Source organism: Variovorax sp. WS11 (assembly GCF_010499245.1).
Classification (GTDB): domain Bacteria; phylum Pseudomonadota; class Gammaproteobacteria; order Burkholderiales; family Burkholderiaceae_C; genus Variovorax.
In genome coordinates this window covers 109186-219943 of record NZ_JAAGOW010000001.1, presented here as the reverse complement: position 1 = coordinate 219943, position 110758 = coordinate 109186, and the positions used below count along the sequence as shown (strand labels likewise).

The following is a 110758-nucleotide window of genomic DNA, read 5'->3' as shown; positions in this document are numbered from 1 at the left end:
GCGGTTACCTGAAGCGCCGCCGCGGCTTCACCCTCGCACAGTCCGGTACCGCCGCGCATTCGGTCTGGGGCGATGAGACCGAGGGCTACCTCGCGATCGGCAACGACCTGCTGCACTTGCAGCCGGACGGTGATGACCTGGTGCCGACCAGCGTGCTCGACGATCTGCCGGAGCTGGCCGCCATCAGCTATGTGCGCATGCCCGACGGCGATGTCATCTGGTCGAACGCTCGGCGCATCGGCCGCCTGCGCGGCGCGAGCGCACTGCCGCTGGCCACGCCGCGCCCGAGCGTCTCGCCTTCGGTCTCGCTGATCGCCGGGGCACTGCCGCCGGGCCGGTACCAGCTGGCCTTCACCGAGGTGGGCGCGCTCGGAGAATCCGGATCCACGGTGCCGGTCGCCGTGGAGGTGCCTGAGAACGGCGGCATCCGCGTCACCGGCCTGGGCGCCGGCACCTTGGTCTACATGACCGGGCCCAACGGCTCTGTGTTCAACGCCACCTTCACCGACGCCGGCGACATCGTCACGCTGGCCAACAACGGGCCGACGCTGCGCTCGCTGCTGCTGGCGGACATGCCGGCCGGGCAGGTGTTGCGGCACTACAAAGGCTCGCTGCTGGTGGCCGCTGGCCGGCTGCTGTGCTTCTCCGAGCCCTACTACTACGGCCTGTTCAATCCCTCGAAGGGCTACATCCCTTTCCCTGCGCCGATCACCGTTGTCGAGCCCTGCGAAAGCGGCGTGTTCGTCTGCGCGGACCGCACCTACTGGCTGGCCGGCGGCCTGCTCGACACCTCTCCGGTCGCAGTGCTTCCGTACGGCGGCCTGCAGGGCTCCGGCGGATCCGTGCGCACCGCCGATGGCGCCGATGCTGTCACCCAGGCGTTCTGGCTTTCACCGCGCGGCCTGGTGATCGGCACGCCCAGCGGCAACGCCTCGAACGTGCAGGAGCACGCGCTCAAGTTCGGCGCAGCGCGCGCAGGCGCCACGCTCTTCCGCGAGCAGGACGGCGCGCACCACATCCTCGCCGCGCGGCAGGAGGCAGCTCGCCCCGCGGCGGCCGCCGCTGACGCCTTCTTCCCCGTCGAAACCATCGTCAAGGACACCGACCTATGAACACCCCACACCGCGGCCTGCGCTACGACTTCGAGGTCCGCAGCCCTGGCGGCATCCTCCTCGACAAGTTCCACGCCCACAACCTCGTGCCGATCGAGGGCCTGAACTTCCTGCTCGGCATCGCCTTCAAGAGCGTGACACAGGTGCCGACCTGGTACCTCAGCATCTACGAAGCCGACTACACGCCGGACGAGGACGTCACGGCCGCCACGCTGCCGGGCCTGGCCACCGAGATTACGGCCTACACGCCGAGCACGCGGCCGGAGTTCGTAGAGGGCGCGGTGGCCGCCGGCTCGGTCAGCAACGCCGCCAGCCTCGCCGAGATGACCTTCACCGCGCAGAAGACCGTGCGCTGCGTCGCCATGTCCTCGGCGTCCGCCAAGGGCAGCACCGCGGGCACGCTGCTGAGCGTGGTGCGCCTGCCTTCCCCCAAGACATACGACGTGGGCTCCATCCTGCGCGTGTTCGCCGGCCCCTCGGCCATCTCTGCCTCTTAAGGAGCACCCTCATGACCATCAAGTCCTCGACCGGCCTGCGCGACATCCTGCTCGGCACCGGTTCCCTCAAGGCCACTTTCGATGCGGGCAGCGAGATCCGCATCTACGCCGGCACCGTGCCGGCAGACGCCGATGCATCGATCGGCGCCGCCACGCTGCTGGTGACGATCAAGAACGGCGTCAGTGGTATCACCTTCGAGGCAGCGCCTTCGGGTGGCATTCTCGAGAAGAACGCGGCCGAGACCTGGAGCGGCGTGAATGCCGCCACCGGCACGCCGACCTTCTACCGCCACGTGCTGACCGCCGACACGGGCGCGCTGAGCACCACGGCGCCGCGCTACCAGGGCACGGTCGCCGTCGCCGGCGCCGACATGAACCTGACGAGCTCGACGCTCACCAGCGGCGCGACCCAGACCCTCGACTCGCACGCCGTCGCACTGCCGATCTAAGTCATGGCGATCACGTGGGCCAGCGGTGCGGGGATGCCAGTCGGCAGCGAGGTCGCTGGCATTTACGCGGCCGGGAAGTTCGTCTTCGTCGGCTTCAAGATCGCAACCTCGACCGACGGGGAGACGTTCGTCGAGCGCACCGTCCCCGTCGTGCTCTCGGGAGCGCTTTCGGCGCTCGCGCACGCGACGGCTGGGTTCGTCGCTATCGCCACTGACTACATCATCCATTCGGCGGATGGCGAGACGTGGACCCAGACCGGGACCACCCTGGGCGGCTTCGACAACCAGCCGCGCTGCCTCGCATCGAACGGGACCACCTACGTCATCATCAACGGAAATCGCGTGCCCTACGTGTCGACGGATGGGGCCACGTGGGCACTGCGCTTCATGCCCACGGGGACCGGCTCGAACTTCAAGCACCTAGCCTGCAGCGGCTCTCTCTTCCTGGCGACCTGCTTCGATGGGTCGGTCTTCACCTCTCCGGACGGGGACACGTGGACCGAGCAGACCGCGCTGCCGACGTCGTCCAACGACGATCTTCTGTACGGCGGCGACGGCTACTTCTACGTGCTGCGCAGTGGCCCTGAACTCGCTCGCTCGGCCAATGGCCTCTCTTGGGCCACTGTCCCCATGGGCCCGGCAGATGGCCGCACGATGTCTCGCGGCGCAGCTGGCGGCGGCACGGTGGCCTTCGCCGACGACGACACGGGTGTGCCTGGGGAGGCGTCTTACTCCACGGCCGACTTCTCCACTTTCGACGATGACGTCATGCCGGCTGGCAACTGGAAGTCGATGGCATATGGCGCCGGCATTTTCGTGGCCGCCGCGTCCGGTGGACTCAATGCGTTCGGCCCTGGAGGCACGCTGCCGCCGGCTCTGCCCTTCTGGACTGGCTTCGTGAACACCTATGAGACGCCATGACCATCCGCGACCCCTTCAAGTTCCCAAAGAACCGCGGCGGGTTCAGCGGGCTTGGGCGCGCGAAGGCCGGCGAGTTGGACAACATCGAGGTCGCCTTCCTGCGCAAGAAGGTGCCGGGCGCGACGGCGATCAAGAAGGGCGAGTTCCTCTACGTCCAGGTCGATCCCACCACCGGGCTCGATGACCCGTACCTCTGGACGGCGTTCGAGGTCAATTACCTCGGCAATGTCTACGCCTTCGGCCTCCAGACGATCACCGCGCCCAATCAGCGCACGCGGGCCAAGGCCTGGGGCTTCCAGGTGCGCACCGGGGACCCGTACCCGTTCGTCGAAGAGCCCTTCTGGTACCCGGCCCAGCTCTATGTCGGCGATGACTACGCGCTGCGGTTGTCGCGCCTGAACTACCGCCTCTTCGACGAGCATCCCTTCTGGTTCGGCAACGACACGAGCCGGCTGTTCGCCTACCTGACCTGGGTGCGGCCGCGCGAGGTCATCGAGCAAGTTCCGTCGCTCAGCCCGGACAACGCGGCAGGCAAGGACATCACCTTCTCCGACAAGACCTGGCTGACCATCAACGCCAGCGGCGCCTTCGCCAGCGGCTGGGATGCGGCGACCGAGGGCTACCGCTTCGGCTGGACGGGCTGGCGCGTGCCCGAGAGCAGCGGTGAGCTCGCGGCGCCCGAGGCGCGCTGCTACTACGGCAGCACGGCCACGCGCACGGTCAGCGAATCGGTGGTGGAGACGCTCAACCCGACCAACACCCGCATCTTCTGGCCGTGGACGGTTGGCCATGGCAAGGTCGCGATGCTGCGGCTGCAGCCCGAGGCCGCGGTGGTGACCAATGCGGTGGGCCTGAAGGTGACGACTGACCACGGCGCGACCTGGAGCACTCAGAACCTGCCCGAACTGCAGGATTGGATCTTCCACTACCTCAACGGCGCAGGCGATGACCGCTGGAACCACGTGAATCTCAGCGCCAGCGATCGGGCCTGCATGTCGCCCATCGGCGAGGGTCGCATCGCGCTCGTGCTGCTGTGCTCGAAGGAGGAGGGCCGGACCTGGACGAATGCGGAGGTCGCGGCCGCACAGCCCTACCTCGGCGACCTGACCTGCTGGCGATTCTTCCTCAGCGACGAGACCGGCGCAAACTACGAGAACGTGCCGTGGCCGCTCGACGCCAGCCCGGGCATCCGTCTCGGCCGCGAGGCGGGCGGTACCGCAGGCATCGACTTCAGCGGGCTGCACCCTGCGGTCGAGTTCGCGCGCCTTGGGCTGGGCGGCGCGCCGATGTCCGCCGGGCCCGGCAGCTTCTTCATGAGCGTGGGCCAGTGGACCAACGCGAGCGGCGACTATGCCGACTTCGACGAGAACGCGGTTCGCTTCCTGTGGACCACGGACTACGGCGCGACCTGGGCGCTCTCCGATCTGGTGCCGGACGATGCCATCAGCCGTAACCCGCAGCCGTTCAACCCCTCGGGTCAGACCAGTTTCAGCATCCCCAAGGTTGCCGTGGCCAAGCCGCTGACCCCGGAGAGCAACGGCGCGCTCTACATCGAGGGCTTGGTGCCTCTCGTCCCGCCCGTCGACGGCTACCAGTGGGTCCAGAACGTGTACCGCACCGACGCGACGTTCTCGAGCTTCAAGAAGGTGGCGACCAACCGCCTGGCAGACACGTCCCTGGCCGCGCCGTTCGGCACCTTTCCGCCCCCCGGCTACATGCCGGGCCCGGTGTACGTGGGCAACAAGCAGGCCAACAGCCGCTTCAAGCCGCTGGTGCGGCCCGGCTACCCTGAATTCGAGAAACCGGCGACACCATGACTAACACGCTCAAGCGCTCCGGCTACTCTTACACCACGCCCGCGGTTGCGTACCAGCCGGCGCGCCCGGCCTACGACAGCTACGAGACGGTGCTGGTGTCAGGCAGCCAGAACTTCACGCCCGACGGTGGCCTCGCGCCGGGCTGGGTCTACGTGCTGGTGCCGACCACGCTGGAAGATGGCACGGTGGTTCAGCGCGGGGTTCCACGTTGGACCGGCAATGGCGCTGGCAGCGTCACCGGCTTCGGGACCACCTACTACACGACGCAGCTGGTGCACCATCCTGCCACGCCAGAGGTACTGGGCTCCGGTGCCACGCGTATGGACGTGCCGCCGCTCGGCTGGACGTCGTTCGCGCACTCGATTGCCGCGATCCACGGCGGCGGGCTGGCGACCTTCAAGGCCTTGCCGGGCGTCTCCGGCGTGGCCATCGGCTTCTCCGCGGTGCCGAACCCGACACACGGCTACGGCCACATCCGCAATGGCTTGCTGCTGTCGGGCGGCACCGTGCGCAACCTCCGCACCGGGGCCTCGCTCGGGAGCTACGACGCGGCGGACGTGCTCGGCATCCAGCTCCGGAGCTCGACGCTCAGCTTCACGAACGATGGCTCGGAGATCGGCACCGACCCCAGCCTCGTGACGCCTGGCGAGCCGCTGTACCTGTCGGCAGTGCTCTATGGCGCCGGCGACGCGGTCGACGAGCCGACGCTCGACGAGCAGCAGTTCGGATCGTCGTCGGCGGTGCTCACGCCCCTGGCCGCGTTCGGCGGGGAGGGCGACAAGGCCGTGTCGTTCGCATCGATGTCGCCTCTGACGGCAGCCACGAGCATGCGCAACACCAGCACGGCGCTGCTCGGTGGCCTGCGCGCGTTCTCCGGCGAGCTGGCCGGTCACGGCGGGTCGGAGGCGACGCTCTCGCCGATCGACGCCGACTCCTACGGTGGGACGGTGATCGTCCTGCCGAACTCGTCGTCCTACGCGCAGCTGTCGGGCATGGTGGCCGCCTCGCTGCTGCTGGTGGGGGAAACGGGAACCAGCACCGCCACCCTGAAGCCCCTGCTCGGGCTGGCCGCCGATCGCCCATATGGCGGCAGCTTCGCGACGCTGAAGCCGTTGAACGCGTCGAGCTACAACGAAGACCCCAGCATGGCCTTCATGCTGGAGACGGTGACCTTCGATTTCGCGATGACCGTCGCCAAGGTGGAGACGATCGAAGTGCGGGATGTGATCGAGGTCGACGTCGAGATCGCCACCACGCTGGTCGAGACCGTGCAGGTCCTGGACGACTTCGGGTTCGACGTGGCCTTCGCCACCACGGAGGTCGACATCGTCGACGTGCGCGACTCGTTCCTGATCGATGTCGTGATGACGGCCCCGGGGGCCGACCTGGAGGTGCACGCGGTCAACCTCGACGGCTTCGGCAGCACCACCTACGCGGGCTACCCCTTCAACAGCTTCGCGCGCATCGGCGATCGGTACTACGGCGCCAAGCTCGATGGCCTGTTCCTGCTCGGCGGCGACGACGATGCCGGCGCGCCCATCCAAGCAGCGATCTGCCCAGGCACGCTGGACTTCGGAAGCCCGCAGGAGAAGACCATCTCCGAGGCTTTCATCGGGGCCGCGTCCGAAGGCTGCATGGCGCTCAAGATCGCGGCCGGCGAGGACGGCGACGAGTACCTGTACGTCGCGCAGAGCTACAGCGAGAAGCTCAAGCAGCACCGCTTCAAGCTCGGCAAGGGCCTGAAGGCCAACTACCTGACACCCGTCTTCTACAACCAGAACGGTGAGGACTTCGAGATCGACAGCCTCGAATTCTCGGTCGCAACCCTGTCGCGAAAGACCTGACCATGGCAACAGCACCCATCCCACCCGGCGGCATCGTTTCGGTACCGGATCCGGTCACCGGCGGCGCCGGCGCGCCGACGATCGTCTCGCAGATCATCAATGCGAACTGGGCGAACGGCATCAGCCTGCTGAACCGCGCCTTCGTGCTGAGCGATGACGCGATCAACATTGCCGACCCCGCGCCGCAGCTCACAGCGCCAGTGCTCGACACCACCTACCTGCCAGCGCTGAAGCCGGAGTTGCCGGAGAACAACCCGGCCGACGCGAAGGCCATCTACGACGATGCACGGCTGGAGATCGATGCGCTCATCCAGGGCGGCTACGTCGATTTCCTGAACACCTACTTCCCCGACGGGCCGTACTACACTGCGGCGCTCGCCTGGCTGGAGCGCGCCATCGTCGACGGCGGTACCGGCATCAACGTGGGTGTCGAGCAGCAGCTGTGGGAGCGCGCCCGCTCGCGTCTGGGCATCGAGGCCGACCGGGCGACCAACGACGCGCTGCAGGGCTTCGCCAATCGCGGCTTCCCCTTGCCGCCCGGCGCGCTGGTGCATCAGGTCAAGCTGATCGACCAGGACCGCCGCGACAAGCTGGCCGAGCAGAGCCGGGACATCAGCATCGAGGCCTTCCGCGCCGAACTGGAGAACACGCGCTTCGCCGTCACCCACGCGATCGACCTGCGCATGAAGGCGATTGCCGCGGCCGGCGACTACATCCGCACGCTGGTCCTCGGGCCGCAGACGGCGATGCAGCTGGCGACCTCGATGGTGGGCCTGCGCACCGACCTCGCGCGCAGCCTGGTGGCGCTCTACAGCGCGGAAACAGCAGCGCTGGAGCCGCGCGTGCGCCTGGCCATCCAGGACGCGGACATCAAGCTGCGCGGCCAGGAGGCGAACCTGCGGGCGAAGAGCCAGGCGATCGAGGACCGGGCGCGCGCGGCGCTGTCAAACGCCCAGATGGTCGCCTCGGCTGCCGCGGCCTCGCTGAACGGCATCAACGCCTCTGCTGGCATCAGCGGGTCGGATTCGACCTCCAGCTGAACCCTGGCGGGGCTCGCGCCAGCCCCCCACCAAGGTTTGGCGGGCGGGCAGGGGGCCGACACCATCTCGGCCCATGGCGTCCCCCACCAATCTCGTGATCCGCAAGGGCTCGACTTTCTCGCGCATCCTGCGCTGGGAGTCGGGCCCGGTGGTCTACAAACCTATCACTGGAATCCCGAAGGCCGCGCCGACGGTCGTCACGTGCGTGGACCACGACATTCCCGAGGGCTGGCGCGTGGCCATCGTCTCGGTGGTGGGCATGCGGCAGATCAACGCGCAGAACGACCCGCCGCGCAGCCGCGACTACTTCAAGGCCAAGGTGCTGACCGCCGACACGGTGCAGTTCGACGGCATCAACTCCGCGGGCTTCTCGGCCTACAAGAGCGGCGGCTACCTCCGCTACAACACGCCGGTACCGCTCACGGGCTACACGGCGCGCATGTCGGTGAAGGATCGGGTCGGCGGCACCGAGCTGCTGCGCCTGGACACCACGGCCGGCGGCATCGTCATCGACGCGACGGGCTTCAAGATCACGCTGGACGTCAGCGCCGCCGACACCGCGGCGCTCGATTGGACCTACGGCGTCTTCGACCTTGAGATGGTGAGCTCGACCGGCGTGGTGAAGACGCTGCTCTCCGGCACGGTGACCGTGCAACCCGAAGTGACAACGGACTGAGCCATGGACGATATCGTCGTTGTCGAGAGCCCGGAAGAGTTCACCGTCGTCACCGTCGGCGAGACGGGCCCGCGCGGGCCAGGCGGCGGCGGAAGTGGCGACCTCTCGGATGCCACGCCGCTGATGAACGGCACGGCCGGCCCCGGCGTGGCCGAGGAGGCATCGCGCAGCGACCACGTGCACCCGGTCGACACCTCCCGCGCGCCAGCCTCGCACGTCGGTGCCGGCGGCACGGCCCACGCGAATGCGGTGGCGGCCGGCGCAGCCGGCTTCATGACCGGCGCGGACAAGACGAAGCTCGACGGCATCGCTGCTGGAGCCACGGCAAACGCCACGGACGCCCAGCTGCGCGATCGGGCGACGCACACCGGAAGCCAGGCGATCGGCACGGTCAGCGGCCTGCAGGCGGCGCTCGATGCCAAGGTCGACGACTCGCAGATCAGCGCGTTCGGCCTGACGCTGGTTGACGATGCCGACGCGGCCGCCGCGCGCACGACGCTCGGCCTCGGCACTGCTGCTACGACCGCCGCGGCAGCCTACGCTACGGCGGCCCAGGGCGTGAAGGCCGACAGCGCGGTGCAGCCGGGCGACCTCGCCGCTGTCGCGACCTCCGGCGACGTGAACGACCTGGTCGGCTTCCCTGGTGGCACCACGAACTTCCTGCGCGCTGACGGTACTTTCAACGCGCCGGCGGGCGGCGGTAGCGGTGACGTCGTCGGCCCAGCCTCCTCGGTCAACAACCGGGTGGCGCTCTTCGACGGCACGACCGGCAAGCTGCTCAAGGACAGCGGCCTGACGCTGAGCGGCTCGAACACCGGCGACCAGACCAGCGTCACGGGCAACGCCGGCACGGCGACCGCACTCGCGACCTCGCGCAATATCGACGGCCAGGCCTTCAACGGCACGGCCGACATCACGGTCATTGCGCCAGGTACGGTGGCAGCCACCGGCAAGACCACGCCAGTCGACGCCGATGTGATGCCGCTGGCCGACAGCGCGGCGAGCAACGTGCTGAAGAAGGTGACGTGGGCCAACATCAAGGCTACGCTCAAGACCTACTTCGACACGCTGTACAGCACGTTCGTCAACCCGATGACGACGGCCGGCGACTTGATCGTAGGCGGTGCATCTGGTGCGGCAGCGCGTCTCGCGAAGGGAACTGCCTACCAGCTGCTGCGCATGAACAGCGGCGCAACGGCTGCTGAATGGGGTGGGGCGCTCCAGTGCATCGCAATCGCTTGTAGCGACGAGACGACCGCATTGACGACCGGCACTGCCAAAGTCACCTTCAGGATGCCGTTCGCATTCACGTTGACCGGCGTGCGGTCCAGCGCGACCACTGCGCCGACAGGATCGGTCTTGACGGTGGACATCAACGAAGCCGGAACGACCATCCTTTCGACGAAGCTGACGATCGACGCCACTGAGAAGACCAGCACCACGGCCGCGACCCCTGCAGTGATCAGCGACGCCTCTCTCGCTGACGATGCGGAGATCACCATCGACATCGACGCGATCGGCTCCACGATCGCCGGCGCCGGGTTGAAGGTCTACCTGATCGGGTACCCCACATGATGCTGAACCCCTACCGGTTTGGCGCCCCGGCCTCTTCGATTCCGGTCGATTACCTCGTAGTCGCCGGCGGCGGCGGCGGCGGTTCGGGCGGCGGCGGCGGCGGCGGCGGGTTTCTGACGGCCTCTGGTTTTGCCGTAACTCCGGGCTCGCCAATCACCGTGACCGTCGGCGGCGGCGGCTCTGGCGGTTCCGGCGCAGGGTCGCAAGGGTCTTCCGGCGGCAATTCCGTTTTTAGTTCAATCACCGCGATCGGCGGCGGCGGCGGCGGCGGTTTCTCGGACACGATCCAAGACGGCTTAAACGGTGGTTCCGGTGGGGGCGCCGGAAGCTCGGCTACGTCGCCGTACAACACCGGGGCGGCAGGTACAGGCACAGGCGGGCAGGGCAGCAATGGCGGCGCCGCACAGGCGTCGGGCGCGTCCGGATTCGGCGGCGGTGGCGGTGCATCGACAGCCGGCGCAGCAGGCGCGGCGCTTACGGGTGGCGATGGCGGTGCAGGACTATCAAACTCGCTTTCCGGGTCTTCTGTCGGTTACTCGGGCGGCGGTGGCGGAGGTGGCAACACAACGCGCGGCCTAGCGACGCACGGCGCCGGGCAAGGCGCAACCGGCAACGGCGGCGGAAATTCGCCCCCTAGCAACGGCACCGCGAACACTGGCGGCGGTGGCGGTGGTGGATACAACACGACAGGCGCTAGTGGTGGGTCGGGCACCGTAGTGATCCGCTACCCAGACAGCTACGCGGCGGCGGCTGCCACCACCGGCAGCCCGGCGATCACGGTCTCGGGCGGCTACCGCACCTACGTGTGGGTCGGATCGGGCTCCATCACTTTCTGACGCCGCGCCCTCAGCTGATCAAGACCACATCCCGGAAGCCCACCATGAACATCCAACTCGTCGAGAACGCCAGCGCCTGGTGGCGCATGTACAGCAACTGGGTCTTCATGTTCATCAGCGCGATGGGCGTGGTGCAGACCTTCATGCCGTTCCTGTCGTGGTTGCTGCCCGACTGGATGCTCGGCGTGCTGCTCTTCCTCATCGGCTTGGCGGGCATCGCGGCGCGGCTCATCAAGCAGTTCAACCTGGCGCCGGCCGGCGAGGTCCTGTTGGACGTCGGCGAAGACTCGAGGAACGTCCCATGAACGCCACTTTCCCCGAGGCTGGGCATCGCGACGAGCTCGTCGAGACCTTGGCCGTCGCGAAGATCCCGAGCCCGATCGAGCAGGATCGGATCGAGGTCCGCATGCTCACTCTGATGCTGACGGGCTTCTTCATGGGCAACCTGCTGCAGGGGACTATCTACATCCTCGCGATCGAGACCTCGACGCTGCATCGAGTTGCCGCCATGACGCATGCATCGTGGCTGGTGGCGGTGCTGTTCGCTTCCGCCGCACTGGCAACGCTGCCGCACGTCGTCTCGCTTCTCTTCCTGCCGCGCCTCCTGGCGCATCGCCTGCCTCGGAAGATGGCGTGCTTCGCAGCGATGGGCACGGCCGTGCTGTGGTTCTACCTCTCGGCGCTGGCCAGGCCGCTCGACGCCGGGCCGCTGACGCTCCTCTACATCTGCAGTGGCCTGGGAGCACTGGTCATCGCCGGCATCTTCGGCATGTCGCTCAACGCGCAGCAGCTGCGCAACCTCGCGGAAAAGCTCTTCCCATGAAGCACAAAGCCCTCGTTCACATCCTGATGGCACTCTGGTGCCTGTGCGCGACGCGCGTCGTCTACGCTGCGACCTTCACCCAGGACCTGCTCGGGTTCGACTATGAGTCGCTTATGTGGGGCGCCATCGCTGGCCTGCTCGGCGGCGCGCTGCGCACCATCTTCACGCTGGCCAACGACAACCGCGTGGTCTATAGCATCCTCAAGGAATCGCGGAAGGACCTGGTGGTCGCGCTGATGGCCGGGGCCCTGGCGTACCTGCTGCTGATCGCCATCGCCTCGAAGTATCCGGACCTGATCACGCGCGAGATCCGCATGCTCGTGATCATCGGCGCCGGCTGGTCGCGGGCCTCGATCTTCAAGCGCCTCGACCAGATCGTCAGCAGCAAGCTCGACAGCGTGAACCAGAAGGCCCGCGACGGCGCGCCGATCGAACCACCGAGTTCCGCGGCTGTTCCGCTCTCCGAGAAGTGAGGCGACCATGAAGACCGGACCCGATGGCATTGCCGTGATGCACTACTTCGAGACGTGCAAGCTGTGCGCATATCCCGATCCCGGCTCGCCCCTCTTTGCAGCGCTGGTCCGTGCCGGCATCTATCCCTACGGGCTCACTGCCGTGCCGCCCGACCTGGCGCACCTGAGCGGCAGGCCATGGACGATCGGCTGGGGCGACACCGGGCCCGACGTGGTGCCGGGACTTGAGATCACCCAGGAGGAGGCAGACGTGCGCTTCGAGCTCCGGCTCGGCCACGAGTTCGAGCCGGGCGTGCTCGATTGCGTGCAGCAGGAGATGACGCAGCGCCAGTTCGATGCGCTCGTTTGCCTGGCCTACAACATCGGACTGCCGAACTTCCGCAGTTCCACGCTGCTGCGAAGGTTCAATCTCGGCGACATTGCTACCGCATCGGCCCAGTTCCTGGTCTGGAACAAGGCGGGCGGCAAGGTGATGCTGGGCCTGAAGCGACGCCGCGCCGCCGAGCGCGCCTTGTTCGACGGCGAAAGCGGCCTGGTGGCCATCGCGATCGGCAAGGCGGTGAGCTCATGATCTACAGCTCGATCTGGTGGGCGATGTGGTGGCGCCCCTGGGGCTGGTGGTGATCACCTCGATGCATCCCGGCGTGCCCCTGCCGTACTTCCTGGCGGAAGCGGTGGCGCACCCCACGCCGTACGACCACCCGCAGGATGCGGACAAGCCGGGCGGCCTGAGCCTCAACACCTGCACGGCCTGCAACAACGTCTTTCGCGGCTTGCCGTCTCGCGTCACGTGCCACGTCTGCTCGCGGCCCGCGGAGCTCGAGCAATGATCCCGGTCACGAAGTGGCTCATCATCGGCCTAGGCATCCTGCTGGGGCTGAGCGCGCTGACGAACATCGGGCTGACCAAGGCCTACCTGAAGGCCCGCGATGCGAAGACGCAGGCCATTGCCGATCGTGACAGCGCGCGCGGCGCGGCCACCGCCTGCAGCGACGCGACCGAGGCGCTGGCCGAGTTGTCGAACAAGCGCCACGACCAGGGCGAGGCCGCGCGCCAGGCCGCCGAGAAGAAGGCGGCCAGCTGGCAGAAGCTAGCTCAGGGCATCCTGACCTCGCCGCCGAAGGTGCCGGGCAACGTGTGCGCCAGCGCGCAGGCCGAGGTCGACGAAGAGCTCGCAGGGAGAGCGCCATGAAACGCCTCGCCTTGGTGATCCTGGCCGCGTCGACCCTGGTGGGTTGCAGCGCCACCGGCGGTGCCTTCACCGTGAAGACAGCCGTGGGCGTGGAGTGCAAGGCGCAGAAGCCCGAGCGGCCGGTCTTCGCGACCGAGGCCCTTCGCAAGGGGTCGGACGTCGATCAGTACGTGCGCGCCGCACGCGCAGAACGGCTGCAGCGCGACGGCTACGAAGAGAAGCTGGTCGCTGCGCTCGATGAGTGCATCGCTCCTATCGCCAAGCCCTGAGGCCCCCCACCAAGGTTTGGCCGCTCGCGCACGCGCGCGAAGAATGCCGGGCATCCTGAAAGGCCCCCGCACATGACCGATTCCCAGCCTGGCAACGCCGGCGCCTCTCTGGCGCGCACGCGGCACACGGAGGTGCAGCACTACGCCGACGGCGGGATCGTGCGACGGATCACCGACCGGATCTACGGCAACACGTCGCCGCCTGCAGCTGCCCCCGCGCCGGCACCGGCTCCAGCGGAAGCGCCTGCTGCGCCTGGTGGCCTGGGCAACGTCAGCAACTATGCCGGCAACACTGCGCTGGATCGGCGCATGAAGGCAGCAGGCCTGAAGGACGGGGGAATGGTCAGGGGCCCCGGTACCGGCACCTCCGATTCGATCCCCCGCGATCTGCCCCTGGGTGCGTTCATCATGCCGGCCGATTCGACCGCAACGCTCGGCGCCCAGAACCTCGAGCGGCTGCCCGACACCGTTCCGGCGATGGTCAGCAACGGCGAATTCGAAGTGACGCCAGAGAAGGTTCATGGCCTCGGCGCCGCGGTGCTCACCGCGTTGAAGGACATCACGCACAAGCCTGCTGACGATGGTCCCAAGCTCGGCCTGACCAGGCGCGCCGATGGCGGGTTGATCGATGACCCGAGCCGTCCGCGTAGCTTCGGCGACGCAGCGGCGGCAGCGAGCGATCCTTCCGTCACGGTGGTGCCGACTGGCGTGCCGGCGCCGGCCGCCGCGCCATACCGCGCGCCGCCGGTTGGCCTATCCGGCGCGCCAGCGCCTGCAGCGCCTTCGGTGGGCGGGCAGGTGTTGCGCACGTACGACCTCGGGCGCCAAGCCGCACCTCAACCACAACCTGCGCAACCGCCGAGCACTTTCAATCCTGCGTCGGGGATCGGCCGACCGAATGCGCTTGGCAGCCTGGCCGACACGAAGGCGCAGATTGCCAGCCTGCAGGCGTCCAACTCGGCGCCAGGGTTGGGCTTGCGGCCAGCTGCAGCACCAGCGGCACCCGCCACGCCGACGGCGCCGGCTCCGGGGCTCGGCCTGCAGCGACCGGCCAGCCAGCCGACGTTTGCGGCCTACGGCGGCATTTCGACGCCTCCGCCCCCTGCTGCTCCTGCACCCGCGGCGACACCAGCAGCTGCGCCGGCCGCCGCGGCTCCGGTACCGCTCCCTCCGCCGCCGGCGCCGTACTCGAACCGCACTGGGGGCCAGTTCGTGGCCTATCGCGACGGCGGTGTGGTCGATGGCTCGTGTGTTGCGCCTGGCGGCTTAGGGCTGAAGAAGAAGCGCGCGGGCTATGCCGATGGTGGTCTGGTCGATGACGAAGAGCAGCGACGCCGCGATGCGGCGGCAGCAGCGCCACAGAGCGGAGGGGCTGCGTTCGGCCTCTATCCGCAGTTGGCTGGCGACGCGCGCACCTACGGGCTGGCGAATCGGCTACGCCAGGGCGTCACCGCCACGAGCGGCCCTGAAGGCCAGACGTTCGCGCCCGCGGTCACCGTCGCACCCCCCGCGCCGCCGGCCGCTGCACCTTCCGCGCAGCGCCTCAATGCCACAACGGATCCGCGCAGCAGCGCCTACCAAGATCCTGCAGCGCCTCCGGCGGCTGCTGCGGAGCCCGCTCCGGCTGCTGCTGCGCCTGTCGCTGCGCCTGCAGCCGCGGCACCGAGTTACCCGGCCGCCGGCAGCGTCACCGCTTTGCCGGGCTCGACGGATACTCTCGGCCAACTGAACCGAGACATCGCCCACCAGCAAGATCTGCAGAAGGTGCGCAAACCCAGCGACCCGACGCCGGGCGTCGCCGTGATCGGTGCCGACTATGCGAACCGGAACGCCGAGTTCAACGAAGGCGCGGCTCTGCGCACCGCGGCCGCACGTGGCTCCTGGTCTCCGCGCCGTGGCTTCCAGGGAGATGAGGCCGCGGTGCAGGCGGCACTGACGCCCATCCAGCTGCGCGCGCAAGCTGCAAGGACTGCGCAGGCCGAAGCTGGCGACACAGCTCGCGCACTGATCGCCGAGCGCGGCACCGAGGCGCGCGCGAGGATCGCTGACGCGCAGAACGCCGAGACCAACGCGATCGCGCGGAAGCGGCTGGAGATCGAGGCAGCCAAGGTCGCGGGCGAGTCGCCCGCAGGCTATCGGCGAAAAACGGACGGCACCCTCGAGTTCGTTCCAGGCGGTCCGGCCGATCCTTCGGTGCGCGGCTCGCGCGCGCCGCTGAACGATACGCAGGCGAAGGCGCTGCAGTTCGGCACGCGCATGCAGACCGCTGGCGACCTCCTGGACAGCCTGGCGTCGAAGGGGGTCAACCAGCCTGGGCTCATCAAGCGCGCGGCCGAGACGGTGGGTGCCGGCGGCCTCGCCAACTTCACGCAGAGCGCCGAGCAGCAGCAGGTCGAGCAGGCGCAGCGCGACTTCATCAATGCCGCACTGCGTCGCGAGTCGGGCGCGGCCATCGCCGATCACGAGTTCGACAATGCCCGGAAGCAGTACTTCCCGCAGCCTGGCGATGGCGAGAAGGTCATCGAGCAGAAGCGGCAGAACCGGCTGCTGGCCACGCGCGGCATCCTCGCCGAGGTACCGGACTCCGACAAGCGTGTGGCGCAGGTGCGAGGGCCGGAGACCCCGGCTGCTGCCCAGCTGTCTCCTACGCCTGCAGCGGCCGCCAACCCTGCGGCCGCGAGCACTCGCCCGTCGGCACCGCAGGCCGGCGCCCAGGATGGCGGGTACACCTTCCTCGGCGGCGATCCGGCTGACCCGAAGAGCTGGAGGAAGTCGTAATGGCCGGCCCGTGGGAGAAGTACCAGGCAGCGCCGCCGGCCGCCGCCGCTGTGCCGCCGGCTGAGGCGGGGCCCTGGACGAAATACGCTGCGCCGGCGCCCGCAGTGGGCACGATCGAAGGCCTGGGCGCTGGCTTCGTGCGCGGAGTTCGAGACGTGATCGACAAGCCGGCGCAGGTGCTGGCCAACGCATTCAGCTCGAAAGAGGGCGATCGAGTCGCCGCCCTCAATGAGACCGGCAAGTCCGACTTCGACAAGACGTACAGCGACAGCACGGCCGCCGATGTGGGGCGCATCGCTGGCCAGGTCGCCATCGCTGCCCCTGCGGGTGCTGCCCTCGGCGCGGGAGTGCGGGCTGCTGGCGTCGCCAGCGCTGCACCACGAGTTGCAGCCCTGGGGCGGGCGATCGAAACAGGCGGGTTGAGCGCAGATGGCGCTGGCTTGGCCACCCGCGTTGCCGGTGGCGCCATCGGCGGCGCGGCGACCACTGCGCTCGTGGATCCGAATGATGCCGCGACGGGTGCCGCGATTGGTGCTGCACTGCCGGCTGTTGTGCGCGGCCTTGGCGTAGCTGGCTTTCGGGCGCAGCAAGCAATGCGAGGGCCAGAGGTGCCGACGGGCCTCCGCGACGCCGCCGCTGCAGGAGCGGAAAGTGGACTGATCGTGCCGCCATCGATGGTCAAGCCGACCCTGGTGAATCGAGCGGTCGAGGGTTACGCGGGGAAAGCAAGCGTCGCGCAACAGGCGAGTTCGAGGAATCAGGGCTTCCTCAACAAGATCGCGCGAGAAGCGATCGGCGCAGAAGATCTGACACCGGAAGGCCTGGCAGCTGTCCGTGCTCGCGCGAATCAAGCATACGACGCTCTCGGCCGCGCCGGCACCTTCACTGCCGACGACGCGTTCCGTGGCGCACTCGAAAAAGTCGGAGCGAGCTCGAAGCAGTTGAAGGCCGATTTCCCCGAAGTGATCCACAAGGATGTCGAGGCTCTGGTCGACAGTTTCGCAGGCAAGACCGCTTTCGATGCGCAGAGCGCAATCGAGGCGATCAAGCGCTTGCGTGCGAGCGCGAACGCCAACAAGTCCGCCTTCAGCGACCCGGAGAAGCAGGCACTTGGACGAGTGCAAAACAAGGTGTCCGGCGCGCTCGAAGATTTGATCGACCGCAACCTCACCGCCCAGGGCAAGCCTGAATTGCTCGCCGGCTATCGCAACGCGCGGCAGACGCTCGCGCGGGTGTATGACGTCGAGCGGGCGACGAATCCCAGCACCGGCACCATCGATGGGCGCAAGTTGGTCGCCGCCTTGAAGAAGGGCCGCCTGACCGGTGACTTGAAGAAGGCCGCAGAGTTTTCAGCCGCGTTCCCGAAAGCAACGCAGGCAGTCGAGCAGATCGGCTCTCAGCCCGGCATCAGCCCGCTAGATTTTGGAGGTGCGGCATTGGGGTCCGCCGCATTCGGCCCGGCGGCAGCCCTGCACCTGGTTGCGCGCCCGCTTGCGCGGGCCGCGGCGCTTTCGCAAACCATGCAGCGCGGGATCACAAAGGCGCCGACGGTCGACGGCCCGAGGCTGGGCCTCAGTCGCCCCGCTGAGTCGGAGGTGGCTCGTTTGGCGGCCGCTGGCCTACCCGTCGGCCTGACAAATCGCGACCGTTAACCGAGCACCACCATCCCCAGCAGAACGCACCTACGCCGAAGGCCAAAAGCTTGATGAAGAGGTAGGTCGTCACAGCCCGGAATGTAGCAGGGGCCTGCTTCAGGAGCCAAATACTTCGCAAGCGCTGTCGCTGTTGCCAGCCGATACCCCCCGTATGGATTGGAGAAATGCGACCCATGCGAAGAATGAGAAACCATGTTCAACCACTCAAGGGTGCGCATCATGGTAGCCAGGGCTGTCATTCCTCTGGAGCGTGAAACCCGCTCCGCAATACCGTCTGCAGAAGCTGCCCATCATCTCAGCCGATCGATTAAGACCTTGCACCTCTGGGCATGCAAAGGTGAAGGTCCGCTCAAGCCGCTGCGCGTGAATGGCCGACTGGCATGGCCGGTCGCCGATATCAAGCGCTTGATGGGCGTGGAGGGCTGAGCGATGAGCTACATCGATGACCTGACCGTCTTCATCGCCCGCGACGGCGCGGAGCTTGTCACCGACACCCGCGCCGTCGCGCTTGCGTTCGGCAAGCGGCACAAGAACGTGCTGCAAACCATCGACCGCATGCTAAGGAGCGGCCGCGAGCTCATTGCTGAGCATGCTCGGCTGAATTTTCAGCCCAGCGTCTACTTCGACTCGACCGGCCGGCGGCTGGCGATGTTCAGGATGACAGCCAAAGGCTTGTCTGAGCTGGCCATGGGCTTCTCGGGCGACGACGCCCGCGAGGTCCGCATCCGTTTCCTGAACGCCTTCGAGGAGGTAGCGGAGCGGCTGGCCAGGGCCGAAAAGTCCATCACCGAGCAACTGCTCGAACTGGAGCGCCGAGAAATGCCCTCGAAGGTAAAGGGCCAGGTCGGCTCGCAGCTGATGAACGAGCGCCGCCGAGAGAAACCGGAATTCGCCGAAGCGCGCGCGACTCTGGAAGCCCTGGCTCAACCCAGCCTTCTCACCCACTGATTTGGTGTCGTATCACCTGGCGCTGGCGACGCCCTACCCTCTTAGCGTGCCCCCGTCTTTCCTATGTGCAGTTCGGCGTTGATTTCCCGCAGACGGGCTTGGCTGTAGAGCAGGGCGCCGATCAGGTGATCGCGCTCTCGAGCGAGGACCTTCTGACTGTCCAAGCGCGCGGCGCGCGCCGTTCTCGCTCGAGCGATGCTCGCAATGCTGCTGGGATAGCGGCCGTGGCGCGGATGCTGCACGACGAGCGAGGCAGCCGCTGTGGGCAGGGCGAAGACGTTTGCGTGCGTGGCACGCTGTGTGCTATTGTTCATTTAGATATCCGTTCTGTAGTACGTTCGGCTGTCATTCGAAGCCCGGCTGTTGACGCAGTCGGGCTTCTTTCTTTGCGCACAGCTTATGGAAGCGGCTTGGCATCGCGCAAGGTCAGCCTGCCAATTTCTCACGGTGATCCTTTCGTCGGCTCCAACGGCATCGGAGCCGACGTCGACTCGTCTTCCTTGGCCCTCCGCACCATCTCGACCAACTCCGCGTTCAAAGAGCGGTAGTTGGCATCTGCTCGGGCCTGCAACCATTGAGCAAGAGGCAGCGGCATCCTGATCGCGCCGCGCCAAGTGTCGACCTTCAGTCGTGCCATCTTGATTCCTTATGTTTGTCCATACGACAGCAAAAATGTATGTCGAGTCGCTACTAGTGTCAAGTCGCCACATCAGAAAGGTGTCGACTTGACAGTACGATTGCGCAAATGGAACAAGAAAAGTACCCCAGTGACGCAGCCGCGAAATTCATGGTGCGGCTGCCCGGGGACATGCGCGACCGTATTGCCGAGGCTGCGGCGAAGAACAAGCGATCGATGAACAGCGAAATCGTCGAGAGGCTTGAGCGCTCTCTGGCTGAAATGCCTACGCAGGTGGAACTCAAGCTAGCCGGGCCAATAAGATCGCTGAAGCGAGATGGGTCATCTGTGGACATGACTTTCGAAGAGCTCACGGAATATGTCAGGGCGCAGGTCGTCAGGGCGGAGAAAAAGCCACGCACGCGAGCTCCTGAGAAATGGGCTGCTACGTTTCCCCATGCTGCAGCCGCGGCGGATCCAACCGAAGAGAGGATTTCGGCTGCACTCGCGAAGCAGGAAGCAGTGATGCGCTCTATGCTCGAAAGCCAACGGCAGTCGAACATTGCCATGCTTGAAGGGCAACTACTCGGCTTGCAGTCGCAAATCACGGCCTTGCACAACCCGCTCGCGGACGCGCTGGAAGACTTGGACGCCGCTCACAAGGGCGAGGATTCGTTTGCAGTGGAGAAGCATGCGGGCAGGGTAGGGCGCATTCGGGAGCAACTGCAGGCGCTCGACCAGCGCTCGGACGAGATCAAGATGCAAATCGATCAGCTTCGGGACGTTGGCAGCGCGCCATCTGCAAAACGCGTTGCGCAGGCCGTGGAAGCTACTCCTCCCCCTGCGCCGCCGCCGAGCAAGGTGCGCGTGAAACTGGCAGACGGTCGGACCGTCGAGATTCGCAAGCGGACCCGAATCGAGGTGCCCGCGCCGCCCAAAAAAAAGCCCTGAGCGGTAAGTCAGGGCTGAGTGTTCGCCCGGCGCTGCTTCCGGCACTCCCGCACGTCGACGTAGGTCTTGAAGCGATGATCTTCGGTCGAGATCCACTGCAGGTTTGCGCGCTTGTCCGCGCCGCCGGCGCACAGCGGTTCCACGTGGTCAACCTGCCACCCATCGCAACGGCCGCGCCGTAGGCCGGTGGAGGGGCAGGGGTTCTCTGCTCGGAAGGCCCGAACCTCAGCTCGGTCGCGCGGGATGCGCGCTTCGACGGCGGCCGGCAGGAGGAGCGCGAGGCACAGGAGGGTGAGGCGCATCAAGACACCATTCTGAAGGAGGAAGCCTGGGGCACCCCAGTAGAGTTCGACCGCGCGAGGGCGCGCGCGAAGAATTGCGGAGGTCTATCACCGCAAGGAAGACCTCTCATGCGCCTCGTCAAGATCTCCATCAGCCAGGCCGACGAGAACGGCCAGTACGGCGAGCCGGTCACCTTCCTGCTCGACGCGCTCGGCATCGTGATGCCTCCGGCACCGCCGGCGCCCGAGCCTCCCGCACCGGCCCCCGGCACCAGAGCCACCAGCACCCGCACCTGAGCCCCCAGCTCCTGCGCCGCAACCGCCCGCCCCGGCCCCCGAGCCACCCCCTCCGGCGCCTCGCACCGGAGCCGCCACCCGCTCCACCTCCGGCGCCCGGAACCGCCTCCGGCCCTCCGCCAGATCCTGAGCCGCCGCCTGCACCTCCAGCGCCCCCACCGGCCCCGGCGCCGAGCGCGATCGAGGGTGACATCGTGGATGCCAGCGGCGTGATCGTCCGCAGCGCCTACGACGAGGTTGCCAAGGACTGGACCGGACCGCGCGCCATGAAGATGCGCTACGGCGAGGCCTCGTCGGTAAACGATTCTCCCGAGCTGCCCCTGGCCCCCATCGTTGGGACCATCACCGATGGCTATGGGGGAGGGCGCTCGCTGTACCAGTTCGGCGGCCCCGAGAACAAGGCGATGGGCGACTACGTGAACAACTCGGGCGCAGGTCTCGTGCTGGGCGCCACCCTGCTGACCTCGATCGTGCGCTTGACCACGATGGCGAAGGACCGTGGCTGCATCTCGCTCAACCCCGATGTCTTCTGGCAGGACGGCCGCGACCCCGTGCCGCAGCAACTGCGCGACTACATCGCCAAGGGCATCCTCAGGAACACCGACAAGGTGGTCTACCAGATCCGCCATGCCGGCCCGGGCGACACAGGGGTGACGCGCAACTCGATCCTTGCCACCCAGGGCACCGAGGACCGTGGCGCGGTGATCTTCAACATCGGCACCGCCACCGCGCCAGGCAGCTTGGCCTACGTGCAGCTCCCGGTGGGCTACTCCGTCACCTCGATGGACGTGAGCGACTGCAACGAGTTCGTCTACGCCACCCTCATGAACTGGAAGACCTTCCGGGGCGAGGTCGTGGTGATCGCGCTCGGCTGCGTGCGCCCTGGCCAGCCCATCGACGGCCCGCTGCCCTGGCACGAGTGGTGGAACGAATGGCTGTGCGGGGTCAAGCCGGGCCTGTTCAACCAGGGCAACATCGGCTTCATGAAGATCGTGGGCTACGTGCCGCTGCCCGACGACATGAAGGCGCCGACCTGCTGCCGGGTGATGACGGGCGTGACGGGCTTCAATCAGATCGTGGCGCAGGGCAACGACCCCGGCAACGTCGCGGAGAACAGCTACCCGCTGAAGGACAACCTTGCCAAGTTCCAGCCGGGCGGCGTCTGGTACGAGACCTATGCCAAGGATGGCCTCCTGGCGGTGGGCAGCTATCCCGAGCAGCGGGAGTGCTTCATCGACCTGAAGCCCCTGATCGGCTACTTCAACGACATGTACTTCGGCAGTGCCGACAACAACGCCAAGACCCAGCTGCCGATGGTCGGCATGGCCGACAACCAGTGGCCGTACCTGCTGGCGGCGGGCTCTCCCTACCTGCCCAAGGTCATCAAGACCGAGGCCGGAGGCGGGCGCGTCCGCGCCATCGTCAGCACCATCGGCTACGGCTACTGGAACAAGTACAACGAGCGCCGCAACCCCACGCCGACCTTCACGGGCTGGCGGGCGGACGCTCGTGTGCCAGCCCTGTGGACCGTGCTGGAGAGCGGAACCGTGATCGTGCGCGAGGTGGGCAAGTGGGTCACGGGCTGCAAGCCGGTGCGCCAGACCACCCCGATCACCGAGGTGCTGGGGACACCGGCCGCCTCCGAGATCAAGGAGATCAACCGCATCACCGGGCTGGGCAGCAACATCACGCATGCGGGCAACGTGAAGGACTACCCCATCGACCTGCAAGGCATCGCCTGGAGCCCCGAGGAGGGGGACAACAAGCCGCATGCGATGAGCCACATGCTGATGTTCTGCGCCCGAGGCAGTCGCGCAGTGCGCTTCTACCAGTTCAGCCTGCTGGACGGTGGCAAGACGGCGTTCGAGCGCTTCAGCCTCCGCGACAAAGACCTAGATCCGATGTGGGCCGAGCTGGCTGACTCCTACGACCAGCGGACCGGCAGCCTGGCGGTGTGCGACGGGCAAGGCTTCCTGAAGAGCTTCCGCATCCTGCCGTTCTCCTACCGCGGCAAGGCCTATCCGCTTCCTGCGGAAGGGGCGCAGCGCTGCGGGCGCTTCATGGTGGCGGGCCCGATGCTGTCCTACTCGATGGGGAACGTGCCCTGAGCCACAGTTTTCCTTGGGCAGGGCCGCTACTCCACTGCGAGGATCTCGCAGTTCCACTCCTGGACCACCCAGGCTGACTCGAACTTTTCGACGCCTACGAGCCGCAACTCGTTGCCGAGCACGGACACGAACCTCGCGTCGTACAGCTTCGGTCCGTCGTCCCCCAGGTAGAGGTAGGTGATCCCCTGCTCGTCGGTCTTCCCGGCTCGGCTGCTCAGCAGCGCGCCCGTGAACTCGCGCGGCTTCTGGTTCCAGGTGAGCCACCGCCCGGCGTTGCGCATCAGAGAAACTCGGACTCTCATACTGTGTATGCATCCAGTATAGTTTGACGCAGAATCGCGCGGATGTGCAATCGATACGAGAGCCCGGAGATCAAGGAGATCGAGCGGTTTTGGCACGTCGGCGCGCGCCAGACGCCTCCGTGGACGCGAGACATCTTCCCGAGGGCGCCTGGCCCCTTCATCCGCCGCCGGCGCGACGCCACGGGCTACGAACGCGAGCTGGTGGTGGGGCAGTGGGGGCTCATCCCCTGGTTCGCCAAGGAGCCGAAGCTCAAGTACCCGACGAACAACGCCCGCAGCGAGGAGCTGGCGGAGAAGGCCAGCTACAAAGACCCGTGGAAGCGTGGCCAGCGGTGCATCATCCCCGCCGCGAGCTTCGACGAGCCGTACTGGGGGCCGTACGAGGAGCCGTTCCCAAGGTGCGAGTGGTGGCGCTTCCGCCGCGCTGACAGCGCGCCCTGGGGCCTGGCCGGGCTCTGGAACGTCTGGACCGACAAGGCCACGGGCGACGAGTTCGAGAGCTACACCATGCTCACCCTCAACGCGGACGCGCACCCGCTCATGGGCCGCATGCACAAGCCCGAGGTGGACCCGAAGACGAAGGTGAAGCTGCCGCTCGAGCTGCAGGACAAGCGCTCGGTGATCCCGATCGAGGCGGGCGACTTCGACCAGTGGCTCGAGGGGACCGTCGACCAGGCGCAGCAGCTGCTCAAGCTGGCGCCGGCCGAGATCTTCGACGCCGGGCCCGCGCCGCCTGATCCGCCGCGTGCCCCGAAACCTAAACCGGAGCGGGCCAGGCCGAAGGAGCCGCCGGCGGCCGAGGAGCCTTCTCTGTTCTAGCGCCCGCCGGACAGCGGTGGCGCGCGCCTCAGTGCACCGACGGTTCCACCTGCTCGGGATCGTTCACTGCGAACACCTCCACCCAGCCCTCGAAGATCGCACCGGGATTGCAGGTGCAGGGGGCGGCCGCGCCGCCGCAGTCGCATCCGCCCTCGGTGACCACGTCGGAGGGGCGGTCCGGGTGGTCTTCGCAGACCCAACCCGAATCACGGCACTTAGCGCACCGCACGTTTGGCGCGCCTCGCCGAGAGGTACTCGCGCACCTTGTCAGCCGAGTTGCCCACGGCCTTGACGGCGTCGCGCAGCTGCTCAGGCGTGCAGCCCAGGCTCTCCGCCCAATCTCGCAGCTCGTAGTACTGCTCGAGCGAGATGAACTTCCGATCACTGCCGGTCTTGCTAGTGTCGTCAGGCATGGCGTTCTCCCAGTTGGCAGGCACAACGTCCTCGCGCCAGACTGATGGGTGTGTAGGCCCCGATCATCATCTCGCGTCGGCTTCTTCGGATTGCCAACCTGCGGCGCCGGCCCAAGGATGTCGGCATGGTCAAATTCGCCGCCCTCAGGCCGATGCTGCTCGACGAGCGGCCGCTCAACCTGGAAGAGCCCGGCTGGATCTACGAGCTCAAGTACGACGGCTACCGGATGATGGCCAAGTTCGGCACGGGCGCATGTGAGCTGCGCACGCGCAACGGCGCAGATGCGACGAACTGGTTCCCGGAGGTCGCGCGCAGCCTCGCCGCCGTGCCTGGCGGCCCGTACGTCACCGATGGCGAGGTCTGCGTGCTCGACGAACTGGGGCGCAGCGACTTCGATCGGCTCCAGGACCGCGCGCGGCGCCGGCGGTGGTACGAGGGTGCCGACCCAGTCGCCTACTGCGTGTTCGACTTGCTGGTCGACGGCGGCAAGGACATCACCGCCGTGCCCCTCCTGCAGCGCAAACAGGCCCTGGCCGACCTGCTGGACCCTGCGCCACCCAACGTCCTGGTGGTCGGGCACTTCGACAGCGACGGCCATCGCTTCTTCCACGAGGCCGTGCTGCCCCTGAAGCTCGAGGGCCTGGTGGCGAAGTGGGCAACCAGCCCTTACACGCCTGGGAAGCGCTCGCGCGACTGGGTGAAGGTGAAGCGCAAGGGGGCGGTGCCCGCGGAGCGGTTCAGGCGCGGATGACTTGAGGGGTGGCATCAGAAAGCTTGTAGAGCTTTCGCGCTTCGAAATGTTCTGTGATCGCCTGAGCGGTAGCTTGGAACAAGGCGGTGTCTGCGTACGCGCTGTGGATCGCTTCGCTAAGTTCGCCGTACATCGTTCGCAGCGATGGGAAGCGGCCTTTGAAGTCGACCGGCAATCCGTCCATGTACGCGTCCAAAGCAGCGTCTGCTCGGTCAGAGGCCGACGCGAACAAGCGCGCCCACTGTTCGCAAAGGGTCCTGAGCAGAAACAGCCCGGCTAAGGTTTGGCCTGACTGGTGTGCAATGACTGCTCCTGAGAAGAAACGAGAGATCGAAGCCGGGATGGTTCGAGGCACCTCGACGTGTTCCATCGGCGCGCGTCCACAAAGCGTCAGTTTGGGACCGACCCGGCGGATTGTGAACACTTCTGGCGGGCCCTTGCACCCTTGGCAGATGTAGGACATGGAGAATACTTCCGTCTTCCCTGCCGCTGTCACGACGCCACCGACGTGGCCGCTGGCACGGTTGAACAAGTTCAAAGCAGATGCCAGGTTGAAAGGTTCACGTCGATCACAGGTCGAGCAGTAGCTTCTGATGCTTGGCGCAGTCCATTGAAGTGACTGGTCTGCAAAGGCGTCATCTCCCGGTCGGCCGAACTGTGTCGATACTTCCTCTGCGTACCAAGCCCAATTCTTAACATCAGCAAAGTGCCTGACCCGGATCGCTTCTTCACTCGCAACTTTTAGCCTGTGCGCGCCCACGGCCTTGTCTGCCTCCACCACGACGGATTGGTAGAGGTGTTTGTCTTCCAGAAGCGTGCGGACGGCGCTCTGAATGGTTTTCTGAAGATCGGCGCAAGCCGCCTCGAAGCACTCCCGGATGCTGCTGTGAACCTGCATATTGAGCTGCGCGCCTTCCTCGTATTCATCGTTTGGAACACTGGATATTGGACATGTCCAAAAAACTGTCCAATATCGCCGCCCAAAGAAGAAGGCCCTGCTACCAGTTTGATAGCAGGGCCTCCATTGCCTTTGCGGCTTGTAGGTGGCTCCTCGACCTGGGCTCGAACCAGGGACCTACGGATTAACAGTCCGGCGCTCTACCGACTGAGCTATCGAGGAACAAGCCTCAAATTATAGCGTGACTTTTTGGCCCTTCCTACCGGTCCGCACCACCTGGCGCGGATCGCGAAAAAATTCTCAAGCGGCGGCCATCGCCTTCATCAGTCGAGCCGCCGCAGCCTCGGGATCGGCCTCGGCCACCAACGCCCGCACCACCGCCACCGAGCCCACGCCGGTGGCCAGCACGTCGGGCAGCCGTACTGCGTCGACGCCGCCGATGCCCACTTGCGGATAGCCGCGCATGAGGCGCGCGTAGGCGGCCAGCCGCGCCACTCCTTGGGGCGCGGTGACCATCTGCTTCAGCGTGGTCGGATACACCGCGCCCATGGCGAGGTAGCTCGGGCTCACGGCGTCGGCGCGCACCATCTCCGCGTAGCCATGGGTGCTGACGCCCAGGCGGATGCCGGAGGCGCGGATGGCCTGGAGCTCCGGCGGGTCAAGCGCGTCGAGGTCCTCCTGGCCCAGGTGCAGGCCGTAGGCGCGGGCCTCGATGGCAGCTTGCCAGTGGTCGTTGATGAAGAGCAGGGCGTTGGTGCCGCGCACGGCCTCCACGGCCGCATGCACTTCTCGCTTCACCGCGTCCGCATCGCCGGACTTGAAGCGCAGCTGCACCGTCGGCACGCCGGCGCGCGCCATGCGGCCGACCCAGGCGGCATCGGGCAGCACGGCGTAGAGGCCGAGCTTCTCGGGGCAGGGCGGGAATGCATCGGCGCGCGCCGACGGCGGGAAGGGGCGCATGCCGAAATCGGCCGGATGCTCGGGCCAGGCCTGCGCATCGAAGGCGCCGGTGCGTTGCGTCTGCGCCTGCCAGGCGCGGGCCAGGCACTCGGCATCGACCTCGATAAAGCCCAGCGCCGCGCAGGCGGTCTTGGCGCCGCGGTACACCGCGTCGTCGGAAGAGAAGGAGGCCGGGCGGTCGCCCGTCTCGCCGAAGCGCGCCGCGTGCGCCGCCACGATCGCGCGCCCGATGTCGTTCTGGTCGTTCTGGTCGTTCATGGCCGTCATTGCGAGTTCGCGTGATGCCAGAAGGGCGTGCCCAGCACCGGCGTGCTGGGCTGCGCGGAATCCTGCGCGGTCATCGCGCCCGCCAGCCGTGCGCTGCGTCCGGCCTGCACCGCGTCGGCGAATGCGCCGGCCATCGCGACCGGATCCTGCGCCAGCGCCACGGCGGTGTTGAGCAGCACGCCGTCGTAGCCCCATTCCATCACCTGGCAGGCATGCGAGGGCAGCCCCAGCCCGGCGTCGACCAGCAGCGGCACCGAGAGCCGCTCGCGCAGCACCTGCATTGCATAGGGATTGACCGGCCCGCGGCCCGTGCCGATGGGGGCGGCCCAGGGCATCACGGCCTGGCAACCCACGTCCACCAGGCGCTGGCAGACCACCAAGTCCTCGGTGCAGTAGGGCAGCACATGGAAGCCGTCGCGGATCAGCTGGGAGGCCGTTTCGACCAGGCTGAGGGTGTCGGGCTGCAGCGTGTAGTCGTCGCCGATCAGCTCGAGCTTGATCCAGGGCGTGTCGAACACTTCGCGCGCCATCTGCGCGGTGGCGATGGCCTCCTGCACGCTGTGGCAGCCGGCGGTATTGGGCAGCACCGGCACATCGAGGCGCCGCAGCAGCTCCCAGAAGCCGTTGCCATCGCTGCCGTTGCCGGGCGTTCCGGTCTGGCGGCGCAGCGATGCGGTCAGCATTGCGGGCCGGGCGCGCCGCACCGCGGCTTCGAGCACGTCGGGCGAGGGGTAGCGCGAGGTGCCGAGCAGCATGCGGCTCTGGAAGGCCTGGCCGTAGAGCACCAGGGGATCGTCGGCGTTCGTGTTCATCATGATGGGTGGGTCTCCGGTTTCAGCCGCCCGTCACGGGGCGGATCACTTCGATGCAGTCGTCGGGATGCAGGACGTGGGACGCGTGGTTCGAGCGCGGCACGAACTGGCGATTCACGGCTGCGGCGAAAGGCGGCTTCGCCTCGATCAGGGCGATGGCGTCGGCCAGCGTGGCGCCGTCGGGCAGGGTCTTCGGGTTGTCGTTGATCAGGACGTTCATGTTGCGATCTTCTCCAGGCTGGGCGCCAGCGCGAAGCGGCCCGCGAGCGCCGAGCGGCCTTCGCGCAGCAGCTCCAGCGCGACGTCGAGCATGACCGGCGCAATCATGAAGCCGTGTCGGTAAAGGCCGTTGATCTGCATCACGCGGGCGCGCGGCTGGCTGAAGGCCGGCAGGTTGTCGGGCAGGGCAGGGCGGCACTGGGTCGCGATCTCCAGGATGCGCGCCTCGGCGAAGCCGCTGTGCACCGCGTAGGCCGCGCTCAGCAGCTCCAGCGTGGAGCGCACGCTGGCCGGCGACATGTCCTCGGACTCGATTTCGGTGGCGCCGATCACGAACACCTGGTTCGGCTTGGGCACGACGTAAAGCGGGTAACGCGGATGCACCACGCGCATGGGCCGCGTCAGCGCCACCTCGGGTGCATGCACGCGGATGACCTCGCCGCGCACGCCGCGCAGCGCGCCCCACTGCGGCCGGGCGCCGAGGCCGCGGCAGTCGATGACACGCTCGCCCTCGCCGGGCTGGAAATCGTCGAGGCTGCGCGGCGCGTGCCAATGCAGCTTGACGTTCGGCAGGGCCTCCAGCGTGGCGAGCAGGGACGCGAGCAGCTCGCGGTTGTCGAGCTGGCCTTCCTGCGGCAAGAACAGGCCCTGGGCGAAGCGGCGGCCCAGCGCGGGCTCCAGCGCGGCGATGCCGGCGGCGTCCACCGTCTTCATCACGGCCACTTCGGGCACCAGCTCACCGGTCCGCGCCAGCATGCGCGCCAGCCGCGCGGCCTCGGCGGCATCCTGCCGGTGCCACAACACCAGCGTGCCTTCGCGCTGGAAGAACACGGGCTGCGCCAGCTCGCCCAGCAGCTCGGGCCAGCGCGTGAGGCCGTAGTGCCCCATGCGCACGATCGAGGGCGGTGCCACGGCCGACTCCGCCAGCGGCGCCAGCATCGCGGCCGCGACGCGGGCGGCCGAGCCATCGGCCTGCGGTCCGCCGGCATCGAAGAGCTCGACGCGGCAGCCGGCGCGGGCCAGCGCCACGGCCAGCAGGCGGCCCATCAGCCCGGCGCCGAGGATCGCGGCCGAGGCGAAAGGAAGTGCGCTGCGCGCGGTCATCGGCATATCCTCCTGCAGGGGCCGCGATGGCGTGGCCCATAATTTTCGGCATGACCCAAGCAACTTCCCGCTATGCGCGCGTGCTCTCGATCGCCGGTTCCGACAGCGGCGGCGGCGCCGGCATCCAGGCCGACCTCAAGACCTTCTCGGCCCTGGGCTGCTACGGCATGACGGCCATCACCGCGCTGACCGCGCAGAACACACTGGGCGTCTCCGGCATCCACGGCGTGCCGCCGGAATTCCTCAAGGCCCAGATCCGGGCGGTGGTGGAAGACATCGGCGTCGACGCGGTCAAGCTCGGCATGCTGCATGCGCCCGAGGTGGTGGAGGTGGTGGCCTGGGCCATCGACCACTACCAGCTCGACAAGGTGGTGCTCGACCCGGTGATGGTCGCCACCAGCGGCGACCGGCTGATCGCCGCCGAGACCGTGCAGGTGCTGGTGCGCGAGCTGTTCCCGCGCGCGACCGTGGTCACGCCCAACCTGGACGAGGCGGCGCTGCTGATCGGCCATGCCATCGACGGCGTCGACGCGCTCGACGATGCGGCGAGCGAGCTGCTCGCGCTGGGCGCGCACGCCGTGCTGCTCAAGGGCGGCCACCTGCCGGGCAACGACGTCGTGGACCTGCTGGCCGAAGCCGATGGCGAGCGGCTGCGCCTGGCGTCGGAGCGCATCGCGAGCCGCAACCTGCACGGCACGGGCTGCACCCTGTCCTCGGCCATCGCGGCGCACCTGGCGCTCGGCTACGCGCTGCCGGAAGCCGTCGAACGCGCGCGCGGCTACGTGGTGGCCGCGATGGCAGCCGGTGCGGATGTGAAGGTCGGTGCGGGCCATGGACCCCTCAACCACGGCTTTGCGCCAGTGCCGACGGTCCGCCTGCCGCTGCCTGGCGCGTGAACCAGGCCAGCAGGAAGGTGAAGGCCAGCGTGGGCAGGGCCGAACCGAGCTGAGGCGCCCACTTGGCGCAGCCGTGGTAGACGGCGATGCCCGCGATCCAGATCAGCGCGGCACCCAGGTCGACGCGGCGCGTGTCCACCGACGCCGGCGTTTCTCCGGTGCCCAGGCGCCCGAGGATCACGCCGTAGAGCGGCACGAAGACCGAACTGAGCAGCAGCAGAAAGGGCTCCAGCGTGTGCATCGGCAGCACCAGCGCGAAGCCGATGCACAGCACGGCGAGCACGAGGCCCCAGCGCTTCACGCTCCAGCGCGGCTTCAGGCTGTGGGCGGAGACCGAGCCGGAGTAGACGTCGCCGTAGGCGTTGTCGAGTTCGTCGATCAGGATCAGGCCCAGCGCCACCAGGCCGCCCTGCGCCAGCAGCAGGGCCGTCGCCAGGTTGCTGCCCGGCTCGGCCGCGCTCGCCACCATCACGCCCAGGCCATAGCACCAGATGTTGGCGAGCGCATAGCCCAGCCAGGTGCCCGAGAAGGCGCCGCCCAGCCCGCCGGTGCTGCGCCGGCCGTGGCGTGCGTAGTCGGCCACCAGCGGCAGCCAGGAGACGGGCATCGCGATCACCAGGTCGAGCGCGCTGAAGAGGCCCATGCTGCCGTTGCCCGGGCGCGACCAGAAGGCGTCCAGCCCCTTGGCCTGCAACTGGATCGCGAACTGCCAGCTGAGCCACAGCAGCGACAGCAGCACCAGCGGCAGCCCGAAGCGGCTGACGAAGCGCCGCACCAGCTTGACCATGGAACCAGCCAGCAGCGCCAGCAGGACCGCGCCCCACAGCAGCGTGGTCAGCAGGCTGCCGAGGCTGCCATCGAGCGACCAGCCGAAGGCCTGCTTGCCGATGGCCTGCGTGCCCTCGCGCATGATCACGAGCTCGAAGGTGGTCCAGCCGATCAGCTGCACGATGTTGAGCACCACCGGCAGCGGCGCGAAGGCGCTGCCGTAGGTCGCGTGCATGAGGCCGGCGCTGGCCAGGCCGCTTTCGCAGCCCAGGCGTGCGGTCCAGGCCAGCAGCCCGGCGCCGATGCACGAGCCCAGCACGATCGCGAGCAGCGCATCGCGCGTGCCGACCGCCGGCACTAGGTAGGCACCGATCTGCATCACCAGCAGGCCGACGCCGAGGCTGAACCACAGCGACAGGTGGTCGTGCCAGCGGAACACGCGGCTGCCTGCGGCGAGCGGCGTCAGCGCTTCATTGCCTTGAGTTTCGATTGCCATCCATTTGCTCCATTGCAAAGTGTTTGGCAGGTGGGCGAGGCCACGGCGGCAGGACCACCGCGCGAGAGGAGACAAAGACGCGGCGGCCGCCGGACCAGCTTCCCTGCGCGAGGATTACCTCAGTCAGGTTCAAAGGGACTCTCTCAGCCGGCCTGCGACCCTTGGGCCGCGGGCTGGCACCCCTAGCGTTTGCTTCAGTCGGTCTGGCGAAGCAGCGGCCATTGTAGGCCTGCCGCCGCCGAGACCGGATCAGTACTTGTCGAGCACCGCCCCCGAGCTCGCGCTCGAGGCGTTGAAGGCGAACTTGGCCTGCACCCCGCGCGTGTAGCGCGGCGCCGGCGCCTTCCAGCCCTCGCGGCGCTTGGCGATCTCGGCCTCGGGCACGTTGAGCTCCAGCTTGAGCTGGTGCGCGTCGATGGTGATCGAATCGCCCTCCTTGACGAAGGCGATGGTGCCGCCCGCCGCGGCCTCGGGCGCCACGTGGCCGACCACCATGCCCCAGGTGCCGCCCGAGAAGCGGCCGTCGGTGATCAGGCCCACGCTCTCGCCCAGGCCGGCGCCGATCAGCGCGCCGGTCGGGGCCAGCATCTCCGGCATGCCGGGGCCGCCCTTGGGGCCGAGGTAGCGCAGCACCATCACGTCGCCGGCGACGATCTTGCCGTCGAGGATGGCCTGCAGCGCCGACTGCTCGTCGTCGAACACGCGCGCCGGGCCGGTGATGACCGGGTTCTTCAGTCCGGTGATCTTCGCCACCGCGCCCTCGGGCGACAGGTTGCCCTTGAGGATGGCGAGGTGGCCTTCGGCGTACATCGGATTCGAAATCGGGCGGATCACGTCCTGGTCGGCGCGCGGCTGGTCCGGCACGTCCTTCAGCACCTCCGCGATGGTCTGGCCGCTGATGGTGATGCAGTCGCCGTGCAGCAGGCCCGCGTTCAGCAGGATCTTCATGACCTGCGGGATGCCGCCGGCCTGGTGCAGGTCGACCGCGAGGTACTTGCCGCTGGGCTTCAGGTCGCAGATCACCGGCACCTTCTTGCGCATGCGCTCGAAGTCGTCGATGGACCACTCCACGCCGGCCGTGTGCGCGATGGCCAGGAAGTGCAGCACCGCGTTGGTCGAGCCGCCGGTGGCCATGATCACCGCCACCGCGTTCTCGATCGCCTTCTTGGTCACGATGTCGCGCGGCTTGAGGTCCTTCTTGATGGCCTCGATCAGCACCTTGGCCGATTCCTTGGCCGAGTTGGCCTTCTCGTCGTGCGGGTTGGCCATGGTCGAGGAGTAGGGCAGGGAGATGCCCAGCGCCTCGAAGGCCGAACTCATGGTGTTGGCGGTGTACATGCCGCCGCAGGAGCCGGTGCCGGGGATGGCGCGCTTCTCGATTTCGTTCAAGTCCTCGTCGCTCAGGTTGCCGGCGGCGTTCTGGCCCACCGCCTCGAACACGCTCACGATGTTCAGGTCCTGGCCCTTGTACCTGCCCGGCAGGATGGTGCCGCCGTAGACGTAGATGGCCGGTACGTTGGCGCGCAGCATGCCCATCAGGCCGCCGGGCATGTTCTTGTCGCAGCCGCCGACGACCAGCACGCCGTCCATCCACTGGCCGCCGACGCAGGTCTCGATGCAATCGGAAATCACCTCGCGGCTCACCAGCGAGTACTTCATGCCCTCGGTGCCCATGGCCATGCCGTCGGAGATGGTGGGCGTGCCGAAGACCTGGGCATTGCCGCCGGCTTCCTCGATGCCGGCGATGGCGGCATCGGCCAGCTTCTGCAGGCCCGAGTTGCAGGGCGTGATGGTGCTGTGGCCGTTGGCCACGCCGACCATCGGCTTCTTGAAGTCGCCTTCCTGGTAGCCCATCGCGTAGAACATCGAGCGGTTGGGGGCGCGCGACTTGCCTTCGACGATGTTGGCGCTGCGGCGGTTGATTTGGATAGCTTTGGTGTCCATCGTGTCTCTGCTCGTGGGGGAATCGGGGAATGCAAGTATCGGACGATTGACTGATTGCTTCCAATCCGTTTTTAAGGGCCCATTGATATGCTCGGCGTATGAGAGAAGCCTCCATCGAGCTGCGCGCCTGGCGCCAGTTCCTCGCCGTCGCCGAGGAGCTGCACTTCGGGCGCGCGGCGCAGCGCCTGCACATGACGCAGCCGCCGGTCACGCAGGGCATCGCGCAGCTGGAGAAGACGCTGGGCGTCGTGCTCTTCGACCGCACGCGCCGCCGCGTGGCGCTTACGCCGGCCGGCGAGGCGCTGCTGCCCGAGGTGCGCGAGCTGCTGGCGCGCGCGCAGGCGCTGCCCGGCCGCGCCCGCGCGGCGGCAGCGGGCGAGCTGGGGCGGGTGCGGCTCGCCTTCGTCTCGACCATCGGTTTCGAGCGCCTGCCGGCCTGGGTGCGCGAGTTCCGCCTGCAGTGCCCGGAGGTCGCGCTGGAACTGGTCGAGGCCACGGGCGACGTGCAGCTCGAGGCCTTCGCGCGCGGCGAGATCGATGCCGGCCTGATGCTGCATTCGCCCGGCTTCGCGCCGCCGGGGCTGGAGCGGCTGGCGGTGACGGAAGAGCCGTTGGTGCTGGCGCTGCCGGCGCGGCACCCGCTGGCGCGCCGGCCGAAACTGCCGCTGGCGGAGGCGCTGGCCGAGCCGCTCGTGATCTTTCCGCGTCGCATCGTGCCCTCGCTGCACGACGCGATCTTCGGGCTCTACCACGCGGCCGGGCGCGCGCCGCAGGTGGCGCAGGAGGCGATCCAGATGCAGACCATCGTCAACCTGGTCTGGGGCGGCCTGGGCTTGGCCTGGGTGCCGGAGAGCGTGACGCAGTTCCGGCGCGCCGGCGTGGTCTACCGCGCGGCGGCCGAGTTCGCGCCGGCTGCGCGGCGGCGGCCGCTCGTGCTGCCGGCCTGCGAGACCAGCCTGGTCTGGCCCGCCGCCGGCGCCAACCCTGCGCTCGCGCGATTCGTGCAGTTCATCGCTGCGAATGGCTCCGCACGCCAATGACCCCATGGATGCGGCCGCCGCTGCCACGGGCGCGCAAGGACCGCGCGGCACAATAGCCCGATGCTCATGTACCCCCAGATCAACCCCGTGGCCTTGCAGCTCGGGCCGATCGCCATCCACTGGTATGGCCTGACCTACCTGGCCGCCTTCGCGCTGTTCTACTTCCTCGGCACGCGCCGCCTGCGGCACGAACCCTTCCGCTCGATCACCGGGCCGGGCGCCTGGACGCGCAAGGACCTCGAGGACATCCTCTTCCTCGGCGTCATGGGCGTGATCGCCGGCGGGCGGCTGGGCTACTGCCTGTTCTACAAGCCCGGCTACTACCTCACGCACCCGCTGGAGATCTTCTTCGTCTGGCAGGGCGGCATGAGCTTCCACGGCGGGCTGATCGGCGTGATCGCCGCGATGGGCTGGTTCGCGCGTTCGCGTTCGCGGCCGTTCTGGCAGGTGATGGATTTCGTCGCGCCCTGCGTGCCTACCGGGCTGGCAGCGGGGCGGGTGGGCAACTTCATCAACGGCGAGCTGTGGGGGCGCTTCAGCAGCCCCGACCTGCCGTGGGGTATGGTGTTCCCGCAGAGCGGCTCGATGCTGCCGCGGCATCCCTCGCAGGTCTACCAGTTCCTGCTCGAAGGACTGTTGCTCTTCGTGATCCTCTGGTTGTATGCGCGCAAGGAGCGGCGCGAGCGCCGCGTCTCCGCGGTGTTCCTGATTGGGTATGGGGTGATGCGCTTCACGGCGGAGTTCTTCCGCGAGCCGGACGACTTCCTGGGCTTGCTGGCGCTCAACATGAGCATGGGGCAGTGGCTGTGCGTGCCGATGGTGCTGTTCGGCATTTGGCTTTACGTGAGGCCTGGTGCGGCGCGGTCCGCCTATGGAGCGGGCCGCCCGGGCTGATTGCGCGTGAGGGCGGCGGCCGGGACGAGGTCAATACCGCCTCGATTGGAGCGTGATTAGCTCGCGTCTGGTTGAGTCTTTTCTGGCTCATTCTTGGGCTTCAGCACTCGCATGCCTTCTTCATGGGCCAATTTGTTGAGAAGGGTCACGGCCATGGCGTCCTTGCCAATCATTTTCTTCGCGATCTGAGTTGCATAGCCTGCAATGTCGTTGTGAACCCGCTCGACAGATATTGCATATTTCGGAAGTTGAGATGCCGCCATTCTGCCCAAAATTACCCTCATGCCGCCTTCGATGAATGGGGCTGAGTTTTCCCATCTTTCCCATTCTCGCCGATTGCGCTCTACGCAATTTGTGAGAGCCACATAGTGCGGATAGAGGCCGCCAAAGTCGTCAGGGTTCGTGGAGCGGAGGGTCTCAAGACGCGGATTGGAAAGAGTTCGAAGTGAGTGGTTGTGCTCCATTGCCTCCGTCAAGTCCTCGAAGGCCCAGTCTGTGGTGATGTCCAGTTTCAGAGAAACAAGGGTCGCGCTACTTTCAAGAACGGTGGCTAGTGCATTGATGAGCGGGTCGCCCATGTAAACACCGTGGAGGTCGAGGTGTTCCAGCTTAGGATGGGCGGCCAGCGCCTTGAACACATTGGTACAACCGACTCAGGAAAATCGTTCTCCGAGAGATCAAGGCTGACAAGGTTTTCCAGACTGACGAGGCGTGCGAGTGCCTCTGCATCCGATGCGTCGCGGTTGTACATCCAGCACCCTGCAAGTGAGAGGCTGGTCAGCGCGGTCTTTTTCTGAAGAACTTCCCATAGTCTCGTGCACTCGCTCTGAGTCAGCGGGTTGTCGGAAAGATCCAAGCATGCAAGTGTTGTCTGGTGCTCTAGAAAGCTGCTGGCATAAGTGTTAAGAACAGGCGCGAGCGCTGCACCAGCCGGCAAGTTCCTGAGTGTCAGGTCGCGAAGTTTGTCTTGCCTCCCGAGAGTCTTTGCGATATTGCCGTGCCCTTCGATGCCGATGTCAGCTCTCGCGCCCCGGAAGAAGAGCCTGGTCAATGCCGACGTCTCCAGGACGTGCATCAACAGAGCGTAGGATTGAACCGCCCAATCGAGATGCAGATTCTGCAGGTTCGTCAGGGGAGGCCAATTCACCTTGTCGGCAGGCATGCTGCACAAAGTGAGGTGCAGGGACTGCAGTCCGGGCATTTGACCGATGCACCTTGCAAACAAGGCGCTGCTTTCCGTGTCGAATGTCTGCCTAGACACGACCAACTCGCTGATCTGCAAGTCTGGGGATTTGGTCAAGGCGTCGAGCAATTCCCGCCACTCGGCAGCTTTGAGAGGGCTCTCGATGCGGAGCGTCCAGATGCCGTCCTGCGTCAGGGTGACGCCTGGCTGGCAGAAGTTGCTCTTCCGGGTATTGACATCAGTGCGTTCCTTGTAGGCAGGAACAGCATATGGCTTCGCATTTGTGGGGGTCATGGCGCTTTCACTGGTTGGTCGTAGACATCCTCTGCGAATGCAAGAGGCTCAGTGAGTGGCCGTTGCATGCGGATGGTTCCACGTACGAGTTCGGACGACATTCCGAGCCGATCGCCAGAAACATAATTTCGCGTAATTACCAATAATCACAGCCGCACAGCCCTGTTACAACAGCACCCATGCGCATCGTCCACAACTCCCTGCACGACGAAGTCGCCGCCACCCTGCGCGAGGAGATCTTCTCGGGCACGCTGGCGCCCGGCAGCTTCGTCGACGAGGCGGCGCTGTGCGAACGCCTGTCGATCTCCCGCACGCCCTTGCGCGAGGCCCTCAAGGTGCTGACGGCGGAGGGCCTGTTGCGCCACGAGCCGCGGCGCGGCTGCTTCGTGGCCGAGGTCACGCAGAAGGACCTGGACGAGATCTTCCCGGTGATCGCGCTGCTCGAGGGCCGCTGCGCCTGGGAGGCTGCTCGCAACGCCAGCGATGCCGAGCTGGCCGCGCTGGAGGCCCTGCACGACAAGCTGGCCCGCCACGCACGGGCCAAGCGCATCAACGACTACTACGCCACCAACTACGCCATCCACGAGGCGATCATCATGCTGGCCGACAACCGCTGGCTCGCGCAGGTGATCGGCGATCTGCGCAAGATCCTCAAACTCGCGCGCCTGCAGCAATTGCACGCACCGGGTAGGCTTGAGCAAAGCCTCTCGGAACACCTGGCCGTGTTTGCCGCGCTCAAGGCGCGCGACAGCGACGGCGCCGAGGCGGCCATGCGCACCCACCTGAACCGCCAGCGCGAGGCCCTGCGGGCCGTCGCCGCGCAACAGAAAGCGAAGTTGATTTCATGATCACCAATGCCTCCGACTGGATCACGCGCAACGTTTCCCGACTGCGCCCCGGCTCCGACGCCGAGGGCAAGAAGGCCGGCGCAGCCAAGGCGCCCGCGGAGCCCAAGAGCAGGGGCGCCGGCCCGCGCCCGCTGGCCGAGCGGCTGGAGGCCACGCTGCGCCGCAACGGCGAGGCGCTGGCGCCGCGCGCGCTGCGCCGCGCGCTGGCCGAGCTGGAAGCGGTGACCGATCCGCGCATCAGCGAGGTCGAGGCCGGCCGCCGCGCCCATGCGGTGGTGCAGTGGTACGCCGGGCGCGAGCTCGACGAGCGGCGCGACGTCTGGCTGCTGATGAGCGAGCGCTTCGCGCCCGACGTGAAGAAGGTCAGCAGCGCCCGCGACAGCCACCAGGCCGCCATGGGCACGGCCGAGGAGGCGCAGGCCGAGGTGCACCTGCGCCGCGCGCTGGTCTCGCCGCGCCTGCGGCTGCTCCAGCGCTTCGCCATCGAACCCGAGGGCATGCGCTTCCTGGTCGACCTGCGTGCGCAGCTGCTGCCGCATCTCAAGGCGGACCGCCGCCTGCTGCCGCTCGATGCCGAGCTCGAGCACCTGTTCTCCACCTGGTTCGACGTCGCCTTCCTGGACCTGCGCCGCATCAGCTGGGACTCGCCGGCCTCGCTGATCGAGAAGTTGATCCAGTACGAGGCGGTGCACGACATCAAGAGCTGGGCCGACGTCAAGAACCGGCTCGACAGCGACCGCCGCTGCTACGGCTTCTTCCACCCGCGGCTGCCCAACACGCCGCTGATCTTCGTCGAGGTGGCGCTGGTGGACCGCATCAGCGAAGGCATCGTGCCGTTGCTCGACGAGGCGGCGGCGCCGGTCAAGGCCGACCGGGCCGCCACGGCTGTCTTCTATTCGATCAGCAACACGCAAGACGGGCTGCGCGGCGTGAGCTTCGGCGATTCGCTGATCAAGCGCGTGGTCGAGACGCTGCAGCAGGAGCTGCCGCGCCTCAAGACCTTCGCCACGCTGTCGCCGATCCCCGGCTTTCGCGGCTGGTTCGCGAAGAACGCCGGCTCGCTGCTTACGCGCCTGGACGACAAGCGCCAGACCGAGCTGGGCCGCGTGGTCGGCTCGCTGCCGCCCACGGCCGAGCGCGTGCTCGCCGCGGCGGAGGAGTCGAGCACGCTCGATGCCAAGTCGCCGGTGCGCCAGCTGCTGATGAATGCCGCCGCCGAGTACCTCGGCCGCGCCACCGCCGAGGGCAAGCCGGTCGATCCGGTGGCGCGCTTCCACCTGGGCAACGGTGCGCGCGTGGAGCGCCTCAACTGGGCCGGCGACCCCTCGCCCAAGGCCCTGAAGCAGTCCTACGGACTCATGGTCAACTACCTCTACGATCTCAAGCGGCTCGACAAGCACCGCGCCCTGCTCGCGCAGGGCAAGGTGGCGGTGTCGGGCGACGTGGACGATCTCTTTCTCAAGGGTTGATCCCTGGAGGGGCCGTGTGTGGCGCGCCGTGGGCCCCGGCGCATTCGCAAGCAGTTAAACCTCAGGAGACACAGCAATGAGCTCAAGCTTTCAGCGGCGCGACGTCCTGCGCCTGGCCGCGGCCGGCGCCGCCGCCGCCACGCTCGGCGGGGCCGCGTACGCGCAATCGGCCTGGCCGGCCAAGCCGGTGACGCTGATCGTGCCATTCCCGGCCGGCGGCGGCACCGACGCCTTCGCGCGGCCGCTGTCGGCCCAGTTCTCGAAGGTCACCGGCCAGACGCTGGTGATCGACAACCGCGGCGGCGCCGGCGGCACGCTGGGCGCGAGCATCGCGGCCAAGGCGCAGCCCGACGGCTATACCCTCTTCATGGGTGCCGTGCACCACGCCATCGCGCCCTCGGTCTATCCCAAGCTGGACTACGACATCGAGAAGGACTTCGTGCCGCTGATGCTGCTGGCCAGCGTGCCGCAGGTGGTGGTGATCAACCCCAAGCGCGTGTCGGCCACGACGCTGAAGGACTTCGTCGCAGAGGCGAAGAAAAACCCGGGCAAGCTCAACTACGCCTCCGCCGGCGCCGGCACCTCGCACCACCTGGCCGGCGAGCTCTTCAAGCTGCAGACCAACACCTTCATCACCCACATCCCCTACCGCGGCGCGGGCCCGGCGCTGCAGGACCTGATCGCCGGCAACGTGGATTGCATGTTCGACGGCCTGGGCTCCTCCGCGCAGCACATCAAGGCCGGCCGCATCAAGGCGCTGATGATGGCGGGCGGCAAGCGCAACCCTGCCTTCCCCGATGTGCCGAGCGCGTCCGAGGTCGGCCTGCCGGAGTACACCGTCACCACCTGGTATGGCCTGTGGGCGCCCAAGGGCACGCCGGCCGATGTGCAGGCCAAGATCGTGGAGGACATGAAGAAGGCGCTGGCCACCGAGGAGCTGAAGGCGATCTGGGCCAACAACGGCGCCGAGATCCCCAACCTCGTCACCACGGCCTACGGCGGCTTCGTGAGTTCCGAGATCAAGCGCTGGGCCAGCGTGGTCAAGGCCTCGGGCGCGAAGATCGAATGAGGCAGGGGGCCGTCAGGCTGGAGCGCGAGGGCGCGGTCGCCTTCGTCACGCTCGCGAGCCCGGGCCGGCTCAATGCGATGTCGCGCGCGATGTGGCGCGCGCTGCGCGCCGTGTTCGACGACGAGCTGGCGCGCGACGCCTCCCTGCGCTGCGTGATCGTGCGCGGGGAAGGCGGCCAGTTCTGCGCCGGCGGCGACATCTCCGAGTACCCCTCGTTCCGCTTCGACGAAGCCTTGCTGCGCGAATTCCACGAGAACGAGGTCTGGGCCGCCCTTGCCGCGATGCGGGCCTGCGAGCTGCCGCTCGTGGCCCAGATCGAAGGCGCCTGCATGGGCGCGGGCCTGGAGATCGCGAGCTGCTGCGACATCCGCCTGGCCGGCGAGAGCGCGAAGTTCGGCGCGCCGATCGCGAAGCTGGGCTTCCCGATGGCGCCGAGGGAGGCGGCCCTGGTGCGCGGCGCCGTCGGCGACACGCTGGCGCGCGACATGCTGCTGGCCGCGAGCGTGCATGGCGCGCAACGACTCTACGAGGCCGGCTTCCTGCTGGCCGTGCTGCCCGACGCCGAGCTCGCCCCGCAGGCGCTGGCCCACGCCGCACGCATCGCCGAGCTGGCGCCCGAGGCCGCCCGCGCCAACAAGCGTACCCTGGCGGCGGCGTCCACCGAAAGTCTGCTCGCCACCGCCTACGATTACGCCGACTCGCCCGAGCACCGCGAGGGCATCGCCGCCTTCCTCGCCAAGCGCCCGCCCGTCTTCTGAACCTGTCCGACGCCATGATCGATCCGACCAACGCCAATCTCTTCGCCGCGCTGCGTGCCGCCTTCCCCACGGATCTGGACGCCATCGCGGTCGAGACCGACGACGGCCTGTACTACTCCTGGCGCGACCTGGACCGCGCCAGCGCGATGATCGCCAACCTCTTCGAGGCCCTGGGGCTGAAGGCGGGCGACCGCATCGCGGTGCAGGTCGAGAAGTCGGTCGAGGCCATGATGCTCTACCTCGCGACCCTGCGCGCCGGCTATGTGTTCCTGCCGCTCAACACCGCCTACCGCGAGGCCGAGATCGAGTACTTCATCGGCAATGCCGGGCCTGCCGTCGTGGTGTGCAGCAGCGCCAACGCGGGCTGGGTCGCGCCGCTGGCCACCGCGGCCGGCACGCGGCACGTGTTCACGCTCGACGACGACCGCAAGGGCACGTTGCTCGAGGTCGCGGCGCAGTGCAGCGACCAGCACAAGGTGGCCCAGAAGAAGCCGGACGACCTGGCTGCCATCCTCTACACCAGCGGCACCACCGGCCGCAGCAAGGGCGCGATGCTCACGCACCGCAACCTGCAGTCCAACGCCGAGGTGCTGAAGGACTACTGGGGCTGGCGGCCGCGTGCCGACGTGCTGATCCATGCGCTGCCCATCTTCCACGTGCATGGCCTCTTCGTCGCCATCCACGGCGCGCTGATCAGCGGCAGCCAGATGATCTGGCTCAACCGCTTCGATTCGAAGCGTGTGGTGGCCCGGTTGCCCGATGCGACGGTGTTCATGGGCGTTCCCACGCTCTACGTGCGCATGCTGGCCGAGCCCACGCTCACGCGCGAGGCCTGCAACGGCATGCGGCTCTTCATCTCCGGCTCCGCGCCGCTGCTGCTCGAGACCTTCGAGGCCTGGCGCGAGCGCACCGGGCACACGATCCTCGAGCGCTACGGCATGAGCGAGACCGCGATGCTCACCTCCAATCCGTACAGCGCGGTGCAGGGCGAGCGGCGCGGCGGAACGGTGGGCTTCCCGCTGCCGGGCGTGCAGCTGCGCGTGCGCGACGACGCCGGCGAGCCGTGCCTCAACGGCGAGATCGGCCACATCCAGGTGGCGGGCCCCAACGTGTTCGCGGGCTACTGGCGCATGCCCGAGAAGACCAAGGAGGAGTTCACGCCCGACGGCTACTTCAAGACCGGCGACGTGGGCAAGGTCGACGGGCGGGGCTACGTCACCATCGTGGGCCGCAGCAAGGACCTGATCATCAGCGGCGGCTACAACGTCTACCCGGCCGAGATCGAGGGCTACATCAACGAGATGGCCGGCGTGGCCGAGAGCGCGCTGATCGGGGTGCCGCACCCCGACTTCGGCGAGGTGGGCGTCGCGATCGTCACGCCCAAGCCGGGAGCGGCGGTGGACGGCGATGCCGTCATCGCCGAGCTCAAGGCCAGGCTGGCCAACTTCAAGATCCCCAAGCGCTGCTTCGTCGTGCCCGAGCTGCCGCGCAACACCATGGGCAAGGTGCAGAAGGCGCTGCTGCGGGAGCAGCACAAGGGGCTTTTCAAGAGCGCGAAGGCCTAGGCCAGGCCGTTCAGCAGCCCCGTGCGCGGGTGGCAGTTGACGTACTCGTAGCGCTGCTCGTCCGTCTTCAGAACCGACACCTCGTGGTACACGCGCAGCTGCAGCTGGAAGTTCAGCGCCTGCACGTAGCGCATGAAGCCGCCGAAGATCGCCACGTGCGTGGGGTGCGATTCGGCCCAGCGCTCCAGGTCGGCGAGCGAGCGCCAGAAGCTCAGGCCGAAGGACTTCTCGAGCGGTGCGCCCGCCGCATCGAGGTGGCGCATGTAGCGGTTGCTGTAGCAGCCGATGCCCAGGCCCTGATCGCGCAGAAAATCCATGCCCTCGCGCAGCACCGGCTCCATCTCGTCGACATAGAGCGTTCGCTCCTGGCCGCGCGTGTCGGCCCACTCCTGGCCGGAGCGGATCATCGCGAGATGCTCGTGCCCGGCCACGTGTACGCGGCGGCCCGGCTGCGCGGGCGCGACGATGGCGCGCGCACCCGAAGGAACCATCGCGTCGGTCTGCGACAGCGGGATGCGGTCGCGCATCGACCCCCAGTAGGCGTGCTCCTGGATGTCGCCGCTCGCGCCGCCCATCACGACGCCCACGCCCTCGAAGCGATCGGGCGTGTTGAACAGCGTCTCGTAGTGCGCGAGGCGCGGCGAGACGATCTCGCGGAAGTAGCCCAGGCCCTCGTCCAGCCGCTGGTCGGATCGCCACCAGTCGTCGACCTCGGACGTGGCGCACCAGCGCGCGAACGGTGCAGGATCGTTCCAGTAGGCGATCGCGATCATGTTGTCGAAGCCGTCCGCATCGACGAAGTGCGTGAGGTCATGGTGCCCGGGCCCGTCGGGCAGGCCGAAGCTGCGCGCGATGCCCGCCAGCGCGGCGCAGGCCCGGCCCTGCATTTCGGCGCCGCGCGACTGCACGCCGAAATAGCCCATGACCACCTGCGACACCACGTCCGCGGCGCGCGCCGACCATGCGGGGTAGGGCGGCACGTAGTCGTCTTCGATGCGGCGATGCCGCGTGCGCGGGCATTTCAGGTGCTCGGCGATGGCGGATTCCATTGCGCGATCTCCCGGCTCAGGCGGCCAGCGGCAGTTGCGCGCCGGCGGGCGCGGGTTCGGGCTTGGCGACCACCGCCTCGAAGGCGCCGGCCTCTGCGTCCGTCTGCCGCTGGAACACGACCGGCTCGCGCCGCGCCTTGTTGAGCAGCAGCCGCGTGACGTCGGGCCGCGCATAGTGGCCGCTCGGATCGCCGGCCGCCTTGGCCAGCGAGATCATGCCGAGGTCGATGTCGGCCACCACCAGCCCTTCCTGGTCCTCGGCCAGCTGCGTGCCCAATGGCGCGCCGTCGGGGCCGTAGATGCGCGCGAAGCCGCCGCCCACGCGCAGCATCTGCTGCTTTCCTGCATCGGTGCACAGCATCTCGCTCATGGCCGCAGAGACGGTGGCGCAGGGCGCGATCACGAAGCACTGGCCTTCGGCCGCATAGACCTGGCTGGCCGCGTTGTTGACCTCGGCGCCGAGCGCGTAGGCCGCGCCCCGGTAGAGCGAGAAGCTGGGCCAGGCGGCGCAGTGGATCTGCTCGTTCTGTGCGTACATGGCGTACTTGCTGAGCGGCTGCAGATGTTCCCAGCAAGAGAGCGAGCCGATGTTGCCGATCGCCGTTTCGCACACGGTGAGGTCCGAGCCATCGCCCTCGCCGAACACCGTGCGCTCCACGTGCGTGGGCTTGAGCTTGCGGCGCGTCTGCACGGTCTTGCCCTGGTCGTCGATCAGCGCCTGCGCGATGTAGAGGCTGCCCGCGGCCTTCTCGCTGTAGCCGAGCGAGACCCAGACCTTGTGCTTGCGCGCGGCCTCGCGCACACGGTCGAACTCGGGCGAGCCGACGATCAGCGAGTTGTCGTGGTAGCGCTGCACGAATTGCATCCCCCAGGCCGGCGAATCGAGCCAGATCCACCACGGATAGCCCGGCGCCCAGGTTTCGGGAAAGGCGAGCAGCTGCACGCCCTGGGCCGCCGCCTGGGCGATCAGGTCGACGGTCTTGTCGAGGGTGCCGTCGAGGTCGAGGAACACGGGCGCGGCCTGGACGGCGGCGACGCGAAGGCGGGGATGGGTCTTGCTGGCCATGGTGGGCTCCGAAGGGTGGAAGAAAGGGGCTCCGCAGGCAGCGCGCGCATCGGGTTAGCGCTGTGGCATGCGGGTTGCTTGAAGCGTAAGTTCGACCCCGCCATTCATCTTGTCCCGGTCTCGCGGCGTTCTTGTCCCTGCGTTGCGCGCCGCCTCCGGGAGGACTCCCATGACACAGTTGCTCAGCACCGATGCCGTCCCCTGCGACCAGCGGCTGGCCTACTGGACCGACATGATCTGCAACATCTACGTGCAGCTCGGATGCGATCCGGTGCGCGAGGGCTCGCCGGGCGACTTCACCGGCAGCATCCGCCGCCACACGCTGCCCAGCCTCGACATATCGGTGGTGAATTCGGGTGCGCAGAGCGTGATGCGCACGCCCAGCCACATTGCGCGCTCGACCGACGCCTACTTCCTGGTCGGCATTCAGACCGCAGGTCAGGGCGTGGTGCGGCAGGACGGGCGCGATGCCGTGCTCTCGGTCGGCGACTTCGCGCTCTACGACAGCACGCGGCCCTACCAGCTGCTGTTCGACGATGCCTTCGAGCAGATCGTGCTCAAGCTGCCGGGCGAGCGCCTGCGCAGCGAACTGCGCGACACCGAGGCGCTGACGGCCACCACCGTGTCGGGGCGCGAGGGCGCCGGCCATCTGCTGATCAGCATGATCCGCACCCTGCGCGAGGACATCGATGCGCTGCAGCCCGCGTCGGCGCTGGCGGTCGCCAACGGCGTGCTCAACATCCTCGTGGCCGGGCTGCAGACGCTGCCCGCGGCCCGCTCGCCGGGGCTGAGCCAGCTCGCGGCCTTCCACCTGGCGCGCATCAAGCGCCGCATCGACGAGCAATTGGCCGACCCGGCGCTGTCGGTCAGCAGCCTGGCGGCGCAGCTCGGCCTGTCGGCGAGCCAGGTCCATCGCGTGTTCGGCAGCGAGCCGCTGACGCCCGCGCAGTACATCTGGGAGCGCCGGCTGGAGGCCTGCAGTCGCGACCTGCGCGAGCCGCGCCTGGCCGGCCGCACGGTCAGCGAGATCGCCTTCGGCCGCGGCTTCAACGACGCGGCGCATTTCAGCCGCGTTTTTCGCGAGCGCTTCGGATGTTCGCCGCGCGAGTGGCGGCTGCGGCACTAGCCGTTCTTCAAGGCCCACCGGCGCCCCGCGGGGCGGACGGCTACTGCACCAGCAGCACCGAGATGTCCGTCTCCGAGACGACCTTGGTCGCCACCGAGCCCATCAGCGCGCGGCCGAGGATGCCGTGGCCGTGGGTGCCCATCACGACGAGCTTGGCGCCGGATTCGGTCGCTGCCTTCAGGATCTCCTCGGCGGCGTGGCCGTGGCGGCCCTGCGTGCTGAAGCTCGTGACGCCCTGCTTCTCGAAGAAGGCCTTGACGGGCTCGAGGACCTTGGCGTTCTCTTCGGAGTAGTAGTCCGCCACCACTTCGCGGCTCAGGTGGCGCGCCACGTGGCCGGGTACGCCGGTGCACACGTGCACCATGATCAGCTCATTGCCTTCGACGAACATGGCGCGGTTGGCGACCAGGTAGTCGAGCGCCTTCTGAGTATGGGAACTGCCGTCGACGGCGACCAGGATCTTCATGCACAGCCTCTCGTTTGCTTGGCCTGCGGCCAGGCGCCGCATGACAGGGTTATACGGCGCGGCGCCGCGTGCGTACAGAGAAGCCGAGCGGATGCAGGGATTTCAGCCCCGCAGGCCCTTCCACAGCATGTAGGCCGCCAGCACGTACAGGATGCTCGCGAACACGCGCTTGAGCTTCGACACGGGCAGGCTGTGCGCGGCCTTGGCGCCGAGCGGTGCGATGAAGAAGCTGCACGCCGCGATCACGACCAGCGCCGGCAGCCAGATGTAGCCCACCGAACCCTCGGGCAGCCCCTGCACCGCCTGGCCGCTCGCCACGTAGCCGGCCACGTTGGCCACCGCGATCGGAAAGCCCAGGGCGGCGCTGGTCGCCACGGCGTTGTGGATCGCGATGTTGCACCAGGTCATGAAGGGCACGCTGATGAAGCCGCCGCCCGCGCCCACCAGGCCCGAGATGAAGCCGATGGCGCCGCCGGCCGCGAGCTGGCCACCGGTGCCCGGCATCTGGCGCGTGGGCTTGGGCTTCTTGTCGAGGAACATCTGGGTGGCCGAGAAGCCGACGAAGAGCGCGAAGAAGACCGCCAGCGCCTGGCCCTTGAGCAGCGCGAACACGCCCAGGCTGCCCACCAGGCTGCCGATCACGATGCCCGGCGCGAGCCGCCGGGCGATGTCCCAGCGCACGGCGCCGCGCTTGTGGTGCGCGCGCACGCTCGAGATCGAGGTGAAGATGATGGTGGCCATCGAAGTCGCGATCGCCATCTTGACCGCCAGGTCGGCCGGTACGCCCCGGTGGCCGAGGATGATGGTGATGAAGGGCACCATCAGCATGCCACCGCCGATCCCCAGCAGGCCGGCGAGGAAGCCGGTGCCGACGCCGAGCGCGGCGAGTTCGGCAACCAGCAGGGGGGCGATCGTCATCGGAGAGGTCTTGGTGTTCTTAAAAAAACCACGGCCCCGAAAGCGGGGCCGTGGCCGTCGATGAAAGGTGTCTGCGAGTGGGGCCGGACTCGCATCCTGAACCGGGGTTCAGGTGGGCGAGGGCAGCAAGGCTTCGGGTTCATCTGACGCGAGATGATCACACCCACCGAGCGATATACCAAGCCCTGCTCCGTAGAGCATTGGAACAAGGACATATAGAGCCCGACGCACACCGCAGACGAAGCGGATTTTACGCCCCCCGGGCGCCGGTGGGCACGCCTCAGAGCAAATGACCGTCGCCGGCCAGGGCCTGGTCGAGGCGTCGGATCAATTGCGCTGCATGGGCATCGTCGATGTCGTCGGTGCCGGAACCCGCGGCAGGAGCGGGCGCCGGTGCCGCCGCTGCCGCCGGTGCTGCGACGGCAGCGAGCGAGGCCTCGCGCTGGGCCAGGTCGAAGGCCAGGTTCAGCGAGGCCAGGACCGCGATGCGGTCGCGCGCCTTGACCTTGCCCGCATCGCGGATCTTGCACATCGCGGCATCGACGCGATCGACCGCTTCGCGCAACTGCGGCTCGCCGCCTTCGGGGCAGCCGAGCAGGTAGCTCTGGCCCATGATCTGGACTTCTATTTGCTTCATCGGGGCGTTGAGGCGTCTTGGGAGGGATCGGCCGGCAGTTGCTCGAGCAGCGCATCGAGCCGAGTGCGCGCCGCGGCCAGGCGCGACTTGAGCGCATCGCGCTCGCGCGTGAGCGCATTCACCTGGTCTTGCAGCAGCGCGTTGGTGCGCTGCACTTCCTCGTGGCGCACGAGCAAACGTTCGACGCGCTCGGCGATCTGATCAATTCGGCTCGGTGCAGGCATGGGGGGCGATTGTAGTTTCCGGCCAAGCCTGCGTTTACACATAAAATCCCGCGCGTTGGTGCTCGCGACGTGGTTCACGCGCCGCAGTTCAACGGGAAGCAGGAGTCGAAGCCCTTCAGGGCCCAGCCAACCTGCGCTGCCCCCGCAACGGTCAAACAGCCGGCACCCCTCGGTGCCACCCTCGTCGAAAAGCCACTGGGCGCCCTGAAACAGGTGCCTGGGAAGGCGGCGGGGGCCGCGTTGTCAGCCCGGATACCGGCCAACGAGGCGGCTGCCGCATGCGCGAGCAGGCGGCAGCCATGACGTCCAAGCACCGGCGGGGAAGCCGGTGGCGGGCATTGATGATCTCTTGTGTTCCCATGATGACTTCCTGCGTTTCTTCCGCGCATGCCGATGGTCGCGGCCTGCCGCGCCCCCGTCCGGCGCCCAGCCTCCTGTCCCTCTCCATCGCAGCCATGCTCGGTGGCCTCGCCGGCACCCCGACACTCGCCGTGGCGCAATCCTCGCCGGCGCTGGCCGAAACGCTGGTAACCGCCACCCGCACGCCCACCCGCGCCGACGAGCTGGTGTCGGACACGGTGGTCATCGACCGCGCGCAGATCGAGCAGCAGGCCAGCCGCACGCTGCCCGAGATCCTGCAGCGCGTCGCGGGCGTGCAGATCACCTCCAACGGTGGCGCCGGCAAGGCCAGCGGCGTGTTCATCCGCGGTGCCGAGGCCCGCCACACCATCCTCTTGATCGACGGCGTGCGCTACGCCTCGGCCACGGCCGGCGCGCCGGCTTGGGAGAACATCCCGGTCGACATGATCGAGCGCATCGAGGTGGTCAAGGGCCCGGCCTCGGCGCTGTACGGCAGCGACGGCGTCGGCGGCGTGGTGCAGATCTTCACGCGCAAGGGCAAGCCGGGCGAGGACTCTTTCAATCCGCGCGCCTCGACCACCTTCGGCAGCGAGGGCTACAAGCAGATCACGGGCGGCTTCAGCGGCGCCTCGGGACCCTTCACCTACTCGCTCGACGCCCAGCGCACCATCGACAAGGGCTTCTCCTCGACCAACCGCCGGGTGCCCTTCGGCAACTTCAATCCCGACCGCGATCCTTTCTTGCAGAGCGCGCTCAATGCCTCCCTGGGCTTCCAGATCAACCCCGACTGGAAGATCGACAGCGGCCTGCTGTATTCCGAGGGGATCAACCACTACGACGACGGCCCGGACTGGAACACGCGCAACCGGGCGCGCACGCAGACCGCCTACCTCGGCGTAAGCGGTGCCGTGACCTCGGGGTGGAAGACGCAGCTGCGCTATGCACAGAGCCGCGACTACACGCGCAACATCGTCGCGGAGCCGTTCAACCTGCCGGGCCTGTTCGAGACCACGCAGAAGGAGTACCTCTGGCAGAACGACATCGCGACGCCGATCGGCACCGTGGTCGCCGGCCTGGAGCGCCGCGTACAGGAGGTGAACAGCGACACGGCCTACACCGTCACCAAGCGCGACATCGACTCGGCCTTCGTCGGGCTCAACGGCAGCGCCGGCAACCACAGCTGGCAGCTCAACACGCGGCACGACCAGAACTCGCAGTTCGGAGACAACAACACCTGGTTCGCGGGCTACGGCTATCGCATCTCGCCGAACTGGCGCGTGCATGCGTCGCACGGGACCAGCTTCGTCGCGCCCTCGTTCAACCAGCTCTACTACCCCAACTTCGGCAACCCGGCGCTGCAGCCGGAAGAGGGCAAGAACACCGACGTGGGCATCACCTGGAGCCAGGACGGCCACAGCGTGAAGCTGGTGCGCTACGACAACAAGATCCGCGGCTTCATCACCAGCACCACGCGCCCGGAGAACATCCCTCGTGCGCGCATCGAGGGCTGGACGCTGGGCTACGATGGCCAGTTCGGGCCTTGGACCCTGCGCGCCAGCGTCGACTCGCTCGACCCGCGCAACGAGCTCACCGGCAGGCAGCTGCCGCGCCGCGCGAAGAACCAGGCCTCGGTCGGCGTCGACTATGCGGTCGGTCCCTGGAAGTTCGGTGCCTCGGCGCTGCACGTGGGCCGGCGCTTCGACGACAGCGGCAATACCATGCGGCTTGGCAACTTCACCACCGTGGACCTCTATGGCGAATACAAGGTGTCGAAGGACTGGGCCGTGCAAGGCCGCATCGTGAACCTCAACGACGTCAACTACGAGACCGCTTTTGGCTACAACCAGCGCGGACGCGCCGTTTACCTGACGCTGCGGTGGCAACCGAAGACCTGACGCCCCGTGAGCGCGCGCTGATCCTCGGCGGTCAGCGCAGCGGCAAGTCGCGCCGCGCCGAGCAGCGCGCGGCCGGCTGGCTGGCGCTCGACCCGGCGCATCGTGCGGTGCTGATCGCGACCGCGACCGCGCACGACGAGGAGATGCGCGAGCGCATCGCGCGCCATCGCGCCGACCGGGCACGGCGCGTGCCCGGGCTCGTCACGGTGGAAGAGCCGATCCAGCTCGGCCCCGCCCTGGCCCGGCACAGCGAGCCCGGCACGCTGGTGCTGGTCGACTGCCTCACGCTGTGGCTGACCAATCTTCTGATGCCCGCCGAATCCGGCTGCGCAGCGCCGTCGCTTGCCGACACGGCGCAGACCGTCTTGCTGCACGCGCTGCACGAGGCCCGCGGCCCGGTGCTGCTGGTGAGCAACGAGATCGGCCTGGGCGTGATCCCGATGGGGCGCGAGACGCGTGCCTTCGTCGATGCGCTGGGCCGGCTCAACCAGGCCGTGGCGGCCGCCTGCGATCGCGTGACGCTGATGGCGGCCGGCCTCCCGCTGAGCCTGAAAGATCCTTCATGAACTCCTTCGCCAGGCGCCTGTTCGCCGGCTTGCTGGCCCTGTGGGCGCTCGCGGCCCACGCCGTCGTCGTGACCGACGAGCGCGGCATGCGCGTGGAGCTGCCGCGGCCGCCGCAGCGCATCGTGACGCTGCTGCCTTCGCTGACCGAGTCGGTCTGCACGCTGGGCGGCTGCGACCGGCTGGTCGGCGTCGACCGCTATTCCAACTGGCCCGAGTCGGTGCGTGCGCTGCCGCAAGTCGGCGGCGGCATCGATCCCAACGTCGAGGCCATCGTCGCGCTCAAGCCCGACGTGGTGCTACTCGCCAAGTCCTCGCGCGTCACCGGGCGCCTGGAGGCGCTGGGCCTCAAGGTGCTGGTGCTCGAGCCCAAGAGCCATGTCGACGTGCGGCGCGTGCTCGACGCGGTGGCCCAGGTGCTGGGCAGCGGCGATGCGCAACAGGTGTGGCGCACCATCGATGCCAGCGTCTCGGCGGCGGCGCAGTCGCTGCCGGCCGGCGCCGCGCGCACGCGCGTGTACTTCGAGGTCAACAACGCGCCCTATGCGGCAGGCGAGAGCTCCTTCATCGGGGAGACGCTCACGCGGCTGGGCGTGAAGAACATCGTACCGGCCTCGCTCGGGCCCTTTCCCAAGCTCAACCCGGAATACGTGGTGCGCGCCGATCCCGACCTGATCATGGTCGGCGCGCGCAGCGCCCAGGGGCTGGAGCAGCGGCCGGGCTGGAGCGGCATCCGCGCGGTGCGCGAGGGCCGCGTCTGCCGCTTCACCGCCGAGGAGTCCGACGTGCTGGTGCGCCCGGGCCCGCGCATGGGCGAGGCCGCGCGGCTGATGGCGGGCTGCCTCCGGCAGAAGGCGCGCGGAGGCGCCGCCGGGTGAGAAGCCAGCACCGCCGCGCGCTGGCGCTGGGCATCGTGCTGCTGGCGCTGGGCGCGGCGCTGCTGGTGCTGGGTGCGGGCATTGGCAGCACCGGCTTCGAAAGCGTGCTCGATGCGCGCCACGACCCGGTCGCGCTGCAGATCGTGTGGGACATCCGCCTGCCGCGCACGCTCGGCGCCTGGCTCGCGGGTGCGCTGCTCGGCCTCGCGGGCGCGGTGGCGCAGGGCCTGTTCCGCAACCCGCTGGCCGACCCGTATCTGCTCGGCAGCGCCTCGGGCGCCTCGCTGGGCGTGGCCATCGCGCTGGCGATGTTCGGCGTCTCGCCGACCAGCACCGAATGGGTGGTGCGCCTGGGCCTGACCGGCGCGGCCTTCCTGGGCGCGGTGCTGGCGGTGCTGCTGACGCTGCTGCTTGCGCGCGGCGTGCAGCAGACGCTGCGGCTGTTGCTCGCGGGCGTGATCGTCGGCGTGGTGCTGGGGGCGGCCAAGGACCTGATCACCATCGCCTCGGCCGACATCCTTCAGGCGATCGTGGGCTTCATGCTCGGCAGCACCGGCCTGGTCGGATGGAGCGCCTGCGCCGTCATGGGTGCGCTGGGCGCGGCCTGCCTGCTGCTGGGCTGGATGCTGGCGCCGCTGCTCGACGGCCTCGCGCTCGGCGAATCCACCGCGGCCAGCCTGGGCCTGCCGCTGGGCGCGATGCGCGCCGCGCTGGTCGTGGTGCTGGCGCTGGCCACCGGCGCCGCGGTGGCGCAGACCGGGCTGATCGCCTTCGTCGGCCTGGCCTCGCCGCACCTGGTGCGCTCGGCCGTCAAGACCACGCATGCGCGGCTGCTCGTGCTGTCCACCGCCATGGGCGGCCTGCTGCTGATGGCGGCGGACCTGCTCGCGCGCTGGCTGATCGCGCCGCAGGAACTGCCGGTCGGCGTGCTGACGGCCGTCCTCGGCGGCAGCTACCTGCTATGGCTCATGCACCGGCGCAGCGCGCGCGGAGGCTTCTGATGCAGGCGACGGCACTGGAAGCCAGGCACTTGAGCGCCACGCTGGGCAGCGTGGAGGTGCTGCATGCGATCGACCTCGCGCTGGCGGCTGGGCGCTGGACCAGCATCGTCGGGCCCAACGGCGCCGGCAAGTCCACGCTGCTGAAAGCGTTGGCCGGGCTGCTGGCGCATCGCGGCGAGGTGCGGCTGGGGGGCGAGCCGCTCTCGGCCCTGCCGGGCCGTGCGCGCGCGCGTCGGCTGTCCTGGCTGGGCCAGGGCGGGCCGGGCGAGGACAGTGCGGACGACCTGATGGTCTACGACGTCGCCATGCTCGGCCGGCTGCCGCACCAGCGCTGGCTGGCGGCCCCCAGCGAGGCCGATCGCGCCGCGGTCGAGCGCGCGCTGCGCAGCACCCAGGCCTGGGAGTGGCGAGAGCGTCCACTGGGGCAGCTCTCGGGCGGCGAGCGGCAGCGCGTGCTGCTGGCGCGCGCGCTCGCCGTCGAGGCCGAACTGCTGCTGATGGACGAGCCCTTGGCCAACCTCGACCCGCCGCACCAGGCCGACTGGATGGCGGTCGCGCGCGGCCTGGTGGCCGAGGGCCGCACCGTCATCAGCGTGCTGCACGAGCTCAACGTCGCGCTCGCCGCCGATGCGATGGTGGTGATGGCCGGCGGGCGCGTGCTGCACCAGGGCGGCTGCGATGACCCGGCGACCCACCAGGCGCTGGAGTCGGTGTTCGACGGCCGCGTCGTCGTGCACCGCGTGGCGGATCAATGGATCGCGATACCGCACTGACACATCGACAAGGACATTCCATGCAAATCGAAACCCCGCCCAGCGAGAAGCCCTACGAGAAGCCCGAGGGCGAGCGCCGCGGCCTGGTGATCGTCAACACCGGCGACGGCAAGGGCAAGAGCACGGCAGCCTTCGGCCTGGCGCTGCGCGCGCACGGCCGCGGCAAGGCGGTGAAGATCTTCCAGTTCATGAAGGTGCCGAGCGCGCGCTTCGGCGAGCACCGCATGTTCGAGCAGATCGGCATTCCCATCGAGGGCCTGGGCGACGGCTTCAGCTGGAAGAGCCAGGACCTCGAGCGCTCGGCGCAACTCGCGCGCGAAGGCTGGGAGAAGGCGAGGGCGGCGATCCTGTCGGGCGAGCACTTCCTGGTCGTGCTGGACGAGATCACCTATCCGCTGATCTACGGCTGGCTGCCGCTCGAGGGGGTCCTGGAGACGCTGCGCACGCGCCCGCGCGAAGTGCACGTGGTGCTGACTGGCCGCCGCTGCCCCGCGGAAATCATCGAGTTGGCCGACACCGTGACCGAAATGCAGATGATCAAGCACGCCTTCCAAGGCCGGCATCCCCGCCCAGCGCGGCATCGGGATTGAGATGCCCTGAACACCTGCTCCCTCCCCTCTGGGGAGGCTGAGGAATCAGGGGCACCCGCCTCTGGTCCACGCAGCGGCCTCGTCCTCGCCCTCTTGATCGACCGCATGCTCGGCGGAGGCCCCGACGCGCTGGCACCCCGTCGTCTGGATGGGGCGCTACCTCGGCCGGACCGGACGATGGATCGCGCCCCGGATCGACGTCGCACCGCCCGCCCGATCCGGACCTTTCGCTGCCGGTGCGCTGGCCTGGTGCGTCGGCGCCGCAGCGGTCGTACTGGCGGCCGCTGCCCTGACCGCCGCTGCCGCCCGCCTGCCATCCTGGGCTGCCGCGCTGCTGCTCGGCCTTGCCCTCAAGCCCCTGCTCGCCTGGCGCATGCTGCGCGACGAGGTGCTGGCGGTCGAAGCCGCACTGGCTTGCTCGCTCGCCGAAGGCCGCACCCGCCTCACGCACCTCGTGAGCCGCGATGTCCGCACGCTGAACGAAGGCGCGGTGCGCGAGAGCGCCATCGAGTCGCTGGCCGAGAACCTCAACGACTCGGTGGTCGCGCCGCTGTTCTGGTTCCTGCTGCTGGGCCTGCCCGGCGCAGCGCTCTACCGCTTCGCCAACACCGCCGACGCAATGTGGGGCTACCGCGGCGAGTGCCACGGCCATGTCTGGGACTGGGCCGGCAAATGGGCCGCGCGCGCCGACGATGTGCTCTCCTGGTTGCCCGCGCGCATCACCGCCCTGCTCCTCACCCTGCCTTGCTCTCTCTCCCTCTCCCGCTCGCGGGAGAGGGCTGGGGTGAGGGTGCTCCGATCCCTTCCCCGCGAGGCCCGCCTGACCCCATCCCCCAACAGCGGCTGGCCCATGGCCGCCATGGCCTTGCGCCTGGACGTGCGTCTCGCCAAACCCGGCGTCTACGTGCTGAACCCGGCAGGCCGCGAGCCCACGGCCGCCGATACCCGGCATGCGGCAGCGTTGGGCGCCAGGGTGGTCTGGATGACGGGCGCCCTCGCGGCGCTCGCCTTCGTCCTTCAGGCAACATGGCCCGGCGCATGATCCCCGCTCCAGACGCCGCCGAAGAAGCCCTGCACGGCGGCCCCGACGCCCGCGGCGCGGGATTGCACGACTTCTCGACCAACGCCAATGCCTGCGGCCCCTGTCCGAGGGCCCTGCAGGCGCTGGCGCAAGCCGATGCGGGCCGCTACCCCGACCCCCGCCATACCGCGCTGCGCGAGACGCTGGGCCGCTTCCACGCCGTCGCCCCCGAACGCATCGTGATCGCCGCGAGCGCCAGCGAGTTCATCGCGCGCATCACGGCCGCAGTCGCGCAGCAGGGCGGTCGCGGGGTCTGGCTGCCGCGGCACAGCTATGGCGACTATGGGCGGGCCGCCGCAGCCTGGGGCCTCGACGTACGGCGCGAACCCGAGTCGCCGGCCGGCAGCGCGCTGGCCTGGTGCTGCGATCCGTCGAGTCCGCTGGGCCAGGTTCAACCGGGCTTGGGGGCCCTGGTCGACGCGCTGGCGGTCACGACCCCCTGCGTGCTCGACCTGGCCTATGAACCGCTGCGCCTCGAAGGCCGGCTGGATTTGAGCGCCGCGCAGAAGGACCGCGTCTGGCAACTCTGGACGCCCAACAAGGCCCTGGGCCTGACCGGCGTGCGCGCGGCTTATGCGATCGCCCCGTTGGAAGCGACTGGGATGGTGCAGCGCCTGACGCGACTCGCGCCCTCCTGGCCGCTGGGTGCGCATGGCGTGGCGCTGCTCGAAGCCTGGACGCTGTCCGAAACGCAGGACTGGCTTGCGAGCACTCGCGACCGGCTGCGCGACTGGAAGCGCGAGCAGCAGGCCCTGTGCGCCGCGATGGGCTGGTCCGTCCTGCGCAGCGTCGCCAATTACTTCTGCGCCCGCCCCGATCTCCCGTATGCGCCGCGTTCGACTTCTTTGCGCGAGGCGGGCGTCCAGCTGCGCGATGCCCGTTCCTTCGGCCTGCCGGGCCACGTGCGCCTCGCCGTGCTGCCGCCGGCCAGCCAGGCGGCACTGCGCCGCGCCTGGCAAGCCGCGAAGCCCTGAGCCTCAGCGCCGCTGCAGCTTCGGATTCTTCGCGAACAGATCCGCCGCCCAGTCCACGAACACCCGCACCTTGGCGCTCAGGTGCCGGTTGGGCGGATACACCACATGCACCGGCAGCGGCGGCCGCGTCCATTCCGGCAGCAGCTCGATCAGCTCGCCGCTTTCGATGTGCGGGTCGGCCATGAAGGTGATGCACTGCGAAAGCCCGAAGCCGCCCAGCACGGCGGCCAGGTGGGCATTGGCCTCGTTGACCGAGACGCGGTAGGGCCCCGCGATCTCGATGTGCTCGTCGCCCTTCTGGAACTCGTGCGGATAGACGCGGCGCGAGCCGGCCGCGAAATAGCTCACGACATGGTGCCGCTTCTCGATGTCGCTCGGATGCTGCGGGATGCCGTAGCGCTTGACATAGGCCGGCGAGGCCACGGTGACGAAGGCGAGGGTGCCGATGCGCCGCGCCACCAGCGACTGGTCGGTCAGGTCGCCGGCCCGGATCACGCAGTCCACGTTGTCGCTGATCAGGTCGACCGGGCGATCGCTCACCCCGAGGTCGAGCTGGATGTCGGGGTAGCGGTCGCTGAAGCTGGCCAGCGCCGGCAGGATGATCATCCGCGCCGTGGAAGAGCCCACGTCGATGCGCAGCCGCCCGGTCGGGTTGGCCTGGGCGTTGGTCATGCCGGCTTCGATGTCGTCGAAGTCGTTCAGCAGGCGCGCCGTGCGCTCGTAATAGGCGGCGCCGTCGGGCGTGACGGTCACGCGCCGCGTGGTGCGGTTCAGCAGCTTCACATGCAGACGAGACTCCAGCGCCTGGATCTGCTTGGTGACCGTGCCTTTGGGCAGGCCCAGCGAGTCGGCGGCACGGGTGAAGGTGCCGGCTTCCACGACGCGGACAAAGATCCGCATGCCTTGGATCTGGTCCATCGATGCTCCTAGGGAAAAACCCGCGTGAAGGGGCGGGGGGCGGATTCTGACATGTGCCGTCTTAGGCGATTGTTAGCCGATTGGAAACAGAGTGAGGTTGCGCAACTTGTTGTAGTCGCCAATGAGGCCCTTAATATTCAACCCATCGTCACCCATCGAGGTTGTTCCAATGTCATCCCGTCCCATCCCGCGTCCTGCTGAAGCCGCCCAGGCCCCGGCGGGCGCCGCTGCGCCGGGTACGGAGACCGACATCAGCGTTCCGCTGCCGGAGCGCGAGCCGGTCCAGGCGCGCCTCTACGGCCAGCGGGCCAAGGGGGCGGCGGTGCCGCTGGTGCTGCATTTCCATGGCGGCACCTTCACCAGCGGCAACCTGGACGACGGCCGCAACGTGGCGCGGCTGCTGGCAACCGCCGGCGCGGTGGTGCTGTCGGTGGCCTATCCGCTGAAGCCTTTCCCCGAACCTATCGAAGTGGGTTTCGCTGCGCTGGAGTGGCTCTACAAGCAGCGCGTCAAACTGGCCGGCAAGGGTGCCCGCGTGTACCTCGCCGGCGAAGAGGCGGGCGGCAACCTGGCGGCCGCGGTGGCGCTGATGGCGCGCGATCGCGCCCATCCGCCGCTGGCCGGCCAGATTTTGCTGTCTCCGATGCTCGACCCCTGCGCCGGCACGCTGTCGCTGCGCCAGGCCTCGGGCGACGTCACCCGCTGCCGCTGGGCTTCGGGCTGGCAGGAATACCTCAGCAGCCCGATGAACGCGACGCATCCCTACGCGGTGCCGGGTGCATCGCTCAGGCTGGCCGAGCTGGCGCCGGCGCTGGTGCTGGTCGGTGAAGACGACGCCATGCGCGACGAGGCCTTGAGCTTCGCGCGGCGGCTGCATGAGGCGGGCATCCCGGTCACCAAGGCGCTGCTGCCTTCGGCCGCGAAGTGTCCGGACGAGTTGTATGACCCCACCTCAGGGGATTGCGCGTGCTCGGAGACAGTGGGTGGGCATCTGCGCGCATTTTTCGCTGCCACGGTGCCGCCGGTGCCACCCCCGGCCTAGGCCCCAGCCGGCTTCGCCGGTCGACCTTTTCTGAAACCTTCCTGGATCCGCCGGCCTGACCGGCGGTGCCGGATTTCGCCTTCCTGCTGCCATGGGGCTGCGGGCCGGGCTGTTGCTTTTCAAAGTTATCAACGAGGACCTTCATCATGCAAACGAACAACAAGCAGTCGAATGTCAGCCGCCGCATCTGGCCCGCCGTGACCGGCATCACCGCCCTGGTGGCGATCGCCTCGGCCGTCCTGCTCGGGCTGCCCAGCTTCAAGGCCGAGGCCAACAATGCGCCTGCGGTCTCCGAGCCGCGGGCCACGCCCGTGTCGGTGGCCGTGGTGGCCGCGACCCAGGTCAACACCTGGGACGAGTTCTCGGGCCGGCTCGAAGCGGTCGAACGGGTCGATGTTCGCTCGCGGGTTGCCGGCGCGGTGCTGGCGGCGCACTTCCGCGAAGGCGCACTGGTCAAGCAGGGCGATCTGCTGATCACCATCGACCCGGCGCCCTATGCGGCCGAAGTCGAGCGCGCCGAGGCGCAGGTTGCCTCGGCCCAGGCCCGCGCGGCCTTCACGCGCAGCGAGCAGGAGCGCGCCCGCCGCCTGTGGGACGACAAGGCCATCGCCCAGCGCGAGCTGGACGAGCGCGTCAATGCCGGCCGCGAGGCCGAGGCCAGCCTGCGCGCCGCGCAGGCCCAGCTGCAGAGCGCGCGCCTGAACCTGGGCTACACGCAGGTGAAGGCGCCGGTGTCGGGCCGTGTCGGCAAGCTGGAAATGACCGTGGGCAACCTGGTCGCCGCCGGCCCCGGCGCGCCGGTGCTGACGACGCTGGTGTCGGTCAGCCCGATCTACGCCAGCTTCGACGCCGACGAGCAGGTGGTGGTCAAGGCCCTGAAGGACCTGCCGCCCGGCGCCGGCGCCCGCGGCAAGCTCGACGGCATTCCGGTGCAGATGGGCACGGCCGGCCTCGAGGGCACCCCCTACGAAGGTCGCCTGCAGCTGATCGACAACCAGGTCGATGCCAAGAGCGGCACGGTGCGCGTGCGCGCCGCCTTCGACAACAAGGACGGCACGCTGATCCCCGGCCAGTTCGCCCGCATCCGCATGGGCCAGTCGCGCAGCGACACGGCGCTGCTGGTGAGCGAGCGCGCGGTCGGCACCGACCAGAACAAGAAGTTCGTGATGGTGGTCGGCGAAGACAACAAGGCCGAGTGGCGCGAGGTCACGCTGGGCGCGCCGGTCAACGGCCTGCGCGTCGTGACCAAGGGCCTGAAGGCCGGCGAGCGCGTGGTCGTCAACGGCCTGCAGCACATCCGTCCGGGCGCCCTGGTGGCACCGGCGACGGTGACCATGGACGCCAAGGCCGACGCGCAGACACAGCGCGTGGCCACCGCCGCCAAATCTTGAGCGCCTGAGTGAAGGCGGCATCCCCGAGGGAAACAACATCATGAATCTATCCAAGTTCTTCATCGATCGGCCGATCTTCGCGGGCGTGCTCTCGCTCTTGATGCTGATCGCCGGCCTGATCGCCTTGCGCGGCCTGCCGATCTCGGAATACCCCGAAGTCGCGCCGCCCTCGGTGGTGGTGCGCGCCCAGTACCCGGGCGCCAACCCGAAGGTCATCGCCGAGACGGTGGCCACGCCGATCGAGGAGCAGATCAACGGGGTCGAGGGCATGCTCTACATGGGCAGCCAGGCGACCACCGACGGCGTCATGACGCTGACCGTCACCTTCAAGCTCGGCACCGATCCCGACAAGGCGCAGCAGCTGGTGCAGAACCGCGTCTCGCAAGCCGAGCCGCGCCTGCCCGAGGAAGTGCGGCGCCTGGGCGTGACCACGGTCAAGAGCGCGCCGGACCTCACGATGGTCGTGCACCTCGTGTCGCCCAACGACCGCTACGACATGACCTACCTGCGCAACTACGCGGTGCTCAACGTCAAGGACCGGCTGGCGCGCATCGAGGGCGTGGGCCAGGTGCAGATCTTCGGCGGCGGCGACTACTCCATGCGCGTCTGGCTCGACCCGCAGAAGGTGGCGCAGCGCGGCCTCTCGGCCAGCGACGTGGTGGCGGCGATCCGCGGCCAGAACGTGCAGGCGGCGGCCGGCGTGGTCGGCGCCTCGCCGGGCCTGCCGGGCGTGGACATGCAGTTGTCCATCAACGCCCAGGGCCGGCTGCAGAGCGAAGAGGAGTTCGGCGACATCATCGTCAAGACGGGTGCCAACGGCGAGGTGACGCGGCTGCGCGACATCGGCCGCCTCGAGCTCGGCTCGGCCGACTATTCGTTGCGCTCGCTGCTCAACAACGATTCGGCGGTCGGCATCGGCGTCTTCCAGGCACCGAACTCCAACGCGCTCGACATCTCGGCCAACGTGCGCAAGACGATGGCGGAGATCAACAAGAACATGCCCGAGGGCGTGGAATACCGCATCGCCTACGATCCGACGCAGTTCGTGCGTGCCTCCATCGAATCGGTGGTGCACACGCTGCTCGAGGCCATCCTGCTGGTGGTGCTGGTCGTGATCCTGTTCCTGCAGACCTGGCGCGCCTCCATCATCCCGCTGCTGGCGGTGCCGGTGTCGGTGATCGGCACCTTCGCCGTGCTGCACGTGCTGGGCTTCTCGATCAACGCGCTGTCGCTCTTCGGCCTGGTGCTGGCGATCGGCATCGTGGTGGACGACGCCATCGTGGTGGTCGAGAACGTCGAACGCAACATCGAGGCCGGGCTGACGCCGCGCGAGGCGACCTACCGCGCCATGCGCGAGGTCTCGGGCCCGATCATCGCGATCGCGCTGGTGCTGGTGGCGGTGTTCGTGCCGCTGGCCTTCATCAGCGGGCTGACTGGGCAGTTCTATCGGCAGTTCGCGGTGACGATCGCGATCTCCACCGTGATCTCGGCGATCAACTCGCTGACCTTGTCGCCGGCGCTCGCTGCGCTGCTGCTCAAGGGCCACGACGAGCCCAAGGATGCGCTGACGCGCGGCATGGATCGCGTGTTCGGCTGGCTGTTCCGTGGCTTCAACAAGCTCTTCCATCGCGGTGCCGAGGCCTACAGCGGCGGCGTCAAGGGCGTGATTTCGCGCAAGACGCTGATGCTGGTGATCTACCTCGCGCTGATCGGCGTGACTTTCGGCCTCTTCAAGGCGGTGCCCAGCGGCTTCGTGCCGGCGCAGGACAAGCAATACCTGATCGGCTTCGCGCAGCTGCCCGACGGCGCCACGCTGGACCGCACGGAAGAGGTGATCCAGCGCATGGGCGAGATCACGAAGAAGAACCCGAACGTCGAGGACGCGGTGGCCTTCCCCGGCCTGTCGATCAACGGCTTCACCAACAGCTCGAACTCGGGCATCGTGTTCGCGACCTTGAAGCCCTTTGACGAGCGCAAGCGCGCCGACCAGAGCGGCGGGGCGGTGGCGGGCCAGCTCAACCAGCAGTTCGCCGGCATCCAGGACGCCTTCATCGTGATGTTCCCGCCGCCGCCGGTGGCGGGCCTGGGCACCACGGGCGGCTTCAAGCTGCAGCTGGAAGATCGCGGCTCGGTCGGCTACGAGCAGATGGACGCGGCGGTCAAGGCCTTCATGACCAAGGCGCGCCAGGCGCCGGAGCTGGCCGGCATGTTCACCAGCTGGCAGGTCAACGTGCCGCAGCTCTACGCCGACATCGACCGCACCAAGGCGCGCCAGCTCGGCGTGCCGGTGCAGGACATCTTCGACACCATGCAGATCTACCTCGGCAGCCTGTATGCGAACGACTTCAACAAGTTCGGCCGCACCTACACCGTGCGCGTGCAGGCGGATGCGCCGTACCGCGCGCGCGCCGAGGACGTGGGCCTGCTCAAGGTGCGCTCGAACACGGGCGAGATGGTGCCGCTCTCGGCGCTGATGAAGGTCAATTCGAGCTTCGGCCCCGAGCGCGCGATGCGCTACAACGGCTACCTCGCGGCCGACATCAACGGCGGTCCCGCGCCGGGCTTCTCCTCGGGCCAGGCGCAGGACGCGATCGAGCGCATCGCCGCCGAGACCCTGCCCAAGGGCGTGAGCTACGAGTGGACCGAGCTGACCTACCAAGAGATCCTGGCCGGCAATTCGGCGCTGCTGGTGTTCCCGCTCGCCATCCTGCTGGTGTTCCTGGTGCTGGCTGCGCAGTACGAGAGCCTGACGCTGCCGCTGTCGATCATCCTGATCGTGCCGATGGGCCTGCTGGCCGCGATGACGGGGGTGTGGATTTCCGGCGGGGACAACAACGTCTTCACGCAGATCGGGCTGATCGTGCTGGTCGGATTGAGCGCGAAGAACGCCATCCTGATCGTGGAGTTCGCACGCGAGCTCGAGTTCGCCGGGCGAACGCCGATACAGGCCGCGATCGAGGCCAGCCGCCTGCGGCTGCGCCCGATCCTGATGACCTCGCTGGCCTTCGTGATGGGTGTGCTGCCGCTGGTGCTGGCCACGGGCGCGGGCTCCGAGATGCGCTCGGCGATGGGCGTGGCGGTGTTCGCCGGGATGATCGGCGTGACGGCCTTCGGCCTGTTCCTGACACCGGTGTTCTACGTCACGCTGCGCAAGCTCACGGGCAACCGGCCGCTCAAGCTGCACGGCGCAGTGCCGCACGTGGCGGACGACGACAGCTTCGTCTCGGCCCAGCATCCGGCGGCGCCGCATGGCGCGCCCCACGACAGCGGTTCCGGTGCCGGCGGCGGCGGTGGCCTGCGGCCCCAACCCGCTGCGCCCCTGAGCACGCACGACTGATGGCGCAACGCGCCTCACTACAAGAAAGCAGATCATGAAACTCGATCGAAGCACTTTCACCCGGCCCTGGCGCGCAGCGCTGGTGCCGCTCCTGGCGGCCCTGGTGCTGGCCGGCTGTGCGACCGCAACGCCCGAAGCGCCGAGCTTCCAGGCACCGGCCCAGTTCAAGGAACAGGCCGCGGCACCGGCAGAAGGCCAGTGGACGCAGGCCAAGCCCGCCGAGGCGCAGCCGCGCGGCGAGTGGTGGCGCGCCTTCAACGACCCGGTGCTCGATGCATTGGTCGCGCGGGCCGACGCCAGCAACAACAGCATCCAGGCCGCGGCGGCGCGGCTGGCCGAAGCGCGCGCCCTGGCGCGCAGCACCGACGCCGACCGCTCGCCGCAGCTCGGACTGGGCGCAGGCGCGAGCCGGCAGCGCGGGCTGGACCGCAACCAGAGCACCACGCCTTCCACACTGATCACGGCAGGCCTCGACTTTTCCTACGAGCTCGACCTGTTCGGGCGGCTCTCGAAGGCCAGCGATGCGGCCCGGCTCGACGCCGAATCGCGCGCCGGCCTGCTGCAGAGCACGCGCCTGCTGGTGCAGGCCGAGACGGCACAGACCTACCTTTCGCTGCGCGCCGTCGACGACGAGCGGCAGTTGGTGCGCGAGACCGTCGAGGCCTACCGGGACACGCTGCGGCTCACGCAGCAGCGCTTTCAGGCCGGCGACATCGCCGAGCTCGACGTGGCGCGGGTGGAGACCGAGATGGCCTCCACCGAGTCCGAGGCGCTGACGCTGGATCGGCGCCGCGCCGAGCTCGAGCATGCGCTCGCGGTGCTGACCGGCGAGGCCGCCTCCAGCTTCGAGATGAAGCCCGAAAAGTGGGCCACCGCCTTGCCCGCGATTCCCGCCGGCGTGCCGGCCACCGTGCTGACGCGCCGGCCCGATGTCTCGGCCGCGCAGCGGAGCGTGCTGGCGGCGCAGGCCCGCGTGGGCGTGGCGCAGGCGGCGTGGTTCCCGAACATCGCACTGACCGGCGGCGCGGGCTATGCCTCTTCGGACATCGGCGACCTGTTCAAGTGGTCGGCGCGTTCCTGGGGCATCGGCGCACTGCTGTCGCTGCCGCTGCTCGATGGCGGCCGGCGCGAGGCCGGCGTGCAGGGCGCCAACGCCCAGCTCGACGGCGCGCTCGCGGGCTACCGCGACCAGGTGCTCACCGCCTTCAAGGACGTGGAGGACCAGCTGTCCGCGCTGCGCATCCTCGACTCGCAATCGGGGGTGCAGGCCAAGGCGGTCGCCTCGGCCAGCCGGGCCACGCAGCTGTCCGACGCACGCTATCGCAACGGCTACATCAGCCAGCTCGACCTGCTGGACGCACGCCGCAGCGAGCTGCGCAACCGGCGCCAGGCGCTGCAGGTGAGGTCGGCGCAATACCAGTCGACCGTCGGGTTGATTCGCGCGCTGGGCGGAGGCTGGAGTGACCCGGCCACGGCCGATGCAGCACCCGCGGCCGGTGCGAAGGCGCAGGTGGCAGCGCGCTGAGCCTTTGCCGCCGGTTGCGTGTCGCCTCGACCGGGCGTCGACGACAATCCGCGGATGAATCAGAAGGTCGGGCGCGACAAGGCCCGTTGCGTCATGGTGCTGGGCACCACCAGCGGTGCCGGCAAGAGCTGGCTGGCCACCGCGCTGTGCCGCTGGTATGCGCGCCAGGGCTTCAAGGTGGCGCCTTTCAAGGCGCAGAACATGAGCAACAACGCGCGCGTGGTGGCGGGCGGCGAGATCGGCAGCGCCCAGTACTTCCAGGCGCTGGCGGCGCGCGCGCTGCCCGATGTGCGAATGAATCCGCTCCTGCTCAAGCCCGAGCGCGACACGCACAGCCAGGTGATCCTGATGGGGCGGGTGAGCGCCGAGCTCACGGCCTTGCCCTGGCGCGGGCGCAGCGAACGGGTCTGGCCGCAGATCGCGCAGGCCCTCGATGCGCTGCGGGCCGACCACGACATCGTCGTGATCGAAGGCGCCGGCTCGCCGGCCGAGATCAACCTGATGGACAGCGACATCGTCAACCTGCGCGTGGCGCGGCATGCCGATGCGCGTTGCCTGCTGGTGACCGACATCGATCGCGGCGGCGCCTTCGCGCACCTCTACGGCACCTGGGCCCTGATGCCCGAGGCCGACCGCGCGCTGCTGGCCGGCTTCGTGCTGAACAAGTTCCGCGGCGATGCAGCGCTGCTCGCACCAGCGCCCGAGCGCCTGCGTGGGCTGACCGGGGTGCCGACGGTTGCGACCCTGCCGATGTGGTGGCAGCACGGTCTGCCCGAGGAGGATGGCGTCTTCGACGAGCGCAGCACGGCCGGCGGTGAAGTCCGATTGACGGTCGCCGTCGTCGCCTATCCGCGCATCAGCAACCTCGACGAATTCCAGCCGCTCAAGAACGTGGCGGGTGTGCGGCTGCGCTGGGTGCGCAGCCCGGCCGAGCTGGCCGATGCGGACTGGGTCGTGCTGCCGGGCTCCAAGAACACCAGCGGCGACCTGGCCTGGCTGCGTGCGCAGGGGCTGGACCGCGCGGTGGCGGCGCATGCGGCGCGCGGTGGCGCGGTGCTCGGCATCTGCGGCGGGTTGCAGATGCTGGGCGAGGCCTTGATCGATCCGCATGGCGTGGATGGCAATGGACCCGGGCTCGGCCTGCTGCCGCTGGTCACCGTGTTCGAGGAGGACAAGACCGTGCGCCTGCGCGAGGCACGCTTCGGCGCGTTGAAGGGGCCGTGGGCCGCGCTGTCGGAGGTGCCGGTGCGCGGCTACGAGATCCATCATGGCCAGACCGCGCAGCATCCGGCGATGGCCGCCGCCGGCGATCGCGCGCGGGCCGTGATGCCGGAGGACCTGGCCTGGCAGAACGCTCGGGGCAATGTGCTGGGCCTTTATCTGCATGGCCTGTTCGAGGACCCTGCCGTGCTGCAGGCGCTCTTCGGCGCGCGTGCGCGCACGCTGGAGGCCGTGTTCGACGGCTTGGCCGACCACATCGATTCCCACTTTGAAGCGGGCGCGCTGCGCTCCCTGATCGAATGAAGCTTGAACTCCCCGCCGTCGAATCCATTGACGATTCCGCGCTTGCCGCGCGGGTGCAACACCTGCTGGACCACAAGACCAAGCCGCTCGGCGCGCTGGGCCGGCTCGAGGCATTGGCCCTGCGGCTGGGCCTGATCCTCGGCAGCGAAACGCCTGCCTTCGCGGCGCCGCAGATGCTGGTGTGCGCGGGCGACCATGGCCTCGCGGCACGCGGCGTCTCGGCCTATCCGAGCGACGTGACCTGGCAGATGGTGGAGAACTTCCTCGCCGGCGGCGCGGCCGTCAGCGTGCTCGCGCGACAGCATCGCCTGGCGCTCACGGTGGTGGACTGCGGGGTGCGGCATGACTTTGCGCCGCGCGAGGGCTTGCGCGTCCTCAAGGTCGCGGCGGGCACGGCCGATGCGGCGAGCGGCCCTGCCATGAGCGTGGCGCAATGCGAGGCCGCCATCGCCAACGGCATGGCGCTGGTGCGCGGGCTACCGGGCAACGCGCTGCTGCTGGGCGAGATGGGCATCGGCAATTCCTCGGCGGCCTCGCTGCTGCTGGCGCGGCTCACGGGGCAGGACATCGATGCCTGCACCGGCAGCGGCACCGGCCTCGATGCCGCGGGCCTGGCGCGCAAGCGCGGTCTGCTGCGCGAGGTGCTGGCGCTGCACGCCGATGCGGGCACGCCGCTGGCCGCGCTCGCGGCTTTCGGCGGCTTCGAGATCGCCACGCTCGTCGGTGCGGTGCTGCAGGCGGCCGAGGAGCGGCGGGTGATCGTGATGGATGGCTTCATCGCCAGCGCGGCGGTGCTGGTGGCGCAAGCCCTGCGGCCGCACGTGGTGCAGCGCTGCGTCGCGGCGCACGAATCGGCCGAGCCGGGGCACCGGCTGCTGCTGGAGGCGCTCGGGCTCGAGCCCTTGCTGAAGCTGGACCTGCGCCTGGGCGAGGGCTCCGGCGCCGCGCTGGCCTGGCCCTTGCTCGAATCGGCTTGCCGAATCCTGCGCGAGATGGCGAGCTTTGAATCGGCCGGTGTCTCGCAGCGGGAGGTGTGATGGTGATTGCGCGTCTGCCTATCATCCCAACGAGTTTCGATAAGAATGGATACCTATGCGACCGTCTGTTGTGCTCGACATGAAGCGAAGTGCAGTGCGCGAAGCGGCAAGCCGCTTCCGTGCGGCGAACCCGCGCATCTTCGGATCGGTGCTGCATGGCACCGACCGGGACGGCAGTGACCTCGATCTGCTCGTCGATGCGTTGCCCGGCGCGACGCTCTTCGACTTGGGAGGTCTGCAAGACGAACTGGAATCGCTGCTCGGCATCCATGTCGATCTGCGGACTCCGGGTGACCTGCCCCCGAAGTTCCGGGCCAAGGTGCTCGCCGAGGCGCAGCCGGTATGAGCGAGAACCGTCTGGCCGACTACATCGACCACATGCAGCAGGCGGCGGCGGATGCGTGCGGCTTCGTGCAAGGGCTGGCCGAGGATGACTTTCTTGCGGACAAACGCACCCAGCAGGCCGTCATCATGAGCCTGATCATCATCGGCGAGGCTGCCACGAAAGTGATGGACGCTTACGCCCAGTTCACCGACGCGCATCCCGAGGTGCCTTGGCGCAGCATGCGCGGCATGCGCAACCGCATCGCCCACGGCTACTTCGACATCAACCTCGAAGTGGTGTGGGATACCGTGCAAACGGCGCTGCCGGAGTTACTCAAGCAACTGCATGCCGTGCGACAGGACGTTGGGGATGAAGACCACAGCGACGATGGGATGAAGCCATGAAGGGCATCCAGCTCGCCCCATGATGCACGGCGTGCGCCATTTCCTGCTGGCGCTCCAGTTCTTCACGCGCGTGCCGGTCACGGGGCGGCTGGCGGCCTGGGTGGGCTTCAGCCCCGCGATGCTGCGTGCGAGCGCGGCGCATTTTCCCGGCGTGGGATGGCTGGTGGGCGCGGTCGGGGCAGGCGTGTTCCTGCTCGCGCAATCGGGCCTGCCCGGCATGGCCGGCGCGGTCGCGGCAGCGCTGCTGTCGACGATCGCGACCGTGCTGCTGACCGGGGCCTTCCACGAGGACGGGCTGGCCGACGTGGTCGATGGCCTGGGCGGCTCGTTGGATCGGGCGCGTGCGCTGCAGATCATGAAGGACTCGCGCATCGGGGCCTTCGGCGCGCTGGCGCTGGTGCTGGCGCTGGGTTTGAAGACCGCGCTGCTGGCCACGCTGGCGGGGCAGGGCGCGATGAACGTCGCGACCGCCTTGCTGGGGGCGCACGTGCTGTCGAGGCTGGCCCCGCTGTTCCTGATCCGATGGCTGCCTTACGTGGGCGACGACGGCAGCGCGAGCAAGTCCAAGCCGCTGGCCGATGCGATCGGCGGCGGGGCTTTGCTGGTGGGCGTGCTGTATGCGTTGCCGGCCGTCCTGCTGCTGCTGTTCACGCATCCGCTCGCGCAGGCCGTGGCTGCCATGGTCGCCTGCGTGCTCGCGGCGTCGTACATGGCCTGGCTGCTCGCGCGCCGGCTGCAGGGCTTCACCGGCGACGGGCTGGGCGCCACCCAGCAACTGTGCGAGCTGGCCCTCTACCTGGCGCTCGCCTGGCAGGCATGAAGCTGGGACTCGTGCGTCACGCCCAGACCACCGCGGTGGCCGGCTCCTGCTATGGCCGTTCCGACGTGGGCGTGCCGCCGGAAGCGACGCGCGCCATCGCCGAGCGGATCGCGCCGGCGCTCGCGGCGCAGACCGAGCTCGTCAGCTCGCCCCTGCAGCGCTGCGCGCTGCTGGCGCAGGCCATCGCCGCGCTGCGGCCGGAGCTGCCACTGCGCGTCGACCCGCGCATCGCGGAGATGGATTTCGGCGCCTGGGAAGGCTGCGACTGGCGCAGCATCGCGCGCGCCGAGCTCGATGCCTGGACCGGCGCCTTCGCCGATGCGCGGCCGGGCGGCCATGGCGAGAGCACGCGCGAGTTCATGGGGCGGGTGGGCGAAGCCTTCGACGAATGGCGCGCTGCCGGGCGCGATGCGCTGTGGATCACGCATGCCGGCGTGATCCGCGCCGTCTGGCTGCTGCGAGATGGCCTGCGCTGCGTGGAGCGCGCCGACCAATGGCCCTCGCGGCCGATCGCGTTCGGCGAGTGGGTGGTGGTCGAGGGTTGAAGAAAGGCTAGCGCGACGGCGCCCGCCATTCGCGGCGCCACAGCCGCTGCAGTTCGCCTGCCATGGCAGGCGATGAAGTGCCGATCAGCATGTTGCCTTGCCCGCGATGCACCCATGCGTGGATGCGCAGGTCGAACGGGCTGTAGAGCATCACCGCGTTGTTGTCGTGGCAGTCGTGCGGCTTGCAGAAGGCATGCAGCACGTAGCGGCTGCCGCCCACGTACACCCAGCGCGGCTCCGGAGCGGGACCATTCATCTGGGCGAGCCAGGGTTCGCGCGCGTGGGCGCCGAGCAGGCCGCGCCAGGTTCTGCGGAAGCGCGCATCGGTGAGCAGCTTCGCCGGCTTGTCCTTGGCCGCGGACGGTGACCGTGGAGCCGGCGATGGGGGCGGCGCCGGTCCCCCAAGCTGGTCGCGCGCCCAGCCCGGCAGGGCCAGCGCGCCCAGGGCGCACACCAGGAAAAGGCGAAAGCGGCATTGCATGGCAATCACGATGATGGCGCCGCGCCGCGGGCGCCGCAAGGGAGCGAGTCCGCGGCTCGTAGGGGCCGCAGCGCGAGCCGTTCGCGCGGCCGGGCAGGCGCTCAGGGCGCCGGCGTCTTCGGCTTGTAGTCGCACCAGGGCGCCACCGCGCACTTCCAGCACATCGGCTTGCGCGCCACGCAAACGTAGCGCCCGTGCAGGATCAGCCAGTGGTGGGCATGCAGGCGATAGGCCGGCGGCACGCGCTTCTCGAGCTTGAGCTCGACCTCCAGCGGCGTCTTGCCGGGCGCCAGGCCGGTGCGATTGCTGACGCGGAAGATGTGGGTGTCGACCGCCATCGTGGCTTCGCCGAAGGCCACGTTGAGCACCACGTTCGCGGTCTTGCGGCCCACGCCCGGCAGGGCCTCGAGCTCGGCGCGCGTGCGCGGCACCTCGCCGCCGTGGCGCTCGATCAGCATGCGGCAGGCCTCCATCAGGTGCTTGGCCTTGCTGCGGTAGAGGCCGATGGTCTTGATGTAGCCCTCCAGCCCTTCGATCCCCAGCTCGAGGATGGCCTGCGGCGTGTTCGCGACCGGGAACAGCTTGCGGGTGGCCTTGTTCACGCCCACGTCGGTGGCCTGCGCCGAGAGCAGCACGGCGGCCAGCAGCTCGAAGGGGGTGCTGTACTCCAGCTCGGTCTCGGGTTCCGGATTGGCCGCCTGCAGGGTGGCGAAGAAGGGCTCGATCGCTGTTTTTTTCATCGTGGCCGGCAGTGTATGCATGTTGCCCCCGCCCGGCGGCGGCCTGGCCCGAACTTGCGACAATGGCACCCCTTCCGTCATTCGCAGCAGGTTCCCATGCAATTCGCCACCCGCCTCGACAACGTCGAAACCTCCGCCATCCGCGAACTCTTCAAGCTGCTGGGCAAGCCCGGCATCATCAGCTTCGCCGGCGGCTTTCCGGACAGCGCGATGTTCGACGTCGAGGGGCTGAAGGAGGCGAGCTCGAAGGCGCTGGCCGAAGAGCCCGGCGGCGCCCTGCAGTACGGCGCCACCGAGGGCTACGAGCCGCTGCGCGCGCAGCTCTCGGCCTTCATGAAGGGCAAGGGCGTGGAGGTCGCGCCCGAGGGGCTGATCGTGACCACCGGCAGCCAGCAGGCACTCGACCTGCTGGGCAAGACCCTCATCTCGCCCGGCGACAAGGTGATCGTCGAGGGACCGACCTTCCTCGCGACCATCCAGTGCTTCCGCCTCTATGGGGCCGAGCTGATCAGCGCGCCCATCGATGCCGAGGGCGTGCAGGTCGACCGGCTGGAGCAGCTGATCGCCGAGCACAAGCCCAAGTTCGTCTACCTGATCCCCACCTTCGGCAACCCCAGCGGCGCGATGCTGAACCTGGAGCGCCGCAAGAAGGTGCTGGAGCTGGCGGTGAAGCACGGCACGGTGATCGTGGAGGACGACCCCTACGGCGACCTCTATTTCGGCAAGGCGCCGCCGCCTTCGATCATGTCGCTGACCGCCGAGGTCCCGGGCAGCCGCGAGCTGGTGGTGCATTGCGGCAGCCTGAGCAAGGTGCTGAGCCCGGGCCTGCGCATCGGCTGGATGATCGCGCCGCCGGAGCTGCTGGCCAAGGCCACCATGTGCAAGCAGTTCAGCGATGCCCACACCAGCACGTTCGCGCAGGCCACCGCCGCGCAGTACCTCAAGAGCGGGCGCATGCCCGACACGCTGGCGCATGTGCGCAAGGTCTATGCGGAGCGAGCCGCCGCCATGGGCGCGGCGCTGAAGCGCGAGCTCGGCGATGCGATCGCGTTCACGCAGCCGGGCGGCGGGCTGTTCTTCTGGGCCCGGCTGACGGGCGCGAACGGCAAGCTGGCCGATGCCAATGCGCTGGCCAAGCGGGCGATCGAGAAGGGCGTGGCCTTCGTGCCCGGCGCGCCCTTCTTCGCCGAAAAGCCCGATCTGGCGACCTTGCGGCTGAGCTTCGCGACCGCCAACGTCGAGAAGATCGAGGAAGGCATCGCGCGCCTGGGCGCAGCGCTCTGAGCCGTTCCTGGCCCTCAGCGCAGCGCGTCGGCCAGCTTCAGGCCGTAGCGCTGCTCGGCAGCCTGCAGCGAGGGTGGGATCGAAGGCGCCAGGCGCACGCCGGCTGCGATCTGCTCGGCGCGCCGCTGCAGGCCGCGCTCGCCCGGCAGCCGCACCGGCTTCGCCGCGTCGGCGGGCACGTTGGCGCGGCACTGCGCGGCCACGTGGTCCATCTGGCGCAGGAAGGCCGCCTTGCCGCCGAAGGCATTCAGGTCGTGCAGCGTGAGGTACACCGTCGCGCCCCAGCCCTCGGGCGGATCGGCCCGGCCATGGCCGGAGAGCCCGCCGGTCAGCGATTCCACCAGCAGCGCCAGGCCGTAGCCCTTGTGGCCATGGGACAGGCCGCCCACCGGCAGCAGCGTGCCGGGCGGCTGGTCGAAGAGCACCGCCGGGTTTTTCGAGGGCCGGCCCTTCGCGTCGATGAGCACTTCGTGCTCGAAGGTCTCGCCCGCGTGGTGCTTGCGGTTGCTCATGCCGTTGGTGGTGATGGAGGCCGAGATGTCGACCATCGCCCCGCCGTCGCCGAGCGGGAAGCCCAGCGCCAGCGGGTTGGGCGTGAACACCGCCTGCGTGCCGCCGAAGGGCGCGACGCTGGCGGTGTTGGGGTCGGAGCAGGCCAGCACCAGCAGCATGTCTTCTTCCAGCGCCCGCAGCAGGTAGGCGGCGAGGCAGGCGATGTGGTGGCTGCGGCGGATCACCAGCGAAGCGGTGCCCAGCTCGCGCGCCCGCGGCAGCAGCAGGTTCAGGCCCTGGTGGACCAGCCAGGGGCCGGGCAGGCGCTGGCCGTCCCACAGCACGGCGGCAGGGCGGTCGGAGACCAAGATCGGAGCGCCCTCGCGCCGCATCCGGCCGGCCTCCAGTTCCTTCACATAGCCGGCCAGGAGCGCGAGGCCGTGCGTGTCGTGGCCCAGCAGGTCGCCCTGCACCAGCGTGTCGGCCACCGTGCCGGCCATGGCCTCGGCCAGGCCTGCGTGCTGCAGGAGTTGCGCCGCGTAGCGGGCGAGGGCAGAGGCGTCGTAACGGGGAGAGGTGTCGGTGTTCATGTGTTCAGTGTGCCGCGGCAGTCTGCAGGCGTCGATGCCGGCGCCGCCAGGCCAGGGCGGTCGAGCCGAACCAGACCAGCAGCGTGGCCAGCGCGAGCCCGGCAGCGATCGGCCGCTCGACGAAAGCCAGCCAGCTGCCGTCGGACTTGATCATCGAGGTGATGAAGTTCTCCTCCAGCATCTTGCCCAGCAGCATGCCGAGGATGGCCGGCGCGACCGGGAATCCGTTCTCCTCCAGCAGCCAGGCCGCGACGCCGAAGCCGAGCAGAATCCAGAGGTCGAACAGCGCGTTGTTGATGGCGAAGGCGCCCACCAGGCAGAAGACCAGGATGATCGGCATCAGCACGGTGCGCGGCATGCGCAAGATGCGCGCCGAGGCCTTGATGCAGGCCCAGCCCAGCGGCAGCATCAGCAGGTTGGCGAGGATGAAGACGATGAACACCGCGTAGACGTTGTGCGGGTTGTTCATGAAGATCATCGGGCCCGGGTTCATGTTCTTCATGTAGAGCACGCCGATCACGATGGCCGTGATGGAGTCGCCCGGGATGCCGAACACCAGCGCCGGCACCCAGGCGCCGGCGAGCGCGCTGTTGTTGGCGGCACCGGCCTCGACCAGGCCTTCCGGATGGCCGGTGCCGAACTTCTGCGGCTCCTTCGAGAGCTTCTTGCTCATCGCATAGGACATCCACGCCGCGATGTCGGCGCCCGCCCCGGGCAGGATGCCGACCGCGGTGCCCAGCGCGCTGCCGCGCAGGGTCTGCATCGGGTACTTGCGGATCAGGCCGCCCATGCCGGCAAAGACCGAGCCGATCTGCTTCTTGAAGCGCGCGAGTTCCTCGGCCGTGACCGTGAAGCGCAGGATCTCGGAGATGGCGAACATGCCGATCATCGCGGGGATCAGGGTGAGCCCGCCCAGCAGGTCCGCGTTGCCGAAGGTGAAGCGCGGATGGCCGGCCGGATTCTCCAGGCCCACGCAGCCCATCAGGAGGCCCAGGAACAGCGTGATGAGGCCCTTGAGCGGCGTGTCGCTGGTGATGAAGACCGCGCAGGTCAGGCCCAGCAGCACCAGCCAGAAATATTCGAAGGAGCTGAACTTGATCGCCACCTCGGCCAGCGCCGGCGCGGCCACGATCAGCACGGCCGTGCCGAACAGGCCGCCGATGCAGGAGAACACCAGGCCGATGCCCAGCGCCGTCTCGCCCTGGCCCTTGCGCGTCATCGCATAGGACTCGTCGGTGTAGGCGGCGGAGGCCGGCGTGCCCGGGATACGCAGCAGGGCGCCCGGAATGTCGCCCGCGAAGATCGCCATGGCCGTGGCCGTGACGATGGCCGCGACGGCGGGCACCGGCGGCAGGAAGAAGGTGATGGGCACCAGCAGGGCCGTGGCCATGGTGGCCGTGAGCCCGGGCACCGCACCGACGAACATGCCGAAAAGGCCCGACAGCAGCATCACCAACAGCACGGTCGGCGTGGCGACGGTCTGCAGGGCGAGGAGGACCGAATCCATCAGCTTTGCCTCACCACGCGAAGCGCTGCAGCACGCCCCAGGGCAGCGGCACCTTGAGCAGCTTGTAGAAGCAGGTGTGGATCACCAGCGTGGCCGCGACCGCCACCGCCAGCGCGACCGGCAGGCGCACGCCGCAGGCCCATTGCAACAACGTCAGTATCAGCAAACTGCACAGCACGAAGCCGAGCCGGTCGGCCAGCAGGATGTAGAAGGCCATGCTGGCGATGACGATCGCGAAGGCCGCGAGGCGCCGCGGGGAACGCAGGCCCTCGCCGAGCACGAGCAAGGGCTGCCCGCTGCGCAGGCCTTGCCACGTCAGCGCCAGCGAGCACAGCGCAAGGCCCGCCGCGGCAAGCCCGGGGAACAGCGCCGGCCCGAAGTTCTGGCCAGCCGCCGGCGGAAAGCCCTGGATGTGCCAGAGCACCGCCAGCGAAAGCAGCAGCAGCGCGGCGCCGATCAGGCTGTCATGGATGCGCATCGACAGGGCTGGTCAGGCTCTACTTGGCGATGCCGACGGCCTTCATCGCGACGGCGAAGCCCGCGTCCTTCTCGGCCATGAACTTGCCGAAGTCTGCGCGATCGGCATAGAGGGCGCCGAAGCCGCGCGAGGCCAGGAAGTCCTGGTAGCCCTTGCCGTCGAAGATCTTCTTGAGCGTGGCGGCGAGCTGATCGGTCTGCTCCTTCGGCAGGCCCTTGGGCGCGGCGATGCCGCGCCACGCGCCGGCATTCCACATCTTTCCCGCGGCGTCGGTGTAGAGCGGCACCTTGGGAAAGATGCCGTCGGGCTTGGAGCCCAGCAGCAGCAGCGGGCGCACCTTGCCGGCGTCGATCAGCGAGCGCGCCTCGGGCAGCGAGCAGGACACCACGTCGACGCCGCCGGCCATCAGGTCCTGCAGGCCCGGAGCGGCGCCCTGGCTCGGCACCCAGGCGATCGCGTTGCCGGGCAGCTTGTTGTCGACCAGCCATTGCGCGAGGCCCAGGTGCCAGATGCCGCCCTGGCCGGTGCCGCTGGCCTTCAGCTTGCCGGGGCTGGCCTTGGCGGCGTCGAGCAGCTCCTTGGCGCTCTTGATGGGCGAGTCCTCGCGCACGAAGATTGCGTTGGCGTCGAAGTTCATGAGCGCGAGCGGCGTGTAGTCGGCGCCCGAGAGCTGCGTGAGGCCTGCGTGGCGCATCATGCCGATCTCGACCGTGACGATGCCCAGCGTGTAGCCGTCGGGCGCGGCCGAGGCGATGGCCTGGTGCCCGACCACGCCGCTGCCGCCCGTGCGGTTGACCACGTTGATGGGCTGCTTGAGCTCTTTCTCGAGCTCGGCGGCGATGATGCGGGCCACGGCATCGGTGCCGCCGCCGGCGCCCCACGGCACGATCATCGTGATCGGGCGCTCGGGGTAGGCCGCGTGGGCGAGCCCGGGAAGAACCAGGGCGGTGGCGGCGGCACCGAGTGCGGCCAGAGACTGACGGCGCTTCATTTCGTCTCCTACGTTGTTGCCCGGGCATTCAAGCACCCGGGGCGCCGCAAGCGAAACTGAAGATAACCCTAGGACCGCGCAGGTCCTTTTTGCCTTAGGGGAGAAACCGGTTTCTCCCGGCGCCTCAGCGCAGGACTTCAAGCAGCCGGTCGAGGCCGCCGTCGTTGATCGCCACCATGGCCTCCTCGCGCACCTTGGGCTTGGCGTGGTAGGCCACCGACAGGCCGGCCTCGCGCATCATCGGCAGGTCGTTGGCGCCGTCGCCGACCGCGATGCATTCGGCGGGCGAGATGCCGAGAAGCGAGGCGACTTCGAGCAAGGTGCGGCGCTTTTCCGCGCCGTCGCAGATGTCGCCCCAGGATTGCATCGCCACGCGGCCGGTGAGCTTGCCCTCAGCCTCGTCGAGCAGGTTGGAGCGCGCGAAGTCGATGCCCAGGCGCTCCTTCACGCGGTTGGCGAAGAAGGTGAAGCCGCCGGAGACCAGCAGCACCTTGAGCCCTGCCGCCTTGCAGGCCGACACCAGCGCCTCGGCGCCGAGGTTGAGGCGCAGGCGCCGGTCGTAGACCTCCTGCAGCGCCGAGACCGGCACGCCCTGCAGCAGAGCCACGCGGCGCCGCAGGCTTTCCTTGAAGTCCATGATCTCGCCGCGCATCGTTGCTTCGGTGATCGCGGCGACCTCGGCCTTCTTGCCGACTGCATCGGCGATCTCGTCGATGCACTCGATGTTGATCAGCGTCGAGTCCATGTCGAAGGCAATCAGCTTGAAGTCGGCGAGCTTCAGGGGAGGGGTGAAGCGCTGGACCACAAGGCCAGGCGAAATCTCTTGGGTTGCTTTCATTCAGAGTACCAGTTGTCGACGCGCAATCCGGGGACCCGGGAGAACTCGCGCACGTTGCGCGTGACGACAATACGGTTGTGGGCAAGAGCGATGCCGGCCATCAAAAGGTCGTAGGGTCCGATGGGCGTGCCCTTGTTCTGCAGATAACCCTTGATCTGGCCCGCCCTGCGCGCGCTGTCCGTATCGAAGTCGAGGACGGCGAACCGCATGGTCAACTCCGCCAGTTGGGTGCGCTGGGTGGTGGGATCGATGGATTTGGAGAATCCGAACTCCAGTTCGAACAGGTTCACCGCGCTCAAGGCCATGAGTTCGTCCGGCACGGTGGCCATCCGTTCGCGAACTCCGCCAGCGCGGCGGAAGGCGTAGATCAGAGTGTTGGTGTCCAACAGGTACATCACCACGCCTCGCGTGGCGTGTCCGGCGGCAGGTCCTTGTTCATTTCCTCGGTCAGTGGGAAATCGGCCCACAGTTCGGGCCGCTTGTCGACCTCGACAAAGAACTCGTCCCAGCTCTTCTTGGGCTTGCGCTTCTCCGCCTCGGCGAACTGAGCGAACCATTTGCTCAGCGACATGTGGGCCCGCGCTGCTGCTTCCTTGGCAGCCGCCAGGGCGTCGTCTTCCAGATAAATCGTGACTTGAGACATACCAGGCCTCCTTTGCTGACAACCGTCGTGAATTATATAAGTGCGCACACTTATACGGCGGCGCTCGCCTCTGCGACCTTCGGCTGCCCGAGGCTCCTGAGCACATCCCGCACCATCTGCGCTCGCTCCTTCGGCTCCTTCAGCTCCCGCTCGATGCGCAGCTTCTCGTTGCCGGCCAGCTTGATGTGCTTGTTCTTCTGGATCAGCTGGATGATGGCCATCGAATCGACCGGCGGGTCCTTCTTGAAGCTGATGTGGATCACGCCCGGCGCGGCGTCGACCTTGACCACGCCGTAGGGCCGCGCCAGCACGCGCAGCCGGTGCACGTCGATCAGCGTCTGCGCCTGCGGCGGCAGCTTGCCGAAGCGGTCGACGATCTCCTCGAGCAGGGTGTCGATCTGGTCGGAGGTCTTCGCGGTCGCGAGCTTCTTGTAGAAGGACAGGCGCAGGTGCACGTCGCCGCAGTAGTTCTCGGGCAGCAGGGCGGGCGCGTGCAGGTTGATCTCGGTGGTGACCGACAGCGGCGCCAGCAGGTCGGGCTCCTGGCCGGCCTTGAGCGAGCGCACCGCCTCGGCCAGCATCTCGTTGTAGAGCTGGAAGCCGATCTCCATCATGTTGCCGCTCTGGTTCTCGCCCAGCACCTCGCCGGCGCCGCGGATCTCCAGGTCGTGCATCGCGAGGTAGAAGCCGGAGCCCAGCTCCTCCATCTGCTGGATGGCGTCGAGACGCTGGGCGGCCTGCTTGGTCAGGCCCTCGATGTCCGGCACCATCAGGTAGGCATAGGCCTGGTGGTGGCTGCGGCCGACGCGGCCGCGCAGCTGGTGCAGCTGCGCCAGGCCGAACTTGTCGGCGCGGCTCATCACGATGGTGTTGGCGCTCGGCACGTCGATGCCGGTCTCGATGATGGTCGAGCACAACAGCAGGTTGTAGCGCTGGGCCACGAAGTCGCGCATCACGCGCTCCAGCTCGCGCTCGGGCATCTGGCCGTGGGCGACCGCGATGCGGGCCTCGGGCAGCATCTGCTCCAGCTTCTGGCGCCGGTTCTCGATGGTCTCGACCTCGTTGTGCAGGAAGTAGACCTGCCCGCCGCGCTTGAGCTCGCGCAGCACGGCCTCGCGGATCACGCCCGTGCCCTCGTTGCGCACGAAGGTCTTGATCGCCAGGCGCCGCTGCGGCGCGGTGGCGATCACGCTGAGGTCGCGCAGGCCTTCCAGCGCCATGCCCAGCGTGCGCGGGATCGGCGTGGCGGTGAGGGTGAGCACGTCCACTTCGGCGCGCAGGGCCTTCATCGCCTCCTTGTGGCGCACGCCGAAGCGATGCTCCTCGTCGATGATGAGCAGGCCGAGGTTCTTGAACTTCACGGTGCCGGAGAGCAGCTTGTGCGTGCCGACCACGATGTCGACGCTGCCGTCGGCCAGGCCCTTGGCGGCCGCATTGATTTCCTTGGTCGAGCGGAAGCGGCTCATCTCGGCGACCTTGACGGGCCACTTGCCGAAACGGTCCATCAACGTCTGGTGGTGCTGCTCGGCGAGCAGCGTGGTGGGCGCGAGGAAGGCCACCTGCTTGCCGCCGGTCACCGCGACGAAGGCGGCGCGCAGGGCCACTTCGGTCTTGCCGAAGCCCACGTCGCCGCAGACCAGGCGGTCCATCGGCTGGGGCGAGATCATGTCCTGGATGACGGCGTGGATCGCGGCCTTCTGGTCGGCCGTCTCGTCGAAGCCGAAGTCGTTGGCGAAGACCTCGTAGTCGGCGGCCGAGAAGCGGAAGGCATGGCCCTCGCGCGCGGCACGCCGGGCATAGATGTTGAGCAGCTCGGCGGCCGAGTCGCGCACCTGCTCGGCGGCCTTGCGCTTGGCCTTCTCCCACTGGCCCGAGCCGAGCTTGTGCAGCGGCGCCTCGTCGGCGCTGACGCCGGTGTAGCGGCTGACCAGGTGCAGCTGCGCGACCGGCACGTAGAGCGTGGCCTTGTCGGCGTATTCCAGGTGCAGCATCTCCTGCAGCATCGGCTTGCCTTCGGCATCGGTGCCCTGGCCCAGGTCCATGTGGACCAGGCCGCGGTAGCGCCCGATGCCGTGCGCCGAATGCACCACCGGGTCGCCGACGGCCAGCTCGCTCAGGTCCTTGATCAGCGCCTCGACGTCGCTGACCTGCTCCTGCTTGCGGTTGCGCCGGCGGGCCGAGGGCGCGGTGGCGAAGAGCTCGGTCTCGGTGACGAAGTCGATGCCCTGTTCGGTCCAGGCGAAGCCGGCCACCAGCGCGGCGGTGGCGATGCCGATCTTCTCGTCGGGCGAGGCCTCGAACTCGGCCAGCGAGTCGAAGGCGGGCGGGCTCACGCCGCTGGCGCGCAGGAAGTCGAGCAGGCTCTCGCGGCGGCCGTCGCTTTCGGCGAGAACGAGCACGCGGTGCGGGGTGGCGGCGATGTGGGCCTTGAGCTTGACCAGCGGATCGTCGGCGCCGCGGACGACGGCGATGGGGGGGAGGGGAGTGAATTCCACATACGGGGAGCCCTCACCCCCGCCCTCTCCCAAAGGGAGAGGGGGCAAGTCCGCTTTGGCTCCCTCTCCCTCTGGGAGAGGGCTGGGGTGAGGGCGCCCCCCGCCTCGAATCGCCAACTGAGCGTGCGGCTTCGCCCGCTGATAGAACTGCTCCGCACTCAAGAACAAGGCCTCGGGCGGTAGCGCCGGCCGCTCCGGATCGCCCCGCACCAGCCGATAGCGCTCCCCCGTGTCCTGCCAGAAATGCTGGAACGCCGGTTCGAGCTCGCCATGCAGCACCACGGTCGTGTCCGCCCCGAGGTAGTCGAACACCGTGGCCGTCTCCTCGAAGAAGAGCGGCAGGTAGTACTCGATGCCGGCGGTCGCGACGCCGTTGCCCATGTCCTTGTAGAGCCGGCTGCGCGTGGGGTCGCCCTCCAGCAGCTCGCGCCAGCGGCTGCGGAAGCGCGCGCGGGCTTCGTCGTCCATCGGGAACTCGCGGCCGGGCAGTAGGCGCACCTCGGGCACGGGGTAAAGGCTGCGCTGGGTGTCGGGGTCGAAGGTCCGGATCGAATCGATCTCGTCGTCGAACAGGTCGACCCGGAAAGGTACCTGCGAGCCCATGGGGAACAGGTCGATCAGCCCGCCGCGCACCGCGTACTCGCCGGGGCTCACGACCTGCGTCACATGGCTGTAGCCGGCCAGCGTGAGCTGGGCCTTGAGCTTGGATTCCTCCAGCTTCTGCTTGGTCTTGAAGTGGAAGGTGTAGCCCGCCAGGAAAGCCGGCGGCGCCAGCCGATAGAGCGCGGTGGTGGCCGGCACCAGCACCACGTCGGCCTCTTTCTGGCTGATGCGCCACAGGGTGGCGAGGCGCTCGCTGATCAGGTCCTGGTGCGGCGAGAAGCTGTCGTAGGGCAGCGTCTCCCAGTCGGGGAAGAGGGCGCAGCGCAGCTCGGGCGCGAAGAAGGCGAGCTCGTCGATCAGCCGCTGCGCATCGTTGGCGTCGGCGGTGAAGACGGCGCTCGCGCGGCCGGCCGATTTCTCGCGCTCGGCCAGCTGCGCCAGCAGCAGCGCATCGGCGGAGAGAGGAGGGCGGGGCAGCGTGAAGCGCTTGCCTGCGGTGAGAGCGGGGAGGTCCATGAAGTGCCAATGAAATGCAGAACACCCCGCGCCGGCCGGCGAGGGGTGTGAGGGTCGAGCCGATTCTAGAATGGCTGCCCCTTCGCCGTTGGCTCCGGCCGGACCCCATGACTCCTTCCCGTCTTTTCGTCCTGATTCCCTGCGGGGGTTCCGGCAGCCGCGCCGGCGGTACGGGCCCCAAGCAGTACCAGCGCCTGGCCGGCCGGCCGATGGTGCGCCACACGCTGGAGGCCTTCCGCGCGCTGGCGGGCCGCTTTGCCGGCATTGCGCTGGTGGTGTCGCCGCAGGACCGCGAGGTGGCGGCCGCGCTGCCGCGCTTTCCGGCTGAAGGCGAGCACCTGCTGCAGGTCGGCGGCGCCACGCGCGCGGCCACCGTGCGCAACGGGCTGCTGGCGCTCCGGCAAACGGCAGGCGCCGGCCCGCACGACTGGGTGCTGGTGCATGACGCGGCGCGCTGCCTGGTGACGCCGACGCAGATCGAGGCCCTGATCGCGGCCTGCGAGCACGATGCGATCGGCGGCCTGCTGGCCCACCGCCTGCCGGACACCCTGAAGGTTGCCTCGCCCGAGGGCCGCGTCGCGAGCACGCTGACCCGTGCCGACAAGTGGCTGGCCCAGACGCCGCAGATGTTCCGCATCGGCATGCTGCTCGATGCACTGGAGCGTGCCGGCGATTCGGTGACCGACGAGGCCAGCGCGATCGAAGCCATCGGCCTCGCGCCCCTGCTGGTGCCGGGCAGCGCGCAGAATTTCAAGCTCACCTATCCCGAGGACTTCGCGCTGGCCGAAGCGCTCCTGCACAGCCGGCGCGGCGCAAAGACATGAACGCATTCGACATCCGCGTCGGCGAGGGCTGGGATGTGCACCAGCTGGTCGCCGGCCGCAAGCTGATCCTGGGCGGCGTCGAGGTTCCGCACAGCACGGGCCTGCTGGGCCATTCCGACGCCGACGTGCTGCTGCATGCCATCACCGATGCCCTGCTGGGCGCGGCCGGGCTGGGCGACATCGGTCGCCACTTCCCCGATACCGATGCGCAGTTCCGCGGCGCCGACTCGGCGGTGCTGCTGGCCGAGGCGGCGCGGCGCGTGCGCGCGGCGGGCTGGCAGATCGGCAACATCGACAGCACCGTGATCGCGCAGGCACCGAAGCTGGCACCGCATATCCCGGCCATGTGCGCACGCATCGCGGCCGCGCTCGAGCTCGCGCCCGACCGGGTGAACGTCAAGGCCAAGACGGCGGAGAAGCTCGGCCCGGTGGGCGAGGGCCGAGCGATGGAAGCGCGCGCGGTGGCGCTGCTGCGCCGCTAGACGGCTTATTTGTTCGCCTGCTGGGTCTTGCCTGCCGGGGGAGCCTCGGGCTTGATCGAAGCTGCGCGCGGCATGCGGATATGCGCGGCGAGCCCGCGGCCCGGCGTGCTGGTCAAGGCGAAGGTGCCGCCCATGCGCTCGATGTTCTTGGTCACGATCGACAGGCCCAGGCCCGCGCCGGCCGCCGAGGTGCGCGCGACGTCGCCGCGGAAGAAGGGCTTGCTCAGCTGCGAGAGCAGAGCCGGCGCCACGCCGGCGCCGTGGTCGCGCACCTTGATCAGCACGGCGTCGTTGTGGGCCTGCGCCTGGATCGTGATGTCGGCCACGCCGGTGGAGGGCGTCTTGCCGTAGCGCCGCGCGTTCTCGACCAGGTTGGAGATCACGCGCTGCAGCTCGACCTCGTCGGCCATCACACGCAGGTCGGCGGGCACGTCGACCGTGATCTTGATGTCCTCGTGGTCCTGCACGGCGTAGGTGCAGGCGTCGATCACGTCGCGCAGCAGCACCGGCTTGAAGTCGACGTGGTCGGGGCGCGCGTAGTCGAGGAACTTGTCGATGATGGCGTCGAGCTGCGCGATGTCGGCCGCCATGTGCTCGCGCGCGTCCTCGTCGGTCACGCTCATCTCGGTCTCGAGGCGCAGGCGCGCCAGCGGCGTGCGCAGGTCGTGCGAGATGCCGGCCAGCATCACGGCGCGGTCCTGCTCGATCTTGGCGAGCTGGTCGGCCATGCGGTTGAAGCCCACGTTCACGGCGCGGATCTCGTTGGTGCGGGCGCGCTCGTCCAGGCGGTGCGCCTCGTACTCGCCCTCGCGCACCTGCATGGTGGCGCGCGACAACTGCTTGAGCGGCAGGTTGATCAGGCGCGTGATGAGCGCCGCGCCGGCCAGCGAGAGGGCCATGGTCGTCACCAGCCAGATCAGCCAGGTGCGGCCGCCGAAACGGGTGAAGCGCGTGGGGTCGAGCAGCAGCCAGTAGGCATCGCTCTCGATCGTGAAGCCGATCCAGAGGCCGGGCTCGTCGTTGACGCGGCTGGCCACGGTGGTGCCTTCACCGAGGCGGTCGATCAGCTCCTCGGTCACGCGCGCGTCGAGGGCGCCGGTGGTGTAGGGCAGGAAGCGGTCGTTGGGCTCGCGCGGCAGGATGCGCACGCCCTCTTGGTCGGCCAGGGTCTTGATCAGCGAGACGCGGGTGATGGCGTCGGAATAGACCAGCGCCGCGCGCGTGAGATTGACCAGCGAGGCAATCTGGTGCGCCGTCTGGATGGCGCGCGGCTCGTACTCGAGGGCGCGGAAGGTCTGCAGCCAGGCGACCGTGCAGCCGACCAAGAGCAGCACCAGCAGGAAGAAGGTGCGCCAGAACAGACTCAGGCCGAGCTGCAGCCGCGGCTTGCGCCGAGACTGGCCGAGGCCCTCCAGCGGGCTCGGCAAGGTGACCTGGGGGCCGTCTTCGCCTAGGGGGCTGGGTGCTGTGGTCTTGGGGCCGAAAGTGGCGGCCACGAAAGTTCAGCGCCTCAGGTCGTGCCGTCCGGCACGAACACGTAGCCGACACCCCAGACCGTCTGGATGTAGCGCGGCGCCGCGGCATCGGACTCGACCAGCTTGCGCAGGCGCGAGATCTGCACGTCCAAGCTGCGGTCGAAGGGCTCGAACTCGCGGCCGCGCGCCAGCTGGGCCAGCTTCTCGCGCGACAGCGGCTGGCGCGGATGCCGCACCAGGGCCTTGAGCATCGCGAACTCGCCGGTGGTGAGCGAGAGTTCCTCGCCGTCCTTCCTGAGCGTGCGCGAGCCGAGGTCGAAGCTGAAGGGCCCGAAGTTCACCGTCTCGTTGTCGGTGGAGGGGGCGCCAGGCGCTTCGAGCGGCGGGCGGCGTCGCAGCACCGCGTGCACGCGCGCCAGCAGCTCGCGCGGGTTGAAGGGCTTGCCCAGGTAGTCGTCGGCGCCGACTTCCAGGCCGACGATGCGGTCGACGTCCTCGCCCTTGGCGGTCAGCATGATGATCGGCGTGCGGTCGTTGGCGGCGCGAAGTCGTCGGCAGACCGAGAGGCCGTCCTCGCCGGGCATCATCAGGTCGAGCACGATCAGGTCGACCGTGTCGCGCAGCAGGATGCGGTTGAGGGCCTTGCCGTCTTCCGCCACGATGACCTCGAAGCCTTCCTGGGTCAGGTAGCGGCGCAGCAGGTCGCGGATGCGCGCGTCGTCGTCGACGATCACGATCTTGTCTGTGCGGGCTGGTGCTTGATTCATTTCTACAACGCCGAATTTGTAACAACGCCAATTTTGAGGGTGTTGCAGGCCCATTGAGGCGCTTTTCACAATGGTTTGACACTAAGTTACAAAACTTGCGGGCGCTAGCCGTCCAGACGTTTGCGCCATGGGTAGCGGTGGCACAGTCGTTCCAAGCTCGACTCCTTGCCATGAAACTCTTTCTTTTCGCCTCGTCCCTTGTGCTGTCGCTGTGCGGCTCGTTGCCGGCGGCCGCGGAGCCGTCCTGGGGCTTCGTCCGGGTGAGCGACCAGCGGCGCAACGAAGTGCGCGACGCCGTCGAGGCGCACCGGGCGGCCAAGCGCGAGGAGGTGCGGCGCCAGGAAGCGGCGGCCGGTCGCCGGCTTACCCCGGCCGAGCTGGCCGAGCTTCGGCAGCAGGTGCGCCAGCAGTGGGTGCCGCGGCCGGATCCCGGGCCGGAACTCCGGACGGAGCTGATCCATTCGGCAGAGTCGCAGCCGGCCGAGCGCCTGGTGCCCGGCCCCGCGCCGAAAGGCAACCTGCTGACAGCGCCGCGCAGCCAACGTCAGTGAGCACGGCCCCACGGGGCATGATGCGTTTTTTCTTTCTCGATGGAATTGCTCGCCTTGAAAAAAATCAGGAAGCTAGCGGCCTGTGCCGCATTGATGTGTGCCGGGGCAGCCATGGCCCAAAGCGCGCCATGGACCCCGCCGCAGAACGTGCTGCAGTTGTCGGCGACCGGCACGGTCGAAACGCAGCAGGACCTGTTGTCCATGACCCTCAGCACCAGCCGCGATGCGGCCGATGCGGCCAGCGTGCAGACCCAGCTCAAGACCGCGCTGGACGCCGCGCTGGCCGAGGCGCGCAAGAACGCCCAGCCCGGGCTGCTCGACGTGCGCACCGGCAACTTCAGCCTAGTGCCGCGCTACACGCGTGACGGCAAGATCTCCGGCTGGCAGGGCACGACGGAGCTGGTGCTGGAGGGCAAGGACTTTCCGCGCATCACGCAGACGGCCGGCCGCATCTCGACGCTCACCGTCGGCGGCATCGGCTTCGGCCTGAGCCGCGAGCAGCGCGCCAAGGTCGAGGCCGAGGCGCAGACCATCGCGATCGAGAACTTCAAGCAGAAGGCGGCCGAGCTGGCCAAGGGCTTCGGCTTCGGCGGCTACACGCTGCGCGAGGTGTCGGTCAACGCCAACCAGGGCCCGCCGATCCGGCCGCGCATGATGGCGGCGGAGGCCTCGTCGAAGATGTCGTATGACGCCGCGGTGCCGGTCGAGGCCGGCAAGACCAGCGTGGTCGTCAACGTCTCGGGATCGGTGCAGCTCAAGTAGGGCTGCGGTGGCGCGGCGCTGCTACTGCGCCGTCCAGCCGCCGTCGACCTGCCAGGCCACGCCGCGCACCTGGTCGGCGGCCGGCGAGCACAGGAAGACCGCGAGGCCGCCCAACTGCTCGACCGTGGTGAACTGCAGCGAAGGCTGCTTCTCGCCGAGCAGGTCGTTCTGGGCCTGCGCGGCCGAGATGCCTTCGCGCGCCGAGCGGTCGTCGATCTGCTTCTGCACCAGCGGCGTCAGCACCCAGCCCGGGCAGATCGCGTTGCAGGTGACGCCGGTGGTGGCGGTCTCGAGCGCCACCGCCTTGGTGAGGCCGACGATGCCATGCTTGGCCGCCACATAGGCCGACTTCTGCGCCGAGGCCACGAGTCCGTGCGCCGAGGCGATGTTGACGATGCGGCCCCAGTTGGCCTCGCGCATCGCGGGCACGGCGAGGCGGGTGGTATGGAAGGCGCTGGTGAGGTTGATGGCGATCACTGTGTCCCAGCGCTCGACGGGGAAGTCCTCGACCTTCGCGACATGCTGGATGCCGGCGTTGTTGACCAGGATGTCGACGCGGCCGAACCTGGCGGCTGCGAACTTCATCATGTCTTCGATGTCCGACGGCTTGCTCATGTCGGCGCCGTGGTAGTCGGCCTTCACGCCCAGCGATTCGATCTCCGCCCGCGGCTTGTCCGCGTCGCCGAAACCGTTGAGCACGATGCTGGCGCCCTGTTGCGCCAGCGCCTTCGCGATGCCGAGCCCGATGCCACTGGTGGACCCCGTGACAAGCGCGGTTTTGCCTTTGAGCATGATGATCAATCTCCGGATGAATTAGGATGCAACGAGCCCATTATCTTCACCGTAGCGCCCGCCTTCCATGATCGAGTCTGTCGTCCATCGCACCACCTGGGAGGGGGTGATCGAGTGAAGCGTGACCAACCCGGCCTCTCGATGTCCGGTGCTTCCGTGGTCGACTATCCGCTCTCGGCCGCGACCGCGGAGCGCACGCCGGTGCAGGAGAACATGCTCGCGCGAGCACGAGCCTTCGCCGAGCCCCTGATCGCCGACGAGACGCTGGACACCGGCGAGAACACCCTCTCGCACGCCGACGCCGTGGCCGCGATCGTGTCGGCGATGGGCGGGTCGGAGGCGATGCAGGCGGCCAGCTACCTGGTCTATTCCTGCCAGCACCTGAATCGGCCGCTGGAGGTGATCGCCAAGGTCTTCGGCGACAACTTTGCGTTGCTCGCGGTCGAGACCACCAAGCTCGTGCACGTGCAGAAGCAGGCACGCTCGGTCACGGCCAGCGCGCACATCGGCGATGGCGCCGGCACGCAGACCGAGTACGTGCGCAAGATGCTGCTCGCGTTCTCGCGCGATCTGCGCGTGGTGATGCTGCGCCTCGCGTCGCGACTGCAGACGCTGCGCTACGCGGCGGCTTCCAAGAAGCCGGTGCCCGAGAGCGTGGCGCGCGAATCCCTGCAGGTGTTCGCGCCGCTGGCGAACCGCCTCGGCATCTGGCAGGTCAAGTGGGAGATCGAGGACCTGTCCTTCCGCTTCCTCGAGCCCGAGACCTACAAGCTCATCGCGCGCCTGCTCGACGAGAAGCGCGTGGAGCGCGAAGGCTACGTCGAGCAGTTGCGCTCGCGGCTCGAGCGCGAGCTGGCCGGGGAGGGCGTCAAGGCCACGGTGCAAGGGCGTCCCAAGAACATCTACAGCATCGTCAAGAAGATGCGCGGCAAGTCGCTGGACTTCGCGCAGGTCTTCGACATCCTGGCGCTGCGCGTGGTGGTGGCCGACGTCAAGGACTGCTATGCCGCGCTGGCCTGGGTGCATTCGCATTTCCAGCCGATCGACGAGGAGTTCGACGACTACATCGCGCGTCCCAAGCCCAACGGCTACCAGTCGCTGCACACCGTGGTGCGCGAAGTGGTGAACGGACAGGCCGGCAAGCCGATCGAGATCCAGATCCGCACCGAGGAGATGCACGACCATGCCGAGCACGGCGTGGCTGCGCACTGGGCCTACAAGGAAGCGGGCCACAAGGGCTATGCCGGCGTCTGGGCGAGCGGCGAGTACGACGCCAAGATTGCGGTGCTGCGCCAGCTGCTGGCGTGGGAGCGCGACCTGTCGGGCGGCTCGCAGGGACAGGGCCTGTTCGACGACCGCATCTACGTACTGACGCCCGATGCCGCGATCGTCGAGCTGCCGCAGGGCGCAACGGCGGTCGATTTCGCCTACTCCGTACACACAAGCCTGGGCCATCGCTGCCGCGGCGCACGCGTCGACGGCGCGATGGTGCCGCTGAACACGCCGCTGCAGAACGGGCAGACGGTCGAGATCATCGCGGCGAAAGAGGGTGGTCCTTCGCGCGACTGGCTCAATGCGGAGCTGGGCTACCTCGCGAGCCATCGCGCGCGCGCCAAGGTGCGCGCCTGGTTCAACGCGCAGATCACGCACGAGACCGTGGCGCGCGGCCGCGAGGCGGTCGAGAAGGTGCTGCAGCGCGAGGGCAAGACCGCGCTGAAGCTCGACGACTTGGCGTCGCAGCTGGGCTTCAAGTCGGCCGACCACTTGTTCGAGGTGGTGGGCAAGGACGAGTTCTCGCTGCGCAACATCGAGATGCTGCTGCGCCCGCCCGAGCCCGCGCCGGGGCCGGACGACGGCGTGATCATCAAGAAGGCGCGGGCCGGCGAAAGCTCGGGCAAGGGCGGCGTGCTGGTGGTCGGCGTCTCTTCGCTGATGACGCAGCTCGCCAAGTGCTGCAAGCCTGCGCCACCCGACGCGATCCGCGGCTTCGTCACGCGCGGCCATGGCGTCAGCATCCATCGCGCCGATTGCAGCAATTTCCGCATGATGGCGGGGCGCGATGCCGAGCGCGTGATCGATGTGGAATGGGGCGAACGGCGCGGCGGCGACGGCTCGGTCTATGCAGTCGACGTGGCCGTGGAGGCCGCCGATCGTCAGGGCCTCCTGCGCGACATCTCCGACGTGTTTGCGCGCGAGAAGATGAACGTCATCGGCGTGCAGACGCAGTCCGTCAAGGGCACGGCCTGGATGACCTTCACCATCGAGATCACCGATGCGGCGCGGCTGACGCAGGTGCTCGGCGTGGTCCGTGCGGTGACCGGCGTGCGTTCCGCGCGACGCCGCTGAGGCGCTCGGAAAATGCGCTCTCGCGGGCTGCTATACTTCGGCCTCTCGAACAAACTCACAGGCGCGTAGCTCAGCTGGTTAGAGCACCACCTTGACATGGTGGGGGTCGTTGGTTCGAGTCCAATCGCGCCTACCAATCTTTCTTTTCCCGATCGCAGCAGCCGCACCAACCAAGCGGCTGCCTCGCGGCTCCGGCCCTTCGCCGTGCGCTGCCGCACCGGTCGGGAGCATGTACCCCCGCATGGTCTAGTCCCTTCGTCGACTGGCAGATACGCCGACAGTTGTGGTAACTTGGCCATCCACCATCACCACTTCATTGACCCAGGGAAACGATGACCACGCCTGAGGCTGAGACCGGTCCGGCACTCGAGGAGCTCCGCCTCGCCGCCCTGCTGCGGCAGGCACCACTGGAGTTCGCGCGCGTGGTCTACGGACTCAACGACCGCGCCAACGGGCGTGCCGGCACCATGGCGGCCGAGGACGTCGCGCGAACGGTGCGCCAGGGGTCCCCCGTCACGAGGGAGCGCGCGGAGCAGCGTGCGCGCGGCTATCTGCCGCTGGCGGGTCACGAGCATTGCCCGCGCTGCTGGGTCTTCAACGGGGTCAAGACGCCCTTGCACTTCCGTGATGTCACCGACGAACGCCCCGAGTCGGCGGTCTGCAAGGTGTGCGGCGCCGAGTACGCCACCGCGCTGGATTGACGGCAATTTCCGGTCAGGGTAAACCTTGGCGCGGTGCAGCAAAACCGCTCCCTAGAATGGTTCGCGCGTCAAGGCGCGAAACCTCAAGGAGTCCTTAGTGCAGAGCAAGAAGTCCGCCGGCGACAAGCCGACGCAGCGGGTGATCAAAAAATATCCCAACCGCAGGCTCTACGACACGGAAACCTCCGCCTACATCACGCTCACCGAGGTCAAGCAGCTGGTCATGAGCAAGTCGCCCTTCGTGGTGCGCGACGCCAAGAGCGGCGACGATCTGACACGCAGCATCCTGCTGCAGATCATTCTCGAGGAGGAGGCCGGCGGCGCGCCGATGTTCACCGAGGAGGTGCTGGCCAACATCATCCGCTTCTACGGTCATGCGATGCAGGGCTACATGGGCCCTTATCTCGAGAAGAACATCCAGGCCATGGCCGAGGTGCAGGCGCAACTGGCCGAGAAGGCGCAGGTGCTGACGCCCGAGATGTGGGCGCGCTTCATGACCCTGCAGTCGCCCATGCTGCAGGGACTGATGGGCAACTATGTCGAGCAGTCGAAGAACGTGTTCCTGCAGATGCAGGAGCAGATGCAGAAAAACACCGAGCAGGTGCTGGGCGCTTTCGGCCTCAAGCGACCCCCCGGCGGCCAGACGGAGCGTTAGCGGGGACAATAGGGGGTTATGAGCGAAGTAGCCTCCCCTGAACATATTGCCGCACCGGCCATCCCCAAGGTCGGTTTCGTGAGCCTGGGCTGTCCCAAGGCACTCACGGATTCCGAGTTGATCCTGACCCAGCTGAGCGCCGAAGGCTATCAGACCTCCAAGACCTTCGAAGGCGCCGACCTGGTGATCGTCAACACCTGCGGCTTCATCGACGATGCGGTCAAGGAGAGCCTGGACACCATCGGCGAGGCGCTGGCCGAGAACGGCCGCGTGATCGTCACCGGCTGCCTGGGGGCGAAGGCTGGCGAAGGCGGCGGCAACCTGGTGCGCCAGATGCATCCCAGCGTGCTGGCCGTCACGGGGCCGCATGCGACGCAGGAGGTGATGGACGCGGTGCATGCGAACCTGCCCAAGCCGCACGACCCCTTCATCGACCTGGTACCGCAGGCCTTCGGCGTCGCCGGCCTGAAGCTGACGCCGCGGCACTATGCCTATCTGAAGATCAGCGAGGGATGCAACCATCGCTGCACCTTCTGCATCATCCCCTCGATGCGCGGCGACCTGGTGTCGCGGCCGGTGGGCAATGTGCTCGCAGAGGCGAAGGCCCTGTTCGAGGGCGGCGTCAAAGAGCTGCTTGTGATCAGCCAGGACACCTCCGCCTACGGCGTCGACGTCAAGTACCGCACCGGGTTCTGGGACGGCAAGCCGGTCAAGACGCGCATGCTGGAGCTGGTGCGCACGCTGGGCGAGATCGCCGAGCCCTACGGCGCATGGGTACGGCTGCACTACGTTTATCCCTACCCCAGCGTCGACGAGATCATCCCGCTGATGGCGAGCGGCCGGGTGCTGCCGTACCTCGACGTGCCGTTGCAGCACAGCCATCCCGAGGTCCTGCGGCGCATGAAGCGGCCTGCCAGTGGCGAGAAGAACCTGGAGCGCATCGCGCGTTGGCGCGAGGTGTGCCCGGAACTGGTGATCCGCAGCACCTTCATCGCCGGCTTTCCCGGGGAGACGGAAGAGGAGTTCGAGCACCTGCTCGACTTCATCCGCGGGGCGGAGATCGACCGTGCGGGTTGCTTCGCCTACAGCCCGGTCCAGGGCGCAGCCGCCAACGAGATCCCGGGCATGCTGCCGGAGTCGGAACGCGAGGCGCGGCGTGCGCGCTTCATGGAAGTGGCCGAGGCGGTGTCGATCGCCAAGCTGCGCCGGCGCATCGGCGCCACCATGCAGGTGCTGGTCGATTCAGCGCCGGCACTGGGGCGCAAAGGTGGTGTCGGTCGGTCCTATGCCGATGCGCCCGAGATCGACGGCACCGTGCGGCTGTTGCCGCCCGAGAAGATCAGCAAGACCCTGAAGGTCGGCGAGTTCACGCGTGCGCGCATCGTCGGTGCCGAGGGGCACGACCTGGTCGCGCTGCCTGTCTGATGCAGTTTTCGACAGGCAAGAAAAAAGCCACCGGAGGCCGGTGGCTTGAATCGAAGATGACCCAGAGGGTTTATCTAAACTTGGTGCCCAGAAGAGGACTCGAACCTCCACGATGTTACTCGCTAGTACCTGAAACTAGTGCGTCTACCAATTCCGCCATCTGGGCCCACTTGCTGCTTGGAGGCTAGCCCCTCGCAACAGGTATTGAATTTCAGGAAAGAAAGAGAGTATATATCAAAAATTTGAGCCACTCCGGCGGACTGCTGGACGAAGTCGAAGGCACGGTGCAAGGTCATCGCGATGGGCACGGTTTCGTGCAGCGTGACGATGGCGAAGCCGACATCTATCTGCCCCCCAACGAGATGCGCGCGGTGCTGCACAAGGATCGCGTCAAGGCGCGCGTCGTGCGCCAGGATCGCCGCGGCCGGCCCGAGGGCCGCGTGGTCGAGATCATCGAGCGGCCCGAGCAGCCGATCATCGGCCGCCTGCTGCACGAAGGCGGCATTTGGCTGGTCGCGCCGGAGGACAAGCGCTACGGCCAGGACGTGATGATCCCCAAGGGCGCGACCGGCACCGCCAAGGTCGGCCAAGTGGTGGTCGTGCAACTGACCGAGCCGCCCGCGTTGTTCGGCCAGCCGGTCGGCCGCGTCAAAGAAGTGCTGGGCGAGATCGACGACCCCGGCATGGAGATCGAGATCGCCGTGCGCAAGTACGGCGTGCCGCATGAGTTCTCCGAGTCCTGCCTGGCCGAGGCCAAGGCGCTGCCAGACAAGGTGCGCGCGGCCGACAAGAAGGGCCGCGTCGACCTGACCGATGTGCCGCTCGTCACCATCGACGGCGAGGACGCGCGCGACTTCGACGATGCCGTCTACTGCGAGCCCGCCAAGGTGGGCCGCGGCAAGGGCTGGCGCGTGCTGGTCGCGATCGCCGACGTCAGCGCCTATGTGCACACGGGCTCGGCCATCGACATCGATGCCTACGACCGCGCCACCAGCGTTTACTTCCCGCGCCGCGTGATCCCCATGCTTCCCGAGAAGCTGTCCAACGGCTTGTGCTCGCTCAACCCCGAGGTCGAGCGCCTGTGCATGGTGTGCGACATGCTGGTGGCGGCCGATGGCGAGATCTACGCCTATCAGTTCTACCCGGCCGTGATGTGGAGCCATGCGCGTTTCACCTACACCGAGGTGGCCGCGATCCTCGGCAACACGCGCGGGCCGGAGGCGGCCAAGCGCAAGGAGCGTGTGAAGGACCTGCTGAACCTGCACGACGTCTATCGCGCACTGCTCTCGCAGCGCAGCAAGCGCGGCGCCGTCGACTTCGAGACCACCGAGACGCAGATCATCTGCGACGAGGCCGGCCGCATCGAGAAGATCGTGCCGCGCACCCGCAACGATGCGCACCGCCTGATCGAAGAGGCAATGCTGGCGGCCAACGTCTGCAGCGCGGACTTCATCGCCGAGGGCAAGCATCCCGGCCTGTACCGCGTGCATGAAGGCCCGACGCCCGAGAAGAAGGAGATCCTGCGCGGCTACCTCAAGGCCATGGGCGTGGGTCTGTCGATCACCGACGACCCCAAGCCCGGCGAGTTCCAGGCCATCGCACAGGCGACCAAGGAGCGGCCCGACGCGCAGCAGATCCACACCATGCTGCTGCGTTCGATGCAGCAGGCGATCTACACGCCGATCAACAGCGGGCACTTCGGGCTGGCCTACGAGGCCTACACGCACTTCACCAGCCCGATCCGGCGCTATCCCGACCTGCTGGTGCATCGGGTGATCAAGGCCATCCTGGGCAAGACCAAGTACCAGCTGCCGATGCTGCCGACGCCGGGCGAGGCGCATGCCAAGCTCGCGAAGCGGTTGGCGTCGCGCGTGAAGGCGCCGACCGCCAAGCCGCAGAAGGCCACCGTCGCGCCAAGCAAGGAGGTCCTGGCCTGGGAGGCGGCCGGTCTGCATTGCAGTGCCAACGAACGGCGCGCCGACGAGGCCAGCCGCGACGTCGAGGCCTGGCTCAAGTGCAAGTACATGCGCGAGCACTTGGGCGAGGAGTACGGCGGCGTGGTCACGGCGGCCACCACCTTCGGCATCTTCGTCACGCTCGATGCGATGTATGTCGAGGGCTTGGTGCACATCACCGAGCTCGGCGGCGAATACTTCAAGTTCGACGAGCAACGTCAGGAGCTGCGCGGCGAGCGCACGGGCATTCGCTACGCCATCGGCACCCGCGTGCGCGTGCAGGTGAGCCGCGTCGATCTCGATGGCCGCAAGATCGATTTCCGTCTGGTACGCGAGGGCGAGGAACTGAGCGCGCGCGCCTTGAAGGACAAGGGCATCGCGACCGGCGGCGTTCCCGCCAAGGCCTCGACCAAGCGCAGCGCGCGCAAGAAGCCAGAAACCGCTTCGGTCGAGCACAGCGAACACGCCGCCGGTGCGGCGCCGCAGTCGGCCATGCAGGCTTTCCGTTCGGCCGTCAAGAAGGCCGCCAACAAGATGAAAGGGCGCAAGCCGCGCCGTTGAAGGAGAAGCGAAGATGAATGCAGAGAAGAAGAGCCGCATCGCGATCGTCACGGGCGCGGGCAGCGGCATCGGCCGATCCGCCGCGCTGGCCTTGCTGGGCGACGGCTGGAGCGTGGTGCTGGCGGGCCGGCGGCTGGAGCCGCTGGAGCAGGTGGCCGACGAATCGGGCGCCGGCGCGCGTGCCTTCGCGGTGCCGACGGACGTGGCCAATCCCGAGTCGGTGCAGGCCCTGTTCGCAGCTGCGGTGGAGCGCTTCGGCCGGGTCGATTTGCTGTTCAACAACGCCGGCGTCGGCAATCCGCCCGGGCCCTTCGAGCAATGGACGCCGGAGCAGTGGCGCGGCGTGGTCGACATCAACCTCAACGGGATGTTCTATTGCATCCAGCAGGCTTTCCGCACCATGCAGGCGCAGACGCCGCGCGGCGGCCGCATCATCAACAACGGATCGATCTCCGCAACCGCGCCGCGGCCCAATTCCATAGCCTACACGGCGACCAAGCATGCGGTCGAAGGGCTCACCAAGACTGCGTCGCTCGACGGCCGCAAGCACGACATCGCGGTGGGCCAGATCGACGTGGGCAATGCGATGACCGAGCTGGCGGCGCGCATGACCAAGGGCGTGCCGCAGGCCAATGGCGAGATCGCGATCGAGCCGGTGATGGATGTGTCCATCGTCGGCCAGTCGGTGCTCTACATGGCCAACCTGCCGCTGGAAGCCAACGTGTTGTTCCACACGGTGATGGCGACCAAGATGCCCTTCGTCGGGCGGGGCTAGACCGAAGTTCCCGCCCTCTGTAGTTACTCCAACTACGGCAAGTGCTTGTCGCTGCTGATGAATCCTCCTCTCTGGAGGATTTTTTTGGATGATACATGTAGTCACTAAATTGACTTGAAGTTTGATGATATGTGACTAGAGTTGTTTCCATGGCAGCCCGAACCGGTACCGCTCATGTCGTCACTACGACGCGCACCTACAAGGACCAGGTCTATCGCACCCATCTGCTGCGCCGCAGCTACCGCGAGGACGGCAAGGTCAAGAACGAGACCCTGGGCAACCTGTCGCACCTGCCCGATGAGCTCATCGAGATCATCCGGCGCTCGCTGCAGGGCGAGACCTTCGTGCCCGTGTCCTCGGCGTTCCAGATCACGCGCTCGCGTCCCCACGGCCATGTGCAGGCAGCAGGCGCCGCGATGGCCAGCCTGGAGATGGCCTCGCTGCTGGCCTCCAAGCCCTGCGCCGAGCGTGCGCTGGTGCTGGCCATGGTGGCCGCGCGCATCGTCGCCCCGCACACGAAGCTCGCCACCACGCGCTGGTGGCACACCACGACACTGGCCGAGGACTTCGGTGTCGCCGACGCCGATGAGGATGATCTGTATGCGGCGATGGACTGGCTGCTCGAGCGCCAGGATCGCATCCAGAAGAAGCTCGCCTCGCGCCATCTGAGCCCCGGTGGCCTGGTGCTGTACGACCTGTCCTCCAGCTACTTCGAGGGCAGTTGCTGTCCGCTGGCCAAGCTTGGCTACAGCCGCGATGGCAAGAAGGGCCTGCTGCAGGTCAACTACGGCCTGCTCACCGATGCGCGCGGCTGCCCGCTGGCCGTGTCGGTGCACGAGGGCAACGTCGCCGACAGCCAGACCTTGATGCCCGAGGTCAAGCGGCTGCGCGAGGACTTCGGCATCGAGCAGCTGGTGATGGTGGGCGACCGCGGAATGATCTCGAACAAGGCCATTGACGAGATGCGCGAGAGCGACGGCATCGCCTGGATCACGGCGCTGAAGAGCGTCTCGATCCGCGCGCTGGTCGAGCAAGGGCAGCTGCAACTGGACCTGTTCGACGAGCGCAATCTGCTCGAGCTGAGCTCGCCGGACTATCCGGGCGAGCGCCTGGTGGCATGCCGCAATCCGGAGCTTGCCAAGCTGCGCACGCACAAGCGCGAGGAGTTACTGGCGGCCACCGAGGCCAACCTCGAGAAGATCAAGGCCCGCGTGGACGCGGGCAAGCTCGCCGGGAAGGATGAGATCGGCTTGCGCGTGGGCAAGGTGATCAACCAGTACAAGATGGCCAAGCACTTCGAGTTGGCCATCGGCGACACCGCCTTTACCTTCGCGCGCAAGACAGACGCCATTGCCGCCGAGGCGGCGCTGGACGGCATTTACATCATCCGTACGTCGGTGCCGCCCACACAGATGGACTCGGCCGACTGCGTGCGCAACTACAAGGCGCTCGCCAACGTCGAGCGCGCGTTCCGCTCGCTCAAGACGATCGACCTAAAGGTGCGCCCGATCCACCACCGCACCGCCGATCGGGTACGGGCTCACATCTTCCTGTGCATGCTGGCCTACTACGTCGAGTGGCACATGCGCGAGGCTTGGGCGCCGCTGATGTTCGCCGACACCGACCGGCGCGCCAAGGCCACGCGTGACCCGGTGGCGCCGGCCACGCGTTCCAAGGCGGCGCTGGCCAAGGCAGCCCGCCACACCCTGGACGACGGCACGCCCGTGCACAGCTTCTCCACCCTGATGGCCGAGCTCGCCACCATCGCGCGCAATACCTGCCGAGCCCCACAGGCCGGCCCCGAGGCACCGACCTTCGAGGTCCTCACCACGCCCAACGCCAAGCAGCAGCGCGCGCTCGACCTCATCCAGCAGATCCGCCTGTAGACAGAAGTCGGAACCCCGATCTCACGCCAAGTCCTTGTCGTGCAAAGGCAAACGCGCTTCGCGCTTGGGGGAATCTCGGGCTAGACGAGTTCTTCTTCAGCCGCGCGCCAGCGCACAGGCGGTGAGCGGTAGGCTCTCGGGCCAGCGGTCGGCACGGTCGCCGTGGAGCCACGCCGCCTCGCGGCTGGCCGCCATCGCAGGCCGGCCGGCTGCCAGCGCGGCGCCGATCATGCCGGCCAGCACGTCGCCGGTGCCTGCGGTCGCGAGACGTGCGTTGCCGGTGGGGTTGATCACCGGCGTCTCTCCTGCCGCGGCCACGATGGTGCCCGAGCCCTTGAGGACGATCGTTGCGCCGAAGCACTCCGCCAGGCGCTGGGCCGCACGCAGCCGATCGGCCTGCACCTCGGCCGTGCCGGTGCCCAGCAGGCGCGCAGCTTCAAGGGGATGCGGCGTGAGCACCGTGGCGCGTCCCGTGCGCGCGCGTGCGTCGAGCAGTGCCTGAAGGGCACCGTCCGCAGCGATGGCGTTGAGCGCGTCGGCATCGAGCACCAGCGCCCGGGCTTCCTCGAGCACGCGCGGCAGCGGATCGCGCACCGCCGCGCCGCCGCCGCAGCCGCAGACCACGGTCATGGCCGCCAGGTCGAGCGCCTCCGGGCGCCGGAACATCAGCTCGGGCTGCGTCGGGTCGAGCGGCGCGAGCCCGGCATCGAGCGGCGCGACATAGACGCGGCCGGCGCCGGCGTGCAGCGCCGCCGTGGCCGCGAGCAGGGCGGCTCCCGCCATCCCCGGGGCGCCGCCGATCACCACGACATCGCCATAGCTCCCCTTGTGGGAGGCATGCGGCCGCGTCGCGGCGGGAGGCTCGCCGAGCAGCCGGGCGGTGGGCGGCTCGGCCCCGGGCGCTGAATCCAGGTCATCGAACCACAGCTCGCCGGCCGCGTCACGCCCTTGCGCCGTGAAGAGGCCGGGCTTGAGCGTCAGCAGGCTGAGGCACAGTCGGCGGACCCCATGCGCCTGCCCGGCAGCAGAAGCCAGGAAGTCCAGCGACAGCACGCCGGTGTCGGCATTCAGGCCCGAAGGCGTGTCCACGCTGAGCACGGGCGCAGGGCCGGCGTGCATGCGCCGCAACCAATCGGCCATGGGGCCCTCCGGCGCGCGGGCAGCGCCCAGGCCGAGCAGGGCGTCGATGGCGAGATCGGCATGCGCCGGTGGCGCGTCCGCGAAGCGCACGCCGGCATCGCGCGCGCGTTGCAGCGAGGCGGCTGCGTCGGCCGGCAGGCGAGCGTCATCGCCGATGCGGGTGACGACTGGGGCGAAGCCGCGCTGCCGCAGTTGTGCTGCTGCCTCGAAGCCGTCGCCCCCGTTGTTGCCGGGGCCGCAGGCGATCCAGATCGTGCGCGCGTGCGGCGCGGTCGCCATGGCAAGCCGCGCGACCGCCAGCCCGGCGCGCTGCATCAGCGTGTGTGGCGGCAGGCTGGCCGCAGCCGTCTGTTCGATCCGGCGCGAAGCCGCGACGCCGAACAGCGGTGCAGTGATGGCGGCAGTGATGCGTTGCATGGAGGGCCCTTCCATCCTGACGGCGGCGGAACCCCTAGTGTTGCAGCAAACGCTCGATGCCCAGCCCTTCGAGATCGATGCCCGGATCGCGCCCCCCCATCATGTCCGCCAGCACGCGCGCGCTGCCGCAGGACAGCGCCCAGCCGCTGGAGCCGTGCCCCAGGTTGAGCCAGACGCCGGGCAGGCCGCTCGGTCCGATGATGGGCGGGCCGTCCGGCAGCATCGGCCGCGCGCCCTTCCATTGCTGGACGCCGGCCTGCAGGGTGACGGCGCCCGGGAACCAGTCCTGGAGCACCTTGTAGAGCGTGCGCAGCGCGTCGGGATGAAGGCTGTCCAGCGAGCCGCCGAGCTCGGCGCTGCCCGCTACGCGCACGCGCAGGCCGAGGCGCGAGATCGCGACCTTGAAGCGCTCGTCCATCACCGCGCTGCGCGGCGCATTGAGCGGTTCGCGGATGTTGGCGCTGATCGAGTGGCCGTAGACCGGGGCGAGCGGGATGCGCAGGCCCAGCGGCCGCAGCAGCTTGGCCGAGTCCACGCCGGCGCACACCACCACGGCGTCGAAGCGGTGGCCTTCGGAGCCGCTCGCCAGCCGCACTTCGGTCGGCGCGGCGCGACTGAGCGGCGCGAGGTCGCAGTTGAAATGGAACTGCGCGCCCAGCGCCTCGGCCTCCCACTTGAGCAGCAGGGCGAACTGGCGGCAGTTGGCCACCTCGTCGTCCGGTAGGTGGATGGCGCCGGCCAGCGGAGTGTCGGGGTTGAGCGCGGGCTCGATCCGGCGCGCCTCGTCGGCGTCCACCTCGCGGAAGCTGCTGCCGGCCTGGCGCAGTACCTCGAGGCCGGCATGCACCAGCTTCTTCTCGCGCTTGGACCGCAGCAGCACCAGGTAGCCGTCGCTGCGCTCGTAGCTGAGCTCCCGCGCCTCGGTGATCTCGTGCAGCCGGGTTCGGCTATAGAAGGCGAGGCGCTGCATGCGCGCGCGGTTGGCCAGGTAGCTTTCGAGCTGGCAGGCGCGTTGCCAGTGCGCCATCCAGCCCAGGTCGCGTCGGCTCAGCGGCCAGCGCAGCTTGACCGCGCCGTGGGTGGAGAGCAGCGAGCGCAGCACCTTGGCACGCATGCCGGGTGCGGCCCAGGGCGTGACATAGCCGGGCGCCACGACGCCGGCATTGGCGAAGCTGGATTCCTCGGCGGCCGCGCCGCGGCGCTCGAAGACCATGACTTCATGGCCGTCCGAGGCCAACTCCCAGGCGGTGGTGACGCCAATGATGCCGGCGCCCACGATCGCGATTTTCATTCGGTTCTTTGGGGTGAGATAGGAGGCGGCGCCCGCGGGCGATGCCCTAGTGCGTCGCTTGCAACTCGCGTTCCACCTGCAGCGCGAGCGCCAGCACCGCATCGTCGTGCAGCGCGGCATGCCAGAGCATGAGGCCGACGGGCAGTTCGCCCTCGACATGGCAGGGCAGCGAAAGGGCGCAGCCGTCGAGCATGTTCACCACCGACGGGTTGCGCAGCAGCAGCGCGTTGATGCGGAAGAAGGCCTCGTCGCGCTGGGCGCCGGGTGCCACCTCGGCCAGGGCCGGCGCCATGATCGGCACTGTGGGCGACAGCAGGGCATCGAAGGGGGCGAGCGCGCGTTCCATGCGGGCGATCCAGTCGCGGCGCGCTTGCATGAGGTCGATGTATTCGTGCGCCTTCATCGTCGCGCCCTTGAGGATGCGCTGCGCCACCCGCGGGTCGTAGCCGGCGCCGCTGCGTTCCAGCAGCAGGCGGTGCCAGGCATAGGCCTCGGCGGCGGAGAAGCCGCCGGTGGCGTTGATCGAGCGCAGGTCGGCCAACTCGGGCAGCGCGATCTCGTCGATGCGGGCGCCGGCGGCGCGCAGAGTGCGCAGGGTGCGCTCGAAGGCGCGGGCCACGGCCGGCTCGATCTCGTCGAAGAACAGGTCCTTGACCACGGCCAGGCGGTAGGCGGACAGCGGTGCGGTGCCGGCGGTGACGCGCCGGGCGCCCAGGATCTCGTGGGCGGTGATAGCGTCGCGCACAGAACGCGTCATGGCGCAGACCGTGTCCAGCGTGGTCGACAGCGGCAGGGCACCCTCCGTCGGCACCAGCCGCACCGTGTTCTTGAAGCCGACGAGGCCGTTCAGCGCCGCCGGAATGCGGATCGAGCCGCCCGTGTCGGAACCCAGCCCGATGAAGGCCGCACCGCTGGCCACCGAGATCGCAGCGCCCGAGGACGAGCCGCCCGGGATGCGTGGCGTGCCCGGATCGCACAGGTTCGCGGGCGTGCCGTGATGCGGATTGACGCCGACCCCCGAGAAGGCGAACTCGGTCATGTTGGTGCGGCCCAGCAGGCTGCCGCCCGCGGCGCGCAGCCGGGCCACGGCGGGGGCGTCGGCCCGAGCCGACGGGGCGTGGGCCAGCACGACCGAGCCGGCCGGCGTCGGCTGGCCGGCGAGATCGAACAGGTCCTTCGCCGAAAAGGCCAGCCCGGCCAGGCGCTGCTCGGGCTGCGCCAGCGCGGCCGCCTGGCGCGCCTCTTCGAACATCGGACGGGTGAAGACGTGCTCGCAAGCCGGGGAGCTGGCCGCGGCGATGGAATGCTCCATCTCGGTGCGCGCGTCGGAGGCGCCGGCCAGCAGGGACAGGCGGGTGGCGTGCAGGTCAGGGCGCATGGTGTGGAGTGGCTGCGGGCAAGGCGGAAGGGTGGTGGTGCTATACTCTGCGGGTTTCACTCTGGGTCTTTCCCAGCGCAAAACACATCCGCAAACCAGCCCATTCGAGGTGTTGCGGCCCTCGCGAGAGGTCCGCAAAACGGGCTGGATTTTAGACCCAACCTTTGGAGTTATTCCTATGTCGACGACCATGCGCGAAATGCTGGAAGCCGGTGTCCATTTCGGCCACCAAACGCGCTTCTGGAACCCCAAGATGGCCCCGTACATCTTCGGCCATCGCAACAAGATCCACATCATCAATCTGGAAAAAACGCTTCCGATGTTCCAGGAAGCGATGAAGTACGCCAAGCAGCTCACCGCCAACCGCGGCACCATCCTGATGGTGGGCACCAAGCGCCAGGCCCGCGAGATCGTGGCGACCGAGGCGCGCCGCGCCGGCGTCCCCTTCGTCGACACCCGCTGGCTCGGCGGCATGTTGACCAATTTCAAGACCGTCAAGACCTCCATCAAGCGCCTGAAGGACATGAAGGCCCAGCAGGAAGCCGGCCTCGACAACCTCAGCAAGAAAGAGCAGCTGACCTTCACCCGTGAGATCGAGAAGCTCGAGAAGGACATCGGCGGCATTCAGGACATGAGCGCGCTGCCCGATGCCATCTTCGTGATCGACGTGGGCTTCCACAAGATCGCCGTGGCCGAGGCCAAGAAGCTGGGCATCCCGCTGATCGGCGTGGTGGACTCCAACCACTCGCCCGAAGGCATCGACTACGTGATCCCGGGCAACGACGACTCGTCGAAGGCCGTCACGCTTTACGCCCGCGGCATCGCCGATGCGATCATCGAAGGCCGTTCCAGCGCCGCCAGCGATGTGGTCAAGGCCGTGGCCGAAGGCAATTCCGATGAGTTCGTCGAGGTCGAAGAGGGCGCCTCGGCCTGATTCGCGCTCGCGAGCGCCTGAAGAAGGGGCTTCGATGCCCCTTTTTTTTAACCTGATTTTCGCGGCGCCCGGTGCGGGCCGCCGCAACTGCTAAACCGAACGGAGAAACAAGATGGCAACAATCACCGCAAGCATGGTCGGCGAACTGCGCGCAAAGACCGACGCCCCGATGATGGAGTGCAAGAAGGCGCTGACCGAGGCCGACGGCAACATGGAAAAGGCCGAAGAGCTGCTGCGCATCAAGCTGGGTAACAAGGCCGGCAAGGCTTCGAGCCGCATCACGGCCGAGGGCGTGGTGGCTGCCTTTGCCGAAGGCGGCGTCGGCGCCATGGTCGAGATCAACTGCGAAACCGACTTCGTCTCCAAGAACGATAGCTTCCTCGCGCTGGCCAACGCCGCGGCGATGCTGGTCGCCAAGCACAACCCGGCCGACCTAGCCGCGCTGGCCGCGCTGCCCTACGAGCAGGACAGCTTCGGCCCGACGCTGGAAGACGTGCGCAAGGGGCTGATCGGCAAGATCGGCGAGAACATGAGCTTCCGCCGCTTCAAGCGCTTCGCCGGCAACGGCAAGCTGGCCTCCTACCTGCACGGCACGCGCATCGGCGTGATGGTCGAGTTCGAAGGCGACGACACGGCAGCCAAGGACGTTGCGATGCACGTGGCCGCCATGAAGCCCGTCTCGATCGCGAGTTCTGACGTGCCGGCCGAACTGATCGAGAAAGAGCGCGCCGTGGCCGCCGGCAAGGCCGAGGAAGACCGCAAGGCGGCCGAGGCGGCCGGCAAGCAGCCGCAGCCGGCCGACATCGTCGCCAAGCGCATCGAAGGCGGCGTGCAGAAGTACCTCAAGGAGGTCTCGCTGCACAACCAGCCCTTCGTGAAGAACGACAAGCAGACCGTCGAGCAGATGCTCAAGGCCGCCAACACCTCGATCAAGAGCTTCACGCTCTACGTCGTCGGCGAAGGCATCGAAAAGAAGGTCGACGACTTCGCTGCCGAAGTGGCGGCCCAGGTCGCGGCTGCCAAGGCGGCGGCTGCCTGATCGGCGCCACCGGGCGGCGGCGCGCGCAGCGCGCTGCCGCTTCTTCACACGCACGTTTTACACTCGCCACGCCCACCTCAAAGGAAACCCCCATGCTCGAAACCCGCCCGGCCCACAAGCGAATCTTGTTGAAGCTGTCGGGCGAGGCCTTGATGGGTGACGATGCCTTCGGCATCAACCGCGCGACCATCGTCCGCATGGTCGAAGAGGTGGCCGAGGTGGTGAACATGGGGGTGGAAGTCGCCGTCGTGATCGGCGGCGGCAACATCTTCCGCGGCGTGGCCGGCGGCTCGGTGGGCATGGACCGCGCGACCGCCGACTACATGGGCATGCTGGCCACCGTGATGAACGCGCTGGCCCTGGCCGACGCCATGAACAAGCAAGGGCTGATCGCCCGCGTGATGTCGGCCATCGCCATCGAGCAGGTGGTGGAGCCCTATGTGCGCCCCAAGGCCCTGCAATACCTCGAAGAGGGCAAGGTCGTGATCTTCGCGGCCGGCACCGGCAACCCCTTCTTCACGACCGACACCGCCGCCGCGCTGCGCGGCGCGGAGATCGGCGCGGAGCTCGTGCTCAAGGCCACCAAGGTGGACGGCGTCTACACCTCCGACCCGAAGAAGGACCTGGACGCGAAGCGGTACGCGCGCCTGAGCTTCGACGAGGCCATTGCAAAGAATCTCGGCATCATGGACGCCACGGCCTTCGCGCTGTGCCGCGACCAGAACCTGCCGATCAAGGTGTTCTCGATCTTCAAGAACGGCGCGCTCAAGCGCGTCGTGATGGGCGAGGACGAAGGCACACTGGTGCATGCCTAGGAGCAAGAAAAGATGACCATTGCCGATATCCGCAGCGCGACCGACGCCAAGATGGACCAGTCGCTCGCTGCATTCCAGAACAACCTGACGAAGATCCGCACCGGCCGTGCCAACCCTGCGTTGTTGGATTCGGTCCATGTCGACTACTACGGCTCCTCGGTGCCGCTGTCGCAGGTGGCGAACGTGGCGTTGATCGACTCGCGAACCATCAGCGTCCAGCCCTGGGAAAAGGGCATGGGCGCCAAGATCGAGAAGGCCATCCGCGAGAGCGACCTGGGCCTCAACCCTGCCTCGATGGGCGATCTGATCCGCGTGCCGATGCCTCCGATGAGCGAGGAACGCCGGAAGGAAATGACCAAGCTGGTTCGCACCGAGGGCGAGAACGCCAAGATCGCGACGCGCAACCTGCGCCGCGATGCCAACGACGCGATCAAGAAGCTGGTCAAGGAGAAGCTGGCGTCGGAAGACGACCAGAAGCGCGCCGAAGCCGAGATCCAGAAGGTGACCGATCGCCATATCACGGAGATCGATCGCCTGGTGGCGGCCAAAGAGGCGGAGATCATGGCCGTCTGAAATGAGCAATCCAAGCGCCGCCGTGCCCCACCACATCGCCATCGTCATGGACGGAAATGGACGCTGGGCCACGCGCCGCTTCCTGCCGCGGGTGGCCGGCCACAAGCAGGGCGTCGAATCGCTGCGCCGTTGCGTCAAGGCCTGTGCCGATCGCGGCGTCGGCGTGCTGACCGTGTTCGCCTTTTCTTCCGAGAACTGGAACCGTCCGGTCGAGGAGGTGTCGGGCCTGATGGACCTGATGGTCATCGCGCTCGGCCGCGAGGTCCCGAAGCTGTGCCAGGACGGCGTGCGCCTGCACTTCGTCGGCGAGCGCGGGGGGCTGTCCGAGAAGATTGCCGCAGGCCTGGTGCAGGCGGAAGCCGCCACCGCCCACAACACGCGGCTGGTGCTCAATGTCTGCTTCAACTACGGCGGGCGCTGGGACATCGCGCGCGCCGCGGCACAACTCGCCGCGCGCGGTGAGCCGCTGACCGAGGCCAGCCTGGACGCGGCGATGGCGCTGTCGCACGTGCCCGACCCCGACCTCTTCATCCGCACCGGCGGCGAGCAGCGGCTGTCGAACTTCCTGCTGTGGCAGAGCGCCTACGCCGAGCTCTTCTTCAGCGATCGCCTTTGGCCCGAGTTCGACGAGGCCGCGCTGGACGAGGCCATCGAAGCCTACCGGCGCCGCGAGCGCCGCTTCGGCCAGACCTCTGCGCAGTTGATGGGCGGCGCGCGGCACGATCCCCAGGCCGCCTGAGCGCAATGCTCAAACAACGCATCATCACTGCGGTCGTCCTCCTGGCGATCCTGCTGCCTGCGCTCTTCTATCCCTCGCCTCTGCCCTTCGGCTGCGTGATGCTGGTGCTGATCGCGGCTGCGACCTGGGAGTGGGGGCGGCTCAACGGCTACTCCTCGCGCATGTCGCTCTTCTTCGGTGTCGAGATGGCGTTGCTGTGCGTGCTGTCCTGGTGGCTCGGCCTGCTCGAGCGGCCGCTGCTGATCGTCTGGATCATCGCCAGCGCGGCCTGGGTGTTGGGCGGCGCGGCCTTGCTGCGCGCCGCGGTGCCAGGCTGGCCGCGAGTGCCTCGCGGGCTGCGCCTGGTGGGCGGCATGCTGGTGCTCTGGGTGGCCTGGCTCGCGGTGGTGAAGGCCCGCATGGAGGGCGTCAATTTCCTGCTGTCGATCCTCGTGCTGGTCTGGGTGGCCGATGTGTTCGCCTATTTCGCCGGCCGGGCGTTCGGCCTTCGATTCACCCGGGGCAAGCTCGCGCCCAGCATCAGTCCCGGCAAGAGCTGGGAGGGCGTCTGGGGCGGCATGCTCGGTGTCGTCGTGCTGGCGCTGGCCTGGGTCTGGGCGGACGCGGCTGCGCGCGCCGGCGTGGCCAGCCTCTACACGCGCCTGGCCGAGCGCGGCTGGTGGCTGCTGCTGATCGGCGTCCTGTTCCTGGCTGCGATGAGCGTGGTCGGCGACCTGGTCGAATCGCTGGTCAAGCGCAGCGCCGGCGCCAAGGACAGCAGCGCGTTGCTGCCGGGCCATGGCGGCGTGCTCGACCGGGTCGACGCGCTGCTGCCCACGCTGCCCATCGCGATGATGCTGGCTTTCCTATGAATGGCATGAAACGACAACGCATCACCGTGCTCGGTTCGACCGGCTCGGTCGGCGTCAGCACGCTCGACGTGATCGCACGGCATCCCGAGCGCTTCGAGGTTTTCGCGCTGTCGGCATCCACCAAGGTCGACGAACTGCTGGCCCAGTGTCAGCGCTTCGCGCCGAAGTTCGCGGTCATGGCCAGTGCGCCGCATGCCCGGCTGCTGGTCGACAAGCTCCGGCACAGCGGGCTGCGCACGGAGGTGCTGCAGGGCGCGGGCGCCATCGAGTCCATCGCCTCGCACGAAGACTGCGATGCCGTGATGGCTGCCATCGTCGGCGCCGCAGGCCTCGGCCCCTGCCTGGCCGCAGCCCGCGCCGGCAAGCGGCTTCTGCTCGCCAACAAGGAGGCCGTGGTGGTCGGAGGCGAGCTTTTCATGCGCACGGTGCGCGAGGGCGGGGCGACCCTGCTGCCCATCGACAGCGAGCATTCCGCCATCTTCCAGTCGCTGCCGGAAGATCCGGCCACCTGGCCGCGACGCATCGACAAGATCATCCTGACTGCCTCCGGCGGCCCGTTCCGCACGCGCGCGCCGGAAACGCTCGCGGCCGTCACGCCGGAACAGGCCTGCGCCCATCCGAACTGGGTCATGGGCCGCAAGATCTCGGTGGACTCGGCCACGATGATGAACAAGGCGCTCGAGGTGATCGAGGCGCGCCATCTCTTCGGCGTGGCGCCGGAGCGGATCGAGGTGGTGATCCATCCGCAGAGCGTGGTGCATTCGATGGTCCAGTTCACCGACGCCTCGGTGATCGCGCAGCTCGGCACACCCGACATGCGAGTGCCCATTGCCGTCGGGCTGGCCTGGCCAGAGCGCATCGAGAGCGGCGCGGCAACACTCGACTTCCGGCAACTGGCCGCGCTGACCTTCGACGCGCCGGACGCCCAACTCTTCCCTGGCCTGGGGCTCGCCTGGCATGCGCTGCGCGCGGCGCCGGGCACGACCGCGGTGCTCAATGCAGCCAACGAGGTCGCGGTCGACGCCTTCCTGCACCATCGCCTGCGCTTCGACCGCATCCATGCCGTGAACATGGAAACTTTGGAGGCGGTGCTGCCCTCCAATCCGGCATCGCTGGCGGATCTGCTGGACCTGGATGCCAGCGCGAGGGCCGCGGCCAATGCGGCGGCGCTGCGCTTTACAGCCTGACGCTCCTAGAACCAGGGGACTTCCATGCTCACCGTCGTCGCATTCATCGTCGCCCTGGCCCTGCTGATTGCCGTGCACGAATACGGCCACTATCGCGTGGCGGTGGCTTGCGGCGTCAAGGTGCTGCGCTTCTCCATCGGCTTCGGCCACACGCTCTTCAGCTGGAAGCCCAGGCGCCAGCACCCCGGGCAGGACACGGAGTTCGTGATCGCGGCCTTTCCCCTCGGCGGCTACGTGAAGATGCTCGACGAGCGCGAGGCGCCGGTGGCGCCGGAGGAGCGGCATCGCGCCTTCAACGCGCAGCCGCTGCGCTCGCGCACGGCCATCGTGGCCGCGGGGCCCATCGCCAACCTGCTTCTGGCCGTGGTGCTCTACACGGCGGTCAACTGGATCGGCGTCGATGAGCCCGTCGCCAAGCTCGCCCGTCCAGTGGCCGCTTCGCTGGCCGAGCAGGCCGGGCTGCACGGCGGCGAGCATGTCGCCCGTGCCGGCTTCGACGGCGAACTCGAGCCGGTGCAGTCCTTCGAAGACCTGCGTTGGCGCATCACGCGCGGCGCGCTCGACGGCCGCGACCTCACGCTCGAGATTGCGGGCGAGGGTGGGCGGCCGGCGCGCGAGATCGTGCTGCCGCTCAGCCGGATCGCTGCCAAGGATGCCGACGCGCAGATGTTCCGCAAGATCGGCCTGGTCGCGCCGCTGACTCGGCCCGAGATCGGCGAAGTCGTGGCGGGCGGCGCGGCCGAGCGCGCGGGCTTGCGCAACGGCGATCTGGTGCGCGCGGTCGGGTCCACCGCCATCGTCGACGGCCAGCAGCTGCGCGAGGTGATCCGTGCCTCGGTCGACGACGGCCAGCCGCGCACCCAGGTCTGGCAGATCGAGCGCGGCGGCCAGCAGGAGCGCATCGAGGTCACGCCCGAGGTGCGCGAGGAGGGCGGCAGCAAGTTCGGGCGCGTCGGCGCCTACGTGGGCTCGCCGCCGGAGATGGTGACGGTGCGGCAGGGCGTGGTGGACGGCGTCTGGCGCGGCGTGGTGCGCACCTGGGAAGTGTCGGCGCTCACCGTGCGCATGATGGGCAAGATGCTGATCGGCGAAGCCTCGCTTAAGAACCTGAGCGGGCCGCTGACCATTGCCGACTACGCGGGCAAGTCCGCCAGCCTCGGATTCACGCAATACCTGGTGTTTCTGGCACTCATCAGCGTCAGTCTCGGGGTGCTGAACCTCATGCCGCTGCCGGTCCTCGATGGAGGACACCTGATGTATTATCTTTGGGAGGGCCTGACCGGCAGGAGCGTCTCCGACGCTTGGATGGAACGGCTCCAGCGCGGCGGTGTCGCGTTGCTGCTGGTCATGATGTCGATCGCCATCTTCAACGATGTGACTCGACTCTTTGGTTAACTATCTGTCGGCCCTTTCCGCGCCGGCGCAATTCACAGATGAACAAGAAATACAGTCGCTTTCGCCTGCGCAGCGTTGCCATGCTGGTCGCCAGCGCGCTCTCGGCCACCGCCGCCTGGGCCATCGACCCCTTCACGGTGCGTGACATCCGAGTCGAAGGCCTGCAGCGCGTCGAGCCCGGCACCATCTTCGCCTCGCTGCCCCTACGCGTGGGCGACACCTACAACGACGAGCGCGGTTCCGCTGCCATCCGCGCCCTGTTCGACCTGGGCCTGTTCAAGGACGTGCGCATCGACGTCAGCGGCGATGTCCTGGTGGTCATCGTGGAAGAGCGTCCCACCATCGCCGACGTCGACTTCGTCGGCACCAAGGAATTCGACAAGGCGGCCCTGCAGAAGGCCCTGCGCGAAGTGGGCCTGGCCGACGGCCGCCCCTACGACAAGGCCCTGGCCGACCGCGCCGAGCAGGAGCTCAAACGCCAGTACATCAGCCGCAGCCTCTACAACGCCCAGGTGGTGACCACCGTCACCCCCATCGAGCGCAATCGCGTCAACCTCACCTTCACCGTCACCGAGGGCGACGCCGCGCGCATCCGCGAGGTCCACATCGTGGGCAACAAGGCCTTCAGCGAGGGCACCCTGCTCGATCTGTTCGACCAGGACTCCGGCGGCTGGATGAGCTGGTACACCAAGAGCAACCAGTACTCGCGCGCCAAGCTCAACGCCGACCTGGAGACCCTGCGCTCCTACTACATCACCCGCGGCTACCTGGAGTTCCGCATCGACTCCACCCAGGTGGCCATCTCTCCGGACCGCCAGGACCTGAGCATCACGGTGAACCTCACCGAGGGCGAGAAGTTCGTCGTTTCCGGCGTCAAGCTGGAGGGCAACTACCTGGGGCGCGACGACGAGTTCAAGTCGCTGGTGACCATCCGTCCGGGCGAGCCCTACAACGGCGAGCAGGTCACCGAGACCACCAAGGCCTTCACCGACTACTTCGGCACCTTCGGCTATGCGTTCGCGCGGGTGCAGGCCGAGCCGGAGATCGACCGGGTGAACAACCGCGTCGCGCTGACCCTGAAGGCGGAGCCCTCGCGGCGGGTGTACGTGCGGCGGGTGGCGGTCGGGGGCAACAACAAGACGCGCGACGAGGTGATCCGGCGCGAGTTCCGCCAGTACGAGGCCTCGTGGTACGACGGCGACAAGATCAAGCTGTCGCGCGACCGGGTGGACCGGCTGGGCTTCTTCACCGACGTGAACGTGGAGACGCAGGAAGTGCCGGGCTCGCCGGACCAGGTGGACCTCGCGATCAATGTGGCGGAGAAGCCCACCGGTACGCTGCAGCTGGGTGCCGGCTTCTCGAGCGCCGAGAAAGTGTCCCTCACCTTTGGCATTGCGCAGGAGAACGTGTTCGGCTCCGGCAACTACCTGGGCCTGCAGGTCAACACCAGCAAGTACGCCCGCACGCTCTCGCTCACGACCACCGATCCGTACTTCACCAAGGACGGCATCTCCCGAACCTTCGCCGTGTTCCACACCACGACGCGCCCTTACTACAGCGTCGATGGCGACTACAAGCTGGTCAACGAGGGCGGCTCGGTCCGCTTCGGCGTGCCCTTCAGCGAGGTCGATACCGTCTTCTTCGGCATCGGCCTGGAACGCTACCGCTTCGATCCGGGCGGCAACGTCGCCTACCTGACCCCGCAGTCGTACCGCACCTATTTCGGCTGTGCCACCAACGCGCAGGGCTTCGTCACCGAATGCACCAACGACAGCGTCTGGGGCGTGCCGCTGTCCGTGGGCTGGTCGCGCGACGATCGCGACAGCGCGCTGGTGCCGACCCGCGGCAAGCTTCAGCGCGCCAACCTCGAGGTCGGTGCCGGCGGCGACATGAAGTACTGGAAGTCCAGCTACTCGTACCAGCAGTTCTTCCCGATCAGCAAGCAGTACACCTTCGCGATCAACGGCGAAGTCGGTTACGCCAGGGC

110 protein-coding genes, 3 tRNA genes, 2 pseudogenes and 2 riboswitches (2 of these 117 running past the window's edge) are annotated in these 110758 nt (G+C 68.3%); of the genes and pseudogenes, 75 read left to right on the top strand and 40 right to left on the bottom strand.

Annotated features, from left to right (window positions below; all coding sequences use genetic code 11):
- The 21 genes from GXN78_RS01155 to GXN78_RS01055 all read left to right on the top strand — a co-directional run.
- Window positions 1-1112, top strand: the 3' portion of a protein-coding gene (locus tag GXN78_RS01155; protein ID WP_106554115.1) for a hypothetical protein. The gene continues 142 nt to the left of window position 1, outside the view; 1112 of the gene's 1254 nt are visible here — the last part of the coding sequence; the start codon falls outside the window, past its left edge; the stop codon is at window positions 1110-1112.
- A complete protein-coding gene (locus GXN78_RS01150; RefSeq protein ID WP_106554116.1) occupies window positions 1109-1609 on the top strand; it encodes a hypothetical protein in 501 nt (166 codons plus the stop codon). Before GXN78_RS01155 ends, GXN78_RS01150 begins: the two co-directional genes overlap by 4 nt.
- An 11-nt stretch (window positions 1610-1620) precedes the next feature.
- The gene (locus GXN78_RS01145; protein WP_106554117.1) at window positions 1621-2058 is read left to right on the top strand and encodes a hypothetical protein; all 438 of its coding nucleotides are present in this window, start codon (window positions 1621-1623) and stop codon (window positions 2056-2058) included.
- 3 nt (window positions 2059-2061) lie between these two features.
- A complete protein-coding gene (locus GXN78_RS01140) occupies window positions 2062-2979 on the top strand; it encodes a hypothetical protein (protein WP_106554118.1) in 918 nt (305 codons plus the stop codon).
- Window positions 2976-4796 (top strand): hypothetical protein, encoded by a 1821-nt coding sequence (locus GXN78_RS01135; RefSeq protein WP_106554119.1) that lies wholly within the window; start codon window positions 2976-2978, stop codon window positions 4794-4796. The genes GXN78_RS01140 and GXN78_RS01135 overlap by 4 nt, the downstream gene beginning before the upstream one ends.
- Window positions 4793-6640, top strand: coding sequence for a hypothetical protein (locus GXN78_RS01130; RefSeq protein WP_106554120.1), 1848 nt, complete (start codon window positions 4793-4795; stop codon window positions 6638-6640). Before GXN78_RS01135 ends, GXN78_RS01130 begins: the two co-directional genes overlap by 4 nt.
- Before the next feature lie 2 nt (window positions 6641-6642).
- The gene (locus GXN78_RS01125; protein ID WP_106554121.1) at window positions 6643-7680 is read left to right on the top strand and encodes a hypothetical protein; all 1038 of its coding nucleotides are present in this window, start codon (window positions 6643-6645) and stop codon (window positions 7678-7680) included.
- Window positions 7681-7753: 73 nt separating this feature from the next.
- A complete protein-coding gene (locus tag GXN78_RS01120) occupies window positions 7754-8356 on the top strand; it encodes a hypothetical protein (protein ID WP_106554122.1) in 603 nt (200 codons plus the stop codon).
- A gap of 3 nt (window positions 8357-8359) precedes the next feature.
- Window positions 8360-9931 (top strand): hypothetical protein, encoded by a 1572-nt coding sequence (locus tag GXN78_RS01115; protein ID WP_106554123.1) that lies wholly within the window; start codon window positions 8360-8362, stop codon window positions 9929-9931.
- Window positions 9928-10767 (top strand): glycine-rich domain-containing protein, encoded by an 840-nt coding sequence (locus tag GXN78_RS01110; RefSeq protein WP_146162952.1) that lies wholly within the window; start codon window positions 9928-9930, stop codon window positions 10765-10767. Before GXN78_RS01115 ends, GXN78_RS01110 begins: the two co-directional genes overlap by 4 nt.
- A 44-nt stretch (window positions 10768-10811) precedes the next feature.
- On the top strand, window positions 10812-11072 hold the full coding sequence (locus GXN78_RS01105) for a hypothetical protein (RefSeq protein ID WP_106554124.1): 261 nt from the start codon (window positions 10812-10814) through the stop codon (window positions 11070-11072).
- The gene (locus GXN78_RS01100) at window positions 11069-11590 is read left to right on the top strand and encodes a hypothetical protein (RefSeq protein ID WP_106554125.1); all 522 of its coding nucleotides are present in this window, start codon (window positions 11069-11071) and stop codon (window positions 11588-11590) included. The genes GXN78_RS01105 and GXN78_RS01100 overlap by 4 nt, the downstream gene beginning before the upstream one ends.
- Window positions 11587-12063 (top strand): hypothetical protein, encoded by a 477-nt coding sequence (locus GXN78_RS01095; RefSeq protein ID WP_106554126.1) that lies wholly within the window; start codon window positions 11587-11589, stop codon window positions 12061-12063. Before GXN78_RS01100 ends, GXN78_RS01095 begins: the two co-directional genes overlap by 4 nt.
- Window positions 12064-12070: 7 nt before the next feature.
- Window positions 12071-12634, top strand: coding sequence for a lysozyme (locus GXN78_RS01090; RefSeq protein ID WP_106554127.1), 564 nt, complete (start codon window positions 12071-12073; stop codon window positions 12632-12634).
- A 16-nt stretch (window positions 12635-12650) separates the two neighbouring features.
- Entirely contained in the window at window positions 12651-12893 is a 243-nt protein-coding gene (locus GXN78_RS01085) for a hypothetical protein (protein ID WP_106554128.1), read from the top strand.
- Window positions 12890-13255: a hypothetical protein gene (locus GXN78_RS01080; RefSeq protein ID WP_106554129.1), complete on the top strand. Its 366-nt coding sequence runs from the start codon at window positions 12890-12892 to the stop codon at window positions 13253-13255. The genes GXN78_RS01085 and GXN78_RS01080 overlap by 4 nt, the downstream gene beginning before the upstream one ends.
- Window positions 13252-13524 (top strand): hypothetical protein, encoded by a 273-nt coding sequence (locus tag GXN78_RS01075; RefSeq protein WP_106554130.1) that lies wholly within the window; start codon window positions 13252-13254, stop codon window positions 13522-13524. Before GXN78_RS01080 ends, GXN78_RS01075 begins: the two co-directional genes overlap by 4 nt.
- A gap of 72 nt (window positions 13525-13596) precedes the next feature.
- Window positions 13597-16302: a hypothetical protein gene (locus tag GXN78_RS01070; RefSeq protein ID WP_164255335.1), complete on the top strand. Its 2706-nt coding sequence runs from the start codon at window positions 13597-13599 to the stop codon at window positions 16300-16302.
- Window positions 16302-17954 carry a hypothetical protein gene (locus tag GXN78_RS01065; RefSeq protein WP_106554132.1) on the top strand — a complete coding sequence of 551 codons (1653 nt, stop codon included), beginning with the start codon at window positions 16302-16304 and terminating at the stop codon, window positions 17952-17954. Before GXN78_RS01070 ends, GXN78_RS01065 begins: the two co-directional genes overlap by 1 nt.
- Before the next feature lie 195 nt (window positions 17955-18149).
- Window positions 18150-18383 carry a DNA-binding protein gene (locus GXN78_RS01060; protein ID WP_239142563.1) on the top strand — a complete coding sequence of 78 codons (234 nt, stop codon included), beginning with the start codon at window positions 18150-18152 and terminating at the stop codon, window positions 18381-18383.
- A gap of 3 nt (window positions 18384-18386) precedes the next feature.
- Window positions 18387-18905, top strand: a complete 519-nt coding sequence (locus GXN78_RS01055; protein WP_106554133.1) for a Rha family transcriptional regulator — start codon at window positions 18387-18389, stop codon at window positions 18903-18905.
- Window positions 18906-18946: 41 nt separating this feature from the next.
- Here GXN78_RS01055 and GXN78_RS01050 read toward each other — a convergent pair whose 3' ends face one another.
- Window positions 18947-19219 (bottom strand): hypothetical protein, encoded by a 273-nt coding sequence (locus GXN78_RS01050; protein ID WP_106554134.1) that lies wholly within the window; start codon window positions 19217-19219, stop codon window positions 18947-18949.
- A gap of 128 nt (window positions 19220-19347) precedes the next feature.
- Complete coding sequence (locus GXN78_RS01045; RefSeq protein WP_106554135.1) at window positions 19348-19542, bottom strand: Arc family DNA-binding protein; 195 nt, start codon at window positions 19540-19542, stop codon at window positions 19348-19350.
- 108 nt (window positions 19543-19650) lie between these two features.
- Between GXN78_RS01045 and GXN78_RS41875 the strand changes: the two genes are divergently transcribed.
- Window positions 19651-20472 (top strand): Arc family DNA-binding protein, encoded by an 822-nt coding sequence (locus GXN78_RS41875; RefSeq protein WP_106554136.1) that lies wholly within the window; start codon window positions 19651-19653, stop codon window positions 20470-20472.
- A gap of 8 nt (window positions 20473-20480) precedes the next feature.
- Here GXN78_RS41875 and GXN78_RS01035 read toward each other — a convergent pair whose 3' ends face one another.
- Window positions 20481-20774 carry an HNH endonuclease signature motif containing protein gene (locus GXN78_RS01035; RefSeq protein WP_181360458.1) on the bottom strand — a complete coding sequence of 98 codons (294 nt, stop codon included), beginning with the start codon at window positions 20772-20774 and terminating at the stop codon, window positions 20481-20483.
- Window positions 20775-20882: 108 nt separating this feature from the next.
- Here GXN78_RS01035 and GXN78_RS40750 point away from each other — a divergent pair, with 108 nt between their 5' ends.
- Both GXN78_RS40750 and GXN78_RS01025 read left to right on the top strand, forming a co-directional pair.
- Window positions 20883-21050: a hypothetical protein gene (locus GXN78_RS40750; protein WP_204162193.1), complete on the top strand. Its 168-nt coding sequence runs from the start codon at window positions 20883-20885 to the stop codon at window positions 21048-21050.
- Window positions 21051-21244: 194 nt separating this feature from the next.
- A complete protein-coding gene (locus tag GXN78_RS01025) occupies window positions 21245-23158 on the top strand; it encodes a hypothetical protein (RefSeq protein WP_106558461.1) in 1914 nt (637 codons plus the stop codon).
- A 26-nt stretch (window positions 23159-23184) separates the two neighbouring features.
- On the opposite strand, the gene GXN78_RS01020 is transcribed toward GXN78_RS01025, so the two are convergent.
- Entirely contained in the window at window positions 23185-23439 is a 255-nt protein-coding gene (locus GXN78_RS01020) for a hypothetical protein (protein WP_106558460.1), read from the bottom strand.
- A 63-nt stretch (window positions 23440-23502) separates the two neighbouring features.
- On the opposite strand from GXN78_RS01020, the gene GXN78_RS01015 reads away from it, so the two are divergent.
- The gene (locus GXN78_RS01015; protein ID WP_106558459.1) at window positions 23503-24279 is read left to right on the top strand and encodes an SOS response-associated peptidase family protein; all 777 of its coding nucleotides are present in this window, start codon (window positions 23503-23505) and stop codon (window positions 24277-24279) included.
- A 28-nt stretch (window positions 24280-24307) separates the two neighbouring features.
- Here the strand turns inward: GXN78_RS01015 and GXN78_RS01010 are convergent, their stop codons facing one another.
- Together GXN78_RS01010 and GXN78_RS01005 are read right to left on the bottom strand one after the other, a co-directional pair.
- Window positions 24308-24508, bottom strand: coding sequence for a hypothetical protein (locus tag GXN78_RS01010; protein WP_106558458.1), 201 nt, complete (start codon window positions 24506-24508; stop codon window positions 24308-24310).
- Window positions 24495-24692 carry a DUF3606 domain-containing protein gene (locus GXN78_RS01005; RefSeq protein ID WP_106558457.1) on the bottom strand — a complete coding sequence of 66 codons (198 nt, stop codon included), beginning with the start codon at window positions 24690-24692 and terminating at the stop codon, window positions 24495-24497. The genes GXN78_RS01010 and GXN78_RS01005 overlap by 14 nt, the downstream gene beginning before the upstream one ends.
- A 125-nt stretch (window positions 24693-24817) precedes the next feature.
- Between GXN78_RS01005 and GXN78_RS01000 the strand changes: the two genes are divergently transcribed.
- Window positions 24818-25444, top strand: coding sequence for an RNA ligase family protein (locus tag GXN78_RS01000; protein ID WP_239142562.1), 627 nt, complete (start codon window positions 24818-24820; stop codon window positions 25442-25444).
- Here the strand turns inward: GXN78_RS01000 and GXN78_RS00995 are convergent.
- From GXN78_RS00995 to GXN78_RS00970, 6 genes are all read right to left on the bottom strand, one after another.
- On the bottom strand, window positions 25431-26342 hold the full coding sequence (locus tag GXN78_RS00995; protein WP_106558456.1) for a hypothetical protein: 912 nt from the start codon (window positions 26340-26342) through the stop codon (window positions 25431-25433). The two genes, GXN78_RS01000 and GXN78_RS00995, sit on opposite strands and share 14 nt — an antisense overlap.
- Window positions 26343-26488: 146 nt before the next feature.
- Window positions 26489-26564, bottom strand: a tRNA-Asn gene (locus tag GXN78_RS00990).
- Window positions 26565-26642: 78 nt separating this feature from the next.
- Window positions 26643-27569, bottom strand: coding sequence for a thiamine phosphate synthase (locus GXN78_RS00985; RefSeq protein ID WP_181360601.1), 927 nt, complete (start codon window positions 27567-27569; stop codon window positions 26643-26645).
- A complete protein-coding gene (locus GXN78_RS00980; RefSeq protein ID WP_106558455.1) occupies window positions 27566-28384 on the bottom strand; it encodes a thiazole synthase in 819 nt (272 codons plus the stop codon). Before GXN78_RS00980 ends, GXN78_RS00985 begins: the two co-directional genes overlap by 4 nt.
- 19 nt (window positions 28385-28403) lie before the next feature.
- Window positions 28404-28601, bottom strand: coding sequence for a sulfur carrier protein ThiS (gene thiS / locus GXN78_RS00975; RefSeq protein ID WP_106558454.1), 198 nt, complete (start codon window positions 28599-28601; stop codon window positions 28404-28406).
- Entirely contained in the window at window positions 28598-29704 is a 1107-nt protein-coding gene (locus GXN78_RS00970) for an FAD-dependent oxidoreductase (RefSeq protein WP_106558453.1), read from the bottom strand. Before GXN78_RS00970 ends, thiS begins: the two co-directional genes overlap by 4 nt.
- Before the next feature lie 50 nt (window positions 29705-29754).
- On the opposite strand from GXN78_RS00970, the gene thiD reads away from it, so the two are divergent.
- Window positions 29755-30600, top strand: a complete 846-nt coding sequence (gene thiD / locus GXN78_RS00965) for a bifunctional hydroxymethylpyrimidine kinase/phosphomethylpyrimidine kinase (RefSeq protein ID WP_106558452.1) — start codon at window positions 29755-29757, stop codon at window positions 30598-30600.
- Here the strand turns inward: thiD and GXN78_RS00960 are convergent.
- Window positions 30545-31864: a cytosine permease gene (locus GXN78_RS00960; protein WP_106558451.1), complete on the bottom strand. Its 1320-nt coding sequence runs from the start codon at window positions 31862-31864 to the stop codon at window positions 30545-30547. The two genes, thiD and GXN78_RS00960, sit on opposite strands and share 56 nt — an antisense overlap.
- Before the next feature lie 83 nt (window positions 31865-31947).
- Window positions 31948-32058: riboswitch (TPP riboswitch) on the bottom strand.
- Between the two features lie 55 nt (window positions 32059-32113).
- The gene (gene ilvD, locus GXN78_RS00955) at window positions 32114-33808 is read right to left on the bottom strand and encodes a dihydroxy-acid dehydratase (RefSeq protein ID WP_106558450.1); all 1695 of its coding nucleotides are present in this window, start codon (window positions 33806-33808) and stop codon (window positions 32114-32116) included.
- A gap of 98 nt (window positions 33809-33906) precedes the next feature.
- Here ilvD and GXN78_RS00950 point away from each other — a divergent pair, with 98 nt between their 5' ends.
- The gene (locus GXN78_RS00950) at window positions 33907-34848 is read left to right on the top strand and encodes a LysR family transcriptional regulator (protein ID WP_106558449.1); all 942 of its coding nucleotides are present in this window, start codon (window positions 33907-33909) and stop codon (window positions 34846-34848) included.
- 60 nt (window positions 34849-34908) lie between these two features.
- Window positions 34909-35742, top strand: coding sequence for a prolipoprotein diacylglyceryl transferase (gene lgt, locus GXN78_RS00945; RefSeq protein WP_106558448.1), 834 nt, complete (start codon window positions 34909-34911; stop codon window positions 35740-35742).
- 56 nt (window positions 35743-35798) lie between these two features.
- Here the strand turns inward: lgt and GXN78_RS00940 are convergent, their stop codons facing one another.
- Together GXN78_RS00940 and GXN78_RS00935 are read right to left on the bottom strand one after the other, a co-directional pair.
- Window positions 35799-36320 (bottom strand): hypothetical protein, encoded by a 522-nt coding sequence (locus GXN78_RS00940; RefSeq protein WP_106558447.1) that lies wholly within the window; start codon window positions 36318-36320, stop codon window positions 35799-35801.
- Window positions 36293-37219, bottom strand: coding sequence for a hypothetical protein (locus tag GXN78_RS00935; RefSeq protein ID WP_106558446.1), 927 nt, complete (start codon window positions 37217-37219; stop codon window positions 36293-36295). The genes GXN78_RS00940 and GXN78_RS00935 overlap by 28 nt, the downstream gene beginning before the upstream one ends.
- A 179-nt stretch (window positions 37220-37398) precedes the next feature.
- Here GXN78_RS00935 and GXN78_RS00930 point away from each other — a divergent pair, with 179 nt between their 5' ends.
- The 5 genes from GXN78_RS00930 to GXN78_RS00910 all read left to right on the top strand — a co-directional run bounded on the left by GXN78_RS00930 (window position 37399) and on the right by GXN78_RS00910 (window position 42928).
- A complete protein-coding gene (locus tag GXN78_RS00930) occupies window positions 37399-38067 on the top strand; it encodes a GntR family transcriptional regulator (RefSeq protein WP_106558445.1) in 669 nt (222 codons plus the stop codon).
- Window positions 38064-39536: a malonyl-CoA decarboxylase gene (locus tag GXN78_RS00925; protein ID WP_106558444.1), complete on the top strand. Its 1473-nt coding sequence runs from the start codon at window positions 38064-38066 to the stop codon at window positions 39534-39536. The genes GXN78_RS00930 and GXN78_RS00925 overlap by 4 nt, the downstream gene beginning before the upstream one ends.
- Before the next feature lie 76 nt (window positions 39537-39612).
- Window positions 39613-40605, top strand: a complete 993-nt coding sequence (locus GXN78_RS00920) for a tripartite tricarboxylate transporter substrate binding protein (RefSeq protein ID WP_106558443.1) — start codon at window positions 39613-39615, stop codon at window positions 40603-40605.
- Complete coding sequence (locus GXN78_RS00915) at window positions 40602-41363, top strand: enoyl-CoA hydratase/isomerase family protein (RefSeq protein ID WP_106558442.1); 762 nt, start codon at window positions 40602-40604, stop codon at window positions 41361-41363. Before GXN78_RS00920 ends, GXN78_RS00915 begins: the two co-directional genes overlap by 4 nt.
- A gap of 14 nt (window positions 41364-41377) precedes the next feature.
- A complete protein-coding gene (locus GXN78_RS00910; protein WP_106558441.1) occupies window positions 41378-42928 on the top strand; it encodes a malonyl-CoA synthase in 1551 nt (516 codons plus the stop codon).
- On the opposite strand, the gene GXN78_RS00905 is transcribed toward GXN78_RS00910, so the two are convergent.
- Both GXN78_RS00905 and GXN78_RS00900 read right to left on the bottom strand, forming a co-directional pair.
- Window positions 42925-43977, bottom strand: a complete 1053-nt coding sequence (locus GXN78_RS00905; RefSeq protein ID WP_106558440.1) for a phenylacetaldoxime dehydratase family protein — start codon at window positions 43975-43977, stop codon at window positions 42925-42927. The genes GXN78_RS00910 and GXN78_RS00905 overlap by 4 nt on opposite strands.
- 16 nt (window positions 43978-43993) lie before the next feature.
- Window positions 43994-45043, bottom strand: coding sequence for a carbon-nitrogen hydrolase family protein (locus tag GXN78_RS00900; RefSeq protein WP_106558439.1), 1050 nt, complete (start codon window positions 45041-45043; stop codon window positions 43994-43996).
- A 169-nt stretch (window positions 45044-45212) separates the two neighbouring features.
- Here GXN78_RS00900 and GXN78_RS00895 point away from each other — a divergent pair, with 169 nt between their 5' ends.
- The gene (locus GXN78_RS00895; RefSeq protein ID WP_106558438.1) at window positions 45213-46169 is read left to right on the top strand and encodes a helix-turn-helix domain-containing protein; all 957 of its coding nucleotides are present in this window, start codon (window positions 45213-45215) and stop codon (window positions 46167-46169) included.
- Between the two features lie 40 nt (window positions 46170-46209).
- Here GXN78_RS00895 and GXN78_RS00890 read toward each other — a convergent pair whose 3' ends face one another.
- The 4 genes from GXN78_RS00890 to GXN78_RS00875 all read right to left on the bottom strand — a co-directional run bounded on the left by GXN78_RS00890 (window position 46210) and on the right by GXN78_RS00875 (window position 48414).
- Window positions 46210-46635, bottom strand: a complete 426-nt coding sequence (locus tag GXN78_RS00890; RefSeq protein WP_106558437.1) for a universal stress protein — start codon at window positions 46633-46635, stop codon at window positions 46210-46212.
- 102 nt (window positions 46636-46737) lie between these two features.
- On the bottom strand, window positions 46738-47553 hold the full coding sequence (locus GXN78_RS00885) for a sulfite exporter TauE/SafE family protein (RefSeq protein WP_106558436.1): 816 nt from the start codon (window positions 47551-47553) through the stop codon (window positions 46738-46740).
- A 280-nt stretch (window positions 47554-47833) separates the two neighbouring features.
- Window positions 47834-48190 carry a cell division protein ZapA gene (locus GXN78_RS00880; RefSeq protein ID WP_106558435.1) on the bottom strand — a complete coding sequence of 119 codons (357 nt, stop codon included), beginning with the start codon at window positions 48188-48190 and terminating at the stop codon, window positions 47834-47836.
- Complete coding sequence (locus tag GXN78_RS00875; protein ID WP_077002748.1) at window positions 48187-48414, bottom strand: DUF904 domain-containing protein; 228 nt, start codon at window positions 48412-48414, stop codon at window positions 48187-48189. The genes GXN78_RS00880 and GXN78_RS00875 overlap by 4 nt, the downstream gene beginning before the upstream one ends.
- A 39-nt stretch (window positions 48415-48453) precedes the next feature.
- Window positions 48454-48693: riboswitch (cobalamin riboswitch) on the top strand.
- Between the two features lie 80 nt (window positions 48694-48773).
- Here GXN78_RS00875 and GXN78_RS00870 point away from each other — a divergent pair.
- The 8 genes and pseudogenes from GXN78_RS00870 (at window position 48774) to GXN78_RS00835 (ending at window position 56529) form a co-directional block, all read left to right on the top strand.
- A complete protein-coding gene (locus GXN78_RS00870; protein ID WP_239142561.1) occupies window positions 48774-50669 on the top strand; it encodes a TonB-dependent receptor in 1896 nt (631 codons plus the stop codon).
- On the top strand, window positions 50651-51235 hold the full coding sequence (gene cobU, locus GXN78_RS00865; protein WP_239142560.1) for a bifunctional adenosylcobinamide kinase/adenosylcobinamide-phosphate guanylyltransferase: 585 nt from the start codon (window positions 50651-50653) through the stop codon (window positions 51233-51235). The genes GXN78_RS00870 and cobU overlap by 19 nt, the downstream gene beginning before the upstream one ends.
- Window positions 51232-52110, top strand: a complete 879-nt coding sequence (locus GXN78_RS00860; protein ID WP_106558434.1) for a helical backbone metal receptor — start codon at window positions 51232-51234, stop codon at window positions 52108-52110. Before cobU ends, GXN78_RS00860 begins: the two co-directional genes overlap by 4 nt.
- The gene (locus GXN78_RS00855) at window positions 52107-53111 is read left to right on the top strand and encodes an iron ABC transporter permease (protein ID WP_106558433.1); all 1005 of its coding nucleotides are present in this window, start codon (window positions 52107-52109) and stop codon (window positions 53109-53111) included. The genes GXN78_RS00860 and GXN78_RS00855 overlap by 4 nt, the downstream gene beginning before the upstream one ends.
- A complete protein-coding gene (locus GXN78_RS00850; protein WP_106558432.1) occupies window positions 53111-53884 on the top strand; it encodes an ABC transporter ATP-binding protein in 774 nt (257 codons plus the stop codon). The genes GXN78_RS00855 and GXN78_RS00850 overlap by 1 nt, the downstream gene beginning before the upstream one ends.
- A 20-nt stretch (window positions 53885-53904) precedes the next feature.
- Window positions 53905-54484, top strand: a pseudogene (cobO, locus tag GXN78_RS00845) (cob(I)yrinic acid a,c-diamide adenosyltransferase).
- Window positions 54485-54579: 95 nt separating this feature from the next.
- Window positions 54580-55516, top strand: a pseudogene (gene cbiB, locus GXN78_RS00840) (adenosylcobinamide-phosphate synthase CbiB).
- Window positions 55513-56529 (top strand): aminotransferase class I/II-fold pyridoxal phosphate-dependent enzyme, encoded by a 1017-nt coding sequence (locus GXN78_RS00835; RefSeq protein ID WP_106558467.1) that lies wholly within the window; start codon window positions 55513-55515, stop codon window positions 56527-56529. Before cbiB ends, GXN78_RS00835 begins: the two are co-directional and overlap by 4 nt.
- Window positions 56530-56532: 3 nt before the next feature.
- Here GXN78_RS00835 and GXN78_RS00830 read toward each other — a convergent pair whose 3' ends face one another.
- Entirely contained in the window at window positions 56533-57447 is a 915-nt protein-coding gene (locus GXN78_RS00830; RefSeq protein WP_106558429.1) for a LysR family transcriptional regulator, read from the bottom strand.
- A 169-nt stretch (window positions 57448-57616) separates the two neighbouring features.
- Here GXN78_RS00830 and GXN78_RS00825 point away from each other — a divergent pair, with 169 nt between their 5' ends.
- The 10 genes from GXN78_RS00825 (at window position 57617) to GXN78_RS00780 (ending at window position 69397) form a co-directional block, all read left to right on the top strand.
- On the top strand, window positions 57617-58489 hold the full coding sequence (locus GXN78_RS00825; protein WP_106558428.1) for an alpha/beta hydrolase: 873 nt from the start codon (window positions 57617-57619) through the stop codon (window positions 58487-58489).
- Between the two features lie 146 nt (window positions 58490-58635).
- Window positions 58636-59880, top strand: a complete 1245-nt coding sequence (locus tag GXN78_RS00820) for an efflux RND transporter periplasmic adaptor subunit (RefSeq protein ID WP_106558427.1) — start codon at window positions 58636-58638, stop codon at window positions 59878-59880.
- Between the two features lie 40 nt (window positions 59881-59920).
- Window positions 59921-63217 (top strand): efflux RND transporter permease subunit, encoded by a 3297-nt coding sequence (locus GXN78_RS00815; RefSeq protein ID WP_106558426.1) that lies wholly within the window; start codon window positions 59921-59923, stop codon window positions 63215-63217.
- A gap of 34 nt (window positions 63218-63251) precedes the next feature.
- A complete protein-coding gene (locus GXN78_RS00810) occupies window positions 63252-64742 on the top strand; it encodes an efflux transporter outer membrane subunit (protein WP_106558425.1) in 1491 nt (496 codons plus the stop codon).
- Between the two features lie 54 nt (window positions 64743-64796).
- The gene (locus GXN78_RS00805) at window positions 64797-66266 is read left to right on the top strand and encodes a cobyric acid synthase (protein WP_239142559.1); all 1470 of its coding nucleotides are present in this window, start codon (window positions 64797-64799) and stop codon (window positions 66264-66266) included.
- Window positions 66263-67303, top strand: a complete 1041-nt coding sequence (gene cobT / locus GXN78_RS00800; RefSeq protein ID WP_106558424.1) for a nicotinate-nucleotide--dimethylbenzimidazole phosphoribosyltransferase — start codon at window positions 66263-66265, stop codon at window positions 67301-67303. The genes GXN78_RS00805 and cobT overlap by 4 nt, the downstream gene beginning before the upstream one ends.
- 55 nt (window positions 67304-67358) lie before the next feature.
- On the top strand, window positions 67359-67649 hold the full coding sequence (locus GXN78_RS00795; RefSeq protein WP_106558423.1) for a nucleotidyltransferase family protein: 291 nt from the start codon (window positions 67359-67361) through the stop codon (window positions 67647-67649).
- Window positions 67646-68032 (top strand): DUF86 domain-containing protein, encoded by a 387-nt coding sequence (locus GXN78_RS00790; protein ID WP_106558422.1) that lies wholly within the window; start codon window positions 67646-67648, stop codon window positions 68030-68032. The genes GXN78_RS00795 and GXN78_RS00790 overlap by 4 nt, the downstream gene beginning before the upstream one ends.
- 22 nt (window positions 68033-68054) lie before the next feature.
- Window positions 68055-68852 carry an adenosylcobinamide-GDP ribazoletransferase gene (locus tag GXN78_RS00785; protein ID WP_106558465.1) on the top strand — a complete coding sequence of 266 codons (798 nt, stop codon included), beginning with the start codon at window positions 68055-68057 and terminating at the stop codon, window positions 68850-68852.
- Window positions 68849-69397: a histidine phosphatase family protein gene (locus GXN78_RS00780; protein ID WP_106558421.1), complete on the top strand. Its 549-nt coding sequence runs from the start codon at window positions 68849-68851 to the stop codon at window positions 69395-69397. Before GXN78_RS00785 ends, GXN78_RS00780 begins: the two co-directional genes overlap by 4 nt.
- Before the next feature lie 7 nt (window positions 69398-69404).
- Here the strand turns inward: GXN78_RS00780 and GXN78_RS00775 are convergent, their stop codons facing one another.
- Together GXN78_RS00775 and nth are read right to left on the bottom strand one after the other, a co-directional pair.
- Window positions 69405-69878, bottom strand: coding sequence for an Ivy family c-type lysozyme inhibitor (locus GXN78_RS00775; protein WP_239142785.1), 474 nt, complete (start codon window positions 69876-69878; stop codon window positions 69405-69407).
- Window positions 69879-69979: 101 nt separating this feature from the next.
- On the bottom strand, window positions 69980-70618 hold the full coding sequence (nth, locus tag GXN78_RS00770) for an endonuclease III (protein WP_106558464.1): 639 nt from the start codon (window positions 70616-70618) through the stop codon (window positions 69980-69982).
- 96 nt (window positions 70619-70714) lie between these two features.
- Between nth and GXN78_RS00765 the strand changes: the two genes are divergently transcribed.
- Complete coding sequence (locus GXN78_RS00765) at window positions 70715-71902, top strand: PLP-dependent aminotransferase family protein (protein ID WP_106558419.1); 1188 nt, start codon at window positions 70715-70717, stop codon at window positions 71900-71902.
- A 14-nt stretch (window positions 71903-71916) separates the two neighbouring features.
- Here GXN78_RS00765 and GXN78_RS00760 read toward each other — a convergent pair whose 3' ends face one another.
- From GXN78_RS00760 to mfd, 8 genes are all read right to left on the bottom strand, one after another.
- A complete protein-coding gene (locus GXN78_RS00760; protein WP_106558418.1) occupies window positions 71917-72984 on the bottom strand; it encodes an Ldh family oxidoreductase in 1068 nt (355 codons plus the stop codon).
- Window positions 72985-72988: 4 nt separating this feature from the next.
- Window positions 72989-74491, bottom strand: a complete 1503-nt coding sequence (locus GXN78_RS00755; RefSeq protein WP_106558417.1) for a tripartite tricarboxylate transporter permease — start codon at window positions 74489-74491, stop codon at window positions 72989-72991.
- Between the two features lie 10 nt (window positions 74492-74501).
- Window positions 74502-74969 carry a tripartite tricarboxylate transporter TctB family protein gene (locus GXN78_RS00750; protein ID WP_106558416.1) on the bottom strand — a complete coding sequence of 156 codons (468 nt, stop codon included), beginning with the start codon at window positions 74967-74969 and terminating at the stop codon, window positions 74502-74504.
- Between the two features lie 19 nt (window positions 74970-74988).
- Window positions 74989-75960: a tripartite tricarboxylate transporter substrate binding protein gene (locus GXN78_RS00745; RefSeq protein WP_106558415.1), complete on the bottom strand. Its 972-nt coding sequence runs from the start codon at window positions 75958-75960 to the stop codon at window positions 74989-74991.
- A gap of 124 nt (window positions 75961-76084) precedes the next feature.
- Entirely contained in the window at window positions 76085-76798 is a 714-nt protein-coding gene (gene serB, locus GXN78_RS00740) for a phosphoserine phosphatase SerB (protein ID WP_106558414.1), read from the bottom strand.
- Window positions 76795-77193 (bottom strand): type II toxin-antitoxin system VapC family toxin, encoded by a 399-nt coding sequence (locus GXN78_RS00735; protein ID WP_164255333.1) that lies wholly within the window; start codon window positions 77191-77193, stop codon window positions 76795-76797. Before GXN78_RS00735 ends, serB begins: the two co-directional genes overlap by 4 nt.
- Entirely contained in the window at window positions 77193-77441 is a 249-nt protein-coding gene (locus GXN78_RS00730; protein ID WP_164255332.1) for a hypothetical protein, read from the bottom strand. The genes GXN78_RS00735 and GXN78_RS00730 overlap by 1 nt, the downstream gene beginning before the upstream one ends.
- A gap of 50 nt (window positions 77442-77491) precedes the next feature.
- The gene (gene mfd, locus GXN78_RS00725; RefSeq protein WP_106558412.1) at window positions 77492-81055 is read right to left on the bottom strand and encodes a transcription-repair coupling factor; all 3564 of its coding nucleotides are present in this window, start codon (window positions 81053-81055) and stop codon (window positions 77492-77494) included.
- 107 nt (window positions 81056-81162) lie between these two features.
- Between mfd and ispD the strand changes: the two genes are divergently transcribed.
- Window positions 81163-81879 (top strand): 2-C-methyl-D-erythritol 4-phosphate cytidylyltransferase, encoded by a 717-nt coding sequence (gene ispD / locus GXN78_RS00720; protein ID WP_106558411.1) that lies wholly within the window; start codon window positions 81163-81165, stop codon window positions 81877-81879.
- Window positions 81876-82361, top strand: a complete 486-nt coding sequence (gene ispF / locus GXN78_RS00715; protein WP_106558410.1) for a 2-C-methyl-D-erythritol 2,4-cyclodiphosphate synthase — start codon at window positions 81876-81878, stop codon at window positions 82359-82361. The genes ispD and ispF overlap by 4 nt, the downstream gene beginning before the upstream one ends.
- Before the next feature lie 5 nt (window positions 82362-82366).
- Here the strand turns inward: ispF and GXN78_RS00710 are convergent, their stop codons facing one another.
- On the bottom strand, window positions 82367-83788 hold the full coding sequence (locus GXN78_RS00710) for a sensor histidine kinase (protein WP_106558409.1): 1422 nt from the start codon (window positions 83786-83788) through the stop codon (window positions 82367-82369).
- An 83-nt stretch (window positions 83789-83871) separates the two neighbouring features.
- Window positions 83872-84603: a two-component system response regulator OmpR gene (gene ompR, locus GXN78_RS00705; protein ID WP_106558408.1), complete on the bottom strand. Its 732-nt coding sequence runs from the start codon at window positions 84601-84603 to the stop codon at window positions 83872-83874.
- A gap of 170 nt (window positions 84604-84773) precedes the next feature.
- On the opposite strand from ompR, the gene GXN78_RS00700 reads away from it, so the two are divergent.
- Both GXN78_RS00700 and GXN78_RS00695 read left to right on the top strand, forming a co-directional pair.
- Window positions 84774-85154: a hypothetical protein gene (locus GXN78_RS00700; protein WP_106558407.1), complete on the top strand. Its 381-nt coding sequence runs from the start codon at window positions 84774-84776 to the stop codon at window positions 85152-85154.
- 111 nt (window positions 85155-85265) lie between these two features.
- Window positions 85266-85916, top strand: a complete 651-nt coding sequence (locus tag GXN78_RS00695) for an SIMPL domain-containing protein (protein WP_239142558.1) — start codon at window positions 85266-85268, stop codon at window positions 85914-85916.
- 21 nt (window positions 85917-85937) lie between these two features.
- On the opposite strand, the gene GXN78_RS00690 is transcribed toward GXN78_RS00695, so the two are convergent.
- The gene (locus GXN78_RS00690; RefSeq protein WP_106558462.1) at window positions 85938-86708 is read right to left on the bottom strand and encodes a 3-hydroxybutyrate dehydrogenase; all 771 of its coding nucleotides are present in this window, start codon (window positions 86706-86708) and stop codon (window positions 85938-85940) included.
- 141 nt (window positions 86709-86849) lie between these two features.
- Between GXN78_RS00690 and GXN78_RS00685 the strand changes: the two genes are divergently transcribed.
- The 5 genes from GXN78_RS00685 (at window position 86850) to rimO (ending at window position 91835) form a co-directional block, all read left to right on the top strand.
- On the top strand, window positions 86850-89054 hold the full coding sequence (locus tag GXN78_RS00685; RefSeq protein WP_106558406.1) for a bifunctional (p)ppGpp synthetase/guanosine-3',5'-bis(diphosphate) 3'-pyrophosphohydrolase: 2205 nt from the start codon (window positions 86850-86852) through the stop codon (window positions 89052-89054).
- A gap of 59 nt (window positions 89055-89113) precedes the next feature.
- Window positions 89114-89190, top strand: a tRNA-Val gene (locus GXN78_RS00680).
- 196 nt (window positions 89191-89386) lie between these two features.
- Complete coding sequence (locus GXN78_RS00675) at window positions 89387-89755, top strand: hypothetical protein (protein WP_106558405.1); 369 nt, start codon at window positions 89387-89389, stop codon at window positions 89753-89755.
- 97 nt (window positions 89756-89852) lie between these two features.
- The gene (gene phaR / locus GXN78_RS00670) at window positions 89853-90410 is read left to right on the top strand and encodes a polyhydroxyalkanoate synthesis repressor PhaR (protein ID WP_106558404.1); all 558 of its coding nucleotides are present in this window, start codon (window positions 89853-89855) and stop codon (window positions 90408-90410) included.
- 18 nt (window positions 90411-90428) lie between these two features.
- Complete coding sequence (gene rimO / locus GXN78_RS00665) at window positions 90429-91835, top strand: 30S ribosomal protein S12 methylthiotransferase RimO (protein ID WP_106558403.1); 1407 nt, start codon at window positions 90429-90431, stop codon at window positions 91833-91835.
- Window positions 91836-91916: 81 nt separating this feature from the next.
- Here rimO and GXN78_RS00660 read toward each other — a convergent pair.
- A tRNA-Leu gene (locus GXN78_RS00660) sits at window positions 91917-92001 on the bottom strand.
- 67 nt (window positions 92002-92068) lie between these two features.
- Between GXN78_RS00660 and rnr the strand changes: the two genes are divergently transcribed.
- The 3 genes from rnr to GXN78_RS00645 all read left to right on the top strand — a co-directional run bounded on the left by rnr (window position 92069) and on the right by GXN78_RS00645 (window position 97012).
- Complete coding sequence (rnr, locus tag GXN78_RS00655) at window positions 92069-94351, top strand: ribonuclease R (RefSeq protein ID WP_239142784.1); 2283 nt, start codon at window positions 92069-92071, stop codon at window positions 94349-94351.
- Between the two features lie 13 nt (window positions 94352-94364).
- Window positions 94365-95126: an SDR family oxidoreductase gene (locus GXN78_RS00650; RefSeq protein ID WP_106558401.1), complete on the top strand. Its 762-nt coding sequence runs from the start codon at window positions 94365-94367 to the stop codon at window positions 95124-95126.
- A gap of 149 nt (window positions 95127-95275) precedes the next feature.
- The gene (locus GXN78_RS00645) at window positions 95276-97012 is read left to right on the top strand and encodes an IS1634 family transposase (RefSeq protein ID WP_106561502.1); all 1737 of its coding nucleotides are present in this window, start codon (window positions 95276-95278) and stop codon (window positions 97010-97012) included.
- A 96-nt stretch (window positions 97013-97108) separates the two neighbouring features.
- Here the strand turns inward: GXN78_RS00645 and GXN78_RS00640 are convergent, their stop codons facing one another.
- The 3 genes from GXN78_RS00640 to GXN78_RS00630 are packed head-to-tail and all read right to left on the bottom strand — an operon-like array spanning window position 97109 to window position 101238.
- Window positions 97109-98569, bottom strand: coding sequence for an NAD(P)H-hydrate dehydratase (locus GXN78_RS00640; RefSeq protein WP_106561293.1), 1461 nt, complete (start codon window positions 98567-98569; stop codon window positions 97109-97111).
- 34 nt (window positions 98570-98603) lie between these two features.
- Window positions 98604-99860, bottom strand: a complete 1257-nt coding sequence (locus GXN78_RS00635; protein WP_106561292.1) for a D-amino acid dehydrogenase — start codon at window positions 99858-99860, stop codon at window positions 98604-98606.
- A gap of 46 nt (window positions 99861-99906) precedes the next feature.
- Complete coding sequence (locus tag GXN78_RS00630; protein WP_106561291.1) at window positions 99907-101238, bottom strand: amidase; 1332 nt, start codon at window positions 101236-101238, stop codon at window positions 99907-99909.
- Window positions 101239-101416: 178 nt separating this feature from the next.
- Here GXN78_RS00630 and rpsB point away from each other — a divergent pair, with 178 nt between their 5' ends.
- The 9 genes from rpsB to bamA all read left to right on the top strand — a co-directional run.
- A complete protein-coding gene (gene rpsB / locus GXN78_RS00625) occupies window positions 101417-102172 on the top strand; it encodes a 30S ribosomal protein S2 (RefSeq protein WP_106561290.1) in 756 nt (251 codons plus the stop codon).
- Window positions 102173-102284: 112 nt separating this feature from the next.
- Window positions 102285-103211, top strand: a complete 927-nt coding sequence (gene tsf / locus GXN78_RS00620) for a translation elongation factor Ts (protein WP_106561289.1) — start codon at window positions 102285-102287, stop codon at window positions 103209-103211.
- 92 nt (window positions 103212-103303) lie between these two features.
- The gene (gene pyrH, locus GXN78_RS00615; RefSeq protein WP_106561288.1) at window positions 103304-104026 is read left to right on the top strand and encodes a UMP kinase; all 723 of its coding nucleotides are present in this window, start codon (window positions 103304-103306) and stop codon (window positions 104024-104026) included.
- Between the two features lie 12 nt (window positions 104027-104038).
- Window positions 104039-104599 (top strand): ribosome recycling factor, encoded by a 561-nt coding sequence (gene frr, locus GXN78_RS00610; protein ID WP_106561287.1) that lies wholly within the window; start codon window positions 104039-104041, stop codon window positions 104597-104599.
- Window position 104600: 1 nt separating this feature from the next.
- Window positions 104601-105338 (top strand): polyprenyl diphosphate synthase, encoded by a 738-nt coding sequence (gene uppS / locus GXN78_RS00605; RefSeq protein ID WP_106561286.1) that lies wholly within the window; start codon window positions 104601-104603, stop codon window positions 105336-105338.
- Window positions 105339-105343: 5 nt separating this feature from the next.
- Entirely contained in the window at window positions 105344-106189 is an 846-nt protein-coding gene (locus GXN78_RS00600) for a phosphatidate cytidylyltransferase (RefSeq protein WP_106561285.1), read from the top strand.
- Window positions 106186-107376, top strand: a complete 1191-nt coding sequence (gene ispC, locus GXN78_RS00595; RefSeq protein WP_106561284.1) for a 1-deoxy-D-xylulose-5-phosphate reductoisomerase — start codon at window positions 106186-106188, stop codon at window positions 107374-107376. The genes GXN78_RS00600 and ispC overlap by 4 nt, the downstream gene beginning before the upstream one ends.
- A 24-nt stretch (window positions 107377-107400) precedes the next feature.
- Window positions 107401-108771: an RIP metalloprotease RseP gene (gene rseP / locus GXN78_RS00590; protein ID WP_106561283.1), complete on the top strand. Its 1371-nt coding sequence runs from the start codon at window positions 107401-107403 to the stop codon at window positions 108769-108771.
- A 38-nt stretch (window positions 108772-108809) separates the two neighbouring features.
- Window positions 108810-110758: the 5' portion of an outer membrane protein assembly factor BamA gene (gene bamA, locus GXN78_RS00585; protein ID WP_164255331.1), read on the top strand. The gene runs 469 nt beyond the window's last position; 1949 of the gene's 2418 nt are visible here — the first part of the coding sequence; it begins with the start codon at window positions 108810-108812; its stop codon lies beyond the right edge, outside the window.

Bases quoted from the DNA above. Each gene is read 5' to 3' on its own strand.
- GXN78_RS00790 (WP_106558422.1), top strand. From the start codon at position 67,646: ATGAGCGAGAACCGTCTGGCCGACTACATCGACCACATGCAGCAGGCG.
- GXN78_RS01110 (WP_146162952.1), top strand. From the start codon at position 9,928: ATGATGCTGAACCCCTACCGGTTTGGCGCCCCGGCCTCTTCGATTCCG.
- GXN78_RS00795 (WP_106558423.1), top strand. From the start codon at position 67,359: ATGCGACCGTCTGTTGTGCTCGACATGAAGCGAAGTGCAGTGCGCGAA.
- thiD (WP_106558452.1), top strand. From the start codon at position 29,755: ATGACCCAAGCAACTTCCCGCTATGCGCGCGTGCTCTCGATCGCCGGT.
- GXN78_RS00685 (WP_106558406.1), top strand. From the start codon at position 86,850: ATGTCCGGTGCTTCCGTGGTCGACTATCCGCTCTCGGCCGCGACCGCG.
- GXN78_RS00875 (WP_077002748.1), bottom strand. From the start codon at position 48,414: ATGCCTGCACCGAGCCGAATTGATCAGATCGCCGAGCGCGTCGAACGT.
- mfd (WP_106558412.1), bottom strand. From the start codon at position 81,055: ATGGACCTCCCCGCTCTCACCGCAGGCAAGCGCTTCACGCTGCCCCGC.
- GXN78_RS00815 (WP_106558426.1), top strand. From the start codon at position 59,921: ATGAATCTATCCAAGTTCTTCATCGATCGGCCGATCTTCGCGGGCGTG.
- ispC (WP_106561284.1), top strand. From the start codon at position 106,186: ATGAATGGCATGAAACGACAACGCATCACCGTGCTCGGTTCGACCGGC.
- GXN78_RS00805 (WP_239142559.1), top strand. From the start codon at position 64,797: ATGAATCAGAAGGTCGGGCGCGACAAGGCCCGTTGCGTCATGGTGCTG.
- frr (WP_106561287.1), top strand. From the start codon at position 104,039: ATGACCATTGCCGATATCCGCAGCGCGACCGACGCCAAGATGGACCAG.
- GXN78_RS00810 (WP_106558425.1), top strand. From the start codon at position 63,252: ATGAAACTCGATCGAAGCACTTTCACCCGGCCCTGGCGCGCAGCGCTG.
- GXN78_RS01045 (WP_106554135.1), bottom strand. From the start codon at position 19,542: ATGGCACGACTGAAGGTCGACACTTGGCGCGGCGCGATCAGGATGCCG.
- rimO (WP_106558403.1), top strand. From the start codon at position 90,429: ATGAGCGAAGTAGCCTCCCCTGAACATATTGCCGCACCGGCCATCCCC.
- GXN78_RS01115 (WP_106554123.1), top strand. From the start codon at position 8,360: ATGGACGATATCGTCGTTGTCGAGAGCCCGGAAGAGTTCACCGTCGTC.
- GXN78_RS00880 (WP_106558435.1), bottom strand. From the start codon at position 48,190: ATGAAGCAAATAGAAGTCCAGATCATGGGCCAGAGCTACCTGCTCGGC.
- GXN78_RS00920 (WP_106558443.1), top strand. From the start codon at position 39,613: ATGAGCTCAAGCTTTCAGCGGCGCGACGTCCTGCGCCTGGCCGCGGCC.
- GXN78_RS00730 (WP_164255332.1), bottom strand. From the start codon at position 77,441: ATGTCTCAAGTCACGATTTATCTGGAAGACGACGCCCTGGCGGCTGCC.
- nth (WP_106558464.1), bottom strand. From the start codon at position 70,618: ATGAAAAAAACAGCGATCGAGCCCTTCTTCGCCACCCTGCAGGCGGCC.
- GXN78_RS00870 (WP_239142561.1), top strand. From the start codon at position 48,774: ATGATGACTTCCTGCGTTTCTTCCGCGCATGCCGATGGTCGCGGCCTG.
- GXN78_RS00930 (WP_106558445.1), top strand. From the start codon at position 37,399: ATGCGCATCGTCCACAACTCCCTGCACGACGAAGTCGCCGCCACCCTG.
- GXN78_RS00640 (WP_106561293.1), bottom strand. From the start codon at position 98,569: ATGCAACGCATCACTGCCGCCATCACTGCACCGCTGTTCGGCGTCGCG.
- GXN78_RS00690 (WP_106558462.1), bottom strand. From the start codon at position 86,708: ATGCTCAAAGGCAAAACCGCGCTTGTCACGGGGTCCACCAGTGGCATC.
- GXN78_RS00985 (WP_181360601.1), bottom strand. From the start codon at position 27,569: ATGACGGCCATGAACGACCAGAACGACCAGAACGACATCGGGCGCGCG.
- rseP (WP_106561283.1), top strand. From the start codon at position 107,401: ATGCTCACCGTCGTCGCATTCATCGTCGCCCTGGCCCTGCTGATTGCC.
- GXN78_RS00735 (WP_164255333.1), bottom strand. From the start codon at position 77,193: ATGTACCTGTTGGACACCAACACTCTGATCTACGCCTTCCGCCGCGCT.
- GXN78_RS00995 (WP_106558456.1), bottom strand. From the start codon at position 26,342: ATGCAGGTTCACAGCAGCATCCGGGAGTGCTTCGAGGCGGCTTGCGCC.
- GXN78_RS01135 (WP_106554119.1), top strand. From the start codon at position 2,976: ATGACCATCCGCGACCCCTTCAAGTTCCCAAAGAACCGCGGCGGGTTC.
- GXN78_RS01020 (WP_106558460.1), bottom strand. From the start codon at position 23,439: ATGCGCAACGCCGGGCGGTGGCTCACCTGGAACCAGAAGCCGCGCGAG.
- GXN78_RS01145 (WP_106554117.1), top strand. From the start codon at position 1,621: ATGACCATCAAGTCCTCGACCGGCCTGCGCGACATCCTGCTCGGCACC.
- GXN78_RS00890 (WP_106558437.1), bottom strand. From the start codon at position 46,635: ATGAAGATCCTGGTCGCCGTCGACGGCAGTTCCCATACTCAGAAGGCG.
- GXN78_RS01090 (WP_106554127.1), top strand. From the start codon at position 12,071: ATGAAGACCGGACCCGATGGCATTGCCGTGATGCACTACTTCGAGACG.
- GXN78_RS00860 (WP_106558434.1), top strand. From the start codon at position 51,232: ATGAACTCCTTCGCCAGGCGCCTGTTCGCCGGCTTGCTGGCCCTGTGG.
- GXN78_RS00780 (WP_106558421.1), top strand. From the start codon at position 68,849: ATGAAGCTGGGACTCGTGCGTCACGCCCAGACCACCGCGGTGGCCGGC.
- GXN78_RS00700 (WP_106558407.1), top strand. From the start codon at position 84,774: ATGAAACTCTTTCTTTTCGCCTCGTCCCTTGTGCTGTCGCTGTGCGGC.
- GXN78_RS01120 (WP_106554122.1), top strand. From the start codon at position 7,754: ATGGCGTCCCCCACCAATCTCGTGATCCGCAAGGGCTCGACTTTCTCG.
- GXN78_RS00675 (WP_106558405.1), top strand. From the start codon at position 89,387: ATGACCACGCCTGAGGCTGAGACCGGTCCGGCACTCGAGGAGCTCCGC.
- GXN78_RS00980 (WP_106558455.1), bottom strand. From the start codon at position 28,384: ATGATGAACACGAACGCCGACGATCCCCTGGTGCTCTACGGCCAGGCC.
- GXN78_RS00835 (WP_106558467.1), top strand. From the start codon at position 55,513: ATGATCCCCGCTCCAGACGCCGCCGAAGAAGCCCTGCACGGCGGCCCC.
- GXN78_RS40750 (WP_204162193.1), top strand. From the start codon at position 20,883: ATGCGCCTCGTCAAGATCTCCATCAGCCAGGCCGACGAGAACGGCCAG.
- GXN78_RS00850 (WP_106558432.1), top strand. From the start codon at position 53,111: ATGCAGGCGACGGCACTGGAAGCCAGGCACTTGAGCGCCACGCTGGGC.
- GXN78_RS00600 (WP_106561285.1), top strand. From the start codon at position 105,344: ATGCTCAAACAACGCATCATCACTGCGGTCGTCCTCCTGGCGATCCTG.
- GXN78_RS01080 (WP_106554129.1), top strand. From the start codon at position 12,890: ATGATCCCGGTCACGAAGTGGCTCATCATCGGCCTAGGCATCCTGCTG.
- GXN78_RS00915 (WP_106558442.1), top strand. From the start codon at position 40,602: ATGAGGCAGGGGGCCGTCAGGCTGGAGCGCGAGGGCGCGGTCGCCTTC.
- GXN78_RS00695 (WP_239142558.1), top strand. From the start codon at position 85,266: ATGGCCCAAAGCGCGCCATGGACCCCGCCGCAGAACGTGCTGCAGTTG.
- GXN78_RS01075 (WP_106554130.1), top strand. From the start codon at position 13,252: ATGAAACGCCTCGCCTTGGTGATCCTGGCCGCGTCGACCCTGGTGGGT.
- GXN78_RS00645 (WP_106561502.1), top strand. From the start codon at position 95,276: ATGGCAGCCCGAACCGGTACCGCTCATGTCGTCACTACGACGCGCACC.
- GXN78_RS01125 (WP_106554121.1), top strand. From the start codon at position 6,643: ATGGCAACAGCACCCATCCCACCCGGCGGCATCGTTTCGGTACCGGAT.
- GXN78_RS01070 (WP_164255335.1), top strand. From the start codon at position 13,597: ATGACCGATTCCCAGCCTGGCAACGCCGGCGCCTCTCTGGCGCGCACG.
- GXN78_RS00775 (WP_239142785.1), bottom strand. From the start codon at position 69,878: ATGCAATGCCGCTTTCGCCTTTTCCTGGTGTGCGCCCTGGGCGCGCTG.
- GXN78_RS01095 (WP_106554126.1), top strand. From the start codon at position 11,587: ATGAAGCACAAAGCCCTCGTTCACATCCTGATGGCACTCTGGTGCCTG.
- GXN78_RS00970 (WP_106558453.1), bottom strand. From the start codon at position 29,704: ATGACCGCGCGCAGCGCACTTCCTTTCGCCTCGGCCGCGATCCTCGGC.
- uppS (WP_106561286.1), top strand. From the start codon at position 104,601: ATGAGCAATCCAAGCGCCGCCGTGCCCCACCACATCGCCATCGTCATG.
- GXN78_RS00900 (WP_106558439.1), bottom strand. From the start codon at position 45,043: ATGGCCAGCAAGACCCATCCCCGCCTTCGCGTCGCCGCCGTCCAGGCC.
- GXN78_RS00830 (WP_106558429.1), bottom strand. From the start codon at position 57,447: ATGGACCAGATCCAAGGCATGCGGATCTTTGTCCGCGTCGTGGAAGCC.
- cobT (WP_106558424.1), top strand. From the start codon at position 66,263: ATGAAGCTTGAACTCCCCGCCGTCGAATCCATTGACGATTCCGCGCTT.
- GXN78_RS01035 (WP_181360458.1), bottom strand. From the start codon at position 20,774: ATGCGCCTCACCCTCCTGTGCCTCGCGCTCCTCCTGCCGGCCGCCGTC.
- serB (WP_106558414.1), bottom strand. From the start codon at position 76,798: ATGAAAGCAACCCAAGAGATTTCGCCTGGCCTTGTGGTCCAGCGCTTC.
- GXN78_RS01055 (WP_106554133.1), top strand. From the start codon at position 18,387: ATGAGCTACATCGATGACCTGACCGTCTTCATCGCCCGCGACGGCGCG.
- GXN78_RS00905 (WP_106558440.1), bottom strand. From the start codon at position 43,977: ATGGAATCCGCCATCGCCGAGCACCTGAAATGCCCGCGCACGCGGCAT.
- GXN78_RS01105 (WP_106554124.1), top strand. From the start codon at position 10,812: ATGAACATCCAACTCGTCGAGAACGCCAGCGCCTGGTGGCGCATGTAC.
- GXN78_RS01000 (WP_239142562.1), top strand. From the start codon at position 24,818: ATGGTCAAATTCGCCGCCCTCAGGCCGATGCTGCTCGACGAGCGGCCG.
- thiS (WP_106558454.1), bottom strand. From the start codon at position 28,601: ATGAACGTCCTGATCAACGACAACCCGAAGACCCTGCCCGACGGCGCC.
- GXN78_RS00895 (WP_106558438.1), top strand. From the start codon at position 45,213: ATGACACAGTTGCTCAGCACCGATGCCGTCCCCTGCGACCAGCGGCTG.
- GXN78_RS01015 (WP_106558459.1), top strand. From the start codon at position 23,503: ATGTGCAATCGATACGAGAGCCCGGAGATCAAGGAGATCGAGCGGTTT.
- GXN78_RS01140 (WP_106554118.1), top strand. From the start codon at position 2,062: ATGGCGATCACGTGGGCCAGCGGTGCGGGGATGCCAGTCGGCAGCGAG.
- ilvD (WP_106558450.1), bottom strand. From the start codon at position 33,808: ATGGACACCAAAGCTATCCAAATCAACCGCCGCAGCGCCAACATCGTC.
- GXN78_RS00785 (WP_106558465.1), top strand. From the start codon at position 68,055: ATGCACGGCGTGCGCCATTTCCTGCTGGCGCTCCAGTTCTTCACGCGC.
- GXN78_RS01060 (WP_239142563.1), top strand. From the start codon at position 18,150: ATGTTCAACCACTCAAGGGTGCGCATCATGGTAGCCAGGGCTGTCATT.
- GXN78_RS00885 (WP_106558436.1), bottom strand. From the start codon at position 47,553: ATGACGATCGCCCCCCTGCTGGTTGCCGAACTCGCCGCGCTCGGCGTC.
- GXN78_RS01005 (WP_106558457.1), bottom strand. From the start codon at position 24,692: ATGCCTGACGACACTAGCAAGACCGGCAGTGATCGGAAGTTCATCTCG.
- GXN78_RS00760 (WP_106558418.1), bottom strand. From the start codon at position 72,984: ATGAACACCGACACCTCTCCCCGTTACGACGCCTCTGCCCTCGCCCGC.
- tsf (WP_106561289.1), top strand. From the start codon at position 102,285: ATGGCAACAATCACCGCAAGCATGGTCGGCGAACTGCGCGCAAAGACC.
- GXN78_RS00950 (WP_106558449.1), top strand. From the start codon at position 33,907: ATGAGAGAAGCCTCCATCGAGCTGCGCGCCTGGCGCCAGTTCCTCGCC.
- GXN78_RS00750 (WP_106558416.1), bottom strand. From the start codon at position 74,969: ATGCGCATCCATGACAGCCTGATCGGCGCCGCGCTGCTGCTGCTTTCG.
- GXN78_RS00925 (WP_106558444.1), top strand. From the start codon at position 38,064: ATGATCACCAATGCCTCCGACTGGATCACGCGCAACGTTTCCCGACTG.
- GXN78_RS00825 (WP_106558428.1), top strand. From the start codon at position 57,617: ATGTCATCCCGTCCCATCCCGCGTCCTGCTGAAGCCGCCCAGGCCCCG.
- GXN78_RS00745 (WP_106558415.1), bottom strand. From the start codon at position 75,960: ATGAAGCGCCGTCAGTCTCTGGCCGCACTCGGTGCCGCCGCCACCGCC.
- ispD (WP_106558411.1), top strand. From the start codon at position 81,163: ATGACTCCTTCCCGTCTTTTCGTCCTGATTCCCTGCGGGGGTTCCGGC.
- lgt (WP_106558448.1), top strand. From the start codon at position 34,909: ATGCTCATGTACCCCCAGATCAACCCCGTGGCCTTGCAGCTCGGGCCG.
- ompR (WP_106558408.1), bottom strand. From the start codon at position 84,603: ATGAATCAAGCACCAGCCCGCACAGACAAGATCGTGATCGTCGACGAC.
- GXN78_RS00940 (WP_106558447.1), bottom strand. From the start codon at position 36,320: ATGGGCGACCCGCTCATCAATGCACTAGCCACCGTTCTTGAAAGTAGC.
- GXN78_RS00650 (WP_106558401.1), top strand. From the start codon at position 94,365: ATGAATGCAGAGAAGAAGAGCCGCATCGCGATCGTCACGGGCGCGGGC.
- GXN78_RS00755 (WP_106558417.1), bottom strand. From the start codon at position 74,491: ATGGATTCGGTCCTCCTCGCCCTGCAGACCGTCGCCACGCCGACCGTG.
- GXN78_RS01050 (WP_106554134.1), bottom strand. From the start codon at position 19,219: ATGAACAATAGCACACAGCGTGCCACGCACGCAAACGTCTTCGCCCTG.
- GXN78_RS00820 (WP_106558427.1), top strand. From the start codon at position 58,636: ATGCAAACGAACAACAAGCAGTCGAATGTCAGCCGCCGCATCTGGCCC.
- GXN78_RS00635 (WP_106561292.1), bottom strand. From the start codon at position 99,860: ATGAAAATCGCGATCGTGGGCGCCGGCATCATTGGCGTCACCACCGCC.
- pyrH (WP_106561288.1), top strand. From the start codon at position 103,304: ATGCTCGAAACCCGCCCGGCCCACAAGCGAATCTTGTTGAAGCTGTCG.
- GXN78_RS00630 (WP_106561291.1), bottom strand. From the start codon at position 101,238: ATGCGCCCTGACCTGCACGCCACCCGCCTGTCCCTGCTGGCCGGCGCC.
- GXN78_RS01100 (WP_106554125.1), top strand. From the start codon at position 11,069: ATGAACGCCACTTTCCCCGAGGCTGGGCATCGCGACGAGCTCGTCGAG.
- GXN78_RS01065 (WP_106554132.1), top strand. From the start codon at position 16,302: ATGGCCGGCCCGTGGGAGAAGTACCAGGCAGCGCCGCCGGCCGCCGCC.
- GXN78_RS01130 (WP_106554120.1), top strand. From the start codon at position 4,793: ATGACTAACACGCTCAAGCGCTCCGGCTACTCTTACACCACGCCCGCG.
- GXN78_RS00765 (WP_106558419.1), top strand. From the start codon at position 70,715: ATGCAATTCGCCACCCGCCTCGACAACGTCGAAACCTCCGCCATCCGC.
- ispF (WP_106558410.1), top strand. From the start codon at position 81,876: ATGAACGCATTCGACATCCGCGTCGGCGAGGGCTGGGATGTGCACCAG.
- GXN78_RS41875 (WP_106554136.1), top strand. From the start codon at position 19,651: ATGGAACAAGAAAAGTACCCCAGTGACGCAGCCGCGAAATTCATGGTG.
- GXN78_RS01150 (WP_106554116.1), top strand. From the start codon at position 1,109: ATGAACACCCCACACCGCGGCCTGCGCTACGACTTCGAGGTCCGCAGC.
- GXN78_RS00960 (WP_106558451.1), bottom strand. From the start codon at position 31,864: ATGGCAATCGAAACTCAAGGCAATGAAGCGCTGACGCCGCTCGCCGCA.
- rpsB (WP_106561290.1), top strand. From the start codon at position 101,417: ATGTCGACGACCATGCGCGAAATGCTGGAAGCCGGTGTCCATTTCGGC.
- GXN78_RS00910 (WP_106558441.1), top strand. From the start codon at position 41,378: ATGATCGATCCGACCAACGCCAATCTCTTCGCCGCGCTGCGTGCCGCC.
- GXN78_RS00935 (WP_106558446.1), bottom strand. From the start codon at position 37,219: ATGACCCCCACAAATGCGAAGCCATATGCTGTTCCTGCCTACAAGGAA.